Origin of the sequence: Hahella sp. KA22 (genome assembly GCF_004135205.1) — a bacterium.
GTDB lineage: Bacteria > Pseudomonadota > Gammaproteobacteria > Pseudomonadales > Oleiphilaceae > Hahella.
Genome location: NZ_CP035490.1, coordinates 687827 through 802881, shown reverse-complemented (window position 1 = coordinate 802881; position 115055 = coordinate 687827). Strand labels below are relative to the sequence as shown.

At 55.9% G+C, this 115055-nt stretch carries 109 protein-coding genes and 1 riboswitch (2 of these 110 running past the window's edge); of the genes, 53 read left to right on the top strand and 56 right to left on the bottom strand.

The genetic code is table 11. The annotated features are described in order from the left end of the window. Nucleotides 1–193 carry the 5' end (the start) of a LysR family transcriptional regulator gene (locus EUZ85_RS03570; protein ID WP_127967955.1) on the bottom strand. Its footprint begins 704 nt before the window's first position, so only the first 193 of its 897 coding nucleotides appear in the window; the start codon lies at nt 191–193; the stop codon falls past the left edge of the window. A gap of 131 nt (nt 194–324) precedes the next feature. Between EUZ85_RS03570 and EUZ85_RS03565 the strand changes: the two genes are divergently transcribed. Next, nucleotides 325–1164 carry a pirin family protein gene (locus EUZ85_RS03565; RefSeq protein WP_127967954.1) on the top strand — a complete coding sequence of 280 codons (840 nt, stop codon included), beginning with the start codon at nt 325–327 and terminating at the stop codon, nt 1162–1164. A gap of 43 nt (nt 1165–1207) precedes the next feature. Here EUZ85_RS03565 and EUZ85_RS31070 read toward each other — a convergent pair whose 3' ends face one another. Genes EUZ85_RS31070 through EUZ85_RS03555 form a run of 3 tightly spaced genes read right to left on the bottom strand, consistent with a single transcriptional unit; the run spans nt 1208 to nt 3619 of the window. After that, entirely contained in the window at nt 1208–1360 is a 153-nt protein-coding gene (locus EUZ85_RS31070) for a DUF5989 family protein (protein ID WP_164887172.1), read from the bottom strand. Next, nucleotides 1360–1782 (bottom strand): SxtJ family membrane protein, encoded by a 423-nt coding sequence (locus EUZ85_RS03560; protein ID WP_127967953.1) that lies wholly within the window; start codon nt 1780–1782, stop codon nt 1360–1362. Before EUZ85_RS03560 ends, EUZ85_RS31070 begins: the two co-directional genes overlap by 1 nt. Further along, a complete protein-coding gene (locus tag EUZ85_RS03555) occupies nt 1775–3619 on the bottom strand; it encodes a carbamoyltransferase (RefSeq protein WP_127967952.1) in 1845 nt (614 codons plus the stop codon). Before EUZ85_RS03555 ends, EUZ85_RS03560 begins: the two co-directional genes overlap by 8 nt. A 137-nt stretch (nt 3620–3756) precedes the next feature. Between EUZ85_RS03555 and yeiP the strand changes: the two genes are divergently transcribed. The 3 genes from yeiP to EUZ85_RS03540 all read left to right on the top strand — a co-directional run bounded on the left by yeiP (nt 3757) and on the right by EUZ85_RS03540 (nt 7159). Continuing rightward, on the top strand, nt 3757–4326 hold the full coding sequence (yeiP, locus tag EUZ85_RS03550) for an elongation factor P-like protein YeiP (protein ID WP_127967951.1): 570 nt from the start codon (nt 3757–3759) through the stop codon (nt 4324–4326). A 144-nt stretch (nt 4327–4470) separates the two neighbouring features. Next, entirely contained in the window at nt 4471–5604 is a 1134-nt protein-coding gene (locus EUZ85_RS03545; RefSeq protein WP_164887171.1) for an ABC transporter substrate-binding protein, read from the top strand. A gap of 28 nt (nt 5605–5632) precedes the next feature. Continuing rightward, on the top strand, nt 5633–7159 hold the full coding sequence (locus EUZ85_RS03540) for an ATP-binding protein (RefSeq protein WP_127967949.1): 1527 nt from the start codon (nt 5633–5635) through the stop codon (nt 7157–7159). On the opposite strand, the gene hspQ is transcribed toward EUZ85_RS03540, so the two are convergent. From hspQ to EUZ85_RS03500, 8 genes are all read right to left on the bottom strand, one after another. After that, a complete protein-coding gene (gene hspQ, locus EUZ85_RS03535) occupies nt 7156–7467 on the bottom strand; it encodes a heat shock protein HspQ (protein ID WP_127967948.1) in 312 nt (103 codons plus the stop codon). The genes EUZ85_RS03540 and hspQ overlap by 4 nt on opposite strands. Nucleotides 7468–7541: 74 nt before the next feature. Next, nucleotides 7542–8384: a helix-turn-helix domain-containing protein gene (locus tag EUZ85_RS03530; RefSeq protein ID WP_127967947.1), complete on the bottom strand. Its 843-nt coding sequence runs from the start codon at nt 8382–8384 to the stop codon at nt 7542–7544. 39 nt (nt 8385–8423) lie between these two features. After that, nucleotides 8424–9452 carry an ABC transporter ATP-binding protein gene (locus EUZ85_RS03525; RefSeq protein ID WP_127967946.1) on the bottom strand — a complete coding sequence of 343 codons (1029 nt, stop codon included), beginning with the start codon at nt 9450–9452 and terminating at the stop codon, nt 8424–8426. A gap of 73 nt (nt 9453–9525) precedes the next feature. After that, nucleotides 9526–11148 carry an alpha-glucosidase gene (locus EUZ85_RS03520; RefSeq protein ID WP_127967945.1) on the bottom strand — a complete coding sequence of 541 codons (1623 nt, stop codon included), beginning with the start codon at nt 11146–11148 and terminating at the stop codon, nt 9526–9528. A gap of 54 nt (nt 11149–11202) precedes the next feature. Further along, nucleotides 11203–12048, bottom strand: coding sequence for a carbohydrate ABC transporter permease (locus EUZ85_RS03515; RefSeq protein ID WP_127967944.1), 846 nt, complete (start codon nt 12046–12048; stop codon nt 11203–11205). Nucleotide 12049: 1 nt separating this feature from the next. Beyond that, complete coding sequence (locus EUZ85_RS03510; RefSeq protein WP_127974392.1) at nt 12050–12967, bottom strand: carbohydrate ABC transporter permease; 918 nt, start codon at nt 12965–12967, stop codon at nt 12050–12052. Between the two features lie 59 nt (nt 12968–13026). After that, complete coding sequence (locus EUZ85_RS03505) at nt 13027–14304, bottom strand: ABC transporter substrate-binding protein (protein WP_127967943.1); 1278 nt, start codon at nt 14302–14304, stop codon at nt 13027–13029. A 116-nt stretch (nt 14305–14420) separates the two neighbouring features. Beyond that, nucleotides 14421–14828: a glyoxalase superfamily protein gene (locus EUZ85_RS03500; protein WP_127967942.1), complete on the bottom strand. Its 408-nt coding sequence runs from the start codon at nt 14826–14828 to the stop codon at nt 14421–14423. A gap of 328 nt (nt 14829–15156) precedes the next feature. Here EUZ85_RS03500 and EUZ85_RS03495 point away from each other — a divergent pair, with 328 nt between their 5' ends. Beyond that, nucleotides 15157–16839, top strand: coding sequence for an alpha-glucosidase (locus EUZ85_RS03495; RefSeq protein WP_127967941.1), 1683 nt, complete (start codon nt 15157–15159; stop codon nt 16837–16839). A gap of 18 nt (nt 16840–16857) precedes the next feature. On the opposite strand, the gene EUZ85_RS03490 is transcribed toward EUZ85_RS03495, so the two are convergent. Continuing rightward, nucleotides 16858–17433 carry a DUF924 family protein gene (locus EUZ85_RS03490; protein ID WP_127967940.1) on the bottom strand — a complete coding sequence of 192 codons (576 nt, stop codon included), beginning with the start codon at nt 17431–17433 and terminating at the stop codon, nt 16858–16860. A 123-nt stretch (nt 17434–17556) separates the two neighbouring features. On the opposite strand from EUZ85_RS03490, the gene EUZ85_RS03485 reads away from it, so the two are divergent. The 3 genes from EUZ85_RS03485 to EUZ85_RS03475 all read left to right on the top strand — a co-directional run bounded on the left by EUZ85_RS03485 (nt 17557) and on the right by EUZ85_RS03475 (nt 21007). Beyond that, nucleotides 17557–18978 carry a DUF6880 family protein gene (locus EUZ85_RS03485; RefSeq protein WP_127967939.1) on the top strand — a complete coding sequence of 474 codons (1422 nt, stop codon included), beginning with the start codon at nt 17557–17559 and terminating at the stop codon, nt 18976–18978. Between the two features lie 146 nt (nt 18979–19124). Beyond that, on the top strand, nt 19125–19565 hold the full coding sequence (locus tag EUZ85_RS03480) for a hypothetical protein (RefSeq protein WP_127967938.1): 441 nt from the start codon (nt 19125–19127) through the stop codon (nt 19563–19565). Further along, on the top strand, nt 19562–21007 hold the full coding sequence (locus EUZ85_RS03475; protein WP_127967937.1) for an LruC domain-containing protein: 1446 nt from the start codon (nt 19562–19564) through the stop codon (nt 21005–21007). The genes EUZ85_RS03480 and EUZ85_RS03475 overlap by 4 nt, the downstream gene beginning before the upstream one ends. On the opposite strand, the gene EUZ85_RS03470 is transcribed toward EUZ85_RS03475, so the two are convergent. From EUZ85_RS03470 to EUZ85_RS03445, 6 genes are all read right to left on the bottom strand, one after another. Then, nucleotides 20987–21556, bottom strand: coding sequence for a class I SAM-dependent methyltransferase (locus tag EUZ85_RS03470; RefSeq protein ID WP_127967936.1), 570 nt, complete (start codon nt 21554–21556; stop codon nt 20987–20989). The genes EUZ85_RS03475 and EUZ85_RS03470 overlap by 21 nt on opposite strands. 3 nt (nt 21557–21559) lie before the next feature. Beyond that, on the bottom strand, nt 21560–21976 hold the full coding sequence (locus EUZ85_RS03465) for a hypothetical protein (RefSeq protein ID WP_127967935.1): 417 nt from the start codon (nt 21974–21976) through the stop codon (nt 21560–21562). Next, on the bottom strand, nt 21969–22706 hold the full coding sequence (locus EUZ85_RS03460) for a YafY family protein (protein WP_127967934.1): 738 nt from the start codon (nt 22704–22706) through the stop codon (nt 21969–21971). The genes EUZ85_RS03465 and EUZ85_RS03460 overlap by 8 nt, the downstream gene beginning before the upstream one ends. A gap of 39 nt (nt 22707–22745) precedes the next feature. Continuing rightward, nucleotides 22746–23066: a hypothetical protein gene (locus EUZ85_RS03455; RefSeq protein WP_127967933.1), complete on the bottom strand. Its 321-nt coding sequence runs from the start codon at nt 23064–23066 to the stop codon at nt 22746–22748. A gap of 130 nt (nt 23067–23196) precedes the next feature. Next, entirely contained in the window at nt 23197–23811 is a 615-nt protein-coding gene (locus tag EUZ85_RS03450; protein ID WP_127967932.1) for a LysE family translocator, read from the bottom strand. A 194-nt stretch (nt 23812–24005) separates the two neighbouring features. Further along, nucleotides 24006–24233: a DUF1127 domain-containing protein gene (locus tag EUZ85_RS03445; protein WP_127967931.1), complete on the bottom strand. Its 228-nt coding sequence runs from the start codon at nt 24231–24233 to the stop codon at nt 24006–24008. Between the two features lie 199 nt (nt 24234–24432). Between EUZ85_RS03445 and EUZ85_RS03440 the strand changes: the two genes are divergently transcribed. From EUZ85_RS03440 to EUZ85_RS03420, 5 genes are all read left to right on the top strand, one after another. Next, nucleotides 24433–25860, top strand: a complete 1428-nt coding sequence (locus EUZ85_RS03440) for a PLP-dependent aminotransferase family protein (RefSeq protein ID WP_127967930.1) — start codon at nt 24433–24435, stop codon at nt 25858–25860. Nucleotides 25861–25951: 91 nt separating this feature from the next. Continuing rightward, nucleotides 25952–26968: a YheT family hydrolase gene (locus EUZ85_RS03435; RefSeq protein WP_127967929.1), complete on the top strand. Its 1017-nt coding sequence runs from the start codon at nt 25952–25954 to the stop codon at nt 26966–26968. Nucleotides 26969–27012: 44 nt separating this feature from the next. After that, nucleotides 27013–27375, top strand: a complete 363-nt coding sequence (locus tag EUZ85_RS03430; protein ID WP_127967928.1) for a translation initiation factor Sui1 — start codon at nt 27013–27015, stop codon at nt 27373–27375. Nucleotides 27376–27478: 103 nt separating this feature from the next. Further along, the gene (locus EUZ85_RS03425) at nt 27479–27820 is read left to right on the top strand and encodes a ParD-like family protein (protein WP_127967927.1); all 342 of its coding nucleotides are present in this window, start codon (nt 27479–27481) and stop codon (nt 27818–27820) included. 50 nt (nt 27821–27870) lie between these two features. Continuing rightward, nucleotides 27871–28449, top strand: coding sequence for an AAA family ATPase (locus EUZ85_RS03420; protein ID WP_127967926.1), 579 nt, complete (start codon nt 27871–27873; stop codon nt 28447–28449). Between the two features lie 16 nt (nt 28450–28465). On the opposite strand, the gene EUZ85_RS03415 is transcribed toward EUZ85_RS03420, so the two are convergent. Continuing rightward, nucleotides 28466–29098 (bottom strand): flavin reductase family protein, encoded by a 633-nt coding sequence (locus tag EUZ85_RS03415; protein WP_127967925.1) that lies wholly within the window; start codon nt 29096–29098, stop codon nt 28466–28468. Between the two features lie 224 nt (nt 29099–29322). Here EUZ85_RS03415 and EUZ85_RS03410 point away from each other — a divergent pair, with 224 nt between their 5' ends. The 5 genes from EUZ85_RS03410 (at nt 29323) to EUZ85_RS03390 (ending at nt 35499) form a co-directional block, all read left to right on the top strand. Continuing rightward, nucleotides 29323–30702: an imelysin family protein gene (locus EUZ85_RS03410; RefSeq protein ID WP_127967924.1), complete on the top strand. Its 1380-nt coding sequence runs from the start codon at nt 29323–29325 to the stop codon at nt 30700–30702. Between the two features lie 189 nt (nt 30703–30891). After that, the gene (locus EUZ85_RS03405; protein ID WP_241566942.1) at nt 30892–32316 is read left to right on the top strand and encodes a di-heme oxidoredictase family protein; all 1425 of its coding nucleotides are present in this window, start codon (nt 30892–30894) and stop codon (nt 32314–32316) included. A gap of 12 nt (nt 32317–32328) precedes the next feature. After that, nucleotides 32329–33441, top strand: coding sequence for an imelysin family protein (locus EUZ85_RS03400; RefSeq protein ID WP_127967922.1), 1113 nt, complete (start codon nt 32329–32331; stop codon nt 33439–33441). Nucleotide 33442: 1 nt separating this feature from the next. After that, nucleotides 33443–34603 carry a DUF1513 domain-containing protein gene (locus EUZ85_RS03395; protein WP_164887170.1) on the top strand — a complete coding sequence of 387 codons (1161 nt, stop codon included), beginning with the start codon at nt 33443–33445 and terminating at the stop codon, nt 34601–34603. Nucleotides 34604–34746: 143 nt separating this feature from the next. Next, nucleotides 34747–35499 (top strand): helix-turn-helix transcriptional regulator, encoded by a 753-nt coding sequence (locus tag EUZ85_RS03390; protein WP_127967920.1) that lies wholly within the window; start codon nt 34747–34749, stop codon nt 35497–35499. 115 nt (nt 35500–35614) lie between these two features. Here EUZ85_RS03390 and EUZ85_RS03385 read toward each other — a convergent pair whose 3' ends face one another. After that, entirely contained in the window at nt 35615–35896 is a 282-nt protein-coding gene (locus tag EUZ85_RS03385) for a hypothetical protein (RefSeq protein WP_127967919.1), read from the bottom strand. 369 nt (nt 35897–36265) lie between these two features. Here EUZ85_RS03385 and EUZ85_RS03380 point away from each other — a divergent pair, with 369 nt between their 5' ends. Further along, complete coding sequence (locus tag EUZ85_RS03380) at nt 36266–37918, top strand: ricin-type beta-trefoil lectin domain protein (RefSeq protein ID WP_127967918.1); 1653 nt, start codon at nt 36266–36268, stop codon at nt 37916–37918. Here EUZ85_RS03380 and EUZ85_RS03375 read toward each other — a convergent pair. The 4 genes from EUZ85_RS03375 to EUZ85_RS03360 all read right to left on the bottom strand — a co-directional run bounded on the left by EUZ85_RS03375 (nt 37833) and on the right by EUZ85_RS03360 (nt 41421). After that, nucleotides 37833–38717: a carbon-nitrogen hydrolase family protein gene (locus EUZ85_RS03375; protein WP_129498710.1), complete on the bottom strand. Its 885-nt coding sequence runs from the start codon at nt 38715–38717 to the stop codon at nt 37833–37835. The two genes, EUZ85_RS03380 and EUZ85_RS03375, sit on opposite strands and share 86 nt — an antisense overlap. Before the next feature lie 107 nt (nt 38718–38824). After that, nucleotides 38825–39463 (bottom strand): hypothetical protein, encoded by a 639-nt coding sequence (locus EUZ85_RS03370; protein ID WP_127967916.1) that lies wholly within the window; start codon nt 39461–39463, stop codon nt 38825–38827. 132 nt (nt 39464–39595) lie between these two features. Next, complete coding sequence (locus EUZ85_RS03365; protein ID WP_127967915.1) at nt 39596–40519, bottom strand: GGDEF domain-containing protein; 924 nt, start codon at nt 40517–40519, stop codon at nt 39596–39598. Between the two features lie 146 nt (nt 40520–40665). Beyond that, complete coding sequence (locus tag EUZ85_RS03360) at nt 40666–41421, bottom strand: nucleotidyltransferase domain-containing protein (protein ID WP_164887169.1); 756 nt, start codon at nt 41419–41421, stop codon at nt 40666–40668. 584 nt (nt 41422–42005) lie between these two features. Between EUZ85_RS03360 and EUZ85_RS03355 the strand changes: the two genes are divergently transcribed. From EUZ85_RS03355 to rtcA, 5 genes are all read left to right on the top strand, one after another. Then, nucleotides 42006–43256 carry a D-amino acid dehydrogenase gene (locus EUZ85_RS03355; RefSeq protein WP_127967913.1) on the top strand — a complete coding sequence of 417 codons (1251 nt, stop codon included), beginning with the start codon at nt 42006–42008 and terminating at the stop codon, nt 43254–43256. A gap of 226 nt (nt 43257–43482) precedes the next feature. Continuing rightward, entirely contained in the window at nt 43483–44847 is a 1365-nt protein-coding gene (locus tag EUZ85_RS03350) for a sodium:alanine symporter family protein (RefSeq protein WP_127967912.1), read from the top strand. Between the two features lie 176 nt (nt 44848–45023). Continuing rightward, nucleotides 45024–46613: an RNA repair transcriptional activator RtcR gene (rtcR, locus tag EUZ85_RS03345; protein ID WP_127967911.1), complete on the top strand. Its 1590-nt coding sequence runs from the start codon at nt 45024–45026 to the stop codon at nt 46611–46613. A gap of 202 nt (nt 46614–46815) precedes the next feature. Further along, nucleotides 46816–48054, top strand: coding sequence for an RtcB family protein (locus EUZ85_RS03340; RefSeq protein WP_305000036.1), 1239 nt, complete (start codon nt 46816–46818; stop codon nt 48052–48054). A gap of 49 nt (nt 48055–48103) precedes the next feature. Beyond that, nucleotides 48104–49105, top strand: coding sequence for an RNA 3'-terminal phosphate cyclase (gene rtcA, locus EUZ85_RS03335; protein ID WP_127967910.1), 1002 nt, complete (start codon nt 48104–48106; stop codon nt 49103–49105). A gap of 66 nt (nt 49106–49171) precedes the next feature. Here the strand turns inward: rtcA and EUZ85_RS03330 are convergent, their stop codons facing one another. From EUZ85_RS03330 to EUZ85_RS03310, 5 genes are all read right to left on the bottom strand, one after another. After that, nucleotides 49172–49510 carry a hypothetical protein gene (locus tag EUZ85_RS03330; RefSeq protein WP_127967909.1) on the bottom strand — a complete coding sequence of 113 codons (339 nt, stop codon included), beginning with the start codon at nt 49508–49510 and terminating at the stop codon, nt 49172–49174. Then, on the bottom strand, nt 49507–49893 hold the full coding sequence (locus EUZ85_RS03325) for a 1-deoxy-D-xylulose-5-phosphate synthase (protein WP_206617990.1): 387 nt from the start codon (nt 49891–49893) through the stop codon (nt 49507–49509). The genes EUZ85_RS03330 and EUZ85_RS03325 overlap by 4 nt, the downstream gene beginning before the upstream one ends. Nucleotides 49894–49895: 2 nt before the next feature. Further along, nucleotides 49896–50633: a PLDc N-terminal domain-containing protein gene (locus EUZ85_RS03320; RefSeq protein WP_127967908.1), complete on the bottom strand. Its 738-nt coding sequence runs from the start codon at nt 50631–50633 to the stop codon at nt 49896–49898. A 70-nt stretch (nt 50634–50703) separates the two neighbouring features. Continuing rightward, a complete protein-coding gene (locus EUZ85_RS03315; RefSeq protein ID WP_127967907.1) occupies nt 50704–51048 on the bottom strand; it encodes a hypothetical protein in 345 nt (114 codons plus the stop codon). A gap of 325 nt (nt 51049–51373) precedes the next feature. Further along, complete coding sequence (locus EUZ85_RS03310; protein WP_145965862.1) at nt 51374–51613, bottom strand: hypothetical protein; 240 nt, start codon at nt 51611–51613, stop codon at nt 51374–51376. Nucleotides 51614–52096: 483 nt separating this feature from the next. Between EUZ85_RS03310 and EUZ85_RS03305 the strand changes: the two genes are divergently transcribed. The 4 genes from EUZ85_RS03305 to EUZ85_RS03290 are packed head-to-tail and all read left to right on the top strand — an operon-like array spanning nt 52097 to nt 56005. Further along, nucleotides 52097–53020, top strand: a complete 924-nt coding sequence (locus tag EUZ85_RS03305; RefSeq protein ID WP_127967905.1) for an ABC transporter substrate-binding protein — start codon at nt 52097–52099, stop codon at nt 53018–53020. A 50-nt stretch (nt 53021–53070) separates the two neighbouring features. Then, on the top strand, nt 53071–54204 hold the full coding sequence (locus EUZ85_RS03300; protein WP_241566941.1) for an ABC transporter permease: 1134 nt from the start codon (nt 53071–53073) through the stop codon (nt 54202–54204). Further along, nucleotides 54201–55271 (top strand): ABC transporter ATP-binding protein, encoded by a 1071-nt coding sequence (locus EUZ85_RS03295; protein WP_127967904.1) that lies wholly within the window; start codon nt 54201–54203, stop codon nt 55269–55271. The genes EUZ85_RS03300 and EUZ85_RS03295 overlap by 4 nt, the downstream gene beginning before the upstream one ends. Then, the gene (locus EUZ85_RS03290; RefSeq protein ID WP_127967903.1) at nt 55271–56005 is read left to right on the top strand and encodes an ABC transporter permease; all 735 of its coding nucleotides are present in this window, start codon (nt 55271–55273) and stop codon (nt 56003–56005) included. Before EUZ85_RS03295 ends, EUZ85_RS03290 begins: the two co-directional genes overlap by 1 nt. A 5-nt stretch (nt 56006–56010) precedes the next feature. Here EUZ85_RS03290 and recQ read toward each other — a convergent pair whose 3' ends face one another. Both recQ and EUZ85_RS03280 read right to left on the bottom strand, forming a co-directional pair. Next, complete coding sequence (gene recQ / locus EUZ85_RS03285; RefSeq protein ID WP_127967902.1) at nt 56011–57822, bottom strand: DNA helicase RecQ; 1812 nt, start codon at nt 57820–57822, stop codon at nt 56011–56013. A 166-nt stretch (nt 57823–57988) separates the two neighbouring features. Further along, the gene (locus EUZ85_RS03280; protein ID WP_164887167.1) at nt 57989–60130 is read right to left on the bottom strand and encodes a ricin-type beta-trefoil lectin domain protein; all 2142 of its coding nucleotides are present in this window, start codon (nt 60128–60130) and stop codon (nt 57989–57991) included. Nucleotides 60131–60794: 664 nt separating this feature from the next. Here EUZ85_RS03280 and EUZ85_RS03275 point away from each other — a divergent pair. The 4 genes from EUZ85_RS03275 to EUZ85_RS03260 all read left to right on the top strand — a co-directional run bounded on the left by EUZ85_RS03275 (nt 60795) and on the right by EUZ85_RS03260 (nt 64108). Then, nucleotides 60795–61067: an RNA-binding protein gene (locus EUZ85_RS03275; protein WP_011394151.1), complete on the top strand. Its 273-nt coding sequence runs from the start codon at nt 60795–60797 to the stop codon at nt 61065–61067. 334 nt (nt 61068–61401) lie between these two features. Next, nucleotides 61402–62136, top strand: coding sequence for a glutathione peroxidase (locus EUZ85_RS03270; RefSeq protein ID WP_127967900.1), 735 nt, complete (start codon nt 61402–61404; stop codon nt 62134–62136). Nucleotides 62137–62223: 87 nt separating this feature from the next. After that, entirely contained in the window at nt 62224–63666 is a 1443-nt protein-coding gene (locus EUZ85_RS03265; RefSeq protein ID WP_129498709.1) for a dihydrolipoyl dehydrogenase, read from the top strand. Nucleotides 63667–63691: 25 nt separating this feature from the next. Then, nucleotides 63692–64108: a CBS domain-containing protein gene (locus EUZ85_RS03260; protein WP_127967898.1), complete on the top strand. Its 417-nt coding sequence runs from the start codon at nt 63692–63694 to the stop codon at nt 64106–64108. A 19-nt stretch (nt 64109–64127) separates the two neighbouring features. On the opposite strand, the gene EUZ85_RS03255 is transcribed toward EUZ85_RS03260, so the two are convergent. Beyond that, nucleotides 64128–64601, bottom strand: a complete 474-nt coding sequence (locus tag EUZ85_RS03255) for a thioesterase family protein (RefSeq protein ID WP_127967897.1) — start codon at nt 64599–64601, stop codon at nt 64128–64130. A 323-nt stretch (nt 64602–64924) separates the two neighbouring features. On the opposite strand from EUZ85_RS03255, the gene EUZ85_RS03250 reads away from it, so the two are divergent. Beyond that, nucleotides 64925–65257 (top strand): hypothetical protein, encoded by a 333-nt coding sequence (locus EUZ85_RS03250; protein ID WP_127967896.1) that lies wholly within the window; start codon nt 64925–64927, stop codon nt 65255–65257. 126 nt (nt 65258–65383) lie between these two features. Here EUZ85_RS03250 and EUZ85_RS03245 read toward each other — a convergent pair whose 3' ends face one another. Further along, nucleotides 65384–66040 (bottom strand): DUF2959 domain-containing protein, encoded by a 657-nt coding sequence (locus tag EUZ85_RS03245; protein WP_127967895.1) that lies wholly within the window; start codon nt 66038–66040, stop codon nt 65384–65386. A 274-nt stretch (nt 66041–66314) separates the two neighbouring features. Between EUZ85_RS03245 and EUZ85_RS03240 the strand changes: the two genes are divergently transcribed. From EUZ85_RS03240 to EUZ85_RS03225, 4 genes are all read left to right on the top strand, one after another. Further along, entirely contained in the window at nt 66315–66737 is a 423-nt protein-coding gene (locus tag EUZ85_RS03240; protein WP_206617988.1) for a DUF4399 domain-containing protein, read from the top strand. A 270-nt stretch (nt 66738–67007) separates the two neighbouring features. Beyond that, nucleotides 67008–68264 carry an endonuclease/exonuclease/phosphatase family protein gene (locus tag EUZ85_RS03235; protein WP_127967894.1) on the top strand — a complete coding sequence of 419 codons (1257 nt, stop codon included), beginning with the start codon at nt 67008–67010 and terminating at the stop codon, nt 68262–68264. A gap of 163 nt (nt 68265–68427) precedes the next feature. Next, nucleotides 68428–69102: a PEP-CTERM sorting domain-containing protein gene (locus tag EUZ85_RS03230; protein WP_127967893.1), complete on the top strand. Its 675-nt coding sequence runs from the start codon at nt 68428–68430 to the stop codon at nt 69100–69102. A 198-nt stretch (nt 69103–69300) separates the two neighbouring features. Then, nucleotides 69301–71106, top strand: a complete 1806-nt coding sequence (locus EUZ85_RS03225) for an ABC transporter ATP-binding protein (protein WP_127967892.1) — start codon at nt 69301–69303, stop codon at nt 71104–71106. A gap of 35 nt (nt 71107–71141) precedes the next feature. Here the strand turns inward: EUZ85_RS03225 and EUZ85_RS03220 are convergent, their stop codons facing one another. The 6 genes from EUZ85_RS03220 to thiC all read right to left on the bottom strand — a co-directional run bounded on the left by EUZ85_RS03220 (nt 71142) and on the right by thiC (nt 77737). Beyond that, a complete protein-coding gene (locus EUZ85_RS03220) occupies nt 71142–71939 on the bottom strand; it encodes an ABC transporter substrate-binding protein (RefSeq protein ID WP_127967891.1) in 798 nt (265 codons plus the stop codon). Between the two features lie 274 nt (nt 71940–72213). Further along, a complete protein-coding gene (thiE, locus tag EUZ85_RS03215; RefSeq protein WP_127967890.1) occupies nt 72214–73677 on the bottom strand; it encodes a thiamine phosphate synthase in 1464 nt (487 codons plus the stop codon). A gap of 51 nt (nt 73678–73728) precedes the next feature. Beyond that, nucleotides 73729–74520 (bottom strand): thiazole synthase, encoded by a 792-nt coding sequence (locus tag EUZ85_RS03210; protein WP_127967889.1) that lies wholly within the window; start codon nt 74518–74520, stop codon nt 73729–73731. Nucleotides 74521–74567: 47 nt separating this feature from the next. Then, nucleotides 74568–74777 carry a sulfur carrier protein ThiS gene (thiS, locus tag EUZ85_RS03205; RefSeq protein WP_127967888.1) on the bottom strand — a complete coding sequence of 70 codons (210 nt, stop codon included), beginning with the start codon at nt 74775–74777 and terminating at the stop codon, nt 74568–74570. Beyond that, nucleotides 74767–75831, bottom strand: coding sequence for a glycine oxidase ThiO (gene thiO, locus EUZ85_RS03200; RefSeq protein ID WP_127967887.1), 1065 nt, complete (start codon nt 75829–75831; stop codon nt 74767–74769). Before thiO ends, thiS begins: the two co-directional genes overlap by 11 nt. Further along, nucleotides 75821–77737: a phosphomethylpyrimidine synthase ThiC gene (gene thiC / locus EUZ85_RS03195; protein WP_305000035.1), complete on the bottom strand. Its 1917-nt coding sequence runs from the start codon at nt 77735–77737 to the stop codon at nt 75821–75823. The genes thiO and thiC overlap by 11 nt, the downstream gene beginning before the upstream one ends. Before the next feature lie 110 nt (nt 77738–77847). Further along, nucleotides 77848–77952, bottom strand: a riboswitch (TPP riboswitch). A gap of 384 nt (nt 77953–78336) precedes the next feature. Here thiC and EUZ85_RS03190 point away from each other — a divergent pair. Continuing rightward, the gene (locus tag EUZ85_RS03190; RefSeq protein WP_127967886.1) at nt 78337–78765 is read left to right on the top strand and encodes a hypothetical protein; all 429 of its coding nucleotides are present in this window, start codon (nt 78337–78339) and stop codon (nt 78763–78765) included. A 2-nt stretch (nt 78766–78767) separates the two neighbouring features. After that, a complete protein-coding gene (locus tag EUZ85_RS03185; RefSeq protein WP_127967885.1) occupies nt 78768–79208 on the top strand; it encodes a hypothetical protein in 441 nt (146 codons plus the stop codon). Nucleotides 79209–79412: 204 nt separating this feature from the next. Here EUZ85_RS03185 and EUZ85_RS03180 read toward each other — a convergent pair whose 3' ends face one another. The 3 genes from EUZ85_RS03180 to EUZ85_RS03170 form a co-directional block, all read right to left on the bottom strand. Next, nucleotides 79413–81179, bottom strand: coding sequence for a DUF4153 domain-containing protein (locus EUZ85_RS03180; protein WP_164887166.1), 1767 nt, complete (start codon nt 81177–81179; stop codon nt 79413–79415). A 147-nt stretch (nt 81180–81326) separates the two neighbouring features. Next, on the bottom strand, nt 81327–83099 hold the full coding sequence (locus tag EUZ85_RS03175; RefSeq protein ID WP_127967883.1) for a hypothetical protein: 1773 nt from the start codon (nt 83097–83099) through the stop codon (nt 81327–81329). Between the two features lie 18 nt (nt 83100–83117). After that, nucleotides 83118–84881 carry a hypothetical protein gene (locus tag EUZ85_RS03170; protein WP_127967882.1) on the bottom strand — a complete coding sequence of 588 codons (1764 nt, stop codon included), beginning with the start codon at nt 84879–84881 and terminating at the stop codon, nt 83118–83120. Nucleotides 84882–85059: 178 nt separating this feature from the next. Between EUZ85_RS03170 and EUZ85_RS03165 the strand changes: the two genes are divergently transcribed. Both EUZ85_RS03165 and EUZ85_RS03160 read left to right on the top strand, forming a co-directional pair. Then, nucleotides 85060–85788, top strand: a complete 729-nt coding sequence (locus EUZ85_RS03165) for a pyridoxine 5'-phosphate synthase (protein WP_127967881.1) — start codon at nt 85060–85062, stop codon at nt 85786–85788. 19 nt (nt 85789–85807) lie between these two features. Further along, nucleotides 85808–86368 (top strand): RNA 2'-phosphotransferase, encoded by a 561-nt coding sequence (locus EUZ85_RS03160; protein ID WP_127967880.1) that lies wholly within the window; start codon nt 85808–85810, stop codon nt 86366–86368. Here the strand turns inward: EUZ85_RS03160 and EUZ85_RS03155 are convergent. Further along, nucleotides 86365–87105, bottom strand: coding sequence for a hypothetical protein (locus EUZ85_RS03155; RefSeq protein ID WP_127967879.1), 741 nt, complete (start codon nt 87103–87105; stop codon nt 86365–86367). The two genes, EUZ85_RS03160 and EUZ85_RS03155, sit on opposite strands and share 4 nt — an antisense overlap. A gap of 136 nt (nt 87106–87241) precedes the next feature. Between EUZ85_RS03155 and EUZ85_RS03150 the strand changes: the two genes are divergently transcribed. Together EUZ85_RS03150 and EUZ85_RS03145 are read left to right on the top strand one after the other, a co-directional pair. Further along, on the top strand, nt 87242–87865 hold the full coding sequence (locus tag EUZ85_RS03150; RefSeq protein ID WP_127967878.1) for a LysE family translocator: 624 nt from the start codon (nt 87242–87244) through the stop codon (nt 87863–87865). A gap of 39 nt (nt 87866–87904) precedes the next feature. Next, complete coding sequence (locus tag EUZ85_RS03145) at nt 87905–88696, top strand: SDR family oxidoreductase (RefSeq protein WP_127967877.1); 792 nt, start codon at nt 87905–87907, stop codon at nt 88694–88696. 20 nt (nt 88697–88716) lie between these two features. On the opposite strand, the gene EUZ85_RS03140 is transcribed toward EUZ85_RS03145, so the two are convergent. The 4 genes from EUZ85_RS03140 to EUZ85_RS03125 form a co-directional block, all read right to left on the bottom strand. Further along, the gene (locus EUZ85_RS03140; protein ID WP_127967876.1) at nt 88717–89409 is read right to left on the bottom strand and encodes a DUF2461 domain-containing protein; all 693 of its coding nucleotides are present in this window, start codon (nt 89407–89409) and stop codon (nt 88717–88719) included. Nucleotides 89410–89717: 308 nt separating this feature from the next. Continuing rightward, nucleotides 89718–91337 carry an endonuclease gene (locus EUZ85_RS03135; protein ID WP_127967875.1) on the bottom strand — a complete coding sequence of 540 codons (1620 nt, stop codon included), beginning with the start codon at nt 91335–91337 and terminating at the stop codon, nt 89718–89720. A gap of 275 nt (nt 91338–91612) precedes the next feature. After that, nucleotides 91613–92572 (bottom strand): fatty acid desaturase family protein, encoded by a 960-nt coding sequence (locus EUZ85_RS03130; protein WP_164887165.1) that lies wholly within the window; start codon nt 92570–92572, stop codon nt 91613–91615. A 178-nt stretch (nt 92573–92750) separates the two neighbouring features. After that, a complete protein-coding gene (locus EUZ85_RS03125) occupies nt 92751–94667 on the bottom strand; it encodes a PhoX family phosphatase (RefSeq protein ID WP_127967873.1) in 1917 nt (638 codons plus the stop codon). Nucleotides 94668–94848: 181 nt separating this feature from the next. Between EUZ85_RS03125 and EUZ85_RS03120 the strand changes: the two genes are divergently transcribed. Then, nucleotides 94849–95709, top strand: a complete 861-nt coding sequence (locus EUZ85_RS03120; RefSeq protein WP_127967872.1) for a dienelactone hydrolase family protein — start codon at nt 94849–94851, stop codon at nt 95707–95709. Nucleotides 95710–95712: 3 nt separating this feature from the next. Here EUZ85_RS03120 and EUZ85_RS03115 read toward each other — a convergent pair whose 3' ends face one another. From EUZ85_RS03115 to EUZ85_RS03105, 3 genes are all read right to left on the bottom strand, one after another. After that, complete coding sequence (locus tag EUZ85_RS03115) at nt 95713–98952, bottom strand: DUF2339 domain-containing protein (RefSeq protein WP_129498708.1); 3240 nt, start codon at nt 98950–98952, stop codon at nt 95713–95715. A gap of 271 nt (nt 98953–99223) precedes the next feature. Then, nucleotides 99224–100228: a serine/threonine protein kinase gene (locus EUZ85_RS03110; RefSeq protein WP_127967870.1), complete on the bottom strand. Its 1005-nt coding sequence runs from the start codon at nt 100226–100228 to the stop codon at nt 99224–99226. Nucleotides 100229–100321: 93 nt separating this feature from the next. Beyond that, entirely contained in the window at nt 100322–101077 is a 756-nt protein-coding gene (locus EUZ85_RS03105; protein ID WP_127967869.1) for a DUF1566 domain-containing protein, read from the bottom strand. Between the two features lie 286 nt (nt 101078–101363). Here EUZ85_RS03105 and EUZ85_RS03100 point away from each other — a divergent pair, with 286 nt between their 5' ends. After that, complete coding sequence (locus EUZ85_RS03100) at nt 101364–102728, top strand: substrate-binding domain-containing protein (protein WP_241566940.1); 1365 nt, start codon at nt 101364–101366, stop codon at nt 102726–102728. A gap of 55 nt (nt 102729–102783) precedes the next feature. On the opposite strand, the gene EUZ85_RS03095 is transcribed toward EUZ85_RS03100, so the two are convergent. From EUZ85_RS03095 to EUZ85_RS03080, 4 genes are all read right to left on the bottom strand, one after another. Then, complete coding sequence (locus tag EUZ85_RS03095; protein WP_127967868.1) at nt 102784–104217, bottom strand: serine/threonine-protein kinase; 1434 nt, start codon at nt 104215–104217, stop codon at nt 102784–102786. A gap of 350 nt (nt 104218–104567) precedes the next feature. Further along, nucleotides 104568–105452, bottom strand: coding sequence for a DUF3365 domain-containing protein (locus tag EUZ85_RS03090; RefSeq protein ID WP_127967867.1), 885 nt, complete (start codon nt 105450–105452; stop codon nt 104568–104570). Between the two features lie 102 nt (nt 105453–105554). Beyond that, complete coding sequence (locus EUZ85_RS03085) at nt 105555–106478, bottom strand: hypothetical protein (protein ID WP_127967866.1); 924 nt, start codon at nt 106476–106478, stop codon at nt 105555–105557. A 407-nt stretch (nt 106479–106885) separates the two neighbouring features. After that, nucleotides 106886–107656 carry a glutathione S-transferase N-terminal domain-containing protein gene (locus tag EUZ85_RS03080; protein ID WP_127967865.1) on the bottom strand — a complete coding sequence of 257 codons (771 nt, stop codon included), beginning with the start codon at nt 107654–107656 and terminating at the stop codon, nt 106886–106888. Nucleotides 107657–107863: 207 nt separating this feature from the next. On the opposite strand from EUZ85_RS03080, the gene EUZ85_RS03075 reads away from it, so the two are divergent. The 8 genes from EUZ85_RS03075 (at nt 107864) to hypA (ending at nt 114834) form a co-directional block, all read left to right on the top strand. After that, a complete protein-coding gene (locus EUZ85_RS03075) occupies nt 107864–108406 on the top strand; it encodes a glutathione peroxidase (protein ID WP_127967864.1) in 543 nt (180 codons plus the stop codon). A 136-nt stretch (nt 108407–108542) separates the two neighbouring features. Beyond that, complete coding sequence (locus EUZ85_RS03070) at nt 108543–109220, top strand: Sir2 family NAD-dependent protein deacetylase (RefSeq protein ID WP_127967863.1); 678 nt, start codon at nt 108543–108545, stop codon at nt 109218–109220. 147 nt (nt 109221–109367) lie between these two features. Beyond that, nucleotides 109368–111203, top strand: a complete 1836-nt coding sequence (locus EUZ85_RS03065; protein WP_127967862.1) for an NAD(P)H-dependent oxidoreductase subunit E — start codon at nt 109368–109370, stop codon at nt 111201–111203. Further along, nucleotides 111200–111958 (top strand): 2Fe-2S iron-sulfur cluster-binding protein, encoded by a 759-nt coding sequence (locus tag EUZ85_RS03060; protein WP_127967861.1) that lies wholly within the window; start codon nt 111200–111202, stop codon nt 111956–111958. Before EUZ85_RS03065 ends, EUZ85_RS03060 begins: the two co-directional genes overlap by 4 nt. Continuing rightward, nucleotides 111955–112518, top strand: a complete 564-nt coding sequence (locus tag EUZ85_RS03055; RefSeq protein WP_127967860.1) for an NADP oxidoreductase — start codon at nt 111955–111957, stop codon at nt 112516–112518. The genes EUZ85_RS03060 and EUZ85_RS03055 overlap by 4 nt, the downstream gene beginning before the upstream one ends. An 11-nt stretch (nt 112519–112529) precedes the next feature. Continuing rightward, nucleotides 112530–114002, top strand: coding sequence for a Ni/Fe hydrogenase subunit alpha (locus EUZ85_RS03050; protein ID WP_127967859.1), 1473 nt, complete (start codon nt 112530–112532; stop codon nt 114000–114002). Between the two features lie 18 nt (nt 114003–114020). Then, complete coding sequence (locus EUZ85_RS03045; RefSeq protein ID WP_127967858.1) at nt 114021–114500, top strand: hydrogenase maturation protease; 480 nt, start codon at nt 114021–114023, stop codon at nt 114498–114500. Then, nucleotides 114493–114834 carry a hydrogenase maturation nickel metallochaperone HypA gene (gene hypA / locus EUZ85_RS03040; RefSeq protein WP_127967857.1) on the top strand — a complete coding sequence of 114 codons (342 nt, stop codon included), beginning with the start codon at nt 114493–114495 and terminating at the stop codon, nt 114832–114834. Before EUZ85_RS03045 ends, hypA begins: the two co-directional genes overlap by 8 nt. A 28-nt stretch (nt 114835–114862) precedes the next feature. On the opposite strand, the gene EUZ85_RS03035 is transcribed toward hypA, so the two are convergent. Beyond that, nucleotides 114863–115055, bottom strand: partial view of a hypothetical protein gene (locus tag EUZ85_RS03035; RefSeq protein ID WP_127967856.1) — the 3' portion only. Its footprint extends 137 nt past the window's final position; only the last 193 of its 330 coding nucleotides appear in the window; its start codon lies off the right edge, out of view; the stop codon is at nt 114863–114865.

The following is a 115055-nucleotide window of genomic DNA, read 5'->3' as shown; positions in this document are numbered from 1 at the left end:
TTCCCGCTTCGGTCAGCGTCGCCTTGCGCCCCTGCACCTGCAGAATCTGTACGCCCAGCATTTCCTCAAGCTTATGTACGGCATGATGCACCGTGGACTGGCTTTTGTGCACCATCTCCGCCGCCTGGGCGAAACCGCCATGGGCGACTACGGCGTGCAGCATACGCCATTGTTCCAGCGTTGATTTAGGCATGAATTCTAATTTATCGAAATTTAGACACGAATAATTGCAATTTATTTTCGAATTTTACGATGCATAATGCAACAATGAGAAGACTGCTTGCAGGATATGCAAATCATGCAATGGAGTGGGAGGACACCACCATGGCTGTACGAGAACTCAAGCGCATCATTAACGCCAGCCCGGCGACAGACGGCGCAGGAGTCAGGATTTCCCGGATCGCAGGATTTTCCGCTACCGATCTGGAACCTTTCTTAATGATTGATGAAATCCGTTCCGACGAACGGGACGATTTTATCGCCGGCTTTCCCGAACACCCCCATCGCGGCCTGGAAACTCTGACCTATATGAAAGAGGGCGGCTTCGAGCACCGCGACCATATGGGAAACCAGGGGGCCATCAAAAGCGGCGGCGCGCAGTGGATGTCCGCCGGCAAAGGCGTCATCCATTCGGAAATGCCGATACCGGAAGCCGCACGCATGCACGGCTTTCAAATCTGGATCAACCTTCCCCGTACGCAAAAAATGAAACAGCCGGAGTGGCGCGACGCGCAGCCGGAAGAACTGCCTTCTATTATTCTGAGTTGCGGCGAGATTCGGGTGATCGCCGGTTCCTGGCGCATTCAGGATAATTTCAGCACTTCACCCTTGAATCGCCTGGCGCAATCCGCCGGCCTGCTTGATATATCCCTGCTGCCCAACGGCAAACTGGACCTGCCGCTGGAGCAAGACCGGCAGGCGGCGATCTACGTTTATAACGGCCGCGTGCATATGGGCTCCACGTTGCAGGCGGGCCAGCTCGGCATTCTGGGCGCGGGCGAACGCCTGCAACTGAGCGCGGATAAAGGCGGCGCGGACTTCCTGCTGCTGGCGGGAGAAGCCTTGCATGAGCCAGTGGCGCATTACGGTCCTTTCGTCATGAATACCCACGACGAAATTCTCACTGCGGTGAAGGATTATCAGGAAGGGAAGCTGACGGCATAGCAAAACGGCCTCCAAAGAGGCCGTTTTCATGTGGGCTGCGCCATTAAAACAATGTATAGATGAATGGCGCCACCGCCGAACCTTGGGTGATCACAATCAGGCCGCCCAGCATCACCAGGGTCAATATCAGAGGAAACAGCCATACTTTTTTCCTTTGTCGCATAAACGCCCAAAGGTCTTTTAAAAATTCCCACATCAGAAAGGTCGCTCCATGGACTCAGGGGTAATGGGTTTGTCGCGTACAGATCGATAAGAGGTCGCCTGCGGGTCTATGCGCTTTTGCAATTGCAGCTTGTGCGCAAGCCGCAGAGCCCATCCCAGCGGCGCCACCAGCACAACGAATACGGCGCCGAGAATGATAGCGCTGTTTATCTTGCCCAGCCTTAAAGCGAAATGCATCCATAGTACATATACCTGACGCAGCAGCCCCGGTTTCACAATCGCCAGGGCGGCGAACACCGCCGCAACCGGATAGGGCCATAAGGGCAGGCTTGTTGCAAACACCCATGGCAAAAACAATCCAAACACCAGAATCAGAAAGGCGGCCATAACCAGGCCGAACTTTCTCAGTTCCCCTTCTGGGGCGGAGGCAAAGTCCTGTTGCACTGAGTTAGTCAAGTTCAAACTCCCGAGACCAATCTTTATTCACTAACGCCTCCGGCTGCATGGCCTTGCGCAGTACGCAGCGCCCCAAGACCAATACATCCATCTCCGTCGCCATAAAACATCGAAACGCATCGTCCGGCGAACAAACCGGCGGCTCGCCACGAACGTTAAAGGACGTGTTGATCAGCACCGGATGGCCGCTATGCTTGGCGAACTCTTTTATTAGACGATGAAACTCAGGATTAGTTTCCTGGTGCACCGTCTGCACCCGCGCCGAATAGTCGACATGGGTGATGGCGGGCAAATCCGAGCGAATCTGCCGTAAACGCTCCAACCCCTCAAAGCCTGACTCGGCGGATTTGCGCCACTGCTCCTGAACATCCGCCACCAACAGCATGTAAGGACTGGGTTTGTCCAAATCGAAATAGTCACGGCAATGCTCCGCCGCCACTGCGGGAGCGAAAGGACGGAAGGATTCGCGGAATTTGATTTTGAGATTCATTTTGGTTTGCATGGCCGGGTCCATCGGGTTGCCAAGAATAGACCTCGCCCCCAGTGCCCGGGGTCCAAACTCCATGCGCCCCTGAAACCAGCCCACCACCTGGCCGGCAGCCAGATCACTGGCGATGTCTGCGTACAACGCATCATCTTCCAGCACCGCAAAAGTCGCGCCCACTTCAGTCAAATAGCGCTGAACTTCTTCGTCACTGTATTGCGGTCCCAGATAAGCGCCCTGCATGGCGTCCAGTTCTCCCAAGGCCAGGGGACGCACCCTGGGTTCGCCTTGATAGTGATGCCAGGCCAGCAGGGCGGCGCCGAGAGAACCGCCGGCGTCGCCGGAGGCCGGTTGAATCCAAATATCGTCAAACGGACCTTCCCGCAGCAGACGGCCATTGGCGACGCAATTCAGCGCCACGCCCCCGGCCAGACATAAATGACGCTGCCCCGTCTCCTCGGCGATCGTCCGCCCGAGACGCAACACGATCTCTTCCGTCACCGCCTGGACCGAGCGCGCCAGATCCATATACGCCTGCGTCAACGGCGCTTCCGGCTCGCGCCGGGGCAGACCGAACAGTTCTGCGAAGCGCTGGTTGGTCATACGCAGACCGGTCATGAAATCGAAGTAACGCAAGTGCAAACGGAAAGTGCCGTCGGCTTTGACATCAATAAGATGTTGCATGATCAAGTCGACGTATTTCGGCTTCCCGTAAGGCGCCAGTCCCATCAACTTGTATTCGCCGGCATTGACCTTGAAGCCGCAAAAGTAGGTAAAAGCGGAGTACAGCAGACCTAGAGAATGGGGAAACTCGATTTCCCACAACGGGCGCAAAGCAGCGCCCTCGCCCACCCACACGGAACTGGTCGCCCATTCCCCCACCCCATCCAGACACAGAACCGCCGCGTTGGCGAACGGACTGGGGTAGAAGGCGGAGGCCGCATGAGACTGGTGATGCTCCGCGAACAACAGCTGCGGCAGCACCGCCTTGGGGTCCCGCAACAGGCCTCGCAACGCCTTCTTCAACTCACTTTTGAGGAATAGCTTATCCTTGAGCCACACCGGCATCGCCGTGGCGAAAGAGCGGAAGCCCCGCGGCGCAAACGCCAGATAGGTCTCCAGCAGTCGTTCGAATTTCAGCAACGGTTTATCGTAGAAAACCACGGTGTCCACTTCGTCCAGGGCGACGCCGCCGGCGTCGAGAACGTATTCAATGGCGTGGCGGGGGAAATCCGCATCGTGTTTCCTGCGGGTAAATCGCTCTTCCTGGGCGGCGGCCAGAATCACGCCGTCCTTTACCAGCGTCGCCGCAGCGTCGTGGTAATAAGCGGAAATGCCTAAAATCGTGGTCATTGAAAGGGAAGCCAATCCGTTATGCGTAGTAGGAGGTATGACCTGCCGGGAAGGGGCCGTCTTCGCTATCGCTATAGTTTTCTTAAGACTACTGATGCCATAAAATGCGCGCAACCATTTTTTCCGGAGACACCCATATGCCGCGGGCCAGTGAGATTAAGAAAGGCGAAGTCGTTGATTTAAACGGGCAATTGCTGATTGTTAAAGACATCGAAGTGCACAGCCCCAGCGCCAGAGGCGCCGCCACCCTGTACAAAATGCGCTTCAGCAATGTGCGCACCGGTCTCAAATATGAAGAAAGTTTCAAAGGCGACGACATGCTGAGCACCACTCAGCTGGAGCGTCGTCAGGTCGCTTTCTCTTATATCGACGCCGACGATTACGTCTTCATGGACAATGAAGACTTCTCTCAATACATGCTGAAAAAGAACGACATCGAAGACCAGTTGCTGTTCCTGACCGAAGAAACCCAGGGACTGCAGGTGCTGATGGTGGATGGTCAGGTTATCTCACTGGAACTGCCGCAAACGGTGGAAATGGAAGTCATCGAAACCACTCCCGCCATGAAAGCGGCTTCCGCCAGCGCCCGCACCAAACCCGCCAAATTCGTCACCGGTCTGACGATTCAGGTTCCCGAATATCTGGAACAGGGCGAACGCGTCAAAATTCATACCGCAGAAAAGCGTTTCATGGGCCGCGCGGACTAAATTGCGCCGCCTTTGATCGCCGTTGCAGCGACGCGCCGTCGTCGCTGCGCTCTCCCCTTTATGCCCCTCTCCGCGCTAAAAGCGCATCCCTGGATTTGCGGCTACACTGAGTGAATGAATTCTAACTTGGTCCGGCCGGAAACGATGCTCTATAAGTTGTCCTGCAAAGGCGCGCTTTGGCTGCTTTTTTGGCTGTTGGCGTCCCCGCTGGCGAATGCCGCCCCCGCCCCGTCCATGACGCCGGCGATGCATGTGGTGTTTTTCAATCCACAAAGCAGTGACGACACCTTCTGGTCCGAGGTGATTCGCTTCGCCCGCGCCGCCGCGGAAGATCTCAATATCCGTCTGGATGTATTCAGCGCCAATCACGACCGGTTGCTCATGCGTCAGCAGATCAAACACATTTTGGCCAGCGATCCGCCAGACTTCATCATGTACAAGAATTTCAAAGGCAACGCTCCGGAGTTGCTGGCGCTGGCGGAAGAGGCCAAAGTGCGCTCCTTCATTTTTAACTCCGGCCTCAATGTGGAGCAGGAGCGGCGTTACGGACACCCCCGGGAGCGCTTCAAACAATGGGTCGGGCAAATGCTGCCCAACGATGAAAACGCCGGCTACGCTCTCGCCAATATGCTGTTCACCTCCGCCGCCTCTCGTGAGCTGCTGCGCGGCGGTCAGGTGCTGCCCATTCTCGCCATAGGCGGCACGCCCACGGACAACGCCGCCATCGAACGGGAAATGGGTTTGCATCGCTCATTGTCAGAACGCCCGGAAGTGGAGTTGCAACAGTTGGTGTCCGCCCGCTGGGATGAGGAACTGGCGTATAAGCAGGCGGTCGGCCTGTTGAAGCGCTACCCCCGCACCCGCGTGATCTGGGCCGCCAACGACTCCATCGCCGTCGGCTCCCTGCGGGGCGCGCAGAGCCTCGGCTATAAGCCCGGGGAAAACCTGCTTATCGCCGGCATCGACTGGAGCCCTTCCGCGTTGGAATATATCCGGGAGGGCAAACTTACCGGTTCCTTCGGCGGCCATTTCATGCAAGGCGCCTGGAGCCTCGTGCTGATGTACGACTACCACCATGGCCAGGATTTCGCGGATGACGTCGGTGTGTCCATTCACTCCAACATGGGGCTGCTCACGCCGGAAAACGTCGACAGATATTTAAAGTTCATTGTCGGCGTCAATTGGAGTGAAATTGACTTCACTCGCTTTTCTAAAACGTTGAATCCTCAACTCAAGCAGTATGACTTTTCATTAGAGCGGCTGCTTCAGCAACAGTGAACTCATTTTGGCGAGACGCGACGACATAATGCTTCCAGATCAGTCCATCAACGAAGAGCCCTCCGAGGATCGGAAACAAAAACGTCATCCACACAGCGCTTACCTGCGTCGCCGGTTGATGACGCTGACCTCCATCATCATTGTCTCCATGTTCGCGCTGGAGGCGGCGGTGACCGCCTGGTACGACTACCGGGCGCAACTCGCCAATCTGGAGAAAGAAGCCTACCTGCTGGCGGACGCGCAGCGGTCGGTGCTGGCCGCCGCCGTATGGAATTTTGACTTCGACATTATCAACAACGCCGTCAACAACCTGTTCTCCATGCCGGAAATCATGCAGGTCGCTATTCGCTATCCGGATGGCGAGGTCATCGCCTCCGCCGGCAAACTGTCGGACGGCGCCGCGCAGATGCGCATCACCCGACCGTTGCTTTGGGATCAAGCCGGGGAAAAGGAGATTGGCACGCTCAACATTGTGATCGACATCAGTCAGGTGGAAAGCTCCATGCTGGTCAAGCTGACGGAGCGCTCCGTCACCCTCAGCGCCACGCTGATTATCTGCCTGGCCGCCATTTACCTCGCCTGCCGCTGGATGACGCAGCCGCTGGAGGAGCTGACCGCCGCCATCACACGGCTGGCGGACGGCGATCTGGAGCAGCGTATTCCCCACACCCAACGCAACGATGAAATCGGCAACGTGGCAAGGGCGTTGGTGAAGTTCTCGGATAACAGTCGACTTCTATACGACCTGCAAAATTCCCTCACCTTTAATGTGGCGGAGAAGACCCGTCAGTTAAAGCAGGTGCGGGAAGACAGCGCTCATGACAATACAGTGCGCGCCCGCCTGCTCGCCATGGTGTCGCAGGAAATTCGCTCGCCCATGACGGCGATTCAAGGGGCGGTCATGCTGTGCAAAAACGGTCTGACGGGAGAGATACAGGAAAAGACCTTGCACATGCTGCATGTCGCTGAGCGTAACTGCGAGCGCATGCAAAAACTGATTGAGGTGCTGTTCGATATCTACCAGATTCAGAACCACTCTCTGACGCTGAATTTAAGCCCGGTCAATCTACTCAAGCTGACGCGGACGCAAACGGAAATCTGGCGTAACAAGGCTTATCAAACCAGTAAAAATCTGCACTTCGAAAGCGGGGTGGCGGAAGCCTGGGTGCGCGGCGACGAAAAGCGCCTGCAGCAAATCATCGATATTCTGCTCAGCAACGCCGTCAGGCATTCCGGCAAAGGCGGCGAGATCAGCGTGCACCTGCGCCGGGAAGGCGCTTTGATCAGCTTGTCGGTCAGCGACAACGGCCCCGGTATTCCCAAGAAAATCCGCCCCTATCTGTTCGAAGGACTGGCGCGCAGTGACGAGGCCAGTAGCGACTCCCTGGGCTCCGGCTTCAGTCTGACGTTGGCGAAAGGGTTGGTGGAATTACAGGGCGGGCAGATTTACTTCGAATCCATCGCCAAGGAAATTTCCAGCAATTCCACTTTGCCTACCGGCGCCACCTTCTATCTGGAGCTGCCCTACATGCCTGCGCCAGACACCGCGGATTAATGCATGGAGTGGCGCGGGAAATAGCGCGCGCCGTCGTAACGGTCAAAATAAGCGCCCAAAAGAGGATGGTCGATCTGGGTCGTATCCAGACTGACTCGTAGATTGCGTTCCGCCACATAAGTCATATGGTCGCTCTCATGCACCAGCACATGATACCAGGGCTGATCTTTCGGCGGACGCGACTTGGCGACGCTCTCATACCAGGCGTCGGTATGATTAAACGTCGGATCGACGCCGATCACCACGCCGCGATAACCAAATAAATTATGTTCAACCAACTGGCCGACAAAAAAGTGTGCTTGCGCCATATCCCCTCCTGTCCCTAATTATAGCCGGGCTTGGCGGGACGCGCTGACGCAGTGTCGAGTCGCGGGAGAGTCGCTTAAACCCGCCGTGACTTGCGGTAGTCGCAGGGAGACTGGCTAAAGCTGCGGGCAAAGACCTCGTAAAAGCGGGTGATGGAGGAAAACCCGCTTTCAAATGCGATCTGGCTGGCGCGCAGGGAGGTCGTGGTCAACAAGCGAGCGGCGTGATTCACTCGCAGCTGGGTCAGATATTCCAGAATGGTCATGTCCAGCACCTGTTTGAACAATCCCATGGCGAAGTTTTTGTGCAGCCGAACATGCTCGGCGACATCCGCGACGGAGATGGACTCGCAATAACGCTCGTTCATGTACTCCACCATCTTGTGCACATGACGACAGGAGCCCGTGGGTTCAACCGCAGATCTGGCGACACAGGCGTCCGGCCCCACGGCGTCTTTGAACAGACGCCGCAGCAACAAGGCTATTTCATCCCAGACCAGATCCTTCAGATAGTCATCCTGACAGGCCAGTTCTTCCGCCCACCGCGCCACAGTTTCCGATTCCAGCGCCTTGGCGGCGTCCGCCACGCAAATCTCGCCGTGCAGCAGCTTCTGTTTCACCCGGTGCGGAATGCAAAGCTCCGCCAGAAAGGACAAGGGCAACCACAAACGTAACCCCCAGGCTTCCGCATCGCTGTGCAGTTGCTTGGCGCCGTGCAGCGAAGAAAAACACACCAGACTGAATGGTTGCAGCACCAGACGCCGACGCGCGTCCCATAGCACTGCGCCGCCGGCGCAACAAATGGCGACTTCAAAATGAGCGGCGTCCGCCGGACTGGGAGAGGCCGCCAGCGCGCCGAAGTAATGGTGCGGAGAACCGCCCCTGGGAGCGGTCGCCGCCGATACATTTGCTGTTTTCATGAGATGACGTTTGTTGTTGTTTTAATCTCTGACTTAACGTCAGGCTGAGCGGCGCAACGACGCGTCCACCGGCTTACCTTGAGCATCGAACAGATGAAGATGTTGCGAGGGCGCATGCAAGTACAGCTCACACCCCGGCTCCAGCTCCATTTCCCCTACAATGCGCGCCGTCATCTCGCCAACGCCTGCGACGTCGACATATACGTAGGTGTCGCTGCCCAGATGCTCCGCCATGCGCAACACGCCTTTCCAGTCGCCGGGTTCGCCCTGAATGCGCACCTGCAAATGTTCTGGACGAATGCCCAGGGTGGCGGCGCCGAGATCTTCCGCCGCCTTGCCCTTGAGCATATTCATGCGCGGCGAGCCGATAAAAGTAGCCACAAACTCAGAGGCAGGGTGGTTGTACAGCTCCAGCGGCGTGCCTACCTGCTCTATACGCCCCTGATTCATCACGACGATTTTGTCCGCCAGGGTCATGGCCTCAACCTGATCATGGGTGACGTAAATCATGGTGGAGCCGAGACGTTCATGCAGCTTGGCGATTTCCAAGCGGGTCTGCACACGCAGGGACGCGTCCAGATTGGACAGCGGCTCGTCGAACAGAAACACCTTGGGCTCGCGCACGATTGCGCGCCCGATGGCCACCCGTTGACGCTGACCGCCGGACAACGCCGCCGGCTTGCGCTTGAGCAACGCGCCCAATTGCAGGGTTTGCGCCACCGCTTCTACTTTGCTGCGAATTTCATCCGGACCCGCGCCGTCGAGCTTCAATCCGAACGCCATGTTTTCATACACCGTCATGTGCGGGTACAGCGCGTAGGACTGGAACACCATGCCTACGCCACGCTTGGCCGGCGCCACCTCGTTGACCAGCGCGCCGCCGATATAGAGTTCGCCGGAAGTGATGTCCTCCAGACCGGCGATGGTGCGCAGCAACGTGGACTTACCGCAGCCGGAGGGGCCGACAAACACGACAAATTCGCCGTCTGCGATTTGCAGGTTGACGTCGTGCAGCACATGGGTCTGCTGAAAAACTTTATTGACGTTGCGTAATCTAAGCTCAGCCATAACATCTCGTCTCTTGTATTTGTTGTGCCGAAAGGCGCGTCCACGCGCCTTGTATTTCAGCTATTTGTCTCAGCTATTTCAGCTCGCCGAAAAACGCCTGATACGGCGGCAGTACGATATCTTCGCCTTCCAGCACGCCGCTGTATCCGTGTCCGCTCATCGCCGTCACATTGGCCATGCGGCAGGGAATGCGGATGGTCTCCGCGGTCATGTTCAGGGCGACGACGATACGCTGCTCTTCATCGCTGCGTTCAAACAGCAAGCCGCCTTCCGGCGCGTCCAGCGTGCGAATCGCGCCGGCCTTCAATGCGGACTGCTGCTTGCGCCAGTGAATAAAGCCGCGATAGAAGTTGAGCACGGAATTCGGATCTTTCTCCTGTACATCCGGCGCCAGGCCCAGATGCTCCTCGGACACCGGCAGCCAGGGATCGATGGAGGAGAAGCCGCCGTAGGGCTTATCGCTTTCCCAGACCATCGGCGTACGGCAGCCGTCGCGACCTTTGTATTCCGGCCAGAACGGCAGGGCGTAGGGGTCCTGCAGGCGCTCATAGGGAACATCCGCCTCCGGCAGTCCCAACTCTTCGCCCTGATAGATGCAGGCGCTACCACGCAGAGACAGCAGCAGCCCCAGCAACAGCTTGGCGAAAGGCGCGCGATCACGGCCGTTTGCCCAGCGCGTGGCGCAACGCACTACGTCGTGGTTGGACAGCGCCCAACAGGCCCAGCCGTCGCCAATCTGATTCTCCAGACGCTCCACCACTTCACGAATATAGGTGGGCTCATGGAACACATTCAGCAGATCGAAGGTGTACGCCATGTGCAACTTGTCGCTGCCGGCGGTGTAGTCCGCCATGATTTTCAGCGGCTCATCGGCGCCGATCTCGCCTACCGTGGTGATGCCTTCGTACTCATCCAGCAACTCACGCAGACGCTTGAGGAAGCCAATGTTGTCCGGCCGGCTGATGTCATAGACATGCAGCTGCAACGAATAGGGATTCTGTTCCGGCGCGCCGAGGGTCTTCTTGGCGTCTTTCGGCAGTGGCGGGTTGTCCCGTAGCTGCTTGTCGTGGAAATAGTAGTTGACGGTGTCCAGGCGGAAGCCGTCTACGCCCAGATCCAGCCAGAAGCGCACTTCCTCCAGCATCTGATCCTGTACTTCCGCATTGTGGTAGTTAAGGTCCGGCTGGCTGCTCAGAAAGTTATGCATATAGTACTGACGGCGCTTGGCGCACCATGCCCAGGCGGAGCCGCCGAACATGGCCAGCCAGTTATTCGGTGGCGTGCCGTCCGGTTTGGGGTCAGCCCAGACGTACCAGTCCGCTTTGGGATTGGTGCGGTCCTGCGAGCTTTCCTGGAACCAGAGATGCTGATCCGAGGTGTGGCTCATCACCAGATCGATCATGACCTTCATGCCCAGGGCATGAGACTTTTCCACCAAACGCTTGAAGTCGTCCAGATCCCCGAAAATGGGGTCAACGCTGCGGTAGTCGGATACGTCATAGCCAAAATCTTTCATCGGTGACGTAAAAAATGGGGACAACCAGATTGCGTCCACCCCCAGACCGGCAATGTAATCCAGCTTGCTGACGATGCCCGGCAAATCGCCGATGCCGTCCTGGTTGGAATCCAGATAGCTACGCGGATAAATCTGATAAATGGTGCAACCGCGCCACCAATCCCGCTCAACCTTCGACATGAGAGAAACTCCTAAAACAATCTATAACTGCAGGCGCCGCCACGCGGCGCCCGTTTAACCTTTGACTGCGCCAGCGGTGAGGCCGGACACAATGCGACGTTGAAACACCAATACCAGCGCCACCAGCGGTACGGTCACAATAACCGACGCCGCCATGATCACGCCCCAGGGCAGCTCATGCTGGCTGCTGCCGCTGATCAGCGCGACGGCCACCGGCACAGTGCGCTGCGCGTCAGTGAGCGTGAACGTCAGGGCGAACAGAAATTCATTCCAGGCGGCGATGAACGCCAGCAGTCCGGTCGTGACCAGCGCAGGCCACATCATCGGCAGGAACACCCGGAAAATAATGGTCAGGTTGGAAGCGCCATCCAGAATCGCCGCTTCTTCCACTTCCTTCGGCATTTGCTTCATGAAAGTGGTGAGCACCCACACCGTGAACGGCAGTGTGAAAATCAGGTACGCCAGCACCAGGCCCAGCAGGTTGTTGTAAAGACCCAGGCCGCGAATGACTTCGAACAGACCGGACAGCACCGCCACCTGCGGGAACATGGATACCGACAGAATCGCAATCAGCATCAGCCCGCGACCGCGGAAATCGATCCGCGCCAGGGCGAAAGCGGCGGTCAGACCCAGCATCAGCGACACCAGCACCACCGCGCTGGACACCATGACCGAGTTGAGGATGTTTTCCCCAAAAGCGGTGCCTTTGAACACGGAGAGATAGTTCCCCCACTGCACCGAGGTCGGCCAATAGTCCACCACGAACAATTCGCTGCCGGATTTGAATGACGTCAGGATCGCGTAATAAAAGGGGAACACGGAAAACACCACGATCACCGCCACCAACAGGTAAAAAGCGGTTTTACGCAGCAACTGTTTTGCATCGACAGTCTGGCTCATGTCAGTCCCCCACGCGCATGTACTTGCGCCCCAGATACAGATAGGCCAACGTCAGCAATGCGATCACCAGGAACAACGCCGTCGACGCGGCGGAGCCGTATCCCACATCCTGAAAGTCCACCAGTTGCTGGCGGGCGAAAACGGACATGGACATGGTGTCTTCACTGTTGGAAGTCAGCACATAAATCAAATCGAAGATCCGCAGCGCGTCCAAAGCCCTGAACACTACCGCCACCAGGACGGCCGGCATGATCAGCGGCAGCGTCACTCTGAAGAAAACCCTTACCGGGTGAATGCCATCCACTTTCGCCGCTTCATAACAATCCTTGGGCAGCATCTGCAGCGCGGCGAGCATCAATAGCGCCATGAAAGGCGTGGTTTTCCAGACATCGACCATGATCACCGCCACCATCGACAGGTCCGCATCCGCCGTCCAGGCCAGCGGCGCCGAGATCAGGCCGATGCCCATGAGCATGTCGTTGAGAATCCCGAACTGGTCGTGCAGCATCCAGCTCCACATCTTGGCGGAGACAATGGTGGGAATCGCCCAGGGAATCAGCACCGCTGCGCGCACCAGACCACGACCGGCAAAGTTCACGTTCAGAGCCAGCGCCACGATCATGCCCAGCACCAGTTCCACCGACACGGAAATCAGTGTGAACGTCAAGGTGTTCCATACTGACTTCCACCATACGGCGTCGGCCAGGAGGCCGTACCACTCGCCATCTTCCTTGTATAAATAGTTCCCCCAGCCGATGAACTCGGCTGCGTTGAGATCCGTCAGACTGGCGTCAGTGAAACTGAACCAGATCGTGCGTAGTAGCGGCCAACCGGCGACCAACAGCAGCGTACAGATCATCGGGGCCAGGAACAGCCAGGCGCTGCGGGCGCGCTGGCGTTGACGGGACGACTGGGACATCTTGTCGCTTACCTCAGGCCGGGGAGGCGCTGCGGATGCAGCGCCGGATTGGGAGAGTTTCATTTCCATTTTCCGTTACGGGCGAATCGACGCAGTTGGCCTTCCAACTGAGCCAGACTGGCTTCGGCTTTTTCCTTGCCGGATACAACGCTATGCACGGCGTTGAAGAAGGCGGTGCTGACCTGGTTATACTTGCTCTTGGTCACACTGGAGGGACGCGGCACGCCGCTGACGAAGGTTTCATAAAGGCTGCCGAAGAAAGGCGTCGCCGCCAGCACGTCCTTGTCTTTGTACAGGGCGTTGATGGTGGGGTTATAGGACGCTTTGATAGCGCGACGCTTCTGCTCTTCATAGCTGGTCAGATACATGACCAGATCCGCGGATAGTTTCGGGTTCTTGGCGTACTTGGACACCGCCAGCTGCCAGCCGCCCAAAGTAGCGCTGCGGCGACCGTCTTCACCGCCTTTTGGCAGGGCGACTACGCCCACTTTGCCTTTGATGGCGCTGTCTTCCGCCTGCGCCAGCGACCAGGCGTAAGGCCAGTTACGCATAAACACAGCGTTGCCAGACTGGAACACGCCGCGGGATTCTTCTTCCGCGTAGTTGGTTACGCCCTGGGGACTGATGGTTCCAATCCAGCCGGCGGCGGTGCTCAGGGCCTTGGCGGCCTGCGGGTTATTGATGGTGATCTTGCCTTTCTCGTCCACCACTGTGCCGCCGTTGAAGCTGGCCACCCACTCCGTCGCGTTACAGGTCAACCCTTCATAAGCCCGACCCTGCCAGACGAAGCCCCACATTTTGTCATTGCCGGCCTTGCGTTCGCCGTCCTGCACCAGTTTCGCAGCGGCTTCCAGTTGCGCCCAGGTTTCAGGAGGCTGCTGGTTGTATTTTTCCAACAGGTCTTTGCGGTAATACAGCACGCCGGCGTCAGTAAACCAGGGCATGGCCACCAGTTTGCCGTCGACAGTGTTGTTGTTGACGATGGATTCGAAGTGATCTTTCTCAGCGCCATTGCTGAAAGGTTTGAGGTCGACGAAGTATTGGCCCAGCATACCCGGCCACACCACGTCGATCTGGAAAATGTCGATATCCTGGCTGCCCGCGGCCAGCAATTGCTGGTACAGCGCCAGACGTTCGGATGAGGAGTTGGGAGTGGACACCACTTTCACCTCATTGCCGGTTTTCTCCGCCCAGGCCTTGACGCCCTCTTTACACAGTTCCAGTTCCGCGCCGACAGCGCCGCAGGAAATGGTCAGCGTCTCCGCATGCGCTTGCAGGCTGAAAGCGGCGGACAAAACTACACCCATACCAATAGCGTTAATTATGGTTTTTTTCATCATGGATTCCTCCGAGTTATTGTTATATGGAGCACATTACGTGAATTGCGAAAATGAAAATAAAGATACACCGTATGCGGAGCGACCGTAAGGACGCCGCCGGCATCAAACCCTCGTCAGATCAAAGACCAGGCGCTGGGAGATACGACTACGGAGTGGACTGAACCCTCGCGACGCCCCTCATGGCCGGCGACGCCGGAGCCAATGCTGCGTCGTGCGATGCGCCAACTGTATGGCACCGCATGAGCGAAAGATTCTGCGAACAGGGAAATGTGCTTGCCGAAAGGATTTACGACTACGCTGGCGCGATTCGTTGCTTGAGGTTTTTGCGGCTGCGGACGCGCGGAGGAGAGACCTTTGGCGCGGTTTAGAACATCAAACCAGGAACGGAATCCATGTTCCACAGCGACAAGATCCAGCGCCTGAGCGTGGGAGATACCTTGGCTGCGTTTGATTTTTTTGGCGTCACGCTTGAAATTTTTCAGCGTGGTTTCCGATACGTGTCTGCAGGTCGCATGATTCATAGCAATGTCTCGCTACAACGGCAATGACGCGGCCCACTCACATCTTGTCTCATGAGTCACTAAACCTATAACACTGATAGATTTGCAGATAATGTCGTACTCGACTTTGCCTGTGTGGGCGGCAGGCGTATATCAACACCTGTGAGGGTCGAAGTTAACAAAAACTTGTCATCAAGACAAGAGCCGGCTTTTACATAGCCCAAATTTCCATGCCGCGGGGTTACGTGGACAAGCCTCTGTCGCGCACGTACACTGGGCGCTACGGGCGTCAGACATATAATCCGAACAGTAAAATTCGGCGCCAGGAATCCGGCAACGCGAGCGCTTTATGAAATCATCCGATCCGCAACTCCCGGGACAGCGGAACAATCAGCGGCCACAGACGCAACGACCTGAAAGCACACAGGATGACTGGTGGAAATACGGCGTTATTTATCAGGTCAATGTGCGCAGCTTTTTCGACGCCAATAATGATGGCGTCGGCGATATCAAAGGCCTGACCGCAAAACTGGACTATTTCGTCGAACTGGGCGTCGCCGCCATTGCGCTGACGCCGGTGTTTACTTCGCCCATGAGCGACTTCGGTTTTGATGTCAGCGACTACTACAGCCTCGACCCTGCGTTCGGCGATCTGGACGATTTCGATGCGTTGATCCGCGAAGCGAATATACGCGGCCTGCGAGTGCTGCTCGACATCGTCATCAGCCACACTTCCGTGCAGCATCCCTGGTTCCTGGAAAGCAAACAGGATCGCAACAACCCGAAAGCGGACTGGTATGTCTGGGCGGACGCTCAGGCGGACGGCACAGCGCCTAACAACTGGCAGACCACCTTTGGCCACCCGGCCTGGTCCTGGAGCTCCACCCGCGGCCAATACTATCTGCATAACGCCACCAGCCGGCAGGCGGACCTCAATTTCCATAACAGCGAAGTCATCGCTGAAGTGCTCAATATTCTGCAGTTCTGGCTGGAGCGCGGCGTCGCCGGCTTCCGTCTGGACTGCCCGAATCTGTATACCCATGACAAAAAGCTGCGCAATAACCCGGCGCGGCGCAATATGGCGGCGATTCCCGAAGAAGCGCTGATCAACCCGTTTGAATACCAGTTGCAGATCTATAACCAGAACCGACCCGAAACCCTGCCGACGCTGGCCCGCATTCGCCGCCTGTGTGATCGTTATGAAGCCGCTTTGCTGGGCAGCGTCACCAGCAGCGCCACCTTTGAAATGCTGAACATTTACAGCGGCTCGCAGGAAGGCCTGCAGATGGCCAATATTTACGAAGCCCTGCCCAGCGTCTGCAATCTGCCCGGTCTGGTGGACGTGGTGCGAACCTTCGAGGAGAACTGCGATCAGGTCTGGCCTTATTGGATGCTGAACAACCATGACGTCGCCCGCTTGGTGTCACGCTGGGAAGGCGATCATGACGCGCCCCGTCTGGCCGCCATAGTGCTGGCTCTGCATCTGTCGCTAAGGGGAACGCCAGTCCTGTTTCAAGGTGACGAGCTGGGTCTGGAGGAAGCCTATATTCCTTTCGATAACCTGTGCGACCCTTACGGCAAACTGTCCTGGCCGCAGTACATGGGACGCGACGGCTGTCGTACGCCGCTCCCCTGGGATGACAACCTGCCCCACGCGGGTTTCTCCACCCATAAGCCCTGGTTGCCCATAGATCCGCGTCACTTGTCCCACGCCATTAATGTGCAGCAAAGAGACCCTGAGTCCGTCTTGCGTCGCGTACAGCGATTCATTCAGTGGCGTGAAGAGCAGCCGGAAATACTATTGGGCTCTATGTCGATCATTCACGCAGACGCGTCGGTATTGCTGTTGCTGCGCAAACATAAAGGAGCGCGGTTGTTGGCCGCCTTCAACGTATCTTACGAGCCAGCGGAAATTGAGCTTAACCTGCCGCAACCACCAGAAGCGTTGAGCGGTCATGGCTTCGCCGGTGAGCTGCGGGACAATCGGATATATCTACCGCCCTACGAAGCGTTCTTTGGCCGTTTGCCCTGAGCAAACGGCGCATGCGGCTCAGAAGCCTGATCCAGGCTCCTTTAAAAACGTCAGCTCTTCCTGCGTGGATTCACGCCCCAAAATCCCGTTGCGATGGGGATAACGACCAAAACGTTTGATAATCGCCAAGTGCTTGTGCTCAAAATCCAGGTTGTTCTCCAGTCCAGGCTGGCTGAACAAGCGCACAGCCTGTTCATGGACCACAGCGGATTCGCTATGCATGTAAGGCATGTACAGAAAACTTTTCTCTTCTTGCCGCAGTTCCCTGTCCGCCCCTGCTCGCACAGCTTCCTGGGCCAGCGCCAGCGCCATATTGTCCGCCGCGAAGGATTCAGCCTGATCGCGATAGATATTGCGGGAAAACTGGTCCAGTACGATCACTTCCGCCAGGCGTCCACGAGGCTCGTCGCGCCAATGCGCCAGTTCCCCTGATCTTGCCGCAGTCAGTAACGCGCCGAAGCGTTCCGCGATGCGTCGATCCAGCTCGTCGCTTTTGCGAAACCAGTCCGCGGGGCTCAATTCTTCAAACCAGAATCGCAGCACCTCATCGGCGGTCAGCGACAGCGCATTTTGCAAACCTGACTCTTTCGTCATGTCCATCCCTCTGCAGTTTGTCTAAAATTAATCACATAAGGCAGTTTACACGCTGACCGTCATCGCCACTAATCGGACGCCTGTGACGCAACTCGTCAGGGGTCCTGCAAGCAAAGGTGTCTCATGTCCTCCGACTCTCAGGATCTTAATAATTCCCGCGATCTTCAGCGCCGCCTCAAAAAGCTGAGCAAAAGCGAGCTGACTCAGTTATTGCTGGAGTTGCACGGCAGACATGAAGAGGTGGACGCCTTTATTGACTTGTTCCTGCTCCGGCGCTCTCCCGCCGCGTTGTCCGCCAACCTGAGCGAGCGTATCCAGACGATTGGACAAAGTCGGCAGTTTATCCGCTATGGCGAAACCTTTGGTTATGCGGCGCAGTTACAGCAATTGCTGCAGGATATCGATGCGAGCCTGATGGAGGAATATCCGTTACAGGCCTGCGACATACTGGCGGAGTTCATCACCACTCACGAAAAAGTATTTGTGCGCAGCGACGACTCCGCCGGCGCCATCAGCGACGTTTATCGCGAAGCGGTCGCCATGATGGCCAGAGCCATTGCGTCAGCGCGGCGGCGTCAGCGCTTTCCTGAAGGCTATTGGTTAAGCCGTTTCGCCGAATGGCGCAATAAGGACGCCTGTAATCTCTTGCTTGGTTTATTGGCCTCAGACAAAGCCTGCTTTACTGACAGCGAGTTGAGTCAACTGGCCTGGCGTTATGAGCGCCAGCTGCGTCAGGCGGTGAAAAAAGGACTGGCGCCCCAGGACGATTACTTTCGCGAAGCCTTGGCCGGATTACAGGGAACAGCTCAGGCGATGAACGACCCGGACCTGTACGCCCAGGCGGTAAAGCTGGCCTATCCCGAACTGAGCGATTTCTTGAAGATCGAGCTGGCGGAAAATTATTTGAAAGCGTCCGAGCCGGACAAAGCGCTGGCCTGTCTGGACACACCAGAGGCAGAGAATCCGGACCTGCTGAAAATACGTCTACAGGCTTATGAACAACTCGGGGATCGCGTCAACAAGCGCGAGGCTCTGCAACGCCTGTTCAACCTGGAGCCGACGCCAGAACATTTGCAGGCGCTGCTGCAACTGGCTCCGCGCGAGGAGCGTGAAGACATTATCGACGACGCCATTCAAAGCGCGGAGCAGGCCGGCGACGGCGCATTGGCGGCCAGCTTGTTGTTGGAACTGCAACAGCCGCAAAGAGCGCTGGCGCTGTTGCAACAACAAGGCGCAGCGCTACAGCAGTATTACCATGGCGACCTGCTGGCGTTAGCGGAGCGATTCAAAGAGCACCGTATTGGTCTGGGCGCCATTCTTTGCTATCGCGCCCTGCTGGAGGATATTCTCAATCGCAGTTACGCCAAGGCTTACGCTTACGCCGCCGATTACATGAAAGAGCTGGCGGAGCTGGACGCCGCGGCGCCGGACTATAAAACTGCGCCTGACCACGGCGCGTTTCTGGCGGAGCTGCGTCGCGCGCACCCGGATAAAGCAGGATTCTGGAGCCGGGTGGATGGCTCTGTATTGCTGCGCAGCGTCTGATTGCAGCTTGCACATACGCGTTTCAAAGTGCTTTGCGCAATGCGCGACGAGTCTGACGCAATATTATAAGTATCTGTTTTAGAAGGAGCTTATTAATGGCCTGAGTCTTGCCCATTATCGATAAAACTTTAATGGAGCAAACCTTTATGACTCATGCCCGACTTACAGCGCTTACTTTGACGCTGACGATCTCATCCTTGTTTATGCAGGGATGCGGCGGTGGAGGCGGCGCCAGCGGTTCGACTACGACTGACAGCGCCCCTGCTCCGCAGACGACGGACTCCAGCGCATCCTCCACTCTTTCAGCGACCCTCAACGACAACCGGATCTCACTGGACGCTTACGTTAACAAACTGGCGGTCGTCACCATTCCCGACTCGTTGCTCGTCGAATCCCGCTTGTTTCTGAAGCTCTACGATGACCCCGGCGCGCCGCTTTTTCTGGGAGAAATTATCCCGGTGCAGAATGGGCTGCTCTACGAATACCGCTTGGAAGTCAGTCTGCTACAAGGCCAACGTCAGCTGCATTACGACCTCTTTGGCGACAGCGGAGCCGTTCCCTCTGTGACAGGAGAAATTGCGCTATGAGAGGTTACAACCGCCTTGCTTTATGCCTGTCGCTGTTGGCGATTCACGCGTCGGTCTCAGCAACCACCGTCTCCAAACGCCTGAATGATGTGATTGAATCACGGGGAGTAGGCAATATTAACGTCATGGACGTCGCTGGCAGCCAGCCAGACCTGACCAGCGCCGAGCTGGAGGCGTTCCGCCAGGATAATGACGGCCGCCTGGTCTTCGCCATCGACGTCAACGAAGCCGCTAACGGCGCCGAAAAAGCGTCATCCCAGGGCGTCGCCATCAACAGTCTGGAACTGATCGTCGAAACTGCCGGCGTCACTCATGTCTTCACTGACTTCTGGAGCCAGAGCCAAACTATGCTCGCCCCTAAAGGCGAGCAGCAGCGACAGTTGCGCTACACCCTGATTGGCGACACCGGGTCCAGCCGCATTACCCCCAATACCGACAGCGATATCTATGGTTCGGACTTCGACGCCACCGTTTATGTCCCCGTCGATCTTGATCTGACCGGGGCGACCTCGGTCACACTCAATATCCAATTCATGGATACGCAAGTGCAACTGGGCGACCCCGAAGCCTTCTACGATTACTCCAATGGATATGAAGACATCGCCATCCTCTCCGCCGAAGACGCTGCATTTCTGGATCAATTGCAGGCGGGCTGGCTGGAAGCGCCGTTAGTGATCAGGCCTGGAGATTCCGACCTGACGATGGCGAGCGCGCAATACTTTCCCAGCGCCAGCCAGTACTACATCGTCGCCTTTGAGGATTGTTATCCAGACCGGGGCGACTATGACTTCAATGATTTGGTGGTCGCTTTTCGCGTCAATGCGGGTTTCAACAAATACGGCAAAGCGGTGCAAATATTTGGCGAAGGTTTTCTGATCGCCAAAGGCGCGGAGTATGACCTGGATTGGGGACTGTCTTTCAATTTGGGAGCTATCAGCGGCGCCGCCACGACACAAGTGCTATCCCCCGATACAGGCGTAGCGATAGAGGCGGAAAGTCTTACAACGACGGTGTCCGGCCAGACTGACCTGGCTTTGTTCACCGCGATAAAGAGCTTATGGAGCCCCATCGCTGGCGCGCAGTTTATCAATACCGAACCGGCGCAACCCATCATTCAAGGGCCAGGCTTCACCTTCACGATTGCATTGGATACACCCATGGAGACATTATCTCCCGGCGCCTTCCGGCCCTATCTTTATGTGCGTCCTAACTTCCAGACCGTCTACGCCGGCATGGATTTCGTGAACGATCAGGGCTACCCCTTCGGCCTGATCCTACCGGACACTTGGTCGCCCCCCACGGAGCGCACCGACATGGGATTGGCCTATACGGATCTGGTTGACTATATCGAGTCCGATGGCGCCGCCGCGCTGGATTGGCACGCCAACAAAAATCCCGCTCAGGTAATGACTATCCCGCGCTCAAGCTGGCAATGGCGGTAATTCCGCTATGGCGAGGCGGGGCTTTTGTCCGACCCATTGAGAAATCGCCTGCGGTTTCTCAGGGTCTACGCCCTCGAAATAATGCACTTCATCCCAGGCGCCGAACTCACGTCGCAATTCGCCGGGCTGCAATAGAAAGTCAGGATTGGAGGGGCGGCCGTACTGCGGCTGCTCCCATGTAAACGTTTCGTAGAAGAGATAGCCGCCAGGGGCCAGTGCGCGTCTCAACAAGGGAAACAGCGGACGATGCAGGTAGCGGAACACCAGAATCGCGGAAAAACTATCGTCGTCCAGGTCCGGCAGGCGCGTCTCCAGGTCGATGCACCAGATACGTCCCGGCAGCCCTTCCTGCGACAACACCTCGGCGATGCCGTCCAGCGCTTCAGCGTCCCGGTCGGCGAAGACCACGTCCCGCCCCCGGCGCGCCAGCCACAACCCATTACGGCCATGTCCGCAGGCAAGATCAAGCACCGGCGCTACCGGCGCGTCACGAAACGCATCTTGCCAACTGACCAGTAAAGGCGACGGTTCTTCATCATGACAATACATCTGTCATCCTTTCATATCCGAGAGTGAACGCATCACGCGCCGATGTAATAAAGAATAGTATCTAATTGAACCCGGGGCATGGGAAATTACCACGGAAGCCACGATGATCGCAGTCAGCAGCCAGCGATCCGCAGAGGGATACACGCCCAGCATAGAGAACAGCACGAATTTGGAGAGAATCACTGCGCCGCGAACCTGCACCAGCCATAGCCAGTTGGAAAGCAAATCGAGGAGCAGCATCGCCAGGCCGCTGGCCAGGGCGAACATCCAGAAGCCCCGCCATTCTTCCTGTCCATGGCCGAACCAGATGCCGCCGCACACGCCGGCGACGCTGAGAATATGCAGCGTACGCAGCGCTATCTTCAACCAGCGTTTGCCGGGAAAATCGCCGATTACGCCTGAGGAAGGGGCGTCACTCATTGGGATTGGGCTGATCTGTTCTGGAATGTTCCTGAAAGTATTCGTTATACAGCGAGGTTACACGATCCAGGTAATGATCTAAACATTTGTCTTTTTGGGTCTCGAACGTCTCTTGCGCGGCCCTGAGCTCCAGCAGACGGTCCAGTCGAAACTCGCGATATTCCTTCCTGAGACGACACCAGGCGACCAGGGTCCAGGTGCGCCCCCAGAAAAACATGCCTAACGGCTCCAGCCAGCGTTCGCTTTCAACCCCATCGACCCGTTTGTAACGCACCCAGATCAAGGTTTTTTGCCTGATGGCAGCGCGCAGCTCCTCGCCAAACTGGGCGGTTTTGGCGTCGACAAAGAATTGTGGAGAATAAATCTGGGTCTGTTCGCCCATGCGTTTCAGGTGCGAGGGCAGTTCCGCCAGAATCTTCTGCAAGGCGTGAGTGGCGGCGCGGCCCATGGCGCGATCGCTCCAGGCCTGCACCATGCGCATTCCCAGCAGCAGCGCTTCCAGTTCGTCTTCTTGAAAGTTGAGCGGCGGCAAGGTGAAGCCCCTCATCAACCGATATCCCACGCCGGCTTCGCTTTCGATAGGCACGCCGGACACCATCAGCGCCTGAATATCGCGATAGATAGTGCGCTCCGACACCTCTAACTGCTCTGCGATAATCCTGGCGGTGGTGGCCCCACGCCGGCTGCGCAGAATGGTCACGATTTGAAAAAGACGATCAGCTCTGCGCATCCGGGAAAGAATTCCTCACGACATAGGAAATTTCGGCTTTCAGGCGGTCGTTGAACAACCAGAATCGTTCGCCACCTGCAGATGCCGCATTGTAACGGAAGTCGGATCAATATAGCTCATAAAGCCGCGCGTCAGCTCTGACGTCATGAACATTTCCCCCGCTTGTTTAGCGGCGTCCATGTCTTGCCAGTACACGATGTCAGTCCAGCTGTTTTCCTGAGGGTTCTCGCACAGGCTGCGATACAGGAAGCCGTCGCGGTCTCTAACGAACGCGTTGACGCCCTCGCTGGCTGCGGCGAATGCGCCTTTGTCCGCGTCAGGCAATAGTTTAAAAGTTACAAGCTCTACGATCTGGCTCATGCTCAGTCTCCTTGATGGAAGTGATATTAAAAACACGGAGACAGCATAAAAAAGAGCTCCTGACAGCATACTGTCAGGAGAAATGGGGGTTGAGGATAAAAACGTTGCGCGACGCGATGGCCGCGCTGAGTCAGACCGGAACGTCGCTGAGGTTGGCGGCGATCATCGGCATAATGGAGGCTACCAGGAGAAACGACATAGTCAGGTTGAACACACGCTGTTGTCTGGGTTGAGTCAGCACTTTTTGCAGGATCGCGCCGCACAGCATCCACACCCCGACACAGGGAAAGCTGACGGAGAGAAACGCCAGGGCGATCACCGCCACCTGCGCGCTCATATCGCCACTGACCGTAGTGAAAGCCGCCACCGCGCCAATCGCCATGATCCAGGCTTTGGGGTTCACCCATTGAAACACCGCCGCCTGCCAGAAAGTCATAGGCTTGACGTCTTTGTCGGCGCGGATGGACGTATCCGTCGTGGCGATTTTCCAGGCCAGATACAACATATAAGTCACGCCCACCGCTTTAACGATGATATGCAGCGCCGGCGCCTGGGCGAATACAGTTCCCAGACCCAGACCTACTGCGGCGACCATGGAGGGAAAGCCCAGACAAATACCGAGGAAGTGCGGCAGGGTGCGGCGCACGCCGAAATTGACGCCGGAGGCCATCACCATGATGTTATTCGGCCCGGGGGTAACAGTGGTGGAAACAGCAAACAACAGTACGGCGAAAAATAATTCCATGATGACGACTCCCCGCCGAAGCGGAATAACTGCAACTACCGGAATGCGCGAGTTAAAAGAAACCTTAGCGCGTAGGGATTTGCAAAGCTGTAAGGGTAAAAAAGCCTCCGGACGTGGCGTCCGGAGGCAAAAAATACGAGGGTAAACTCGTATGGGAAGACAAAAATGCTTAACGATCTCGCCTCAGTGCGACCTTAGTCGCGCCAGAAGGGCTTTCTGGCTTCTGCTTCCGCCGCTTCGCGGGTCAGACCAATGTCATCCAGCATGCTGTCCGACATCACTGACAGCTGATGCCGGGTATCGATATTACGGCGCCATTTGCCAATTAAATCTCTCAAACCATGTCTTGCGGCGTCATGTGCGCTATGACTGTCGGAAGGCGCCGCATTCCGACCGAATTTTCCAAAATGTGCTACGGCCATGCTTCATCTCCTCTGCTCGGACGCGATCCGGACAAATCTGTACTCCTGGTCGCGCCTTAATTTTCGCCACCAATCTAGGATGCATACTTTATCGCCCTTTTTTGAGCCGTTACAGATTCAAAAACCAAACATGTTGACCATAACAGATTTCCTAATTACCCTTCTGTTATGGTGTTAACCGGCTAAATCTGTACTGCTTATGGAAATGAATCTTTATGCGCGTCTGGCCGATCAGTTGGCGGATCAGATTCGCGAAGGCGTGTTCCGCGTCGGCGACAAACTCCCTTCCGTACGTCAAATGGCGAAAAAACAACAAGTCAGCATCTCCACCGTCAACACGGCGTACGGCGTTCTTGAGGATCGCGGCTGGATAGAGGCGCGTCCCAAGTCCGGCTACTACGTGCGCAAGCGCAAGGAGGACCGGCTCGCCACCCCGACGCAGACGCGCCACACGCCCAAACCCCGTCCGGCGAATACCTCACAGTTAGTCATGGAAGTGCAGCGCGACGCCGCCGCCCGCAAAGGGGTGAGCATGAGCGCGGCGATTCCCGCTCTGGACTTCCCTATTCTCAAGCAGGTACAGCGCACCTTCGCGCAAATGGCCCGCAGCAAGACGTTTCTGGGCATTGGCTACGACTCACCGGAAGGCGTACGTGAGTTTCGTCATCAGATCGCCCGCCGCGCCGTGGACGCAGGCGTGTTTATTTCCCCGGAATGCATCATCACCAGCGCTGGCTGCCAGAACGCCATGGCGTTATGTCTGCGGGTGCTGACCCAGCCTGGCGATATCGTGGCGGTGGAATCTCCCTGCTATTACGGTCTGCTGCAAATGATCGAGACCTTCGGCCTCAAGGCGCTGGAGATCCCCGCTCATCCGCAAACCGGCCTGAGCCTGGAGGCGTTGCAGCTGGCGCTGGAGAAATGGCCGATCAAAGTTGTGCTGACCGTCGCCACCTTCTCCAACCCCATTGGCTCGCTAATGCCCGATGAGCGCAAAGCGGAGCTGGTGAAAATTCTCGGCCGTTACGATATTCCGCTGATTGAGGATGACGTGTACGGCGACCTGTATTTCGGCGACCACCGGCCCAAAGCGGTCAAAGCGTTTGACCCGGACGGACGGGTGCTGCTGTGCTCCTCGCTATCGAAGACCATCGACCCGCAGTTGCGTCTAGGCTGGGTGATGCCGGGCCGCTATTTCGAAGCAGTCAGTCATCGCAAGTTCATCAACAGTATCGCCCTGCCTACCTTGCCGCAGATGGTGATGGCGGAAGTGCTCTCCCAAGGCATGTACGACCGCCACCTGAGACAGGCGCGCGAGTGCTATCGGCAACGCTTCGCTCGGCTGTTGGACCTGGTCAACGAACATTTTCCCGAAGGCACCCGCATCTCCCGTCCCCAGGGCGGACTGGTGGCCTGGTTCGAGCTGCCGCGAAAGATCGACACCACGCAACTGTATCACCGCGCCCATGCGGAAGGCGTCATGCTGGCGCCCGGCGAACTCTTCTCTATTTCAGGCCAGTATCGCCACTGTTTCCGCCTGAATTACGCCCAAGGCTGGTCGCCGGAACGGGAGCTGGCGGTGCGTAAGATCGGCCAGTGGGTGAAAGAAGAGCTACAGTCGTCCTGATTCTCCCCCTGCGCAAGTCTCAGAGACGGGAGCGTTCGCAGGATTTATACTGGATGCTCTCAAGACCACTCTGCAGCAGGGTATCGCCGCCATGAACGACGCCACAGACGACCGCCATAGTGAAGAAACCGCCGAATGGAAACCCCAGTTCGGCCTGCGCAACCGGCACGTTCAGTCGCTGTTCGCCTCGGTTAAACTGCGTCGCCCCATGATGGCGAAACGCGCTCAGGAGGTATTGGATCGCGCCCAGCCTTATATCTTCGACTGCGCTGAAGGAGGCAAAATTCACGGCCTGCTCAGTTGTCGGGAAGACAAGCCGCGCAAGCTGGCCGTATTGATTCATGGCTGGGAAGGCTGCGCCGATTCGCTGTATATACTTTCCCTTGCGGCGCATCTGTATAACGCCGGTTACGATATCTTCCGTCTGCACCTGCGCGATCACGGTCCCACCCATCATTTGACGGAAGAGCTGTTCCACGCCAACCGCCTGGACGAAGTCTGCGAGGCCCTTAATAAAATGCAGACGCAACTGGAGCCGGAGCAGTGGTATCTGGCCGGTTTTTCTCTGGGCGGCAATTTCGCCCTGAGAGTGGCGACGAAAGTTCAGGAATTTGAACTTAAATTAAGCAAAGTGGCGGCGATCTCCCCCGTTCTGGAGCCGATGCACACTTTATGGGCTCTGGAGCATGGTCTGCCGATCTATCGCAGTTATTTCCGCAAAAAGTGGTTACGTTCGTTGCGTAAAAAAGCGGACAACCATCCCGGCTTAATCGACTACGACGCCTTCTATGACCGTAAAAGTCTGACGGAAATGAGCGACTACTTTGTCGGCGCCCATACGCCCTACGCCAACTCCGAAGTATACTTCAAAGGCTACGCCGTCACCGGCGAACGACTGCGCCAGATTCAGGTGGAAACCCGTCTGGTGCTGGCCGAGGATGATCCGGTGATCCCCGCGCGGGACCTGGACCACCTCAACGGCAACCCGCTACTGAAAATAGTGCGCTCTCCCTACGGCGGCCACTGCGGATTTATCGAAAATTTCAAAATGGAAAGTTGGGCGGACCGTTATATCGCCGACTTTCTGGGGGAAGATGCGCAACGCTGATCCCGCTCGCTGAAAACATGATTTTGAACAGGCACGAATTACCTATGTCGAAGAAAAGCGCAAAAAACTCCGGACTGGTTTACTCCACAGAGTTTGGTCGGATGTGTCCGGATTGCGGCAAACCAGTGGACGCCTGCGTTTGCGGTCAAACCGCCGCCCCCCAGGGCGATGGCGTGGTGCGGGTCAGCCGTGAAACCGCCGGTAGAAAAGGCAAAGGCGTCACGGTAGTGAAAGGCGTTCTGCTGGCGGGCGAAGAATTAAAGAACCTGGCCAAGCATCTGAAACAGAAATGCGGCGTTGGCGGCACAGTCAAAGACGGAGTGATTGAAATTCAGGGCGATCATCGTGATCTGATCGTGGAAGAGCTTAAAAAGAAGGGTTTCACCGCCAAGAAAGCCGGTGGCTGACAAAGCGGCAAAGCATGGCGGCGCCCTAAACAAACCTTGATCGCATTTTGCGATTACGTCTATAATTTGTTCATTATCGACACTCAAGTTGTTGGAGCCCGCCATGCCCCAGTCCGTCCGAATCGACGACCTTCTCATTGACAGCGCCAGGCGTGAAGCCAAAGGCGCGCACCGCTCCGTCCAGGGCCAGATCGAGCACTGGGCCAAGATTGGCCAGATGGTGGAGCGTTCCGGCGTTTTATCTTATGAGCGCATCAGAAACTTCCTGTCCGGCGAGATGCAGATAGACAACCTGAACAACGACGAGCGACTGATGGCGTCCCGCACGCTGTTCGATCAGTTCATTGACGACGACTTCAGCTCGGTGACGGACGAACTGAAAGAGCGCGATGACAGTTATTACGGCAGCGAGGACGGCGAATCAATCAAACGTTACGAGCCCTGACTGACCCGATCGTCATTCATCATACGGAAACACAACAATAAGGACGGAGAGTGAGACGTAAACCGGTTTTATGGGTCCTCGTCGGCGGCAACGGCGCAGGCAAAAGCACTTTTTACAAGCACAAACTCGCACACCTGGACATCCCTTTCGTCAACGCGGATGAGATCGCCAAAGGTTACGCCCAGACCATTGATGACGAAGTCACCTTACGGGCGGCTCAAGAGGCGCAAGCGCTGCGCGAACAGCTCTTGCGCGAGCGGCGCTCCTTCTGCATGGAAACCGTATTTTCCCACCCATCCAAAGTCGACCTTTTGCTGTCAGCCAAGCGCCATGGCTATGAAATCACGCTGGTTTACATTCATTTGCAGCTGGAAGACCTGCACGTCAACAGAGTCTCCCAGCGCGTACGCGCTGGCGGCCACGACGTGCCGGAAGAGCGTCTGCGCCGCCGTCTGCCAAGACTACGGGAAAACGTCAGCGCTGCTATCAATTTCGTCGACTTCGCGTATTTCTTCGATAACACCAGCGCAGAAGCGCCTTATCAGTTTATCGTCAAACTGGAGCATGGCCGTCCAGTACAGTGGGGAGAGACTACGCCAGACTGGGCGCTGCGCATGATTGCGGACTAGCGTCAGCGTTATCCCGCTATTCTATCTCACTCAAGGGCGCATCCGGTTTGGCGTAACTCAGTCGGGCCAGGCGCTGGCTGCGGTGATAGCTGTCGAGCCCGGACAGCGCCACTGTTTCGGCTTTTTCGATATCCACAAAACCATCCTGCATCAGACACTCTGACGGCAACTGCACCTGCAGAATTTCGCCGATCACCAGTTCGGTTCCATTGATGCTGAGGTGGTGATGTTCCCTCAACGCCATGCCCAGCGAAATTTTGCTTTCTTTCACATAGGGCGCGGCGAAGTCCTCCCGCCAGGCTTCCGTCAGTCCCACTGCGGCGAACTCGGAAACCTCTTTGGGATAGCGGGCGGAAGTCTGGTGAGAGGGACGGTAAATGCCCGCATGCACCTGGTTCAACGTGTAATGCCCTGTTGCAAGGATATTTTCCAACGTATGCCGTTCAACCGAATGGGGTCGAATGATCATGGCCACCAATGGCGGATGCGCGCCTATGTGCGTGCAGGAGCTGACGATAGACAGATTGGTGCGTCCCTCTTTGTCCACCGTGCCCACCAGGTTCGCGCTCTTGAACCCGGAAAGAGAGTTGATAAAGGCCACCCGATACAAGTGCGGCATCGTTTCGATATCTTCACGGTTGATCAGCATACGACTCCCATTCTGCGAATAATGACGACGAACCCGTCACTATACGCGCATTTTCCGCTTCAGGTTCACTTCAACCCACTGCTGCAGAGGCCCATCTGGCTTAACGGCTCCCATAGACATCAGGACATCTAACGCCGCTATCTTTCGGTGTTATTGAATAATGAAATAATAGTAACTATTATCATTTACATTATTAGTATTATTCACCAATAGGAACCGATCCCATGATGCGCCCTTGCAAACTCGCCGCAGCTCTCGCTGTTCCGCTGTTTATGTCCGCCTGCGCCGGGCAGCAGACTTCCAGCACTAGCCAAGTGGTTGAACCGAAACAAGTTGTCGATCACTTCGCTAACATGGCGCACGCCATGTATGAAGATTCTCTGCTGGCGGCGACGCAGTTGAACAAGTCCATCGACGCATTCCTGGCCAACCCCACCCAGGCCAATCTGGATGCAGCCAAAGCCGCCTATGCACAGGCGCGGGTTCCTTATCAGCAAAGCGAAGTTCTGCGCTTTGACGTAGAAAACGGCCATGTGACGGAAGGTCTGGGCGCAGACGGCGGCCTCGCCAGCATCGACGCCTGGGAAGGTCAGGTTAACGCATGGCCGCTGGACGAAGCCCTGATCGACTACGTTTCCGGCTCCTATGAAGGCGAATACAACTCACCCAAGAACATTATCAACAGCACTGGCGTTTTCACCGTAGGCGGCCAAAGCGTTGACATCTCGACCATCACTCCGGAACTGATCGCCGGCATGAATGAAATCGGCGGCGCGGAAGCCAACGTCACCAGCGGCGTGCATGCGATTGAGTTTCTGCTGTGGGGCCAGGATCTTAACGGTACTGGACCTGGCGCCGGCGCACGTCCCGTCAGCGACTACTACACCAAGTCCAGCCAGGGCGCCTGCACCAGCGGCGACAAGAAATCCGACCACAAGATCTGCCAGCGTCGCGCGCAGTACCTGAAAGCCGCAGCGGACCTGCTGGTCAGCGATTTACAGGCCATGGAGGCGGAGTGGACGCCCGCCGCCGGCGCACAAAAAGGCACTCTGCGTAACGACTTCCTGACCCGTGGCGACGGCCTGCAGCGCATTCTGGACTCCATGGGCGATCTGGCTATCGGAGAACTGGCCAGCGAGCGTATGAAAGTCGCCATCCTGTTCGGCAGCACTGAAGACGAACACGACTGCTTCAGCGACCTGACCCACATCGCTATCTACAACAACGCGATGGGCGTCGTAGACGCATACCGCGGCAGCTATACCCGCCTTGACGGCAGCGTGGTGAGGGGGCCCAGTCTGGCGGATCTGGTGGCGCATCAAAACCCCGTGCTCAAACAGCAGATGGATGAGCACATGAGCCTGATCGAGAGCCGCATGCGCGCTATCGTCGACAAAGCGGAAGCGAAGTCCGGCGGTAAAAAGTTCGACCAATTGGTCGGCGGCAGCGCGGAAGACAAAAAACTGGTGCTGGACGCCGCGGCGGCGCTGGTCAGCCTGGAAGAACCTTTGAGCGAAGGCGTTTCCAAAGTGCTGGCTCTGAGCCTGCAGGAATTCGACGCCGGCACCTGTCCGACTGAGGACGTGGGCGACTGCGAATCCTGATCCTGATATAAATCACGGCGGTCGGGTGAAAATCAGGTAAAATCCCCAGCCGACCGCCGTAATCTCTGAATAATTAGCTGTGATGAAATAATGAAAAAATCGGGACCAACACCCTTTTACCCACATCCATTATCTAAACTCCCCGGGAAGCGCCAAGGCGCTTTTTTTGCGTTTATACAGGGCGCTTTTTTGATTACAGCGTCCTCCTGCGCCACAGCGATGGATTACGATCTCGCCACCCAGAAGCAGTCCGGCGGAGACACCACCGTACCGGCGACGCACGCCGGCGCATTCAGTCTAAATTCCGCCAATATGAGCTCCCGTCGCAAAGGCGACTTCCTGATTGGCAACGACTTTTTTGAAGACCCCTGGGTCATCGCGCCGGCTACGACAGATCTGCGCGACGGTTTAGGGCCTCTTTTCAATGTCAGCGCCTGTCAAAGCTGTCACTTTAATGATGGTCGCGGCCATGCTCCCGCCAACGCTTCGGACGACGCCGACAGCCTGCTGATCCGTTTAAGCCGACCGGCGCGTAACGCTGAAGAGCAAGCGCTATTGAACAAACCCGAAGTGGCTAATCTGGGCGACCCTGTCTACGGCGGCCAGTTGCAGGACCGCGCTATTCCCGGAGTATCGCCGGAAGCCCGCATAGAAGTCAGCTACAGCGAAGAGACCGTGAGCTTCGCTGACGGCTTCAAGGTCAGTCTGCGGCGGCCGCAGTGGCGTCTGCGCAACTGGGCCTATGGCGATCCTGCGGACGACCTGACCCTGTCTTTACGGGTGGCGCCGCCGGTAATTGGTCTGGGCCTGCTGGAAGCTATTCCCCAGGCGGATATCGAAGCTCTGGCGGACCCACAGGACAGCAACCATGACGGCGTATCCGGGCGTCCCAACCGGGTTTGGGATGTGGAGCAAAAAGCGCAAACGCTTGGGCGCTTCGGCTGGAAAGCCGGACAACCCACTGTCAAACAGCAGACGGCCGGCGCTTTCAATGGCGACATGGGCCTCACGTCCTCTCTGTTCACTGCGGACCATTGCACAGACGCCCAGAGCGCGTGCAAAAAAGCGCCCAATGGCGCGGATGAAAACGGCATTGAAATTCGCGACGACATCCTCGATTTCGTCGCCTTTTACGGCCGCAATCTGGCGGTTCCCGCACGTCGTAACATCGAGGACAGCGTCGTACAAACAGGCCACCGTCTGTTTCGAGAGGCCGGCTGCAACGCCTGTCACAACGAGTCTTTCGTCACCGCGAAGCTGGGCAAAGATCATATCGAACAATCCGAGCAGACTATTTTCCCTTATACAGACATGTTGCTCCACGATATGGGCCCGGACCTGGCGGACCTGAAACTGAACGGTTCTCCCGCGCCTGCAGACGAAGTCGTGGAGCATGACGCCACCGCAACGGAATGGCGCACGCCGCCGCTTTGGGGCGTGGGGTTGAGCCAAGTCGTCAATGCCCAGGCGACTTATCTGCATGACGGGCGCGCGCGCACCTTGCTGGAAGCAGTGCTTTGGCACGGAGGCGAAGCGCAACAGTCACGGGATAAAGTGCTGGCGTTTAAAGCGGATGATCGTGACGCGCTGGTGAAGTTTTTGGAATCTCTGTAGAGGAGTCCGCTTTTGAATTCTAAATCGACAAGTCTATTCGGACTGTTCCGCGCTGGCGTCCTGGCGGCGTCCGCGCTGACGCTGTCCTCAGGCGCAGCGGGAGAAAGCTTTGAGAAGGAGTACCTGCAGATTCTAAAGCAGGCCAGAAGCAATATGATCGTTCCCGCCCACCAAGAGCTCAGCGCCAAAGTGCAGACGCTCAAAACCAAAGCGTCCGCTCTGTGCGAGGCGACGAACGCGCAGTCTCTTGAGCAAGCGCAACAGGCATGGCGCGATGTTATGCAAACCTGGATGAGCGTATCGCTCATTCAGTTCGGTCCACTGCAGGAGCAGGACCGCCGCCTGCGTATGCAAAGCTGGCCTATCCGGGAAAAGCTGCTGGAGCGCGCTGTAGAAGGGCTGGCGTCCGGATCAGACCCGCTGCAGGACGCAATCAACAACGGCAGTATCGCTATCCAGGGATTGCCCGCTGTCGAGTACCTGCTGTTCGGCAAAGACGCACTCGGCAAACTGCAGTCGGCTGATCACGGCGCCCGCCGCTGCCAGGCTCTGACTGCAATCGCCGACCACAGCGTTGCGCTGGCGACGGAGCTGGAAAAGGAATGGACAGGCGGCTTCGGCGACAATTTCGAAAATCCCTTTGAAGCCGATGGCGGTCTCAGCGTGCCTCAGGAAGGCGTCGATGAGTACCTGAACGGGCTTATGACCGGAATCCAGCAAATCACCGCCAACAAAGTGGCGACGCCACTGGGGCTGGAAGGCCGCGCCGCCAAGCTGAAAGCCCTGGAGTCCTTCCACAGTCGCAACTCCATCGCCAACATCCGCCACAACCTCAGCGCGCTGAGAGGCTTCTATATGGGCGGCGACGGTTATGGCTTTGACGACTTCCTGCTCTCACGCGATAACGCCGCCATGCATAAAAAAATCACCGGACTGCTGGATGAGGTTGATACGCAACTGGCGCAGATCGACTTCGCTCTGGAAGACGCCGTGCATGATGCGGAAAAAACCGCCAAGGTTAAAAAACTGCATGAAGCGCTCCGCCAGCTGCAGGCGACCGTGGAAAAAGAACTGTTTCCCGCTATCGGCGTTACCCGGGATTTCAACAGCGAGGATGGGGACTGATATGCGCACCAAACCCAATCACCACTCCCAACTGACCTTAACCCGCCGCCAACTTGCCCGCGGACTGGCGCTTGGCGGACTGGCGATGGCCGTCCCTGGCTGGGCGTTCGCCGCCAAACAGGCAACCAGCGGCAGCGCCGCCGCAGGCGCGCTGTTTTCATCCGTGAACGGCGCTGGCGGCGACTCCCTCCTGATATTGTGGAGCCTACAGGGCGACATACTGATGGAACACGCCCTACCTGGACGCGGACACGGCGTGGCGCGGCATCCGTCTGGCGAAGAGTTCGTCCTGGTCGGCCGTCGTCCCGCCCGCTTTGCGGCGGTAGTCCGCCGTCAGGCGGATGGCGAGCCCAGCTATGAAGAGTTCTCCAGCGCGGAAGGCAGACACTTCTTCGGTCATGCCTGCTATTCCCGCGATGGCCGCTATCTCTACACCACGGAGAACGATTACGCCAGCGGCCGTGGCGTCATTGGCGTTCGCGACGCCCAGGACGGCTACCGTCAGGTGGGCGAGTGGTCCAGCGGCGGCATCGGACCGCATGAGCTGCGTTTATCCGCAGACGGCAAAGCCCTGGTGGTGGCCAATGGCGGCATCCTGACGCATCCGGATAATCCACGGGAAAAACTGAATCCTGACGCCATGGAGCCCTCGCTGGCTTATATCGACATCGCCAGCGGCGAACTATTGGAGCGCTGGGAGCTGGAGGATAAAAAGCTCAGCATTCGTCATTTGGATGTGGCCGACGACGGCACAGTCTGCTTCGGCTGTCAGTACGAAGGCCCTATCACAGATACGCCGCCTCTGGTCTACATGCACAAATCCGGTTCGCCAATTCAGGCCGCATCGGCTGAATACAGCCTGTGGCGCAGCCTGAAGAATTACACCGGCAGCGTGGTGATCAATTCACAGCTGCGCGTGGCGGGCATCACCTCTCCCAGAGGGGACTCCATCACCTTATGGAATCTGGACGCACATAAATGCGTTGGGAAGATTAGCCTGCCGGATGTCTGCGGACTCTCGTTGACGCCTGACGGTAAAGAATTCCTGGCCAGCAGCGGCGAAGGGGAAGTGATCCGCGTCGACCCGCTGACAATGAAAGTTGAACAACACTGGTCTGTCGCCGGCACACGCTGGGATAACCACATGACGTTGGCGGGCTAGCCCCGCAAGTCGTCAGCGCCATTCTTCCGCCAGGGTCAATACGGCCCTGGCGCGCTCTGGCAAAGCCCAATCTCCCTCTTCTCTCGACGTCACCCCGTGACAGGGCTATTATTTGGGTCCGCTGTCCCCCCGGAAGGATTGTTATGCCGCAGACCATCGCTTTGATCGACACTCTCAAACGCACCCTCAAAGCCCAAGGGAAAACCTACGCTGACGTCGCCGCCGCTTTGGAGTTATCCGAAGCCAGCGTCAAGCGCTTGTTCTCCGAACGCAGCTTTTCACTACAGCGGCTGGACCGGGTTTGCGAGTTCCTCGGTATCGAAATCTCCGATCTGGTGCGCAGTATGGAAAACAGTTCTGGAGAAATTACGGAACTGACGGAGGAGCAGGAAAAGGACCTGGCCGGCGATATCAACCTGTTACTCACCGCCCAACTGCTACTGAATAAATGGACCTTCAAGGAAATCATCAGCACCTATCAGATCGAAGAACTGGAAGGCGTGCGGCTACTGGCCAAGCTGGACCGTATGAAGCTAATTGAATTATTGCCGGGCAACCGGGTGAAATTGAAAATCTCCCGACATTTCTCTTGGCGTCCTCATGGTCCCATCCAGCAATTCTTTGAGCAACAGGTGCAAAACGAATTTCTGCAATCGCGCTTCAACAAAAATGGAGAAAGCCGACTTTTCCTGAGTGGCATGCTGTCACGACGTTCTAACGCGGAAATTCAGCGTCGCATGCAACGCCTGGCGGCGGAGTTTCACGCCTTGGTGGCGGAGGATGAAGCCATCCCACTAAATGATAAATTTGGCACCGCCTTCGTCATGGCGATACGCCCCTGGGAACCGCAGTCTTTCACTCGACTACGACGCGAGCCCTCCACTAAAAAGTTCTAATTCAATAACGAAGAAGGGACCAACGACTCCTTGCCGCCAGTCCCTGTCTCTCACGAGCACATACTCGATTCCTTTGTCCACCTGAGAAGGAGATCATAGGGAACAAAGGCTATTTTCAGTCATTTCCGACCTGTTCCCATTTGCGTTGATGAGCATTCGGATATTCGCTGCTCCGTTTGTGTTCGTAGCGCATGCTACGCATGTCTTGAGATTGTGGACCCGCGGCGGTTGCTTCACCTTTCTCGATATAATACTCCGCGATCATCTCGTCCATATTTTGAACTTCAAGATTTTCCGCTCTGGTATTGGCGATACTTCCATCACTGGCCAGAACAAAAGAGCTGGACACCGCTAGCGCTAAACCAGCGATAAATCCTACTGATTGTTTAGTACACATACGTCACCTCCTCAGTTTTTGGGAGTTTTGTTGTTCCTGCTGCGCCAAAAATTACGCTCTCTTTTTCAGTTTGGACCATAAATTCCGCCAGTTGGCGCCCATAAACCGGTTAATTTTTGTTCACAAAAAAGCGGCGGCCTGCGTACGTATTTGTAACAGTGTGTGGCATAGCGGATGCATATTTATACAAGCCAAATACCGCTCAATTTGTGACCCGCCAAGCATTTCAAGCCCGCCGCATTGGAAGAAAATAGAACACTTTGTAACCTTATCTTTGTATCCGCACGGTTAAAGCCTGTACCTGGGTTGTAACCTGAGCAGGATATAAAAAGCCCCTGGCAAAATAACGATAAGATAGGGATACCTCTCATGAAAAAACTCGCATACGCCGCAGTGATAGCGGCGGTCGCGTCTTCGGTCTGCGCCAACGAGATTGAAGACTTCCGCAACAGCTGGACTTACCGCGCTCTAACGCATCAACGCACCCTGGACCTGGGAGAACCACTGGGCCGCGCCAACTTTCCTTATACGCATAACAGTTATAACTCCTCCGCCTACGCCAACCTGGGCAGCTACTGGGACCCCAACCACATTTACAGTCTAGTGGATCAGTTGGATATGGGAATACGCGCTTTAGAGCTGGACATTCACTACACCTACGGCGACCTGAAACTATGTCATGGAACCAATGAACACACTGGCTGCTCCGCTTTTGACCGCCGTTTCGAGGATGGCCTGAAAGAGGTCGCCACCTGGTTGCGACAGGACGGCAATCGCGGTGAAGTATTGATCATCTATCTCGAAGAACATGTGGACGGCCGCTACGATGACGCCGTCGCGGCGCTGAACCGGCAGATGGGAGATTTGATATACAAGCCGGGAAGCTGCGCCACGCTGCCCATGAACATCAGCAAAGCGGACATTCTCAACAGCGGCGGGCAGGTGCTGCTGATCGGCGGTAATTGCGGCTCGGACGCCTGGGCGCAGACGGTCTACAACTATGGCTTTCCCACCGATAATGACCATTTCCATCCCTACCCGGAATGCCGCACGGACAAATACGATGTGAATTTCGTGCAGAATAATCTGGTTCGCATCTTTGAAGACAGCACCCGCCTATCCGATGTATTCGGCGACCCGCCACAGCCGATCACTCCGGAATTAATGGCGCAGGCCGCGCGCTGCAGCCTGGGCATCGTCGGTCTGGATCAGCTGAAAGCCTTTGACGAACGCATGACCGCCGCGGTGTGGAGTTGGGACCAGAATGAGCCCAACAACGCCAATAACAACGAGCATTGCGCCGAGCAATGGGGCAATGGTCGCTTCAATGACGCCGCCTGCAGCAACGTGCGTCCTTTCGCCTGTTACAGCAAAACCAGCGACGCCTGGGCGGTTACGCAGAGCAATGCAATCTGGGAGCAGGGCGAGTTTTTCTGCCAACAAGAGTTCGGCGGCGATTATCGCTTCGCCACGCCGAAAAACGGCTACCAGAACCAAATGCTGCAGAACGCCAAGGCTGCAATGGGCTACGCCAATGTGTGGCTGAATTATTCTGACTTGACGCAAGAAGGCGTTTGGACGCCGGGCGATCAGCCTGCGGTCACCCTGCCGGGAGATGACGGCGCTGTAGTCTGGCGCAAACTGCGCAATGACAAAGGTAAATGTCTGGACCTCGAAGGCCGCGAAACCCATAACGGCGTGGAGATCCATCAGTGGTCCTGTCACGGCGCCGACAGTCAGTTATGGTGGCGGGATCAATACGGCATGATCCACGCCAAATCGGCGCCGGACAAGTGCATCGACGTGTCCGGCGCCGGTACTGAGAAAGGAACCCGCATCGTGCTGTGGAGTTGCCACGGCGGGTCCAATCAGGTTTGGCTGCGAGGGCCCAGCAACAGCTTCCGCATCTCCAACGCCACAAACATGGCGCTGGACATCAAAGACCCGTTCTGGGGCGATGGCCAGCGCGCGCATTTGTGGGAGTATCACGGCGGCAAGTCACAGCGCTGGAGCTGGGACTGACCTCAGGCCTCCTCCAGATCGCGTTCAGGGCGTATCGCCGGGCGTTGATCCCGGTGGCGTCCCTGACGTCGATATTAATCACCAACGCACCCACCTCCGCATAAGGTTGATAAGCCACACAGGCGCCGTCAGGCGCAATTAAGGTGGTGGCGGACCCCTGATAATCCATTGCGTAATTGACGCTGGCGAAAAAGACCGTGTTTTCGATAGCGCGACATTGCATGGCCCGCTCGTAGAACGGATTTTCCAGCTTTCCCCATTGCGTCAGCTTCACTCCCTTGAAATGACTGCCTGTAAAATGGGGATGAAAGACGATCTTGGCGCCGCGACTGGCCGCCCATCGCACCGTTTCCGGACAACGCCACCCTTCATGGCTGATCACAATGCCGAACTTCACGCCATCCGCATCAAACAACTGCCGTCGGGACCCCGGGATGAAATAGGCCTCTTCGCCCTGCTCAAGGTGATTCTTCGTCTGCCGTCCCAACAACACGCCGCGACGATCCACGACAAAGGCGACATTGCGACGCCCTTCCGGGGTTGGCCATTCCATGGGAAGTATGATGTTAGTGGAGGTTTTTCGCGCCAGATCGCAAATTCGGTCCAGCGCTGACTGCATTTTCCTTGGCGAGCAGTTTTCAACCTTGAAGTCCATGCCTCGAATTCCCGGCACATAGGCTTCTGGAAAACATATCAGGTCCACCTTCGACAGGGTCGCCTCCGTGACCAGACGGTCCACCCACTGCAGCGCATTATCGACAGACTTCGGGATCGGCGGAGATGCCAATGCAATTTTCATATATCAATCCTTTTGTATGCGTACGTCCTTTTTTATAAACCCGTCGACGCGCATCCACGCGCGTCACGAGCTGTGTACAGCTTGGCGGTGTAAATCAACTGCGAAGGCTACTGCAACGGTTTTAAAACCACATTAAAGACGCCGACCTGAATGCCTTTCCGGTCAAGCGAGAAGTCCAACCAGCGACAGCGGTCCGGATGACGATCAACCGCATCCGTTAACGCCTGCGCGCCGCCCTGATCCTCACGCCAATAGCTTTGCGTCGTCAGGGTGCGATATCCCGGCGCACTGAACTTCCAGTGGATATGCCTGCGACGTCCTCCATAGGTTCCCGGAACGATACTGTGGAACGCATAGCGGCCGATGGCGTCGGTATAACCCACGCCACGCAGGTTCACTGCATCCAGAGAATACTCACTGACGTCGCCATCGCCTGCAGGGTGATAGCGACCATCGCCGTCAGCGTGCCAGATCTCGACGCGCGCTTCCGGCAAAGGAAGCGCGCCCAGAGGACCTCCAAGCACTGTTCCCTCGACTCTCATCAAGCGACCAGGAAGATTGCGGTAGTTGATATAGGCGGTTTCTCTGGCGTTACGCACATAAAATGGGCCTTCCGGCGCCGCCTGCGTGACGCCGCAAGAATCGCTATCAATGTCCTCCGCGCGCGCTCCACGCCAAGGCCACAACGACGCTCCCAGCAAAAGCTTGAGAAAGACGCGTCTGTACAGCGCAGTCCCGGCGTTCATAAGACGTCCTCCATGGCTGCAAAGTGAAAGGCAAGCGGGATAAAGGTCGTCTTATCCGTTGAACCAGCAGTTAGTCCAAGTATAGTTCGCGTCGATGCGCAAATGCGAAAGGAGAGATAAAACAAATCTCTGTCAGGCGGCGGCTTCGTGGTTTTTGGAGGCGGCGACGCGATTGCGCCCGCCTTTTATGGCCCGATACAGGGCGTGGGTGGCGCGTTTGATAGTGTCATGCAGATCTTCATTGCGGATGAGTTGGGCGCAGCCGATGCTGACGCTGTAGCGCACATCGTAGCTGGTGGGTTTGCACTGCTCAAACAGTTGCCGGATGCGCTCCGCAACCACCACCGCGCCGTTGAGGTCTGTGGAAGGCAATCCAATCACGAACTTTTCGCCGCCATATCGTCCCAGAATATCCACCTCACGGATCACGTTCTTGATGGTTTCCGCCAGGAATATCAATGCTTCATCCCCCGCTTCCGGCCCGAAGTTGTCGTTAATCCAGATAAAATGGTCGCCATCAAGCACCAGAAAACTGAACTCCTCCTTGTAGCGCCGACAATGCTTCACCATCTGAGTGCAGCGCTCTTCCGCGAATCGCCAGTTCAACACTTTGGTGACGGGGTCATACATGATCAGCTCTTTCACCCGTTCCGCGAAAATACGGGTTTTCCAGATGTAGTATCCAAGCACGACGAGACTGGCCAGTAGCAGCAATACCGGGATAGTGCGCAGAATCGCCGTCAAGATGAACGTGGACGTTGGATTACGACGAGCCAGCCAGAGTTGACCGCCCGGCAAAGGGGTGACGTAGACTACATCGCCATCAAGATTGCGGTGTTGCGGCTCGGCAGTGAAAATATCCGGCGGCAGTCCCTGAGGCTGTGTAGGAGACACCAGCGTCTGCGCGTCTGGATCTGGATTGAGTGCCAGCCATTCAACTTCCGCTGAGCGCCGATGATACCAATACGCCAGTATGGTCAGAATCGTCAACGCCAGAACGACGCCTCCCACCACGAGCTTGTTGAGTTGCCTCTTGTTATTGCTATCTGTTTGCACCCACCGTTTCTCAACTGCTAAATGGCTCAGATTTAAAGAGAATTCTGATGAAAGTATAGCCGAAATGCGCGCTGCGCCAATGCTTCGCAGTCACAGAACAGTGAGTGGAGGGAAAGGCCGGAAAACTCCGGCCCTGATTGTAGAGGCTAAGCGGCGTTTAGCATCTGCATGAAAAATCGATCCATGGTTTCAAGATCGAGCTTGTCCACAGGTTCAAAACGCACTGTCTCCAGCGCCTCAAACTGAGCATCCGCAAAGCAGTCTATCGCTAAGACAGGTCTGATAACTTCCTTTTCATTCCCCATCGCCTTGCGCTCCAGCAATGCATCAACTTCCGTCACTATCGGACCGCCGCCCAGCATGCGCGCCTTCAATTCATAGAAGCGCACCGGTGGAGGCGTCCGATGTTCCGCCACCCACATCGCCGCCAGCAACGTGCGCAGCATATAGGCATAGCGCTTGGCGTTGACCTCGCCCGCCGCCAGCCTCTCACGCTCATTACGCGCCATGGAGAAGTAGTGATGAAACAAGGCTGCGGGACGCGCGGAAAGCGACGCCAGATACTTCATTTGCGCGAGAAACACTACGTCCCGGCTATAAACTATTGGCGAGTTCAGCCATTCCTGCAGCGTCGCCGAACCGTTGCGTAACAGCGTCAAGGCCTTGCTGATATCCCAGCCGCTGACATCTAGTTCATCATCTATCGGGAGTTCAATCACATCCCGCCGTTTGCCTAACGATAAATAGTGGGACAGTGAGCGCTGATAGATAAATCTAACGTCATAATCACTATCCCGGGAAGCGAATCCCCAGGCCCGGCTGCCTGATTCGCAAGCGTAAAGCACCTTTACATCGTGCTCCCACTCGATCCGCTCCAGGGTTTCCTGTATCCGCTTTTCCATTGTCGCCACTCCTATTGTTACTTCTAATATGGTGGACGCGGTGGGACTCGAACCCACAATAACCAATACTCCAGGCATTACTCCGAAGCGGTATTGACCTATAACGCGCGCCAGTCGCGAACCCCACAACGAGCCCGGACCTGCATCCTCAAATTTCGTCAATACGCCAAATGGTCTCGGTATTACCCTTCACCGGCCGCCTTAATCGTTTGCCGGCGGCTCGCCTTTTCGCCTTCGCGCCCTTTCTTCTCGTCCCTGACATAACAAAGATCGCGCCAATATTTTTCAGGCTGACAAAAAATAATTTATGCCATTGTTTTAAAAGCACTTATGTAAATATTTTCTAAGGCGAAGGGCACAAGAGCGCAGCGCAAAATGCAGGACAAGTTATCAAAGATAATAGCTAGTTATCTTTTTTGATCAGGATATTTTTTGCGTAATCCGGCGACCTGAAAGCCAAATTCTCCATGCACAACTATGGGAATTACTTATGCAGATTTATATACGGTTGTTATTTAATGGCGCAGCCTGCGCGTCCAGCGAGCCGCGCAGCGAAGTCAAAGCAGAGACAACAAGGACAATAAATGCGTGTAATTATCCTGGGCAGCGGCGTCATCGGCGTTTCCACCGCATATCATCTGGCTCAGCTGGGTCATGAAGTAACTGTTGTCGACCGTCAGACCGGTCCTGCGCTGGAAACCAGTTACGGCAACGCTGGCGAGATATCCCCCGGCTGCTCTGCGCCCTGGGCGGCGCCTGGGATTGCATTAAAAGCGATCAAGTGGCTGTGTATGAAGCACCGTCCACTGGTAGTTCGCCCCAGCCTGAACCCCGACCTTTGGCGCTGGACCACGCAATTCCTGGCTAACGCAAACGCTCACCGCTACCACCAGAATAAATCACGCATGTTGCGACTGGCCGAGTACAGTCGCGACGTACTCAAACAGCTGCGCGCCGACACCGGTATCAGTTACGACGAACGCAGCCGCGGCACCATTCAATTATTCCGCAAACAACAGCAGGTCGACGCCGCATTGGCGGACACCCAGATTCTGGAATCCTTTGGCGTTCCTTATGAGTTATTGGATCGCGACGGCTGCATCAAATACGAACCAGGACTCGCCACTGTCAGAGACAAAATCAGCGGCGGACTGCGTCTGCCCGGCGACGAGACCGGGGACTGCTTTAAATTCACGCAAGCTTTAGCCGCATTGGCGGAAGAAAAAGGCGTCGTATTTAAACAAGGCGTCGTCATCCGTGGGCTGGAGAAAAACGGCGACGCAATCGTATCAGTGCAAACGGATCAAGGCCCGATGCAGGCGGACGCCTATATCGTCGCGCTCGGCAGCTACACCCCACTGCTATTGAAACCATTGGGGCTCAGGGCGCCCATCATTCCGGTGAAAGGCTATTCGATTACCTTGCCGGTAAAGAACCCAGACCGGGCTCCCGAATCGACGCTGTTGGACGAAACCTACAAAGTAGCTGTCACCCGCCTGGGCGACCGTATCCGGGTCGGTGGAACGGCGGAGTTGGCGGGCTACGACCTGCGCCTGCATCAAGCCAGAAAGAACACACTGGAGTTTGTGGCGGACGACCTGTTCGGAACCGGTTACGCCAATGGCGAAGCTGAATTCTGGACCGGTCTTCGCCCCATGACTCCGGACGGAACCCCCATCGTTGGGGCGACGTCCATCGACAAACTTTATGTCGCCAGCGGCCACGGCACCTTGGGCTGGACCATGGCGGCGGGCACGGGGCGCGTCATCGCGGATATCATATCCGGACGCCAACCCGAGATTGACACTGAGGGACTGGGAATAGACCGCTACTGACAACCACTGCTATTTGAGGGACCGTCGCTGGCGGATGGAGCTCCGCTTCGCCGCCGTTCTCAACGAGGACGGCGAACCATTGGACGCACGCTTGATCCACATCCTGTGTCTGGCGCACGTCGGGAGCTGTGACCCGACGCGACGCCGCGTCTTTCAAAAAACGTATGGGAAGCAGCGCAGCGCCCTCCACAGCGCCGCCTGATAAATAAAGAGAGGAGAAAATCCCTTGGAAACTATTCATAAACTGGTATCCGACCTGAATGATTTCGTATGGGGCCCCCCCATGCTCATTCTTATTCTGGGCGTAGGGCTGTTTTTGCAATTCCGCTTGAAATTCATGCCCTTATTTACGCTCAAACTGGGCTTGCAACTGGTATGGAGAGGTCGTAAGCCGGATACTCGGGACCCTGGGGAAATCAGCCCTTTCGCCGCGCTGATGACCGCCCTGGCTGCGACAGTGGGCACCGGAAACATTGCCGGCGTCGCCACCGCGCTGGCGCTCGGCGGGCCGGGCGCGCTGTTCTGGATGTGGGCCACCGCTCTGGTGGGCATGGCGACCAAATATGCGGAAGTCGTACTGGCGGTGCGCTTTCGTGAAAAAGACGAGAACGGCGAATATGTTGGCGGCCCCATGTACGCCATCAAAAACGGCCTGGGCCCCAAATGGGCCTGGCTGGGCGGCGCCTTCGCCTTGTTCGGCGGCCTGGCGGGATTCGGCGCCGGCAACATGGTGCAATCCAACAGCATCGCAGAGGTAATGAACACCTCCTTCCGCATCCCCGCCGCCGCCTCTGGCGTCGTCATGACCGTGCTGATCGGCTTTGTATTGCTCGGCGGCATCAAACGCATCGGCGCTGTGGCGCAGGCGCTGGTGCCTACCATGTGCATCTCCTATATCCTCTGCGCCTTTTATATCCTGTTCACGTTCTCTGATCGTATCCCTCACGCTTTCGACCTGATCTTCACCCACGCTTTCTCTCCCACCGCCGCTACAGGTGGATTCGCCGGCGCCGCAGTGATGATGGCGATTCGGTACGGCGTCGCCCGAGGCATTTTCTCCAACGAAGCCGGCCTTGGCACCGCAGGTATCGCGCAAGCGGCGGGGAAAACTTCTGACCCGGTGACCTCTGGTCTTATCGGTATGATGGGTACTTTCATCGATACCATTATTGTCTGCACCCTGACCGGTCTGGCGCTAATCACCAGCGGCGTCTGGGAAAGCGGCGTGTCCGGCGCAGCGCTCACCGCCAGCGCATTTGCCGCGGCGATGCCGGGGTTCGGAGAGTACCTGCTGGCGATCCAGTTGATCGTTTTCGCGTTCACCACCATCCTGGGCTGGGCCTATTACGGCGAGAAATGCTGGGAATACTTGATGGGCTCCGCCGCGATTATTCCTTACCGTCTGCTGAGCACCCTGTGCGTCATGATTGGCGCCTTGGCGCAGTTGGAGTTTGTTTGGCTGATTGGCGATGTCTTCAACGCGTTTATGGCCATCCCCAACCTGCTGTCACTATTGCTGTTGTCGCCAATTCTGGTCAAGTTGACCAATGAGCACTTCGCCACCATAAAAATGGCGGCGGTTAGAACTTAACGATCTCATAAACCCCTGTGGCCGCCTTTGCGCGGCCTTTTTTATACTCATCCATAGACTTCCCGCCCCTCTCCACCTTAATCCCTGCAAACATACACTCCAGCTATCAAGTTGCCTTCCTCTCGGCCTTCGGAGAATATGATCGCTGTCTGTAACCATTTATCGAAAAAGATCATATGAAAAACGTAGTCATCGGTCTGCTGGGCACCACCATGGATAAACGCGGCAAAGGGCCTGCGCGCTGGGAAACGTGGCGGCCGACCGTCGGCATCTTCATGCAGCAGGACCTGTTGATCGATCGCATTGAGCTGCTGCACGACGCCAGAGACTCACGCCTGGCCAATAACGTGGGCGCGGATATCGAAACTGTTTCGCCGGACACGGAAGTGAGCCTGCGCCAGATCAGCTTCAGCGATCCCTGGGACTTCGAGCAGGTTTACAGCACCCTGCTGGATTTCGCCGAAAACTATCCTTTCAAGCCTGATGAGGAACGCTATCTCCTGCATATCACCACCGGCACCCATGTTGCGCAGATATGCTGGTTCCTGCTGTGTGAGGCGAATTACATTCCCGCGCAGATTTTGCAGACCTCTCCAGACCGGGGCGAACGCGTCGCCGCAGGGAAATATCATCTGATTGATCTCGACCTCTCCAAATACGACGCCATCAGTTCACGCTTCAAGCGCCAGCAGTTGGAAGGGACAGAGTTTCTCAAATCAGGCATCGCCACCCGCAACGCCCGCTTCAACGCCATGATCCAGCAGATCGAGCGGGTGGCGATTCGCTCCCAGGCGCCGATTCTGATCACCGGCCCCACTGGGGCAGGCAAATCCCAGCTCGCCGGCAAGATTTTTGAGCTGAAGAAAATCCGCGGCTCCGTCAGAGGTGAATTTGTGTCAGTCAACTGCGCCACGCTACGCGGCGACAGCGCCATGTCGGCGTTATTCGGCCATAACAAGGGCGCATTCACCGGCGCGCAAACCGCTCGTAAGGGCCTGCTCGCCAAGGCCGATCAAGGACTATTGTTTCTGGATGAAATCGGCGAACTGGGCCTGGATGAACAGGCGATGCTGCTGCACGCCATTGAAGAGAAGCGCTTCTACCCCGTCGGTTCAGACAATCCTGCGCACAGCGACTTCCAGCTTATTGCCGGCACCAATCGCGACCTGCAAAGGCAGGTCGATAACGGCAGCTTTCGGGAGGATCTGCTGGCCCGCATCAATTTGTGGAGTTATGAACTGCCCGGGCTGAAAGACCGACGCGAAGACATAGAGCCCAACCTGGACTATGAGCTACAAAAAGCCGAACAGCAGTTAGGGCATAAGGTCAGCTTCAATAAAGCCGCCCGGACCAGATTTCTGCATTTCGCCCAACAGCCGGATTCCTTATGGCAAGGTAATTTCCGCGACCTGAACGCCTGCGTACAACGCATGGCCACACTCTCTGAAGGCGGCCGCATCAACGAAACGCTGGTGGATGAAGAGTGCGATCGTCTACGACGATTCTGGCGACGCAGTAACGCTCAGGAGTCTCTGCCATCACTGGAGGACTATCTGTCTCCTGAACAGGTGGCGGAAATTGACGCCTTCGACCAATATCAGTTACGCAGCGTGATTGCGCTCTGCCGTGACAGCCGCTCCTTGTCGGAGGCGGGACGTCAGCTCTTCAACCGCTCCCGATTGCGTAAAAGCTCCAGTAACGACTCCCACCGGCTACGGCAGTATCTGAGCAAATTCGACCTGGAGTTCGATAATCTAAAAACATAAACACCTATCTAAATAGATAGAATTATTAAACGCCAAATTTCGAGAATATTTATTATTTCCTTATTTTTCATATAGTTAATCATATTAGAAAAGTTGGCCCAGGTTTTGTAATAGTAATGGCATCGAGATGAGCCTGTTGAAAGGCGTCTCCTCCAAATACTGTTGCTCCGGGACACGCGAGTCCCACCAAAAAGGTTTGAGAATGATGCAAAGCACAAAACCCCAAATGCCCTATGAAGTGACTAACGTAGAAAAAGGCGTTCCGATCAAAAGCTGGACCAACGGCGTTCCATTCGAGCCGGAGGCGCGCAAGCAATTGAAAAACATTGCGTCCTTGCCGTTCATTCATAAGTGGGTGGCGGCGATGCCGGACGTGCACTTAGGTAAGGGCGCAACCATCGGCTCTGTTATTCCCACTTCCGGCGCGATTATTCCCGCCGCAGTGGGAGTGGATATCGGTTGCGGCATGATGGCGGTGAAAACCGACGTGCACGCAACGCAATTGCCGGACTCTCTGGGAGCGCTGCGTAGCGCGATAGAAGCAGCGATACCCCACGGTCGCCAGCCAGGACGCCGTGACCGGGGTTCCTGGCATGATATCCCGGAGGATGTAGGCGCTCGTTGGACTCATGAGTTGGCGGATCGCTTTAAAATCCTGTGCGAAAAGCACCCGGTTTTGAAAAACACCAACAACGTGAACCACCTGGGAACCCTGGGAACCGGTAACCACTTCATCGAAGTGTGTCTGGATGAGAACAACGACGTATGGATTATGCTGCACTCCGGTTCCCGCGGCGTTGGGAATCGTATCGGCGAGCATTTCATCAAGCTGGCGAAAAAGGAAATGGAGCGTTTCTTCGTAAACCTGCCGGATAAAGATCTGGCCTATCTGGCGGAGGGAACCGATTACTTCAACGACTACGTGCATGCCGTTGGCTGGGCGCAGGATTTTGCGCGCATCAACCGTCAGGCGATGATGCAGCGGGCGCTGAACGTCTTGGCGGTTACGTTGAACAAGCCGGTAATCGCCGAGCTGGAAGCGGTGAACTGTCACCATAACTATGTGCAGAAGGAAAACCACTACGGGAAAAACGTGTGGTTAACCCGTAAAGGCGCAGTAAGCGCACAGGAAGGCCAGCTGGGAATTATCCCAGGCAGCATGGGAGCCCGCTCCTACATCGTGCGCGGTAAAGGCAACGCGGAAAGCTTCTGTAGCTGTAGCCACGGCGCAGGAAGAGTGATGTCTCGAACCGAGGCGAAAAAGCGCGTATCCGTAGAAGAGCACGCTCGCGCCACAGCGCATGTGGAATGCCGAAAAGACGCGGCGGTAGTGGACGAAACGCCTTCCGCTTACAAAGACATCGACGCCGTGATGGCGGCGCAGTCCGACCTGGTTGAAGTCGTGCATACGCTGAGACAGGTGGTTTGCGTAAAAGGTTGAAGAGAGGCGGCGTAACGCCGCCGATGCTATTAGTTGTACGGTATTTATAATGGATAAAGTAGTAATAGACGGACGCATGGGCGAAGGCGGAGGACAAATTCTGAGATCCTCCCTGACCCTGGCCATGCTGTACGGCAAAGAAATAGAAATTAACCATATTCGCGGCAAGCGCCCCAAACCCGGCCTGATGCGTCAGCATCTGACCTGCGTGAAGGCCGCCCAGGCGATATGCGGCGCCAAAGTGGACGGGGCGGAACTGGGTTCCTCCCGGCTGACGTTCAAACCCGGCCGGATAAAGGGCGGCGATTACAAATTCGATGTGGGTAGCGCAGGCAGCACGGCGCTGGTGTTCCAAACTGTATTACTGCCTCTGTTGCAGGCGGAAGAAGTCTCTACCGTGGAGTTCGGCGGCGGCACCCATAACCCGTTCGCACCGCCTCTTACGGAAATTGAACGCTCCTTCCTGCCACTGCTGCGGGATATGGGAGCTAAAATTGAAGTGGAAACAGAGCGCTGGGGCTTTATGCCTGCCGGCGGCGGTAAATGGCGCATTCGCATACAGCCGGAGGCTTTGCAGCCGATTGAGCGGCTAGAGCGCGGCGCGCTGAGTCACAGCCGCCTGACTGCCTACTGCTATAACATTCCCGGCAAGGTCGGCGAGCGGGAAGTACAGGCGTACTTATCGTTGCGCGAACACCCAGTGCATGAGTCACGGCAACGCAAGCCGGAAGCAGGCTGCGCCGGCAACCTGCTGGCGGTGGACCTGCAATTCGACGGCCACCGTATCTGTATTTCCGAACTGGGTCAGGTGCGAAAACGGGCGGAGCTGGTGTCCAAGTTGCTCAGTCAGAAGGTGAAGTCCTACCTGGACAGCAACGCGGTACTGGATGAGCATCTGACGGATCAAATGATGCTTCCCATGCTGGTGGCGGGAGGCGGCAGGTTTTCCATTTCAGAATGGTCTCTGCACGCCCAGACCAACGCGGAAGTCATTGAACTGTTCACATCGCGCAAAATAGAGCGAGACGGAGCCATCATGTGGATGGTGTAATGAAGCGATTAAGTGATGAGATTGCTAATGGAGAGGAACCCCGTCTCTCCTTATTTTGATTGCTGCTTACTCTTGATAAGACCCTTCTTGATATTGCTCACGGGAAGCCTGCTTCCATTCATTAAGAAAGCCCGCTTTGGATACATAGCCATAAACGTGATTAAACAGCCTATACATCCAGAATTGCAGATCGTCGATGCCGACAACGGCGCGCCCCGCATTATCGTCTTCAACCGCCAGATCGGTCATCTCCCAAAAGCAGGCCGCCACCTGTAAGGCCTCCTCAGGCGTAGCGATCTCAGCCTGGGAAGACATGACCGCCACCACATAATCATCCCCCAGCCTGCGCGCATAATGCAGCGCCAGAACTTGCGCGTTCCGATTATGTTCTGAAAACTCAATCATTTAGGAACGCCACTCACGTACGCAAAGTATTCCTGCGCAATGTCCTCATCCACCACTACTCCGTCATTGCCGCCATACAAACGGTCATTACGGTCCTTTCTTGGACCAGAAATCCAATATTCGTCACCGCTTTCAATATCATAAAAATTTGATTTGCAGCCCCGTCCTTTAAGGCTTTGAAACGTTTTTCCACGATAATAGAGCGTCTTCCCACTCTTGGAAAAATAAACACGTCCAATGCGGGCTGGGCCTGCAAGACCAAGAGACTTGTCTTCGATATACATGATTCTGGATCGCGCCTCTCTCATCTCTTGCGGCGGCGTGTTGTTCTGATCCAATCTCAGCTTTTGGTATTCGATCCGTCTATCCAACTCAGATCTCATGATCAACCCGTATATTCCTGCTTGGCCAGCTTGAGCCACTTTTTGTGGTATGAGTGGTAATGTCTGCCGGAGATCTTCGCTTTTTCCAGAATTTTCTTGAACTGTTCCTGCGACTCTCTTTCCCTGCCCTGGGCTTTCAGGAACATTCCAAACCAATAACTGGCTTCGGGACCAGGGAAGTAGGCTTCCAGCGCCTCAAATTCATGTTTCGCCGCCGAGGATTCATTCAGTTCCGCCAAGGCTCGGGCGTAAAGTAGATGCGCTTCAGCGTTCCTGAAATCAGGATTGTGGCGGATCAAATCGTCCATCACGGAGCGGACAGCGCCAAAGTTATTCAGTCCAAACTCAGACCGGGCCAAACCATACATAATGTGTGGATCAGTCTGATGAATTCCCTTCAGGGACTTTTCATACATCGCCTTGGCTTCCCCGAACATTCCTTTCGCCAGCCACTCTTCCGCCAACCGCATGGAGGTCTCCACGCTGTCCGTGACGGAGTAATTGAAGGCCGCCTGTTTGACCGCCTTGTCGGGGTTAACAATAGACTGCATTTTGCGCTGCGCGTTTCTGCCGGTCCGGCTTCCCGCCAGCTCCGGCAGCATTTCCACCAGGAAATAAGCGACAGAACCTGCAAAGGGCAACATGACCACAATCCAGATCCAGGTGGTGCTACGCCCCGTCTTCACTATGTGCATGACCAGAGCAACTTGAAAAATAATGGAAATTGCGAAAATAGGCATTTCTAACTTCTTACTCTATAACATCAGGTAAATAGAATTGCTTAGGCGGCGGCTTCGAATAAACGACAGCCTAGACCGGCGATTGCAACATCAGATGCAGTGGATACATGGCGTAAACCAAGCCGCCAGCAACTAACAGGGACACTCCCGCCGCCATGCCCAACAACTTCTGCGTGGGCCTTTTCACGATGGCGAAAATCAACAGCGCGGCGCACAACAAAGGAGGCCACCAGGAGCTTTGCTTAAGTGCAAACGCCCATTCGGACCAGGCTGGCGCAGCGCCGTATAGGGAATTGAAAAAATCTAAGAATTGTCTTGGCGCATCCGTATTCATCCAATACCAGGACACAAACGCCTGCACGAGAACGCCGGCGCACGCCAAAAACGCAAACAGAAATGAAGTGAGTTTTTGCATAAACAAACGCTTTGATATCTAAATCCTATAAACGCCGTTAGCAAGAAATGCGATTGACCGGCGTTCTCCCTGAAATGGGGGGCGAAAAATTTTCCGCGCATTCTAACCGATATTTAATAAAAGAGTTCGTATTTACTTCAAAATTACAGAGTGCGGTCTGTGACGCCGTTCATTAATAGTGAACAAGAAGAGCAGAAAGCGCAGGTAAAAGACGTTTGGGAGAGTGGAAGAAAGAAAAGTGAGGCGGGAAACTCAAACTACGCCTGGAGATGAAGGCGAGACTGTATAGATAGCGCCGCAACCTGATTGGCTGCGGCGCGGTGATCTATATCTTCGTCAATTCAGGTATCGGAAGAGGCGCCTCCACCCTTTCACGGGCGGCGCGCTTACGTTCGATAGTGGATTCAGGGTTCACCATTGGCTGCAGGCCTTTTCCGCTGATTCGCTCCATCCCGATATCTCTAAGCAAGTGGTCGCTCATACCATACAAGCCTTCGATACGTGGAGTTCCAACAAAAATACGACGGGCAGCGGCGTTAATGCGAACGAAAAATTTTTTCATCATGTATTCCTCGGTTATCGCCGGGAACACATCGGGAAGGAAGGGTATCTATGGGTACTTCAGGCGCATATCCAACCAGCCGCGATGAGTTCCGCGGCTGATAGATAGTATTTAGTGGTTCGTCAGCACACGGAAAGCTAAGGAGACAGAGCAACCTTTTGCAGATCGCAAATCCTTGGCTCTTTTTTGATGAGTTGATTGAGTCATCATGTGGCTCCTCCCTTGCATTTCTTGCGTGTACTGAGCGGCTATCAGACTTCATTTTGTTGCGCTATGTCAACCACTTATATGTGTAGTATCGGTTTTCGCATACTGCATCTCACAAACTATCAATCCCATTCCTCATCGCCGGGCCAAGGTTGAATCAAGACGCGCCATGGGGGACACTGCTGCCTCCCGGCAGGAAAAAGCGGGCGCATCAAACGAATAAGATCCTCATGCCGCTTCCCTGATTGAATGACCGACCTGACCGACAGGAGACATATCGTGAACCGCAAGAGCAGACTTGGACGACTTGCCGCCGCCCTCGTACTGGGCCTGTCCATCGCCACTCACGTAGCGGCCAAAGACAAGATTGTCGTCGCATCTAAAATCGACACGGAAGGCTCCGTGCTCGGCAACATGATTCTGCTTCGGCTGGAAAAAGCCGGCTATGAAGTAGAAGATCGCATCCAACTTGGCGCCACCAAAATCGTCCGCACCGCGCTGATCAACGGCCAGATAGACGTTTACCCTGAATACACGGGTAATGCGGCGTTTTTCTTCGACATGGCGGACAGCCCTGTCTGGAAGGACCCGACCAAAGCATACGCCACAGCAAAAGAAAAAGATCTCGCCGCCAATAATTTAGTCTGGCTGCATCCCGCTGACGCCAACAACACCTGGGCGATTAGCGTGCGCGGCGATTTGGCGCGGGAGCAAAAACTGGCGACCCTGGATGATCTTTCCCGTTTTCTAAAAGACGGCGGAGAAATAAAGCTCGCCGCCAGCGCCGAGTTTGTGGAGTCGGATTTCGCCCTGCCCGCCTTTCAGAAAGCCTATGGATTTGAACTGACCGCCGACCAGCTCCTGGTATTGTCGGGCGGTAACACCGCTGCGACCATTCGCGCCGCCGCCTTACGCACAAACGGCGTCAATGCGGCGATGGCGTATGGCACTGACGGCGGCCTGAGCGCACTGGATATGGTGGTGCTGCAGGACCCGCGCAACGTGCAGCCAGTGTATGAGCCAGCGGCGGTGATACGCGGTGAGATACTGAAAGCGAATCCAGATATAGGTCCGATGATCGATGCTATTTTCGAAAAGCTCGACTTGACCACGCTGCAACGTCTCAACGCAGATGTCGCCGTTAACGGTCTCGACCCCAAAGAAGTGGCCCGGGAGTTTCTAACATCCGCCGGACTGCTCTAACCCATATATTGCCGGCGGGAGACCGCAGCGCGCTGCAAGGCGCAAATCGCGTGACGCTTTCCATGTCCGTCCTGGCCATTGCGGCGCTGCTGTTTCTGGATTTTGCATCCTTTCAACCAAACCGCATACTGCCTGGGGAAGGCGTCGCCTTGCTGGATGCTCTTTCCCTTCGATGGGGCCTGCCGGTTTTCGGCGGCGCGCTCGCTATCGCCTTGTTATCCTGGCGCCCTAACCGCCATGCCTATCTTGCCATATTGCTAACGGCGACTACCCTGATCGCGTTCTTGCCAGTAATGGCGGGCGTATTTGGTCTTGAGCGCGCAAATGAAGGCCTGCCACATGGCCGTGCGGCGTTGGGGAGCGGCTTTTGGCTGACGGGTTTCCTCATGGCGCTGATCATGATCGAAGCCTGCCACAAGTTACAGGCCGGAATCTGGCTGAAACTCGCCGGCGTCACCGCCGTCGTCGCGGGCATCGCAATCGCCTACTCCTATGGCGCGCTTGAGAAGTTATCCCTGGCGCAAGAGTTTCATGTCAGGCAACGCCAGTTTGTGACAGAGATGGGCGCGCATTTCAATCTGGTATTCTGGTCAATGCTGCCCAGCGCGCTGATGGGCATGGCGCTCGCAATCTGGGCGACGCGCTCGGAAAAGGCCCGACGCGGGCTGTTTGGGGTGCTTAGCGTGATGCAGACGATCCCCAGCCTGGCGCTTTTCGGTCTATTGATCGCGCCTCTGAGTTACCTCGCCAACGAGTTTGGGTGGCTGCGCGCTATCGGCGTGCAGGGAATCGGCTTCACCCCCGCTTTGATCGCCCTGATCGGCTACAGTTTACTCCCCATGACCCGTAACGCTTACGTCGCTCTCACCGGAACCCCTGAACCGGTTCTGGAGGCCGCTCGCGGCATGGGAATGAGTGAAAGCCAGGTATTCCTGCAGGTACGTCTGCCATTGGCGGCTCCCGTGATTCTGGAAGGACTGCGCATCATGACCGTGCAAACTATCGGCCTGACCGCCGTCGCCGCGTTAATTGGCGCCGGAGGTATGGGGACCTTCATTTTTCAGGGGCTGGGTCAGGCAGCGATGGATTTGGTGCTTCTAGGCGCCATTCCTACAATCCTGTTCGCGCTCGCCGCAGACGCCCTGTTCGCATTCTTGACCGCCACAACCCGAGGCGCACCATGATCCGACTGGATAACGTATCCATGAAATACGGCGAGCAATACGCCGTACGCAACCTCTCTTTGGACATCGCCAGCGGCGACTTTTGCGTCCTGGTAGGCACCTCCGGGTGCGGCAAATCCACCACGTTGAAAATGATCAACCGACTGGTGGAGCACAGTGAAGGGCGCATTCTGATCAATAACCAGGAAATCGCCAGCTTTGAGATCAACGCGCTGCGTCGGCGGATTGGCTACGCCATTCAAAACATCGGTTTGTTTCCTCACTGGAGCGTGGCGAAAAATATCGCCGTAGTTCCGCGCCTGCTCAAATGGGATGCGCAACGCATACAAAATCGGGTCAATGAGTTACTGGAGTTGTTCGCGCTCGACCCTACTATTTTCGCTGACAAAATGCCCAATGAGTTATCCGGTGGACAGGCCCAACGCGTTGGTGTGGCGCGTGCGCTGGCGGCGGACCCGGATATATTGCTTATGGACGAACCTTTTGGGGCTCTCGACCCTATCACCCGGGAAAGCCTGCAGGAAGAGATGCTGCGGATTCAGTCGCAGATCAAGAAAACCATCGTATTCGTTACTCACGACATTGAAGAAGCATTGAAGCTCGCCACTCGCATGGTGGTAATGGACGCAGGCCAGATCATCCAATACGACACACCGGAAAACATTCTGCACCGCCCCGCGAACTACTTCGTCGAGAATATTATCGGCAGCCAGGACCGGGGTCTGAAAGCAGCGTCCTGCAAACAGGTGCGCGACATCATGCGGCCCAATCCACCACGGGTACAGGGCTTAGCGCCGCCGCCATGCCAGGGCGCAGGAAGACTGTGGGCCGTGGATAGCGCGAATGCGCCAGTGCGATTATTGCAGGCAACTGTGGACGGCGACGCCAGCTATCATTGGCGGGAAATCGACGTCACGCCGGACATGAGTCTGCAGGCGGAAGACAGCGTCAAGCTGGCGATCTCCAAAATGTTATGGCGCAAAGTCGCTGCATTGCCAGTTTTGTCTTCTGATGGAGCCTTACTGGCGGAAGTGCGCATGGCGGACCTGGTGGGAGGCTGCGCCTGATGCGGCGAGCCTCAATTCGTCACGCGCCCTGGAGGGCATTGACGCCCGCGCTGTTGTTAATTCTGTGCGCCAGCTTGTTTCCTCACATGGAAACGCTCTTTCGCTGGCTGCAGCCTGACGCATCACAGGTTGTTTATGACCGTGACAGCTTTTGGCGCCTGTTACTGAGCCACGCGGGTCTGGTGCTGCTATCCGGATTTATCGCCACGGTAGTTGGCGTGGTTTCCGGCATATTGGTGACCCGGGAATCCGGACGGGATTTCCTTCCTCTGGTGAATAACGTCGCTTCCATTGGTCAGACGTTTCCTCCCGTCGCCGTGCTCGCGCTGGCGGTTCCCATGACTGGCTTTGGCGGCGCGCCCACCGTGGTCGCACTAACGCTTTACGGTTTGCTGCCCGTGGTGCGTAACACAATTGCTGGTTTGGAAGGCGTCTCCGGTGCAGTGCTGGAGGCGGCGCGCGGTATGGGAATGTCGCCGTCGCAGGTATTATGGAAGGTGGAGCTGCCTCTCGCCTTCAAAGTAATTATGGCGGGCGTGCGCACCTCTGTGACCATTAACATCGCCACCGCCGCCATCGGCTCCACCATTGGCGCCAAAACCCTCGGCGACCCTATCGTGGCGGGCTTGATCAACGGCAATACCGCCTATGTGCTACAGGGCGCTATTCTGGTGGCTTTGCTCGCTGTGGCGGCGGACGCTATTTTCGAACGCATAGAAAGCGCATCCGCCTGACAGACTCAGGCGTTGCGGACAATTTCCATGAAGTCTTCGCCGTAGCGCTCCAGCTTGCTCTTGCCGACGCCGTTGAGAGCCAGAAACTCTATGTCGTTCTGAGGACGATGACGCAAGATTTCCATCAGCGTGGCGTCATGGAAAATCATATAAGGCGCCACGCCCTGCTCCTCCGCCAACTCCTTACGGCGGATACGCAACGCATCCCATAATGGCTGATCTTCTTCACGCAACGATTCGCCACTGCGTTTTGGCGCTTTTGACATCACTTCTTTGACGTCGCGCCGTAATCGCACTTCCTGTTCGCCGCGCAAAATAGGTCGGCAGGATTCCGTCAGCTTCAAGGCCCCAAAGCCATCCAGATCCACATTCAACAGTCCCCGTGCGGTCAGCTGGCGCAACACCGAACGCCATTGCGCCGCATCCATATCCTCGCCGACGCCAAAAGTGGGAAGACGCTCATGGCCAAACTGCTTCACCTTATCGGTCAGTTCGCCTCGCACTACATCAATAAGATGATTGACGCCGAAGCGCTGCCCCGTGCGATATATACAGGACAAAGCCTTCTGCGCCGCTACCGTCGCATCCCAGGTTTCCACCGGGTTCAGACAGGCGTCACAGTTCCCGCATTGCTCCGGCGCGGTCTCACCAAAATAGCGCAACAACGCGCGCCGGCGACAGCTGACGATTTCACACAGTCCCAGCATAGCGTCGAGTTTCTGTCTCTCCACCCGTTTGAATTGCTCCGCGCCGGGAGAGCCTTCCATCATCTGCCGCAGCTTGATCACGTCCTGCAGCCCGTAGGTCATCCAGGCGGTGGACGGCAGTCCGTCACGGCCCGCACGACCGGTTTCCTGATAATAGGATTCAATGCTCTTGGGGAGGTCCAGATGAGCGACAAAACGCACATCCGGCTTATCAATCCCCATACCGAAAGCGATAGTGGCAACTACGATAACGCCGTCTTCCCTTAAAAATCGCTGCTGGTGCTCCTGTCGCACGTCCGCCGGCAATCCTGCGTGATACGGCAACGCATTGAAGCCTTCCTTGCACAGCCATTCCGCCACTTGCTCAACTTTATTGCGGGATAAACAGTAAACAATGCCTGCGTCGTTGGCGTGTTCAGCGCGTAAAAAACGCAATAACTGCTGTCGCGCGTTTTGTTTCTGAGTAATGCGATATTGGATATTGGGACGATCGAAACCGCTGATGAAATGCTGCGCCTCCGTCAGCCCCAGGCGCTCGGCGATTTCCTTTCTGGTGCGTTCGTCGGCGGTGGCGGTCAGCGCCACCCTGGGCACATGAGGGAATCGCTCCTGCAACAGGTTAAGCTGTAGATAGTCAGCGCGAAAATCGTGGCCCCATTGCGACACACAGTGGGCCTCATCGATGGCGAACAGGGAGATAGGCGTGCGTTGCAGCAGTTCCAGCGTGCGCTCCTGAGTCAAACGCTCTGGCGCGATATAGAGCATATCCAGCTCCTGGTCCAGCAGCGCGCGCTCCATATCCCGCAACTCCGCCAGACTAAGGCTGGAATTCAGAAAGCCTGCGTTAACGCCGACCTGTCTCAGCGCGTCCACCTGGTCCTGCATCAATGCGATCAAAGGGGAAATCACCACCCCTACGCCATCACGCAAGATAGCGGGAATTTGATAGCAAAGTGATTTACCGCCGCCGGTAGGCATCAAAACCAGGGCGTCCCGGCCAGCCATCAGTTCCCCGATGACGGCTTCCTGCGGGCCGCGAAATGCGTCGTACCCGAATAAGGTCTGCAAAGCCTGCAGTGGCGATTGAAGAGAAGATGATATGCGTTTCATAGCCGCGCATTATACAGGTTGCAGCCAGGGCTCACAGTAGAGATAACCCTGGCGGATGGCCGTCAGGGTTTACGCGACGAGTTGTCTCCGCCACTCATCCATTAAGCGTGGTCATAAAGACTGAACGATGAAGGACTAAAGTCTGTAAAGCTGAATCTACAAGGCCTTACTCGGCCCACAGCCAGAGCTGATTGGCGCCGCCGTGGAACATCCACTGACCAACCATAGCGCCATCTTCCGAGCCATATGCATCGACGACAATCGCCGCATCCGACGTCGTTTTGATAGCGCCATCAGCGAACTCAAATGTCTGATTCGCGGACGCAGAACATGTCTCCACGAACAAGGTTGCGCCGTTGTAGTTCTCGCCATGGTGGCTCAGACAGTCTCCAGCCGCGTTGTAGAGGGTTCGCGCCACACTATCGTAGAACCAGAGTTGTTGCGATGCGTTTCCACACGCCTGCAACTCAGGAGATGCGCTCCCTGTTTGCACACCCAGACACAGCCCGCTACGCGCACTTTTTAACGGACGGAAATGAGAAGCAGCGACGCCGTTGACGCGTTCTTCCTGCCCCCACTGAGCGAACTGTTTATCCGTATTTTCTTTCAGGCTTTTCAGCTGGGCGTAATCGAGCCAGTTGAAGATATCTTTTTCATAGGTGACGAATAGCGACTCACTGCGCTTGTTGCGCATGCGGCCATCCTCAAAAATCCAGGCCTGATTATCGCCGCCATGACATCCCCAAAGCGCCAGATTGACGCCTGGAGTGACGCCAAGGCCATCCATACACAACTTGGCGTTGGCTTTGGGATGCACTGCGCCATTTGTGTCCCACCACCATTTCTGCTTATCGCCGCCATTGCAGGCAACCGGACGAATCATCGCGAGATGGCCAACATAGTCAGGTTGCAAACAACGGCCGGCGATTTTCAATTCGCGCCAGCGGGGGCGGGCGTTGGCTTCCGCCACCGTGTAGCCGCCATCGGAATCATCTTCATTAGCGGCGAGACCTTTCAGCAAGTCCACCAGTTCTCCAGACAGGTTATCGCGCAGGATATCGTCTCCACTGACCAGCTTGCCCTGCATTGCGTCGCCAATGACGCCAATCACTCGACCTGTGCCCGGGGGCGCCAGACCATCATACTCAGAGGAGGCGATCAAACCTTCGTAGCCAATCAGGTTGGATTCATGAATCTTGAACAGCGTCTTATCGAACACTTCCACCCGGAAGGAAGCCCCGGCCTGAGCGCCCGCCCACAACTCATAGTTGGATTTGGCGGGATTAACCGCATCTACATCGGCGTTCATGCGGGAGAAGACGTAAATATTGGCTCCTGGGCCGGCGACGCCATAGAACATGAACTCCATTTCCGGGCCGGCGTACACGCGGGCATTGGCGGAGCCATCGCCTTGGGGCAAAGGCATATCGAATTTCTGTTGGCTTTCGTTGACGGTGGACCAGCGATTATCCGCGTACAGCAGGCCCACCTGAGCGCTTAGCTCATGGCTGGCGCTGATGTCCACATTAACGTCGACTTTACCGTCCACCCCCATGACCAACACGATTTCCGGCACGATCACCACAGGTATCGGCCCAATCTGGAAATTGATCGGGTCCACATCAAAACGCGCCAATTCAGTCTTCTGATTAATGCTGGCCAGCTCGACATCAGACTTCAACGCCAGGGCGCTGCCGATTTTACTGTCCACGACGAACTCCGCACGCGTCGCCTGGAAGTGCTCAATCTCCAGATCGAAAATGAAATTACTACTGAAGCCCACACACCCGGTGACGGTGACATAGGGCGCCGCCTCAGTGGCCTCGAAAGCGACGCGGAAATCTTTGTCAGCACAGGCGTCAGGCAGGTCCGCCGATTCGCCGGGAGCATATACGGTGATGCCTCGCGCGGATAAATCCAATCCCTTGGCGGCCAAACGCGGCCTTGGAGACGCGCTGGGATTTAATGCGCCGCTCAATGACACGTCAGCCTCTTCCACCACATCAGTCAGCTGCGCGTCTTCCACCGACAGAACCGTGGCGCCATCCACTTCAGACTTACTCTTGACCCGCTTTAAGAAACCGTAGGGCGCATTGTCTGAAGCGCCGGACACAATCACTGAACCAGGTTTCACATCAGCAACAGCCTGCTCCGATTCAAACACCATCTCAGAGGAACCCACCGTTTCCGGTCGCAACGCGCCAGCGTCTTCGATCACCTTGGCGTCCTGAGACACCTTGGGGCCATCGCTACAGGCGGCGAGTAGTGTTAGCAGAGTTAGCGTAAGCGTCCTTCTGAGCGTGGTCATTGCGATCATCCAGAATTTAAGTATTTGGCAAGCATGAAAAAACCTTAATTTTAGGTGAAGAAACAACCCTGCGAAACGACAATAGGGCCTAGTCTCTTAAGGCTCGGGCTAACAAATACGGCCTGTTTATGGGACTTGGGGGCAGCGGCTTCGTCATCATTTCTTAACATAATTCCGTCTTAATGCACCCCCGCCGGACTGATATAACAAGTTGCTCGTCATGGGTCTTTTTCAGATTGAATAGATGAAAAATTGATCTGGATAAAAAAGATGCTATTTATATGCTGCAACAATGTTCGCCCCTGAATTTTCTGCAAGCGACGCTATTCCATCCGCCGCTTGTTCTCTGCGGAAGCAACGAATGCTAAAACTCCAGTTGGAGTTATTTTCCGGGTCGCTCCAAGCGGCCCTTTTTTTGTCTAAAAGGCGGTTTTTAGGGCTGAAAATCGGGCTCTAATTTTTAGTTTTTTTGTTTAAAATCATATAATTAATAGACACATCAAACTTTTTTAATAAAAACCTGAATAAAATGCATACAACCTTAAAAATTACTGCTAGACTGCTTTCTGTTGGCTTAATCAGCTGATGGCGACTCCGCGAATTTGTGCGTTTGCTTGCGGTGTCACTTTATTTGTGGAAAACGCATAAATCACACGAGATCGATATGAATATTTACGTTGGAAATCTGGCCTACGGCGTCACTGAAGAAGAATTGAGAGAAGCTTTTTCCTCTTTTGGAGAAGTTACCAGCGCTAACCTGATCATTGACCGTAATACCGGCCAGTCCAAAGGTTTCGCGTTTGTCGAGATGTCGAACAACTCTGAAGCGGACGCCGCTATCAAGGGTCTGAACGACACAGCGTTGAAAGGCCGCAATATCAAAGTAAACCAAGCTAAGCCACGTGAAGAGCGTCCAGCTCGCAGACCACGTTACTAAGCAGTTTACTGCGGTCTGCGCAGTTTCGGCAGACTGACAAGGCGGGCGCTTCGGCGCCCGTTTTGTTTTTAGGCTTTTGAATTCCTCTCTCCCACTTATCTCTCTTTCTAATCTCTTCATCGTTTAACTTAACGCTTTCAACTTTGCTCTTCCTTAAAGCCCGTTAGCACCTACCTATCAATACATCTCGATCAATAGCAATTAACAATCAAATTGATATTTTTTTATAAATTTATTCAATCGTCCATCTCTGCGACACTACTCCTCGTCATAAAGATTAAGCACTTAGCGACCAGCTCAAGTGGATGAAAAACGAAATATAGAGGATCAATGAATGTTACAGAGTAGAGAAGGACAAACCGTACCCAGCGTTACTTTCAATCTGCGTGAAGGAGAAAAATGGGTTCAGGTGACCACCGACGATCTGTTCAAAGGTAAAAACGTCATCGTATTCGCACTGCCGGGCGCCTTCACCCCCACTTGTTCAAGCACGCATTTGCCGCGTTACAACGAACTGGCGCCCGTGTTCAAACAAAACGGCATCGACGCGATTATCTGTCTGTCCGTTAACGACACGTTCGTCATGAACTCCTGGAAAGCAGACCAGAAAGCAGAAAATATCTACTTCCTCGCGGATGGCAACGGTGAGTTTTCCGCAGGCATGGGCATGCTGGTTGAGAAAAGCGAGCTGGGCTTCGGCAAGCGCTCCTGGCGTTACAGTATGCTGGTGCGGGACGGCGTGATTGAGAAAATGTTCATCGAGCCTGAACTGCCGGGCGACCCTTTCAAGGTGAGCGATGGCGACACCATGCTCAACTACATTAATAAAGAAGCGGTACTGCCCAGCCGGGTCACCGTATTCAGCAAGCCAGGATGTCCCCACTGCGCTCGCGCGCACAAACTGCTGAATGATCGCGGCATCAGCTTTGAGAACATCGTTCTAGGCGCCAACGGTCTTAGCTACAGCACACTGCAGGCTGTGACGGGGCAAGGCACTACGCCGCAAATTTACATTGACGGGCAGCGCATCGGCGGCGCTGATGATCTGGAAGCTCACTTCGGCGTCTAACCCGCACAAGCCAGCGTCGGTCCGGCAACCATACCGGACCGACTAGACAGGATCATTAGGAATACAGCAAGCAGGGGAGATGACCCAGTGCAAACACGCAAAGTGGACGTAGCTATTATTGGAGCCGGCACTGCAGGCTTAGGCGCATATCGCGCCGCGCGCGAGCACACGCAAAATGTGCTATTGATTGAAAGCGGCCCCTACGGCACCACTTGCGCCCGCGTGGGATGCATGCCCAGCAAGCTGTTAATCGCCGCAGCGGAAGCCGCCCATCACCATCGCCATTCCGATTTGTTCGGCGTCGCTTCCAACCCCCCCCATATCGACGGGCGCAAGGTCATGGAGCGAGTGCGCAATGAGCGTGATCGTTTCGCCGGATTTGTCGTCGATTCTGTAGAAGGATTTCCCGCCGAACATAAGGTTCGCGGCAAAGCGAAGTTTATTTCGCCACATCGGCTACAAGTAGATGACGATCTTATCGTTGAAGCACAGCGCATTGTCATCGCCACCGGGTCACGTCCCAATGTGCCGCCCTTTCTGAAAAACGCAGGCGACCGACTGATTATCAATGACGATCTGTTTGAATGGCGCGATCTGCCCTCCAGCGTCGCAGTGTTCGGCCCCGGCGTCATTGGTCTCGAGTTGGGTCAGGCCTTGAGTCGCCTCGGCGTACGAGTTCGCATGTTCGGCGTCGGCGGCGCCATTGGACCGATTCAGGACCCGGACATTCGCGCCTATGCGGAGAAAGTCTTTAATCGTGAATTTTCTCTGGACCCCAACGCCAAAGTCAGCAGCGTGAAGCGCACTGAACAGGGCGTCGCGATCACCTTCCTGGATAAGGAACAGGGAGAGACCACGGAAACGTTCGAATATGTTCTCGCCGCCACCGGGCGCCGCCCCAACGTCGACAATCTGGACATTGAGAAAGCGGAGCTGCAAATGGACGCCAGAGGCATGCCGGTGTTTGATCGTTACACCATGCAGTGCGGCGACAGCGCCATATTTATCGCCGGCGACGCCAACAACGATCTGCCTCTGTTACATGAGGCCGCAGATGAAGGCCGCATCGCCGGAGACAACGCCGGTCGCTACCCTGATATTCGCGCGGGCAAACGACGGACGCCCATTGGCGTGGTGTTCAGCGATCCACAGATCGCGTCTTTGGGGCTGAATATCAATCAGGTGAAAGAACGCTGCCGCAGTTGCTATGCTGAAGGTGTAGTGTCTTTCGAAGATCAAGGACGCAGTCGGGTAATGGGCAAAAATCTCGGCCTGCTGAAAGTATATGGCGAACAAGGTACAGGCTTGTTCCTGGGCGCGGAAATGTTTGGCCCCGCAGCGGAGCATATCGCCCACCTGCTGAGCTGGTGCGTGCAGCAGCGCCTGACGGTCAGTCAGATTCTGGAGATGCCCTTTTACCACCCGGTAATAGAGGAAGGCGTGCGCACGGCGCTACGCGATCTGAACAGCAAACTCCATTTAGGACCTGACGTCATCGAGCGCTGTCTCGATTGCGGACCCGGCGCCTAAGCAAATCACTAACCGGAGGAAAGCTATGAACGCAGATATCAAAATCAGCGACTTTATGGACACGCAGCCCGCGTTCGTCGCCGCCGACGCCTCGATTATCGAGGCGGTGGACATCCTTCTGAAAAAAGGGATATCCGGCGCGCCGGTGGTGAATGAACACAAGCACGTGATCGGCTTTATATCCGAGAAGGACTGCATCAAGAAACTACTGCTAAGCAGCTACCATTGCGACGCCCCCGCCACTGTGGGCGAGGTCATGCACAAGGCCACCGTGACGGTGGACCCCGAGGCGAGCATCGTCGATCTGGCGAACTACATGGACGACCATCGCCCCAAAGTCTATCCGGTGGTGGACGATGGCAAGCTGGTCGGGGTCATCAGCCGCACTCACGTACTGATGGCGCTCAAGCAAAAGCAGTTACAGTGCAGTCAACACTCCTGACGCATCCCTGCGTCATCGCTCAGCCCGACGCCGGCGCAAGGCCATGGGCTTCCATGGCTTTGCGGTGCGCTTCGACGAATTCTTTCGGCATTCGCGTCGGCTTGCCGCTCTTCATATCTATGCAGGCGTAATAGCTGTTGGCGCGGACAATGGTTTTGCCGTCCGCAGGGCGAAATATCTGAAAGTGACGACTGGATTGTATGCGTCCGTCACACGCTGTAATCCAGGTGCCGATATACAACTCATCGTCGGCATGGGAAGCAGCAAGGTAATCCACTTCCGTACGGGTGATCGCCATGGCTTTGCCCAGCTTCTCATGGGCGGCCCAACTCATTCCGAGCGGGTCGATATGGCGCCAGCTGACTTCCTCCATCCAATTGAGGTAAGTCGTGTTATTGGTGTGTCCCAGCCGGTCTGTGTGCGGCTCAAGGACTTTGATGGGCATGATGAAGGGGTTAAGCATGTCCCAACTGATTGCATCGACATAGGTCATTTCACGTTTTTTCCGTTTCTTGTTAGTTTACAGGCTGTCGCCGCCGGCTATGGGGAACCGGTAGCAGCCCTTTTAGATTAACGCAAACCGGATTTATGTGAACTCATCCAACAAGATTACGTTTTTCAGATTTTTGAAGCAAAAACACAACGGAAATAGGGACTTGCCGCTGTCTACACTGCATAGTGACTCAGGATCTTTTGCAATCCTGGGATGACATCAACCCGAGTTTATTTGCAGGAACGCTCCCGGCGGCTAAGGGAGTCCGGGACAGTAAAGAACTCAACTGCGGGCGCTGAGCCGCCCGATACAAGGAGCGGGCAATGTTGTACACCAACGAAATGTTTAATATTCTGAAGACCCTGCGTCGCCGTTTCAAAGAAGAGAACCTGGGAACCTTGCGTCTCACTGATCCCGATGTTCTGCAGAACGTCGTCGAATTCGCCAAACTCTCCGATGTCAGCATGACCAAGGATATGGCGCACAGCTTGTTGAAAATGACGGGAACCCCTGTCAGCCGGGTGGAGCTGGAAGGGCGCGACAATCACCCCGCGGCGCACCTGCCTGCAAATTTTCACGGAGAATCCATTCGCGGCCGCATAGAGGCCAGCCGGGAAACCCAATTGAAAGTCTTGCCGGGGCGCGCCACTGCGTGAGCCTTATCTCCGTCCGCCGGGTGACAATAGGAATTGTCCCTTCAGCGCAAGCTTGCAGCTGGCCCGGCAGAGCGTAATCTCATCCATTCATCCCACTTCGTCGCTCACAACCGCCTGATCCTGCTATCAGCTCTTGTCGCCCAAGGTCGCGATAAAAGACTCCGCTTCGGCGATGGATTTCTCCATATCCGCCACCAGCCTGGACACATTGCTCTCCACTGAACGCAGCTCCCCTTTCAAGCCATCGATCGCAGATGCATTAAGATTGTGCTTGAGATACAGCACTTGGTCGCGCAGTGCGTTAAGCACCGGCTGCATGCGGTTTTCCGCCGCCCGCATGGCGGTAATGAGACGCTGATATTTCTTTTTGGTAGCGGCCAGTTTGGCGGCGCTGTCCTGTTTCAGCTTGGGACTGGTGTAAAGCTCCAGTTCCTCTTCCCATTCCTCGAACAAGGCTTCGGACACGTCCTCCACTGCATCGATGCGTTTGCTCACCTCTTCCGCCGCGTCTTCGCTGTCTTCAAACGCCGCGCTGAGCTGATCGTATTGCTTCTGCAACGTGGAATCCTTTTTACCGAACATGCTCTGGAAACGGTCCAGCGCGGATTTGAACTCCTCTTTAGCTTCCTCTTGGGCGTCACGGGCTGCGCCAACGCGATCCACCATGATGTCGCGCTTATGCACGCCCACTTTTTCCATAGCGCTGTAATAAGCGCTCTGACAGGCGGACAGTCCCAGCAACAGACAGATCAGCAGTGGTAAACGGAGTAACAGAGAAGACATGGCAAGTTCCTTATCCTGATTTCATAACAGTGCGCCCGGGGATTGTAGGCGCTGACCTCTGGTGCTGCAAATCAGCCGCCGACCGCAGAACCCCGTGCTCCGAGACCTAAACTATTTATACCCACCCTGACGGGGAAAACGATATTATGTCGCTTCGGAGTATAGCCCGCGCGTTAACGTGCGACACAAAGAAGATCGGCCACGCATTTATAATCATAACCAGGCCGGCGACAGTTTCTGCAACAACCTCAACCATACATAATGGAGATAATCCGTGAAAATTCGTCATCTAGTTTCCGTATCCTTGCTTGGCCTCAGCAGCGTTGCAATGGCCGCAGGCCTTCCCAAAACCGCCAACCCCGAAAACGCCAAAGCCTATATCATCTCGCCAACCGACGGCGAAACCGTATCCAGCAAATTCGTGGTGCGCTTCGGTCTGGAAGGCATGGGCGTAGCGCCGGCTGGCGTTGAGCGCGAAAACACCGGACATCATCACCTGCTCATCGATGGCGAAAAGATGCCAGACATGAACATGCCCCTGGGCGCGGACGTCAAACATTTTGGCGGCGGCCAGACTGAAACCACACTAGAGCTACCGCCAGGACAACACACCCTGCAATTGATCCTGGGCGATCATTTGCACCAGCCCCACGCGCATCCTGTGGTGTCTGATAAAGTCACCATCACCGTAAAGTAAAGGCGTAACCGTTATTTAGAAAACGAAGCGATAGCCCTGCGGCTATCATCTTTTCTTAATAATGCGTCTCTATAACTGGAGACGACGCCCCTTAGAAACGAACGCCGGCCTGCCATTCGAGCTGTAAGCAGGCCCGGCGGTTCTTCTTTGACATTGGTTGTCTTCCCGCAACGGCTCGACTCCAACCCCGCTTTCATCTGGCAAGACCAGAGTGCAACGCGCCGTTCGCATTTCGTACATGTCAAATATTGCTGCATAAAGAGGATTATCATGAATGCGTCCAAACTGCTTGGGACAGCAGCCCGCTTTTTATTGGGCGGCGCACTGGCGGCTCATCCCTTTCTGGCTTCCGCAGAATCTCATTGGCGCGACCGTCACGCTACGGAAACTGTGAGATTCGCGACGTTCAATGCGTCGTTGAACCGTTCCGCGCCGGGAGAACTCATCGCAGATCTGAACAGCGGCGACAACGCCCAGATACAGGCGGTGGCGGAAATTATTCAGCGCACCCAGCCGGACGTGCTGCTGATCAATGAATTTGACTACGACGCCGCGGGAGAGGCCGCTCGTCTGTTCCAGCAAAATTACCTGTCGATCAGCCAGAATGGCGCCGCGCCGGCGATCTACCCTTACGTTTACTCTGCGCCATCCAACACCGGCGTCGCATCCGGTTTTGACCTCAATAACGACGGCGTCGTCGGCGAGACCGGATTCGAGCTGGCTAACGACGCTTTCGGTTTTGGCGTCTTCGAAGGGCAGTACGGCATGCTGCTGTTATCCAAATACCCCATCCAGGAACAACGGACGCGCACGTTTCAGCATTTTCTCTGGCGGGATATGCCCAACGCCTTGCTGCCGGATAATCCCGACACAGACGCGCCTGCGGATTGGTTCAGTCCCGAGGAGCTGGATGTAGTGCGATTGTCATCCAAGAGTCATTGGGACGCGCCGATCAACATTCGCGGACGTCGTATTCACGCGTTGGTCAGCCACCCCACGCCTCCTGTCTTCGATGGTCCGGAAGACCGCAACGGAACCCGCAATCATGATGAAATTCGTTTTTGGGCGGACTACATTTCCGGTCGCCGCGTCAGCCGTTACATTGTGGATGATGAAGGACGCCGTGGCGGGCTCGGCGATAGAGAAAGCTTTGTGATCATGGGCGACGAAAACGCAGACCCGTTTGACGGCGACGCCACACAGAACCCCATGGCGCAATTGCTGGAGCACCCTCGGGTGAATGTTAAACATACGCCTCTAAGCGCGGGCTCAGCGGACGCCGCGTTCCGACAGGGAGAGGCCAACGCCCTGCAGATCGGCAATCGGGCGCAGGACACCGGAGACTTTAATGACGCTAACCCGGGTAACCTGCGCACAGACTATGTACTGCCTTCTTCCGACCTGATGATCGTCAACTCCGGCGTGTTCTGGCCCAGCGCTGATGATGATCTGTATCGACTGGTTGGCGAAGGCGGCGCCGTCAGCTCCGACCACCGACTGGTCTGGGTGGATATCCGTCTGCGCTGAACAAGCGCTTTTCTCCTGATTTATCTCTGATTTTCTTCTGAAAAACGCAGTTACACTCAGTAACTGCGTTTGACATTGTTTTACCTACATTTAAATAACTAACGCGTACAATTGCCGACAGTTTTATAACGTGACTTTCTAACCGCTTTTGTAAAGGTAACGCATGTCAAAGTTGTACGCCGCAATCTGTTCGCTTCTGCTGACCGCCTTCCTGAGCAGCGCCGCTCAGGCGACGCCTGTTGTTTTAAACGCTTATGACTCCGGCTGGTATAAGTCCAACGGCTATCATTCGCCGAGCAACACCAACTATTACACTGGCAAGAAGCACAACAACTTCTTCGCCTTTGACATGAGCGACGTGGAAGGCTCCATCGTGTCCGCCACTTTGAGCATTTTCAACCCATGCAACGGTTACGAATCCAACGACTATTCCGAGTGGTTCGCTCTGTTTGACGTGAACACCGACATCAGCACTCTGCTGTCCGGTTTTGGCGGCGTTAACGCATACAATGACCTGGGCTCCGGTGAATTGTTCGGCGCTACCCGCGTATCCTGGAGCAGCAACTACAGCTACATCGACATCGTACTGAACGGCGCAGCGCTGACCGCATTGAACGCAGCCAACGACCTGTTCGCCCTGGGCGGCAGTCTGATCACCGCCAACGACGGCATCGACTTCCTGTTCGGCTACTCTGACAAAGGCTATAACGGCGGCAACATCAAACTGAAGCTGGAAACCGAGTCCGTACCGGTCAGCGAACCTGGCGTACCAGCGCTGCTGGCCATCGCTTTCTGCGCCTTCGTCCTGAACCGCAGAGCCTCCGCCGAAAAAGCCTGATTCCCTTAGCGGCGTACGAAAACCGGAGCATCGTCTCCGGTTTTTTTTCGTCTTGCAAACGCTCCCCCGCCTCAAGCTCCATCTACTTGACTTGATTAGAATAATTACCACTTGCATTTACGCCGTTAAAGGATAGGCTGATGGGTCTGTCGCGCCGCGCGCGGCGCGTCTCTTCCCAGTCTGTACACAAGGAATCCTATGGCCTCGCAATCCCAGTCCAGCTTTCAGGCGCTGCTGAGCCTGCTGCGCTACGCTCGTGGCTACCGGCGACGCATCATCGCCGCCGGTTCGTGTTCAATCATCAACAAGCTCTTCGACATTGCTCCAGAAATCCTCATTGGCATCGCCATCGACGTCGTGGTGAACAAAGAGCAGAGTTTCGTCGCCGCGATGGGATTCAACACCCCACAGCAGCAAATCCTCGCGTTAGGGGTTTTGACGTTTTTCATTTGGGCCGGCGAGTCCATTTTCGAATACCTCCACTTGATCATGTGGCGCAACCTGGGTCAGGTATTGCAGGCGGATCTCAGACAGGAGGCCTATGACCATGTCCAGCGTCTGGATATGGCGTTCTTCGAATCGCGCAGTTCCGGGCAGCTCGTCTCCATCATCAATGATGACGTCAACCAGTTGGAACGCTTTCTCGACGGCGGCGCCAATAACCTGATTCAGGTTTTCGTCACGGTGGTGGCCGTCGGCGGCGTCTTCCTGGCGATATCTCCCTTTATCGCCATGTTGGCCTTTACCCCGATTCCTATCATCATCTGGGGCGCGTTCTTCTTCCTGAAGCGGGCCAATCCTCTGTACGCGGACGTGCGTGAGAAAGTGGGCGGGCTGGCGTCCCGTTTGGCCAATAACATTGGCGGCATCGCCACGATCAAGAGCTTTACCGCAGAAGCGCAGGAATCCGAGCGCCTGCGCGAAGCCAGCGACGCCTATGTTCAGGCTAACCGCAAGGCGATTGCAGTCAGCTCCGCTTTCATTCCAGTTATTCGGATGGCGATCCTGGCGGGCTTTCTCGCCACCTTCACCGTGGGCGGTATGCAGGCTCTATCCGGCGAACTCAACGCCGGCGCTTACGGCGTACTGGTGTTCCTGACCCAGCGCCTGCTGTGGCCGTTGACCAATCTGGCGCAAACCGTGGATCTGTTTGAGCGCGCCATGGCCAGCACTCGGCGTATCCTGGGCGTGATAGAAACCCCCATCGATGTACGCGATGAAGGTTCGCGCACACTGCCGCAGCCTGTGCGCGGCGAGGTGGACTTCCAGAACGTCAGCTTCGAATACGCCGCCGGCGCGGGCGGCGTGGAAAACGTCAACTTGCAGGTCAAAGCCGGCGCCACCCTGGCGCTGGTTGGCGCCACCGGGTCCGGCAAGTCGACATTGATCAAGTTGTTGCTGCGCTTTTACAGGCCCAAGCAGGGCTCAATCCAGGTGGATGGCGTGCCTATCGAACAGCTGCCTCTCAAGGAGCTTCGCGGCGCCATCGGTCTGGTCAGTCAGGATGTGTTTCTGTTTGAAGGCAGTATCCGCGACAACATCGCCTATGGCCGTCCTACCGCCAGTGAAGAAGAAATCATCTCCGCAGCCAAAACAGCGGAAGCCTGGGAGTTCATCGCGCGTCTGCCGGAAGGTCTGGATACGGCTGTCGGCGAACGTGGCGTCAAGCTGTCCGGCGGCCAGCGCCAGCGCTTGTCTTTGGCGCGCGCGCTATTGAAAGATCCGCCGATTCTGGTGCTCGATGAGGCCACCAGCGCCGTCGATAACGAGACCGAAGCGGCGATTCAGCGCTCGCTGAAACACATTGCCCATGGCCGCACGGTGGTGATGATCGCGCATCGTCTCTCGACGATCGTCCATGCGGACAACATCGTAGTAGTCGATCACGGCAAAGTGGTGGAGCAAGGCGACCATCGTCAGCTGCTGGAGCGCAAAGGCATGTACTGGTCGCAATGGCAGGTGCAGACCGGCGGCGAAGCAGAAGTGGAAACTGTGTTTTCCTGATCGGTAACGGGCTGGGGCGTCCTTGTTGCGGCGCCTCAGCCGCCATCCAGATAGTGGTTAACGATGGCGGCGAACTCACCGCTCTGTTGCAAGCTCTGCAATGCCTGATTCAGGTTTTCCATGGTTTTCGGCGATACCGAAGCCTTACTCCCCATGATGTAAAACGTGTCGGAAACAAGGCCTAAGGGATGCATCGTAATCTCATCTTTCCTGCCAAGATCTCCCGCCATACTGTAGATCACAATAGGATCTGCGAAGATGCCGTCCACCCGCTTGGCCAGCAGTTTCATCAAGTTCAGCTCGTCAGACACCACGTCTTCGACATGTAGCTTTCCATCGCCTTTCTCAATGTACTTGTTGACGTCATCGCCGTAGAAATAACCTCGCGTCACACCCAGGCTGAAACGGCTCTGAGTCATTTCCTTGAAGGATTTGAAGTGGTAACGGTCAGCGTCTTCGCGGCGGATAATCAGATTGGAGGCGGAGGTGCGATAGGTCTGTGAGAACCAGGCATATTCTTCACGCGCCGCCGTCTTCTGCACCGAGGTGGCGAGATCAATTTTACCCTGACGTAATTGCAGCAGATGTCGTTTGAAAGGGATTTCGGAAAACTCCAGCTGACACCCCATTCGATCCGCCACCGCCTGAATCAGCTCAATGTCCAAGCCGCTCAGGCGCCCTTCCTCGTTCTTGTACATGTAAGGACGCCATGACTCCCAGCCGACCGAAAGCGGGCGCTCGCAATCGGCGAAAACCGGACCGGCCAACGCCAAACATAACAAGACACCCAGAACGCCTGTTCTCCGACTGTATTCGCCGCTAGAAAGGGTCATTGCGTTGATCCCGAATACTGTGATTTTCCATTTCAGGAGCTTTCAGTATTGACCCTGAACACAAATTGTTCAATTCATCTCCGGACAACCACTGCAATTTCATCGCGACGCATACTCTGTAACGTCAATGTCGCGTAATTTCAGCGGGTTCGGCGTTCTGGCGATAAGAGTGGCGAGCTTTTCCCAGTCATAATTAATCGAGGCCATCTACTTTTCTCCTTTAAATCAGAAGGTTCCATCGACCTGTATCATACTGGGGCAGCATAATGCCGGGTTATACCCATCCTTTCAAAAGTTTACGGCTCAGGTTCGTCACAGCTTCGCGGAAGTCCTGCGCCTGAGTAATGGCGGACACCACGGCGACTGACTCAACGCCGGTTCTCAGAACGGCGTCTATATTATTAAGATTAATGCCGCCAATCGCGGTGAGAGGATAGTGATCTTGCAACAGCGCAGCCCAGCGGGCCAGCTTCTCCAGACCGACAATCCGCACTTCCTTGGTTTGTGTCGGAAAGATCGCGCCAATGGCGATATAGCTTGGCTTTACCGCCGCCGCGCGGGCCCACTCGAAGTCGCCATGGGTGCTGACACCCAGGCGCAGTCCTGCGTCGCGAATGGCGTCCAGATCTGCGTCCGCAATATCTTCCTGACCCAAATGCACGCCATAGGCGCCGTGCTTGATCGCAAACGCCCAGTGGTCGTTGATAAACAGGCGGCAGCCGTATTGCCGGCCTAATTCCGCCGCTTCTTTAATGGCCGCCTCCAACAACGTCAGGTCATCGCTTTTGATGCGCAACTGACAGGTGTCAATCCCTAGCGGTAATAACTTACGCAGCCACTCCACCGAATCCACCACCGGATACAATCCCAAAGGCGATGCGCCGCAATCGGGAAAAGCGGAATAGTCCAGCCAATCCAGGCGATCGACAATTCTGGGAAAATCCGTCATCTGTGTCGGCCAGCCCAGGCGCGCAATGGGGCCAGGCCCAGGGCCGATAGCGTATCCCTGACGCAGCCCCTGTCTCACATAAGCGCTGGCCAACGCCGCCGCATCCGTCAGCGCTTCTCCACGAGCGACAAAAGCCGCCAATGCGCTGGCGAGCGTACAGCCGGTGCCGCGGCTATGACGTACGGATAAACGCGGTTGCGCAAACCAGCTGGGTTGCTCCGACAGCCATACCAAATCCAGACAGGGACCGTCTTGCGCCGAATGGCCGCCTTTGAGCCAGATGCCTTTGGCGCCAAGCTCACGCAGCCGACCGGCGGCGGACAGCATATCCGGCGGCCCGCTGATGCGCATGTCCACTAACTGCTCCGCTTCTGTAATATTCGGCGTCACCACATCGACATGAGGGAGCAGCGTTTTCAAGGCCGCCACCGCAAGGCCGAAATCAGCGCCAGTGGTGCTGCCCAACACCGGGTCAAGCACCACTAACCCAGAGAAGTCGCACAAAAACTCCCGTAGCACCTCTACCTGCTCCGCATCGGCCAGCAGACCCATCTTAATCGCCGCGGCCTCCCCATCCGCACGCAGGGCCTGCAACTGGTCCCGCAAGGCTGACGCGGTAACGGGGTTGATGCTGACAACCTCCTGCGAATTTTGTGCGGTAACGGCGGTGATCGCAGCACCGCCATGGACATCCAGCCCGTGCAATGTGGCGAGATCCGCCTGCACTCCGGAGGCGCCTGCGCTATCTGAGGCGGCGATAATCCATACTTTCGGCTTCGGGTCAGTCATGTTGGCGGTTATCTCTCAAAGCGAATGAGCAAAAGTGACGTAAGGTATGACTCATTGCGACTGCCGCCGCCAAAAAGGCATGCCTATGGTGGGCGTGCTGGGACTGGCGGTTTGCCGCGCCAGCATCAGGCCTGCGTTGTAGCCGGCGCGACCGGCTTCCACCGCCAGTTTGAATGCGCCGCCCATAGCAACCGGATCATGGGCCTTGGCGACCGCTGTGTTCAACAGCACGGCGTCAAAGCCCATCTCCATCGCTTCCGCCGCATGGGAAGGCGCGCCCAAGCCCGCGTCGATGATCATCGGGGTATCCGGCAGACGTTCCCGCAACATGCGCAGGTTGTATTTGTTCAGCAATCCCTGGCCAGTGCCTATCGGCGCGCCCCAGGGCATCAGCGCCTCACAGCCTGCGTCCAGCAAGCGGCGACACAACACCAGGTCTTCCGTGCAGTAGGGCAGCACTTTGAAGCCCCGTTTGCTTAACTCTTTCGCAGCGTCCACCAGTCCATAGGGGTCCGGCTGCAGGGTGTAATCATCGCCAATGACTTCCAGTTTCAGCCAGTCCGTCTGAAAAATTTCCCGGGACATTTCCGCCAGCGTCACCGCTTCTTTCGCCGACTTACAACCTGCGGTATTGGGCAGCAGCTTGCAGCCGCTGGAGCGGATGTAGTCCCAAATGACTTTGCCGTCCTGGTGCGCCGGATTCTGTCGCCGCAGGGACAAAGTAATGATCTCGGCGCCACTGGCGCGCACCGCCTCCAACATGATGGCCGGCGAGGGATACAGCGCCGAACCGATCAGCAAACGACTCGCAAAAGTTTCTCCATACAGAGACAGCTTATCCACGATTTACCTCCGGTGGCGATGGCCACCTGTACTTGTTTCAAGGCGCGTCAGCCACCCGCCACCGGCGCCACCACATCCACCAGATCGCCTGCGCTCACTTTGGTTTGCGCATAAGCGGAACGCGGTACAAACTCGCCATTGATAGCGACGGCGAAACCAACGCCCGCGTAGCCGCATGCCTGTAGCACCTCGGTCAGAGCTTCGTCGCGCACCCGGGCAGGCTCGCCATTCAACGTAATTTCGATTTCAGGCGGCATATTGTTTCTCGCTGTGAAATTGATCCAGCACCTGCCCGACCACCACCGGCCCCAGCAGGTAGCCATGGCGATACAACCCATTGGCGCAGATCAGTCCCGGCTCTCGCGTCACCCTGGGCAGGTTATCCGGCAACGCCGGACGACAGTTGACGCTGGTCTCCACCACTCGCGCTTCCGCAAACGCCGGATTCAACGCGTACAGAGCGCTGCTCAGCTCCAGAGTAGATTGCAAACTGATCGGCGACATATCCGCGCTTTCAATTTCCGTGGCGCCGATAATGATCTGACCGTTCAAACGCGGGACCGCATATAACTTGTAGCGGGGATGCATCAGACGGACGGGACGATTCAGACTGACTTCGGAGGTTTCAATGATCATGACCTCTCCGCGCACGCCACGCAGTCCCGTCATATTACGACTGGCGCCCAGGCCACGTACGTCGATAACCCAGTCAAAACGCTCACTGCCGCTGCTCCAATGCATACGGTGCGCGGAGCACTCCACCAGCGTATCGGAGACCAGGCGAACGCCGCTTTGCCGCAGCGCAGCGAGCAGTGCGTTAAGCAACAGGCGACTGTTGACGTCCGCCTCCGAAGGCAGGTAAAGGCCCTGCTCAAAGTGATCCGCCAGCCCCGGCTCCAACTTGGCGACGCCCTCGCGATCAAGCCATTGCAGGGCGTCGTCGGCGGGAAGCTTGGCGTTGAGATCGCACTGAAACTGCGCCAGCTCGGCCTTATCCAGCGGGTGCGCCACCACCACGGAACCCGCCTGACGATAGCTGGCTGACATACCGGTTTGACGCTCCAGTTCGGCGATCCACTGGGGCCAGATGTCCAGGCTGCGCATGCCCATGTGGTAGACCTCCGGCTCTGCGGACACCAGCTCGCTCAAAGGAGAAATCATGCCCGCTGCGGTCCAGCAGGCGCCACCAGGCCGTTCAAAATCTCCGGCGTCAAACAGAGTGACCTCATGGTTGCGCAGCGCCAGCCGCCAGGCGCACAAGCGCCCGAGCAGGCCGCCGCCGGCGAGGCCGATACGCAGCTTAGACTTCATGATACAGACGCCGCCCCGCGTCTTTGTACTTCTGCGACATTTCCTGCATGCCCTGCTCCGCTTCCTGCTGCGACGCGCCCTCAGCCTGCGCCTTCTCGGCCTCCAGTTTGGCGGAATAATCGCGCACATCCTGAGTGATTTTCATGGAGCAGAATTTGGGGCCGCACATGGAGCAGAAGTGCGCCAGTTTGTGGCCTTCTTTCGGCAGGGTTTCGTCGTGATAGGCGCGGGCGGTATCCGGGTCCAGGGCGATATTGAACTGGTCTTCCCAACGGAATTCGAAACGCGCTTTGGACATAGCGTTATCCCGCAATTGCGCGCCCGGGTGACCTTTCGCCAAGTCCGCGGCATGGGCGGCGATCTTGTAGGCGATCAGTCCTTGTTTGACGTCGTCCTTGTTGGGCAGGCCCAAGTGTTCTTTGGGCGTGACGTAACACAGCATGGCGCACCCGTACCAGCCAATCATGGCTGCGCCGATGCCGGAGCTGAAATGGTCGTAGCCGGGAGAAATGTCCGTGATCAGCGGCCCTAAGGTGTAGAAGGGCGCTTCTTTGCAGTGCTTGAGCTGCTCTTCCATGTTTTCTTTGATCATGTGCATGGGCACATGGCCGGGGCCTTCGATGATGGTCTGCACATCGTGTTTCCAGGCGATCTCAGTCAGCTCGCCCAGCGTGCGCAGCTCACTGAATTGGGCCTCGTCATTGGCGTCGGCGATACATCCGGGACGCAGTCCGTCTCCCAGCGAGAAGCTGACGTCATAGGCTTTCATAATCTCGCAGATTTCCTCGAAGTGGGTGTAGAGGAAATTTTCTTTGTGATGCGCCAGACACCACTTCGCCATGATGGAGCCGCCGCGTGAGACGATGCCGGTCAGACGTTTGGCGGTCATGGGCACATATCGCAACAGCACGCCGGCGTGAATAGTAAAGTAATCCACGCCCTGCTCCGCCTGCTCGATTAACGTATCGCGGAACACCTCCCAGTTGAGGTCTTCCGCGACGCCGTCGACTTTCTCCAGCGCCTGATAAATCGGCACTGTACCGATAGGAACCGGGCTGTTGCGGATGATCCACTCACGGGTTTCGTGAATATTTTTACCCGTGGATAAATCCATCACCGTATCCGCGCCCCAACGGGTCGCCCACACCAGTTTTTCTACTTCCTCTTCGATGGAGGACGTCACCGCGGAATTGCCGATATTGGCGTTCACTTTCACATGAAAGTTGCGCCCGATGATCATCGGCTCCGCTTCCGGGTGATTGATGTTACAGGGGATCACCGCCCGTCCCGCCGCCACTTCCTGACGCACGAACTCCGGGGTGATGTAACGGGGCGTGTTGGCGCCGAAGTTCATGCCGGGATGCTGGCTGCGCATGGCGTTCTCGATTTCCGCCTGTTCCAGAGCCAGATTTTCACGGATGGCGATGTATTCCATCTCCGGCGTAATAATGCCTTTACGGGCGTAATGCAGCTGGCTGACGTTGCCCCCGGCGCGCGCCTTACGGGGAGCGTGACGATGCTCAAAGCGCAGGTTATCCAGGGATAGATTCTGCTCGCGACTTTGCGCGTAAAACGAAGAAGAGCCGTGCAGATGTTCGGTGTCGCCGCGCTCATTGATCCAGGCCTCGCGCATGCGCGGCAAACCGCGTCGCACGTCGATCTCAACGGCGGGGTCCGTGTAGGGACCGGAAGTATCATATACCCGCAGCGGCGGGTTCTGTTCCGTAGCGCCATCCTGCAAAGGCGTTGGCGTCAGCGTGATCTCGCGCATCGCCACCCGGATGTCGGGGCGACTGCCTTCAGCATAGATTTTTTGGGAAGCGGGAAACGGTTGTGTGGACAACGCATCCACCTGCGCCGACTCACTGAGTTTGCTGATTTTATTGATATCGATTGTGCCGCCCACAGTACTCTCCTAGTTGGTTGTATGGGGTAGCACCAGGGAGGAGAGAGGGCATCAACGTCTTGGTCTGCAATCGGACCCGCATCACAAAGATGGAGCGCCGCTAAGAACCGTTTGATGAACTACTTGTTTCCTACGCTGGTACTAACCAGATCAGGTTCTACGGGCCCCACTGTTGTGGTCTCAGCCTGTTACTCCAGGCACCCCGACAAGATGTGCCGATTAGTTTAGGCTGGGTGGCGGGTGGATGGCAAGCGGGCGAAAAATACAATATTAAATGTGTTTTAATGTAAGTTAATTAAGACAATTATTAGTTTTTTCACACCTCAGCATTCCCTGTCAGGCGGAGGATAGAAATAGAGAGAAGTCGATTTTTTTCGAATATATAAGCCATTTGTATCCATTTATTCAATTTTAATCACCATCCCAGTTATTGATTTTCCTTTCCCAATTACCAAGCCAGCTTTTCGGCATTTCCGGTTAGCCGCTTTTCCTTAAACCAAAACACCGATTCTCTTGTGCTTTCTCTTACTCTACTTTCTTAAAAGCAATATTTATTGCCAATAAAAATTGAATTTAACGCGCTTTTAAGGAAATATGAGATGAATCCGACACGGGCTGAGTTGAAGATTTCTGTCGCCAAGTTGATCGAAACGGCTTATTCGACGGACAAGGGGCTGACGGCGAAGATTGTGCGGAGTAAGGGGCCGTTTAAGCTGGCGGTGGATCAGGATGGTAAGGCGACGCTGTCTGGTTCAGCAGGAGTGTTGACCTTCAGCGGAGACCCGGCGTTAAAGGCGATTGGCGCCAAGGTGAAATGGGTGAGCATTTCGTTCGCCAATGGTGAAGGCAATCTGATCAAGTACAACGCCACCTTTTCGATTGGGTTGATCAGCCTGACCGTAGGCGGCAGCTTTGATCTGGAGGAGCTGATTACCTCCTGCTCCGGCCTGCTGTGCCGCGCCGCCAAAGCCATGCAGCAACGCAATCACGCCTACGACGAACAATTACGGAACATCATGGGGAACTGAGCATGAAAATCTGGGGACTGATTCTATGTCTGCTGGCAACAGGATGCACATCCGTTGGCAAGCTCGATCCCTTGTATCCGAATTATCGCCTGTACGCGGAAGCCGTTGACGCCAACGCTCTGAGCGCAGACTATCCGCTGTACTTTTCCCGGCGGGTCGTCGACCAAGTGGCGGGCGATCAGGCCGCGTTCGCACAGCTGGGATTCAAAGCCTACATGCTGCGGGAGCACTCCCATTCCACCACGGTTGGAGAAGATAGCGGCTGCCTGACGGTCAATGGCTATGGCGTCGGCGGGGAACCGTTAACCTTTTATCTGGCCTATGTCCAAGAAGGCGCCGAATGGCTGATTGATGACGTGAATGTGGTGTTTCTGGAGCCGGAACAGGCATTTAGCACTGTCGCCAAATGCCCGGAGGAAACGCGAGTCGGCGCAAACAGCTAAGTCGAAAAGAGCTCTTTGCAGCGCGAGCCTCTCCTTTTACATGGCGACGCCCATCCCATAGCCACGCCTGCGGCGCCACTCGCCATAGATGATAGGACCTGACATAGGCAGGCCCTATCGTTTCAGACAAGTAGAAAGGAACAAATTCTCCGATGGATTAACAAAGCCTCTTGAAAGCAGACGAAGGTACTGTTATTTCTCGGTCTACTCAGGCGAGAAGGAAAATAGAGCGTTGCCGAGACGCAGAGACTGGTAGCGCGGTTGCTGCAACTGAAAGTCTCTGTTTTTCAATAGCTCGGCGATATCCCTATTGCAACACAACGACGCTCTGGATAAATCCAGTTGGCCTACCTTACGCCACGCACCAGCCTTGTCAGCATCGTAAACTTTGAGGTCATACACGTACTCGATATCTTCCGCCACCAATACTTCTTTATCTCCATCCTCATCGAGATCTAACGTGAAAGCGAAACACAATCTCTCCCGACACATCTCCAACTCCACGGCGCCTTCAAATGCTGCAACATCGGCGACGCCCTCATCCAGCCATTCCAATCCTATTGGCTTTGAGTACAACTCCGCCAGACGCTCTTTCTCTTTCCAGTCATAGTAATAATTAGCGGTTTTTAGTACTTCAAGACGTTGAGAGAGTACTTGCGCCTGAGCTTGAGACAGAGAACTCTCGCCTCCCGCCATCGCTTTGATCTGCGCTAAACGCTCTTGGCCGGAGCGCCCTAACTGAAAACGGAGCAAGCCCAGATCGACACTTTCCGCGGTGCTTTTTCCCGCAGCCAGTCTCGCAAACTGGTTGCTTGCGCTGACTTCCTGGGAGTTCAGCCAAGGAGTAAGCGTTAACATCGCCATCAGCGCCGCCACCAGAATAACCGGAGTATTTACCGTATTTAACGTCGTCAGCCAGGGCGAGCGTTTCATAATAAACATGACGCCATAGCTCAGAGTAAGCGCCAACGCCAACACCACCAGCAAAGCCGGGTAATAACGATCCGGAGTCAGGCCATACTGATCGATACGTTGATATAACGAGTACCCCGCCAGCAAAGCGAAAACAGGTAATAACGCCAACAAAACATATATAACGCTACGTAGCCATTGCGGATAGGGAAGGCCGCCCTCGCCGCCACACTGGGCGGCGCCGTTCAACGATACGACCGCCACCAGAATCATCGCCAGCAGCATGGGTGTGGAACGACCCGTGCTCCAGATCATATCCAAACCTACGATGGGCAAGGTGACTGCAAAAGCGATCATGAACACCGCTACTGGCGGCAGGATCGCACGACACACAGTGGCGATAAGTCCGGTCAGCATGTTCAACAGGCTGGGGTAGCGACATCCCAGGCTGATTCCAAACGCGAAGATGATCGCTGACGCAGTCCAACCTACAGGCTCGTATTCAATGAACCGCCCCAGCTCAAATATCTTCAGGATATCGAACAAAGCCGCACATAACGTCGCCACCAGCCAGTACAACCCAACTAACAGGCCAGCAAACGCCAGAATAAACAGATTTTCCCAATACTTGCGATACAGCTCTACACTGAGAATATCGCTCATAAAACGCTGACTCTTTTGAAAATCCCGCTGCACAAAAGGCAGTAGCACGAATAACAGCGGCACTATTGTCGCCCACCATGAGGTCACCAGATCTGAGGAGCCCTCGTAGCTGCCGCCCTCTGGTTTGAAGGTGTTGGAGATTAACCAGACTGCAGATAGGCCAATTACAATGGCGATGCCGGCAGCCAGCATCCAATTCGGAGCGCCCCTGCGTGTTCTGGCGGTAAACAAAAACGCGCCGGCGAAGACAAAAACGAAAGCTATCGCGACAGCCGCAGCCTTCTGAGCCATAAGACCGTCCGGCCAATGCTCGGCGCCCAGCCATGCGGCCACGCCCGTCGCTATACCAGCGAACAAAGTGGAGTAAAAGGGAAAACGGGTTTCTTGAGGGGTCATAGTGTCCATTGCTAAATAAAATCAGAATCAGGATAAAGCGCCAGCATACACAGCAATACTGACTTTCGAGAGGTGGGATTATGGCGAATTATGGCGCCGCTACTTCATCCTCAGGGAGACTAACCGGAATATGACGCATGTTAAAGTTTAAGGCATAAAGGCGCGCAGCATAGCTGGCTGCATTTCTTCCTTAAAGCGCTTATTAAGCTTTAAATCTGATGAGATAATCCGCATGAAACGCCCATACTTTTCTTTCACTTTCGCGCCGTAATAAAACACGACCAAAGGCGCGCCATCCACATCATTGTAGGCATTATAGTAGGAATATACCGTGTCTCTATCATTGCCCCACCCTCCTTCCATAATAGGCTTGCCCAGATAGGCGAAGTTCTGGCTGACCGCTTCTTTGAACCAATCTTCTATCGCAGCGCCTTCTAGCTCCACCATGGACGAGAAGATCACTCTGAAGATTTCCCCCTCTTTTAACTCCTTCGGAACGTAGTAACGCTCTTCGTTGAGACTGATCCTCGTACTCCATTCATAGGGTAACTTCTCCGCCGGGCCTGATTTACGCATCGGAAACAGCGTTCCCCCCAGGAAAGGCTGCGTGCGATCGTCATAACAAAAGCCGAAAAGGCTTCTGACCGTTTCGCCATTATCGTAGGTCAGCTCCATGGCGTACCCGTTCAAGCTGTAGCGACCACGGTTATTGGAACCATCATTGCGTTTTTTCTGAGAAGTGACGCCAACGCCAGGAGAGCTCCCGCTGACAATAGAGCTATCCCCAGTATCGTCACTGTATGATGCGGCGTAAACACTGGTTCCTGCCGTCATGGAAGACATCATCCCGCTTGAGAACATACTGGAGTATCCTTTCGTAAAGCGGCCGGAGCCGAGAAAAGTCCAACTGTTGGTGTAGGAGCTACCTCCCCCAATCATGCCCATATTCACCATCGTGGTCTTCGAAATATAGCGATTCAGACGCTCGCCCATTCGCGCCGGCGCCAAATGTCGACCTTTATATAGCGAATCCCATTTCTTCTCACTGGCGGGGATTTTCACTTTATAGCTCTCTTCGTCATCATCCTGCCAAATCCCCCAGCTATTAGGATGTTCCTGACGAGACTTGGCGATATCCAGATCTTCCGGCGGCACGGTCAGCCCTTTATAGGCGGTCCCATCTTTGAATAACAGAATCACATAGTCGTTGTAGGTATCATTGATTCTGTTTTCAGTGAAATCGCATACCAGCGCCTCGTACTTGTCAGGCAACGAATACTCTGGCGCGGAGGCGTTATCGATGCGTTTTAATTCCGCCCGGGCGGCTTGGGTAGCGGGCTTGACTGGAGGAGCCTTAGGCGTTGCATGAGACGTTGTTGTTTCAACCGGCGCGTCAGACGCAGCCTGGGAGATCGCAACGCCCTTCAGACGTTGCGGCAGCGTCTCTTTGATTACCTGCTGCATACCACTGGCGTAACGGGACATCAGCGTCGCCACGTCTGAAGATAAGATGCGCAGGTACACTGCTTTGCCTTGTCCAAAGAATCCCATGTAATGCGCATAACGGAGGACCCCGTCCTGTCTTTGCAACGCATAGGTCGCCGTGATTACGCCGCCATTATTCTGCTTGGGCTCCGGCGCCGCCACGACTTCGCCCCACTTGCCAGCGTCCAGATCGATGCGCTTTTTGAACCACTGCGGATATTCACTTTGTGGCAGCGTTTCCGCCAGCGCGACATATAGTCGATATTCCTCCTCGGCAGCTAAGTCACCGGGTATAAATATCTCTTCCCCGTTTTCAACCAGGACTGACCAACCGTCTGGAGCGGCATGGACGATAGATGTGAGAAGCATGAACGACAGCGCGGAGACAAACACCAATAATCTGCGTACAGTTTTGACGAAACATGATGATTGCAATTTTCTAACCTCTGGCGACTATTGGCGAAAAGCTTCCTTGAGAGCTGGCTGCAGTTCCTTGGCATAACGTTGCGCCATAGCGGAATCCGACATTACCAGGCGAGCGAAGCGCCCGAACCGCCCCCTTGTCTTCATGCCGTAATACACCACATATAGGTCTCGACCATTTTCCTTGAACGCATTGTAGTACTGGTGCAGCCCCTGTTGGCTTGTCCAATTGGGCGAGAGTAGCGGGTCTCCGAGATACGACAGATTTTGCGTCACGGTCTCCTTAAACCAGTCCTCCATCGAGCGCCCGTTTAACTCCACTTTCGGAGAGATCACCAAACGGAAAACTTCTCCTTCCTTGAGGTCGCCGGGAACATAAAACTGGTCCTCATTCTCTGTGATCACCATTTTCCAGTCAGTTGGCAAATCACGCTCGGCCTCGGACTCCTTCATCCAATACTGGGTTCCGCCAAGAAAAGGATCGGTACGGTCGCCGTGGCAAAATCCAAACAGCATGCGTTGTTTTTCGCCGTTATCGAAACTCAGATTCATGGCGTAGCCGTTCAGTTGATAAGCGCCCCGGTTTTTAGCGCCGTCTTTGTTCTCTCTGGTTGTGGAGGTCACCATTCCCGGCGCGATCCCCCCAGCCACAGAGCTGTCTCCGTGCTCATCGCTTTTGCTGGAGGCGTATACACTCGTGCCGGTCAAGGCTGACGCCGCTCCCCCCGAGCCATGCAGGCTGGATGAACCTTTGGTGAAGCGCCCTGAGCCGTGAAAGGTCCAACTGTTGGTGTACACGCTGGTGGTAGGAGAGATGCCCGCCATACCATGCGCGTTCATGATGTAGATGTAACGGTTCAGTCGTTCCCCGATCCGCGCCGGCTCCAGAAGGTCGCTACGCTTAAGCTCACGCCAGTCGCCGCCGACCTTAACCTTGTAACCATCGCCGTTCTTCTTCCATACGCCCCAGTTTTTCGGGTCGTCTTTGCGCGCTTTGGCGACGCCGAAATCTTCAGGGGGAACCGTCAAACGCTTGTAAGCGCTGCCGTCCTTAAATAACAGATAAACAAAGTTATCCACTTTGTAGTTGGAGTTGGAGATGCCTGCTGTGTAATCGCACACCAGCGCCTCGTAGTTATTGGGCAAAGAGTAGCGGGGCAACGCGCCATTATCGACTTTTTGGATATCCGTTTTTTTGGTTGCATCCGCACTTTTCGTTGATGCAGGAAGGCTTGGCGCAGACTTCTGCGTGGTCACAGGCTGAGCCGGAGTCGCTGCGCCTGACTGAGTGGCGACGCCTTTGAGCCGCAGCGGCAGGTTTTCCTTCATTACCTGCTGCATGCCGGCGCTGTAACGGGAAACTAACTTGGCGCCGTCTGAGGCGAAAATGCGCATATAAACCGCCTTCCCCTTACCATAAAACGCCATATAGTGGACGAATCGCGCCTTCCCTTCGGTCTGCATCATCACGGTAGAGCTAAGTACGCCGCCTTTGCTTTCTTTAACCGCCAACGTGTCGATAACCTCACCCAGCTTGCCGCCGTCTTCTTTCAGCACACGTTCGAACCAACCCCGATATTCACTTTGCGGCACGTCTTCCGCCACGGAAAGAAACAGGCAGTATTCTTCATCCGCTTTCAGATCGCCAGGAATGAACAGCTCTTCGCCGTTTTCCACTAGTACTTCCCATCCATCCGGCGCCGCCAGGGCGGAACAGGAAAGCAGGAGTGCGAGCAATACGGCGCTGCCTCTGGCGATGCGCAAGATCCATAACGGATGGCGTCGAGGTTTCATCGGATGGGTGTCCTCAGTAGCGGTTATTGGGTGCTTTATTGAAGCATAATAAGTACTTACAAACTTCTGGGGGAAACCCTTGGTAACAGGGCGTAAAAGGCGTCGCAGTGGGTTTGTCCGCTGCGGGGTGCTATGATCCTGCAACATTGCGTGACAGTTTTATAAGGACCCAGCAGATATGAAGACCGTTCTCAGCGTAAACCTCAACAAGATCGCCCTGATCCGCAATTCCAGAGGGCGTGATTATCCCAGCGTGAAGGCGTTCGGACGCCGCGCGTTGCAGGCAGGCGCCGGTGGGGTCACCATTCATCCACGACCGGATCAACGTCACGCCCGTTACAGCGATATCGCTGACCTGAGCGAGCTGGTGAAGGAATTCGGAGAAGCCGAACTGAACATCGAAGGTTACCCGGAAGAAGAACTGATTGAGTATGTGCTGCGCTACAAACCGCATCAATTTACCCTGGTCCCGGACAAGCCTGATCAAATCACTTCCGATCACGGCTGGGATCTGCGCCAGGACAATGCGTTTGTCACGGATATCGTCAACAGAGTGCAGGCGGCCGGCGTGCGCGTCAGCCTGTTCATGGACCCTGACGAAGACCAGATCAAACTGGCCCACGCCACCGGCGCCAAGCGCATTGAGCTATACACAGAAGAATACGCCCACGCTTATGGCTCGCCGCAATTCGAAGCCGTCGCCGCAAAGTATCTGGCCTGCGCTCAGTACGCCGTTTCACTGGGCCTGACGGTCAACGCCGGACATGACCTTAATCTGGAAAATCTGGCGCCGCTGGTGGCGCAAGGGACGATCGCGGAGGTATCCATCGGTCACGCGTTAACGGTGGAAGCCCTGGAAATGGGCTTTGATCAGGTTATTCAGAAATACGTCGACATTCTTTCCTAACTCAACAGGTCTGGCGTCCATGGATAAAGCGCTGAAGTCGAAAAGCAAATTCCTTAGCCTGGTGTTGCGGCATCAGCCTGAGCTGATCCGGCTCCCTCTGGACGCCAACGGCTGGGCCGATATCGAGGTGTTACTGGCGGGCGCAGCCCGTCAGGGCGTGAATATCAGTTTTCAGGATGTGCTGGAGATTGTCGCCACCAATGACAAACAGCGCTTCGCCCTGTCCGAAGACAAACGACGCATTCGCGCCAGTCAGGGGCATTCCATTGACGTGGATTTGCAGTTGACGCCCGTGGCGCCGCCGGAGGTGTTATTTCACGGCTCCGCCACGCGATTCGCGGACGCTATCCTGGCGGCGGGATTGCAGCCCGGCCAGCGTCGTCATGTGCATTTGAGCGCGGACGTGGAGACCGCACACAAGGTGGGAAGCCGACACGGCAAACCTGTGATTTTTCGCATCGACGCCAAAGCATTGGCTCAAGCGGGACATGCGTTCTACCTCTCCGCCAACCAAGTCTGGCTTACCGACGCCGTGCCGCCGCAGTATCTGAGCCCGCTCACCCCCTCACAGCAAGGCTAATCCGGCTCTTTACCCGCCTGCTCCAGCACTCTGTCGAACAGCTCCGACATATAGGGGTCGAACCACTCGCGGATGTCCTCCAGATTGTCTTCGATGATGATGGGAATCACCGTGCTGAACAGATCCAGCAAAATCACGGCGTTCACGGAAGAGTCTGCTTCCGAGGCGGCGCGCAGGCGCTTGGATATGCATAGATTCAATTGGTGCAGATTGCGGTAAATCGTTTTCAGTCCGCGCAGAGTCAAATCCACGTCCCGACCTTCCGCAGACCGGAAGTATTGCGCCAGTAGATACATGCCCGCGGCGCGAAACACCGTGTCCTGCTCCGTCGCCATCGGCAGATGCAGGCGCGCCATGGGTCGGAAAAAGTCCAGATGCGGACAGCCGCTGGTGGACATCAGCAGACCGATCAGAGCGCTCAGGGCTTTCTGCGCCGAGGTGTGCTGGCTGATTTTCTTGTCCCCTATGGCCACCTCAAGATCCACCTGCTCGTAGGACATAATATCCTGGCAACGCTGCACCACCTCCACTAGGCTTAAAGCCGCCGGGCAGTGAGGATGGTACATGGAGTCGAGTGGGCAATGGGGACATTTATGACAATCCAGTTGAGTCCACTCCGGAAAGTCTTTTATATTTCGGTCAAGAACTTCTACATTGTTCTCATCGAGCGTAATTTCAAAATTTTCGCTGCGCGACTTATCGAGCTTGAACCGATATCCGATTTTGATGGGTTCCATTTCCGGCCGCCTTTAATTGCCGTCAGACTTTCTCAGTATAGTTGCCCTGCCTGGGGTGAGCGTGACAACGGCGCGGAAAAAACGAAGCAGTCACAGTTAAACGCTGGCGCGCTATAGATAACAAGGAGAATAAAGCATGACGGAGTACCTGATATTCCTGGCCATTGTCGCCACTGCCATCGCCAGTCCTGGTCCAGCGGTATTTCTGGCGGTGAAAAACGGCGCCAAATACGGCCTTAAAGGCGCCAGCGTCAGCATCGCCGGCAACGTCACCGCCGTATTGCTGCTGGCGGCGGTCTCCGCCTTGGGGTTGGGCTCCGCGATACTGGCATCCGCTACTTTGTTCACCATCATCAAAGTACTGGGCGGGCTTTATCTGGTTTATCTCGGCGTCAAAGCCTGGCGCAGCGAAGGCGCGCTTCCCATTGACGCGGATGGCGAAGTCTCAACGCTGACATATAGCCGTTGGGAGCTGTATCGGGAAGGCTTTTTGACAGGCGTCAGCAACCCCAAGGCCATCGCTTTTTTCACCGCTCTGTTTCCTCAATTCATTGATGTATCCAAACCCTTTATTCAACAGTTCCCGCCCCTGGCGCTGACTTTCGCCGTGTGTTCATTCGGTTTCCTGTCTTTTTACGCCGCCTTGTCCACCCGGCTGCGCGCCTATTTGCGCAAAGAAAAAATCATGAACCGCTTCAACAAAATTACCGGCGGCGTGTTCATCAGTTTCGGCCTGGTGATGGCTGGCTCCAGCCGCTGAAGCCAGCCAATCCTTATCAATTTAAAGAGGTAACCGACGATGGAATTGGGTTTGCAGGATAAGACCGTCATGGTGGCCGCCGCCAGCTCCGGCCTGGGCTTCGCTATCGCCATGGAGTGCGCGCGTCAGGGCGCCCGCTTATCTATTATGAGCCGATCACAGGAAGGCATTGACGCAGCGGCGGAAAAAATCCGCGCCGTCACCAGCGCAAAAGTGCTGGCGATGTCCGTAGACGCCAGAGATGCCTCCGCTATCAGCGCCTGGGCGCAACGCACCACCGATGAACTGGGAGACCCACAGGGGTTGGTGGTAAACGCCGGCGGCCCACCGGCGGGGCAATTCGACGATTTTGACGACGCCGCCTGGAGCGACGCCTTTGAACTGACTCTAATGAGCAGCGTGCGCATGGTGCGCGCGGTTCTGCCCGCCATGCGCGGACAGGGCCAAGGCAGCATTCTCAGCATCACCTCATCTTCGGTGAAAGAGCCCATCGACATGCTGTTGTTGTCCAACGTCATGCGCTCCGGGGTGACCAGCCTGATGAAAAGTTTATCCCGTAGCCTCGCGAGCGAAGGCATTCGCGTCAATAATCTGATTCCCGGCCGCATCGATACGCCTCGGGTGCAATCCCTGGACGCCACCGCCGCGGCGAAAAAAGGGGTTTCCGTAGAACAGCAACGTGACGCCTCCGCATCCAGCATTCCCATGGGTCGCTACGGCAGCCCGGAGGAATTCGCCAATGCAGCGGTATTTCTGCTATCCGACGCCGCCAGCTACATTACCGGGGCGTCATTGGTGGTGGACGGTGGAACTATGAAGACGCTGTTCTAGCGTCTCTCTCGAAGCGGCGGTTAGAACTGTACGTTCATCGCGCCGCACAAAAACTCCACCAAAGGTCCCGCCGCCGCAAAACCGGCGGCGACCTGTTTATGGAAGTCTTTCTCCATGGCCGCATCCACAGGGCATTGCGTCATGGCGAAAAAGCTCTTGCGCTTGATGTCTTCAATATGGGGTGCGTCGGCGTCAAAACCTTTCGGCGGCCGCGTGAGTCCATCTCCGGTTACGCCGCCATGCACTTTTTTCAGTTTTTTATCCGCCAACACCTTCTCCCAGGCGCTCGGCTTATCGCGAATACGCTCACGAATCTTCAATAGCTCTTGCGACTCCGGCATCCAGATACCGCCGCCAAAGAAAATTTCGTCCGTCGCCAGATGCACATAAAAACCGGGCGTATGCACATTCTTGTATTGTTGATGCCGGAACTGCGCGGCGGCGTGGGTTTTGTAGGGCGTCTTGTCTTTGGAGAAACGGGTGTCCCGGTAGATGCGAAAGATCGAGCCGCCGTTTAATCGCGGGTCCGCTACGAAATAGGGAGAGACTTTCATCAACTCCGGCGCCATGGCTTCAATAAAGCACACTAGAGGTTGCTGCACCTCTTGTTTGAACCGCGCTTTGTTCTCTTCAAACCATTCCTTGTTGTTATTTGCCTGCAACTGCTGAAAAAACTTAAAAAAGTCCGGTGAAAATCCAGAAAATTCCGCCATGGTAACGCCGCCTCCCTCTTCGCGAGTGCTCGCCTGAATTCGAAGTACAAAAGCATAAACCCACGTTTATAACAGGAAATATCCCGCTTCGACTATGACGAATATAGCGAATAGATAAACCGCCGCGATCCCCACGACCGCGGCGTGTCTTTGCACTTTTAGTTATTAACGTGGCAATGATATTGGCATGTTAATCACCAGGCGCATGGACGCGCCTGCGCGGCGACAAGCCTCGGGAGACAGGGCCTGACATGTGTAGGCCCTGTCGTTGCAGACAAGCTATTTGTCTGCCTGATTAATAGTACGCGTTACTGGCAAGAAGCCGCGTAGATTTCCTGCGCCCATCCCGGGTTATCAATGAACGGATTGCGGTTGCCCTGGCGTTCATAAATACGCTGGTTGCGGCGTTTCTCCCAAGCGTCCACCGGGTCCTGGATATGCCATTGCAACAGCTGGCATAGCTTGCCCAGTTTAGGGTCCTTGGTCCCCGTACCGGAATAGTTGACGAGTTCCAGGTTGGGCGTACCGCTGTCATCGCCGCCTTCATAACGTACGTCCATATAGAAAATCATGCGCGCCACATCGCCTTTTACAGCATCTCTGGGCTCAAAGCTGTCGGCGTCGGTCTTGTTCTCCGGGGCTTCGCTGATCGCGCTGCCTCCCAAGTCGAAATCTTTATTGCCGCGTTCGCTGTTGATGGAAACATCCGCCGGCCGCAGGTGATGGATGTCCGTGTGCGCGTATTGGCTACTGTTGCTGAAACCATGACTCTTGGGCCATACGTGCTCCCGGTTCCAGGCGTCGCCGGAATTGGATTGACCGGCATTGTCATCCTTGTCGATGGAGCGGCCGGAATACAACAGCATGACATGGCTGCTGTCGTCAGGATCTTCATCGGTGTACTTGAGGGCGTCCCAAACCTGGGAATAACTCATCGCCGTATGGTTACGCAAAATCCCATTGAGCGCGGATTTCAGCGCCGCCCCGGTTTTCCCGATGGCGGAAGAGTAATAACCGTCCACGTCATCGTTTCCGTCATCGCCACCGCTGTCGGCGCTGTAGCTCATACGCAGGCTGAGCCCGCTGTAATCGCTGTAGCCGCTCACCATGACGTGATAATCCCCTGCGGCGGGCCCCTTAAATTCGCAGGTTTCGTTGTTGCCCCCCTCGTAGGGGCGACAGTCATAAACGGAGGTTGTCGGCGCCGCGCCGAAACGCACGAACAAATCCGCATCGCCTTTACCGCCGGACTGTTCGAACCTGAGATTGACCGCGCCGGAGGGGACGCTGCCGACATAGAAAGTTTGCGAGCCCGCCGCGCCTGCCAATTCAGTCTTGGCGACGCCGTTGACGAGAGTGTCATTGGTCGGCGAGTCGTCGCCGGGTCCTTGATCAGACCCACCGCATCCGGCGTCAAGATCGCCCACGCCCGGCGCGCCTGCTGTAGCGGCGACGGCCCAGTCCTGTTGGGTGTCCGTATCATCGCTGGCGAAACGCATCAGAGACACATTCTGCGCATTCAAATACCACTGAGACACCGCCCCTTCCCACGCCACCATGTCCACTTCCTGGGCGCCTTTCATCAGTTTGACGAAATCTCCGGAATTACCGAGGCTCAGAGACATCCCGGAAAGCGTCGGATTCATCCCGAACAGGCCCTGGAACCCAGCGGCGTTTTTCGCCACGCTGACGTAGGCGCCGGCGGCGATCACGCCACTCAACGGATAAGCGCCGCCGTTGTCCTGCAAACTGTAGTCCGCCAGATTGACGTTCTGGCAGGACGGATTGAATATCTCCACCCACTCTTGCGACGCATCATTATCAGGCGCGTCGTACAACACTTCACTGATCAACAATTCCCCATGAGAAGACGGGCAGATCATTTGCCCCATCGCCCCCAGCAGGATCATCCATACGTTCTTATTCATTTAACTGGCTCCAGGTTATTAATGCCGGGCGTACAACTGGAATACCCTACGTGGCCGCTATGACAGCTTATGGTTATTTTTGTGACGATATTGATAGCCGGTTTCTGGTCAGCAAAGAATAGGCCGTACAGGTGAAATGGTAGACGTTATATGGACTAAGACTGCTACAACAGAGAGTTACGGACGGCTTACGCGCACGCAAAGAGCGCGCAGGAAGGCGCAAAGTCAGAAAAAAACAAAAAGTCAGAAAAGACGGATATGAAGGTAAGAAAGATTTAGGCGGATGCGGCTTTACGGATGATCTCTGGATAGCCGACAACCAAGGCTTCGGGCTTATCCTGATAAAAGCCGCGCTCGCGCAGCATCTGATGCATGCGAGGCAGGTTATAACCAGGGACAGTGGGCAACGCATGATGCTCGCAGTGATAATTCACATAATGCGGCGCAAACAATAGACGTTCCCACCAACGCGCCAGAGTGGTGCGCGTGGTGTCGCGCACGTCATCGGAGGACAACGCCGGCATGGCCCCATGCTCAGCGACCTGACGCACGCGGATGATAAAAGGATACGTAAAGATATAGGCGACCCACCACAGCAGATAAACTTCCCAATGGCCCAGCCCCACACACAGCCCTAAAAAGCCGCCGTGCACCAACAGCAGATGACTGAAGTTACGCAGCGTGGTGCGACGCACCTCCGCCTTCTCCGCGTGTCGCGTTTGCACACCCATGGATACGGCGTTGCCAGGTCTGCCGGTATTCACATACAGCAAGAGCGCGAGGGCATTCTTCAGCCCGGACTGTCCGGTGAAGTCACGGAATATCTTGCGTCGCATACTGGTTTTAGTGACTGGGTAGCTGCGGATATTGCCCACGTCCGGATCTTCGTCCGTTCCGGTTTTAACGTGATGGATAAAGTGATATTTGCGATAAAAAGGCAACGGAACCAGCACCGGGGCGCCAGCCAGCCAATGCCCCAACTGATCATTCAGCCACTGGCTGCGGAACCAGGAGCGGTGGGAACAATCATGCAGCAGAATGCCCAGCGCCAATTGCCGGTTGGCGAGCACGACAAGCGCCAGAATCAGAGTGAAAACATTAGGATAGAGAGCAAAAAGCGCGCTCACACCGACGATCAGCCCCCAAGTAGTCACGAAGCCCATCATGCCCCGAAAATTGGAGCCCTGCCTTAATTCTTGTTGTTCTTGTCTGGTGAGATAGCTGTCGAGTTTCATAGCCGTCATCTAAAGTGTGAACGCAGATTCATACTATTAAGATTACCGGCGCCGGAGAATGGCGTAATCTTCCAAACCATTGGCGAAAACGCTCAATAAATACTCATCCATAAAAAAACCGGCGCTGTTTCCAGCACCGGTTTTCTCGTTACTTTCAGATTATGCGATCGATAATGCGTCAGCTACCGATGCGGCCGCCGCCGGACTTATTGATCGCCACTACGGAAGGACGCGGCGGCAAGTCGTTGCGGAAGTCAGGCCAGCGTGTAGTGGGCTGATCGTAAGTACCTTCTTCGCCGGGGTGTTGCACCGAGCAGAAGAAAGACTGGTTGTCCGGGGTGAAGAAGGGTCCGCACAACTCCGCCTGTAAGGGCGTGCGCAGGAAGTGCTTGGTCAACGCACGCGCTTCGCCGGATACCGCACAGGCCCACACGCCATCGGCGACGCCGTCTTTGTATGCGCCGTCAGTGGCGATCCAGAGATTGCCGTGATTATCGAAAGCGCAGTTGTCCGGGTCGGCGAACCAGCCGTTGGCGGAAATATCCGGGTGATATTTAGCGCCTTCCGTCTGCGGATTGCCGGCGATAATGAACATGTCCCACATAAAGCGATCCGCCGTGTGGTCGCCATCTGGCGGCGTCATTTCGATAATATGGCCGGACTGGTTTTTGGCGCGGGGGTTGGCGGCGTTGGTGTCGCCATCCTTACGCTTGCTGTTATTGGTCAGCATGACGAACACTGAGCCCGTGCGCGGATTCACTTCCACATCTTCGGGACGATCCATGCGGGTGGCGCCAAGCAGATCCGCCGCCTTACGCATATCAATCATGACATCGCCCTGATTGCGGAAGCCGTTGGCCGCGGTCAGCGGGCCCTGGCCGAACACCAGCGGACGCCAGGTCACCAGACCGCCGTCAGTGAACTCCGCCACGTATAGCGTTCCTTCCTCCAGCAGGCGCATATTGGCGGCGCGGTTGCTGGGGTCGTATTTGTTCTTGCTGACAAATTTGTAGACATACTCGAAGCGCTGATCGTCGCCAGTGTAGGCCACCACGTGGTTATCCTTGTTGACGAAGACGTTACACCCCTCGTGCTTGCAACGACCCAGGGCAGTGCGCTTTTGCGGCTTGGAATCGGGATCAAACGGATCAATCTCCACCACCCAGCCTACATGCAAGGGCTCGTTGGGGCTTTTCGCCAGATTCCAGCGATCATAATAGTTGGCCCAGGCGTATTCGTGTTCGCCAGATAAACCGAAGCGCTTGTAGTTTTCCGCTTCTTTGGTTTTGGCGGGATCGCCTTTGAAGTAGTTCTGCACATTTTCTTCAGCTGTTAATACGGTACCCCAGGGCGTGACGCCGCCCGCACAGTTGCCGTAGGTGCCCAGGGTTCTTACTCCGTCCTGAGAAATCGCGGTGCGCAAACGGTCACTGCCGGCGGCGGGACCCGTCATGCGCATTTCCGTTACCGGAGTAATGCGACGGTTGTATTTTGAGCCTTGAACCACCGCCCATTTGCCATCGGTCTTCTTGATTTCGATGATGCTGAGGCCGTGCGCCATCATATCGATATCCGCCTGCGCCTTGCTCATCTGATCCGTCTTCGGCGAACCTGGGAACATCAGCTCGGAAATTGTGTATTCGTGGTTCACAGCCAGCAGGCCGTGATCCGAATTGTCGGAACCCAACGGCAATGACAGGAATCCAACGAAATCGTTGTTGTAGCCAAACTGTTTGGCTTGCGCTTGCGCGCTCTGGTTACGAGGATCAAACGCCGGTGCATCCGCTAACACTTTATCGCCCCAGCTAATCAGGACATCGTGTTCATAACCGGGCGCCACGTGGAATGTTTCGTCCTGTCCATGAGGCAGCTCAGTGAAAGTCAGTTCACCCTTGTCCGAGCCGGCCATGATTGCACTGCAACCAGTCAGAGAAACGCCTGAAGCCGCCGCCCCAGCAGCGAAACCACGCAAAACGCCACGACGGGAAGTCCGCGCCTGCAGGATGTCAAAGAAACTCCGACCCTGCTCAGGACTGGAGGGAATGTCATCAGAGTCTTTTATTTCCCAACCATATTGAGGATGTTGTACAGTCATTTTTTTTACCTTAACAGCGTTGATCCGACAGCACTTTTACTGCAAGTAAATGACAGTTTCGTGAACCACGCCTGTTCCGGCTAAAGATTTTCGTTAGGAAAGCAGTACCCAAAAACAAGCATGCGCCTGGGCTGCGACACATCGCGGACCAACCGCTGAACAACAAGAGAAGGAGCTTTCCATGGAACAAAAGTTCATCCAGCTTTACGACGAATACACACACTCCACCATGAGTCGCAGAACCTTCATTGACCGCCTGACCAGACTGGCCGGCGGGACCACTGCGGCGATGGCGCTTCTGCCCCTGCTGGAAAACAACTACGCACGAGCGGATACCATCGCCAAAGACGACGCGCGCATTATCAGCGAATATGTCGAATACCCAGGCGGCGAAAGCGTCATCCGCGCTTATCTCGCCAAACCCAAAGACACATCCGCACCGCTGCCAGGCGTAGTGATCATCCATGAGAATAAAGGACTGCACCCACACATTGAAGATGTGGCGAGACGGGCGGCGCTGGCGGGCTTCATAGCCCTTGCTCCGGATGGGTTGTCTCCTCTGGGAGGCACGCCGGACGATCAGGACAAAGCCCGCGGTATGATCGCGCAACTGGATGGAGAAAAAACCCGCGTGGATTTTGAGGCGGCGGTAACTTATGTCACAAAACGCGAGGACTGCAACGGCAAAGTGGGTTGCGTCGGGTTCTGCTGGGGCGGCGCCATGGCCAACCAGCTGGCGGCTCATTCTCAAGATCTCGCCGCCGCCGTGGCCTTTTATGGCAGGCAGGTAAACGCCGCTGACGCCGCCAGGATCAAAATCCCGCTGCAACTGCATTATGCAGGTTTGGATGACCGCATTAACCAGGGCATCCCCGACTATCGTGAAGCCCTGGACGCCTCAGGCGCGCGCTATGAGCTGCACATGTACGAAGGCGTCAATCACGCTTTTCATAATGACGCCAACGCCGCGCGCTATGATGCGAAAGCCGCTCAGTTAGCCTGGGAGCGCACCGTCGCCTTCCTTAAACAAGCATTGGTCTGAGGCTTACTCCGCCCCACTTTCCGCTTCCGACGCGGGTGCTTTCTCCGCGTCTTCCCGGGGCGGAACCGGAGCGAAGTAGCCCACCAACAGCAACACTACGCCAACACTGATAAAGGCGACGATACGGGCCACCGTGCCCGTGCCGGAAAGATCGAACAGGAACAGTTTGGCGACTACCGCCACCATCAAGCCGCCGCCGACCATCCACACCGAGCGATGCGCCCTGCGCGCGCCGACCAGCATGCACAGCATGCCCGCAATGCTCCACAGCAGACTCATGCCGCTCTGCACCACGATGGACGACACCATGTCATCGAAGCGGTAAGGGATAGCCAGACTGAAATGGAAAGCGCGGAACAGGGACGCGTTGAGCCACAGGAAGCAAAACGCCGCCACCACGCCGTATGAGGCGACTCTTTGTTTAAGTGCATCCAGCGCGCCATGGCGACGCACTTCCGTCCACAACACCCACAAGGCCAGCAGGTTCACCAGATCAAGTGGGTTCAACAGCGCCAGCCCCTTATTCGCTGGAGCAACTATGTTACTCCACAACATCCACAACCCAACGCTCGCCAGCAAGGCGCGAGGGAGCCATTGCAACAGTTCCTGCGGGTAGCGCGCAAACGGCCAGACCGAGGACATGCCGCGCCGCAGAGCCAGCAACGCCAGAGCGGGAACCAATCCCCATATCGCCTGCCCAGCCATGGTTTCAGGGTCATATTCGCCGGTGATTTCAAAATGAATCTGCCAGGTGACCGCGAATACCAGAGCGAATAACATCACGCAATGAAACAGGCCTATTGGCGCACGTACGCGATCCTGCATCAGGCGCAGGTATCCGAAATGCGCCGCCCACGCCACTGGGTACGCTAACCAGCCGGCGTTGGCGTATAACGCCCGGTATTCCAGCACATAAATGAACAAAACAAATAATATCGCCGGAGCCAGCAATAGCGCTGGGTAAGCCGCCGTCGTCCATTGGAAACGCAGGTATGAGAGCGCAAAGGCGCCGGTGAAGAACGTGTAGAACAGCAGAAACGCCGACGCCTCCATCGCTGACGGATACTGCTCAATAGCCTCGGTTCCGCCCGCCAGCGACCCTAAGGCCACCGCCACGCCCAGCACCAGAGCATTGACCATTTCCGCCGGCGCAAAATATCGATGCTGCTCGCCGCGCCTGCCGAAAATCCCCGCCCACAACGCATACGCCACCAACGTCATGGACGCCAGGAAGTCCGCGTTCAGCCACGCAATAGTGCGTGCGTCTACTTGATAGTGGGTAAAGAGGTAAACCACTCCAATGACAAAACTCGCCATCGCCAACCAGGGCAAATGCGGCGAACGCCATCTTCCCGCAAAGAACTGACAGGCCATCGCCGTCAACACCGTGAACAGACTGCCAGCTATCGGCAGGTGCGTATCGGCGATGTGGCGATGAATCTCAAATAGACCGCCCGCCATCCACCATGCATAAGCCCACAGAGACAGAATAATCGGAGCCCACTGCACTTCCTGACGCAACAGGCGATCCTGATAACGCGTCGCAATGCGAGCAGTGAGGCCGCCTGCGATGGTCACCAGCAAAGCGCCAATAAAGTCAGCGTTCAACACAAACCATTGCGGTTCCTGGGATGGCGGCTCCGTGAGATACATAGCGCCGCCGAACAGCATCAATCCCAATCCGGAAAAGCGCGGCAGCAGTCGCTGTTGGCGCGCGCCTACCCAAAACAGGGCGACGCCTTCCACCGCCCACAGCGCAGAGGTAACGCGCCCGTCGAAGGCGAGAGGAATCGCCAGAGTGAGAAACGCAACCGTCAGCGCCAGATAGCATTCATACAACAAACGCATTTGAGGACGCGCGCGCACCAGCAAACTCAAGGTCAGATAGAAAATACCAACGCCTGCGCTGCTCCAGGCCATAGCGTATTGCGTGTCCTTAACCATCAACGACTGTAGGGCGATAAACACCGTAGGCGTCCCGAACACCAGGGTTCCATCCACCAGGCCCTTCAAATTGGGGGGCTGACGCGAGGCGAACAGCAGGGCGATCAAGCTATACATCACCGCGAAAGCGATCAGGAAAGGCTCGGTGGAATGGAAGAACATAGGGGTGTAATACTGCGCGCCCCAAACCATGCCAATGCCAAAGGTGAAAACAAACCCCAGCCAGTTCAACGTGCGCCAGGACTTAAACCAGGCGATGGCGGTAACGCCCAGATTGAGAAGCAAATAGTAAGTAAACAGCTCCACATGGGAGCCCTGCCCGGTAGAGGCCAGAATGGGCGCAGCGAAACCGCCTATGACGCTGACCGCCGCCAGCGCCTGTGCGTTTTGCAAGACAGCAATCAATACGCCGCAACACACCACCGCCACCATCAATGAGAAGCTGGTCAGTGAAGAAAGTAAGCCATGCAGGCGGAAAGCGGCGAAGATAGTGATGTACAAAAGGCCAATGGCGCCGCCTTGCATAATGAGGCCATAGCCCTGGTTTTTGCGACGCAAGCGCCAGCCGATGGCGAACATGGCGGCGGCGCCCGCCGCCACGCCCAGATAACGCAGCTCCAGAGGAATAACCACTTTTTGCGACGCGTATTTCAGTAGAAACGCCACGCCGAAAAACAGAATAATGACGCCCACCCGCACGACAATATTGCCGCCGGTGAAATAGTTGGTCACCCAGGCCACCAGCTTATCGGCCAAATTGGGAGGCGCCGGCTCAGCAGGCGTGGGACGTAGAGGTTCAGGTTGAGCAACCTCAGCAGGCGCCGCCGGCGCAACGACAGGTTCTTCCTGCGCTGGCTCAGTTTCGGTCATGGCCAATGGTGTAACAGGCGCCTGCTCCATCGCGACTGCCGGTGCAGGAGACGGCTCTATATCCAGTTGCAGGTCTCTGATATCAAGGGAAATATTTTCCTCTTCTTTGACCTCATCCAACGTATTCACGTTTTCCGTCACAGTGTTCGGGGCAGAGGTCGAGGCCGTCGCCATCGGTTGCGACGAGGTCGCTGTATTCAGGTTTGAGGCGAGAGGGATTTCCACCCTTGGCGGCGGCGCAGCGACAGGCTCAGAACGGGCCCTTTCAAATGCGCTGACTTTTTTCTCCAGCTTTTGCACTTTCATCTGTAAGCGATGGAAGCTGGCCGCCAAAGCGCCCAACGCAGCGCCCATCAATGCGCCTCCGAAGGACTGCAACGCGGCTCCGCCGACCACCGCGCCGACTATCAGAAGAATAAGAATGTCCATGCTGACCACGCACCTTGAATAGTTTTAAGAGCAAAACTGAATCGCCGATTTGAACTCACCGTCCGCGCGCCGCATCTACGCAGGCAAATAGCGCAAAGCAACGTTTTTTTCTTTTACATCAATTATTAACGGTAGAGCTGATTTCAGCCATCTCTCAACATGTAGGAGCGTTGAAAAAAGCGGAAGCTGAAACCGGAAAGTGTCGGATTCCGCCATGCGAGGTATCGGGTTTCAATACCTACATGGCGATACAATCTGACTGGATCGCGCTTTAGCGAACCTGATAGGAAGGGAGTCGTAAAGGCTCTTCGTTTAACGCCGCAAGTTGCTCACGCAGCTCCAGTATATGATCTCCCCAATAACGCGCAGAGTTGAACCAGGGAAAGTTGCGCGGAAACGCGGGATCGCTCCAACGACTGGCCAGCCAGGCGCAATAGTTCAACATGCGTAACGTGCGCAACGCTTCAACCAGTCTCAGTTCAGAAGGACGGAAATCATAGAATTCGTTATAACCCTCGACGATCTCCACCAACTGCGCAGTGCGGTTGGGACGGTCGCCGGAGAGCAACATCCAAAGGTCCTGTATGGCCGGCGCCATGCGGGTATCGTCAAAGTCCACGAAATGCGCCGCATCGTCACGCCACAGCATGTTGCCTACATGGCAATCGCCATGAGTGCGGATATAAACAAAGTCGCCGCCATCACCGATGATTTCTTCCAGCGCCTGCAATAAATCACGCGTCAATGAATCATAGGAAGAGCGTAGTTCACTGGGAACGAATTGTTCCTGCACCAACGCCACCGCGTCGCGGCCAAAACTTTGCGTATCGATGCGCGGACGATGCTGGAAGGGCTTGACCGCTCCCACCGCGTGAATACGGGCCAACAGACGACCCAAGGTCAGCAGGCTGTCGAAATTATCCAGTTCCGGCGCATGGCCGCCTTTGCGGGGAAACAGAGAGAAGTGAAACTCTCCCGCCTGCGGCAGCGTTCCTCCATCGTTCAGGCGGAGCGGCGCCACCACGGGCAGCTCCGCCTCCACCAGTTCGTAACAGAACTCATGTTCTTCGAGAATTTGCTCCCGGCTCCAGCGATTTGGCCGGTAGAATTTGGCGATCAGAGGATCGGCGCCTTCAACGCCTACCTGATAAACGCGGTTTTCGTAGCTATTAAGGGCGAAAATACGTCCGTCGCATAAATAGCCCTGGCTCTCGACGGCGTCCATGATAAATTCGGGGGTTAAAGCATCGAAAGGATGTGTGTTCGGCGCAGTCATGTTGAGATCCTGTATCCAAGTGCGCCCAACATATCAGATCTGAACCGGTTCAGCGATAGTGAACCTTACCCACATGGAGTCGCGTTAGCGCCTTTAGCGAACGGGTCCGGATGTGAGCCGGAGGTGATGCGCCAAACGCTTTTCAGCGATGTAGGGAAAGCCATTATTAAAGTCCACGGACCAGGCCAGCGTCCTCGCCTTTTCCACTTCCGTCGAGGTCCAGTAATTGCCGGAGATGGTGTTGGGAAAGAAGTCCGTATCAATATCCGGATAATAACGGGTGGGGTGCTCCAAGGTCCGCAGCTCCGCCGCCTCAGGCAGACGCCAGTCGGACGCGCCGCACAGACTGATCTCCCGCACTTCCCTCACGTAGGCTGCGGTATCGCATTCAGAATACAGGCACAGTCCACGGTTATAGACGCTACCTCCCGGCGGCGGCGCGTCTGGCTCCGCATCTGCGTCCGGCAAGTCGCCTTCCCGCGCCCACGAGTAGGTGTGCTCGGCATCCTGCAAACCACCGTCAGTGCGCTTCACTTCCCACAAAAGCCCGGTACTGCGGTCAAGTACGCAGGACCACTCCCCCGCCTCTGGCGACAGCTCTGCACCGCCGGCGTCTATTTTAACGAATCGTGGACCTTCCTCCACACCAGCAGGAGCATGCTCCTGTTCGCCCGAGCCATTTACAGTATTGGGTAGTTCTGGACTCTCCTGACCAGGCGCTAATGTCTCGCCCTGAAGTGAGTCTTCCGGGGTATTGAAGATATACAACAACGCGGCGATCAGCGCCGCCAGTAGCAGAATCGCGCACAACACTTCCAGAAACGTGGCCCAAGCAACCGATCGACGCATATCAGGCTCAACTCATATTCAGCAAGCAGGAGATTCGTCCCCGAGCATAACCTATACCCAAACTAGTATGGAATCTCAGAGAAAGTACGCTTGTTACCTATCATATTTTATTCATTTATCTGAACTATACTTCCTCGTACGTTCATGGCGAAGCTGAAACAATGCGGCTTCCAACTTGGAACCTTTTGTTACAGTTCTGTCATATTTCTGTCATAAATACTTAATAGTATCAACGCTCCTTTCCAACCTGACACACTGTTCTTTTCAAATGAGAGATATAAAAATTGTGCGCGCACGTCGGTTCACCGCTTTCATAAGCTTGGCGCTAATCTTCGCCAGTCTGCGTGTCTATGCGTTAACCCCATTCAGTCAGGAAGACGTCCCCACAAAAGGATATTTATTCGAAGTTCATGGCTCCAATACTATTGGCGCCGCCCTGGCCCCGGCTCTGGTAAAGCGCTACCTAGAGGAGCGTGGTGCGCAGAACGTCACGGTGAAAAGCGCCGGCAAAGAAAATGAAGCCATCGTCAGCGGTACCGTGCAAGGCAAAACCATCGCCGTCAAAGTCGCCGCTCATGGCTCCAGCACCGGTTATAAAGCATTGAAATCCGGAGAGGCGGATGTTTGGGCGTCATCCCGTCCCGTCAAAGACTCCGAAGCGCAGGAGCATAAGAAGCGCGCGGATCTGAAAGCGCTGGATTCAGAGCACGTCATCGCCGTTGACGGTCTGGCCATACTGGTGCATCCACGCAATCCGGTGAAGTCCCTCACCACCACTCAGGTAGCGGAGCTGTTTTCCGGCAAAATCAACAACTGGAAGCAGGTCGGCGGCCCGGATATGGCGGTGACCGTTTACGCTCGTGACGAAAGTTCAGGCACCTGGGATACTTTCTCCAGCTTAGTGCTCGGCGATGCTTACAAGCTGGTGAAAACCGCCAAACGTTATGAATCCAACGATCAGTTGTCCGACGACGTCAGTAAAGACCGCGGCGCTATTGGTTTCAGCGGTTTCGCTTCCGTGCGCAGCAGCAAAGCGTTGGCCATCGCCGAGGCGAACAGTCCCGCCATTGCGCCGGATCAACTCAGTCTGGCGACGGAAGACTATCCCCTGGCCCGTCGCTTGTTCTTCTACACCAGCGGGCGTCCGAATAAAGCCGCCATTGATGGGTTTATCCACTTCACACACTCCGCCATGGGCCAGGACATTGTCGCGGACAGCGGCTTTGTTTCTCAGAATATTTTGGAAGTCGACCCCAAGCTGGATAACAGCGTCCCTGAGTCTTTCCGCCAGTTAACCCGCAACTACAATCGGTTGACGGTGAACTTCCGTTTCGCCGCAGGACGTAGCAAGCTTGATAACAAAGCCCAGCGCGATCTGGAGCGATTATTGGAGTATTTGCGCCAAAGCGGTCGCTCACCAGCAGATCTGATGCTGATTGGTTTCGCGGACAAAAGCGGAGATGAGTTGCGCTCGCAAATGGTGTCTGAGCTACGCGCTAACGCAGTCAACCGGGCGCTGAAAGAACGCGGCGCAGAGGTCAAAGCGGTAACCGGTTATGGCCAGTACATGGCTGTCGGCGCCAGCGGCGGCGTGCATGGCGCAAGCCGTAACGGACGAGTGGAAGTCTGGGTGCGCAAAGACGCGAAATAACAGCCCATCGCCGCTGCTCAACAGCGGCGATTCTGCTTCTTTTGATCTGTTCGCGTTAGATGGATTTACGCGCCTTGGAGATAAACTGGGTGCGTTCCGACTCGTCTGGAATGCTGTTGGCCAAGTCCTTGAACAGCGTTTCCATATCCGATGAGCTTTTCACCGATTTACGCACCAGCCGCGAAGCCAGTGGGCCGACATGATGCGCCAATAACTGGGTCAGCTTCTGCAAGGTTTCGCCACTCAACGTCAACGGACCAGCCTGTCCTGGCCTGATGGACGAACGCGAGCCAATGGTGGTGATGCGCGATGCGCCACTGCCGGTGGTTTCGCTGGGCATGGAACGAATCCCGGTGCGATTCAACGTACTGAGGAAATTACGTCGCTCGGCTTCATTGGGAATATGACGGGAAAGTTTCTCAATCATCTCCTGTAGGCTCGTCGAGGACGCGGCGGCATTGCGAATCATATGGTGCGCCACCGGCCCCAGAAACGGCGCCAGCGTCTGGCTCAAAATCAGAGACACTTCCGGCGACAGCGCGATCTGGGAACTTGACGCAGAGCTGTAGGTGGAAGGCTGGTCCGCCTGACGACCGGCGAAAGTAACCTTGCTTTGTATCACCGTCGCGGCAAGATCATTGAGATCCGGCACATACACCTGGTTAGGCGCCAGCAGCGTCTTCAAGGCGATAGCGAATTCCTGCCCGGTTTCATATCGGTCTTTCGGTTCTGCGGTCAATGCTTTCGCTAACAGACTGGAGAAAGCGCGATCCAATTGCACCGGCAGCGTGGGACTGTCGGCGATGAATTGCAGAATTTCTTTTTCCGTCCAGGGCAAGCCGCCCTTTTGCGGACGTTTACCGGCGATCAACTCCAGCAATACAATACCGGCGGAAAACAGGTCGCTGCGCCCATCAACCCGATCGCCGCGCAGCGCTTCCGGGGACATGTAACTGGGCGTGCCGATCACGTCGCCGACATTGGTCAGCTCGGAGGTATCCAGTTTTGCAACGCCGAAATCCGTCACTTTCACATGACCGGACTCCAGCAAAAGAATGTTGGCGGGTTTAACGTCGCGGTGCACCACCCCTTTCAGGTGAGCGTAATCCAGTGCTTCCAGCACTTGGATGACCAAATCGCCAATCTGACGCACGGAAAGCTGCATGTTTTCCCGCAGGAAAGAACGCAGATCAATGCCGTCGACAAACTCCATCACCATATAGGGCGAGTTCTTGAAGACGCCGAAATCAAAGACGGTAACGATATTGGTGTGCAGACAGCGGGCCGCCGCCTGGGCTTCCTGACGGAAACGGGCCAACAGGCCTCCATCAGTTTGATCCACCATCAGGTGGGCGTGCAGCATTTTGATAGCGACCGGACGGTCTATATCCGGGTCATGGCCTTTGTACACCACGCCCATTGCGCCCTGGCCGATGGTGGACTCAACGCTATATTTTCCGATTACGTCAAATGGTGGTTTCGTCGACATAGTTCTTACGTACTGAGCAAAGCAAACCGCCACGCCGCTATTGAGCGGGCGCCGACAGCCGTCTTCCGTGTAACATCCGATTTAACCCGCCTGCGCACAGAGCAGTGCGGCGTATCCCCAAAAGTCCTTAACTATAGGTAAGCTTACTCTACGCTTACTCGAACCATACAAACCAATTCGTTGATTTTTGTAAGTTTGAGAAGAGGTCCCGGACTTGACTTACAATGCGGTCAATATAGCGCGATCCTTCACTTCATCGCCATAGCGGCCACTTAAAAGGTTGTAATCAACACGCGCCCGACACGATCGTCAGGCGCTTTGGCATATTGCCTGAGCTGTTTACTTTATGCTCAAGGCTCGCCAGTCTCGTCCAACAATCTGACAGCGTTAGCCAAACTGCGGTGCATACGGTTAAAGGACTGAGTCAGCGAGGAAATCTCATCGTTGCCTTTCACCGGCATTTCCTCCGCTTCCAACGCGCCCAAGCTGACTTCGTTAGCTTTATCGGACAGTTTCTTGACTGGACGGATAACCACGAAGTCCAGCATGACGTTAAGCAGCACAGCAATCACCAGGAAGACGCCCACCAGCAAACCGATAAACAGCTTGAAGGTTTCATCCGCCCGTTGCAGCGGCAGCGACATAGGCACCGATACGATCTGGGCGCCGACCACTTCATCCTGCTTCCAGCCGAAACCGTTGGAGCTGCCGTACATGTCGATCATGGTCTGCGGCGCCGCGCTGGGAGTGCTGTGACAGGCCAGACATTTCGGATCGGTGATCTTGATCGGGCGGCTCATGTAGAGCGAAGGGCCTGTCGGCGTTTCCCGGGTGCCGACCAGTTCCGGCGCGCCGTCGTTGTTGCGGAAATGGTTGATAATATCCGCTTCCCAATCCGAAGCGCGATCCGCCGGGTTGGTTGGGTTCAGCGTCGCCTCCCGGTAGCTGTATTCAGGATACTCCTTCTGCAGCTTGCCAATATAGCGGTGCGCCGCATAAGCCGGCACGGTCTGCGGTAGAAACTGACGCTTCTGCTGCAGCGCCAACAATGGACGCACTTCATCAACGGTGTAACCGCGTACGGCGAACGCGCTCTGCATCATGATCCGGGCGCTGTCGAGCACCTCTTCCCGCGCATTTTTCTGCAATAGTTGATACACCAGAAAGGCCGCCAGGGCGATGCCGGCGCAAGAAGCCAAACCCAATACAAGGTTAAATTTAAGTCTTAAGGTCATCCCCGAAACATCCTTCAGCTATGATTTACTTTTTCTTTCGGCCGGGCGGTCGTTGCAATTACCTTTGACGCCGCCGCCATTAGTCCCGCGCCTAATTCGTGATTACAGGTTTTTGCAGTTAAGAAAAACCGGTATCGCCTGCTTCAACACCGTCGCCGGTATCACCGCCTGCTGGGTTTGGGTCTGCGGCCAGCTGGGCCAGAAACCTAATTTAACCGTCAGTTTGCTGGCGTTTTGCAGCGCGCGGGTATGGTCACCTTTTATCCGCGCGTTTGTCTCCTGAAACACTTCATTAAAGTCGAGAACCGTTTGTTCCGCTAACTGCAGGCCAACGCCGGGATAGGTCAGATCGACGTTCGATCTGGTGTACACGTTGACCTCTTTGGCCAACACCTCAATCCATACGTTGGAATTTTCATAGCCGTCGAATATTGGATGACGCTCCGAACGCAGTCGACAGACGCCGATGTGCGCGCTATCCCAATCCTTCTCCAGCATCCAGCCGCCAAAATCATAGGGCAGCATGCTGCCGGTAATCTGTAGTCCTGATGTTTCTTTTGGTTGCGACAGCATAGCGGTCTCAACGACAGGTTTTGTCTCTGCGCTGGTATCCGCCGTTTCTTTTTTCGCGGGTTCTTTCTTTACGCTTTCTTTAGTCGCCGCTGGCTTGGATTGCGGCTTCTCCGCATCTTTCTTTTTCGCGGATGCGCCGTTTGAGGAACTGGCGGTTTTCTTAGTCGCCGTTTTTTCCTTTACGGTCTTTTTAGCGGCAGGCGTAGTGGTTTTCTGTTTTGCAGTGGATGTGGTCTTCTGCGCCGTCTTGCCAGCGCCTGTCTGATCAGCGCCATCGGCGCTTTGCATCGTAGCAGATCCCGCTTCCGAGGTTGCGTCCGTCATGCCTGGCGTGGTTGACGTCGCCGCTTCTTGCGAAGTCGTCGCATTTGTCGTTTCAGGTGTAGAGGGAGTGGCGTACTGCTTGTCTTCCGTCTTGGCGCCGGAGTCCGTAGAGGGTTTGATTGAAGACATGTTACAACCGCTGAGAGCAACCGCCCCCACCAGAAGCAAATTACGCGGTATAAAGAAGCACAAGTCCTTCGCAGACAACTTATTTTTCATTTCTAGCCCTAGCACATTCATCCAGATAGTTGTTCGAGATTCCATAATTGGCGCATCCGACCGCGATAAGCGGCGCAGGCCGAGCTGCTAATCATGGCAATTGCCCGCGTTGGCTTCAATGCCTATTTTGTATAGTCATGAGAGTTTGTTGCGAAACGCCCTCCTCATTTCACCCACTCCCAAAGAAAGGACGCTCCCTGTAGAACACGCGGCGCGCGTCCATTAGGTTGCAGGGACGCGCGATAGGTTAAGGAGCGACAGTATAGCGCGGCGGGAATATGAATGCTTTCAAGTAATTATCAGCACAATCCGCAGGTTCAGACAGCATAAGCGGCGTTCAGATACTTGATAATTTCCGCAGATTCAAACAACCCTGCGCCTTCCCCGCGATTCGGGTCCACCAGAAACGGCGCCTGTACGCGTCCATGCTCCTTGAGAAAAGCCTCTCTTTTACTTCCCGGCAAAGGTTTGTAATCGCCCAAATGCAGCCGTTGCGCCGCCGGCCCCAAATCCGCCAACTGCTGCTTGCTCAGATTGACCAGAAGGTAGGGCAACTCCAGTTCGCATAGGCGTTCGCGCACTAATCGCGAGAAGGGACTGGATTCAAAACTGTACAGCGCCAGGGGTTTCTTCGGCGCATTTGATGGCGCCGCTGTCAGGCCTTTCCCGCCTCGCACCAAAGTCGCCAGCCTGGAGCCCGTCATATTAATGAAGGATTCCCTCAGCGCCGCAGGCGGCTGTTTGGCGCGATACTGACGAAACAGGTAAGTTACGATAGCCTGCGCGCCCGCAATTTTTTCATCCGTATTTGGATCGTACAGAAATGGGACCGTGTCGCCACCGGAAAGTTCCTGTAAACGCTGACGGTGCCTGACGCCGCCTTGCGGAACCGGATAAATCATGGCGTCGAGGTTCAACTCCGTCAGAGCTTCCCGCACCAGACGGCAATGCGGACAGCCTTCGCGATCAAAAAGTTCTGGCGCTTTCTCAGGCTGCGCCGTTTTGCTGCTGCCCATCGTGCCCCGCCAACGTCGCAGAGTGGACGCCAGCGTGGAGCCGAGCACATCAAAATTGTGGGAGTTGAACATGGCTAACGCCTCATAATGACCAAAGGTCAATTATTCTAGGCCTGCTTTTTTCACCGGTTCAAGTGGCGCGCGCAATCAAACTGCAATCTATAGTAAGACTGACTCCGTAATTATTGGCGACGGCTACGCCGCGCTCCCGGTCACCATAGACTTTCGCCAGCGCCCTGCCGCACAATCAGTTAATACTGACTAACAAGGAAAACGGTCATGCCCAGATTCATCAAAACAGCCTTATTGAGCCTTTTACTGTGCCAAAGCGCGTCAGCGCTGGCGGCCTGCCCCGCCTTGCTGGACGGCGACGTCAAAAAACTGCACTCCAGCCAATCCATCAATCTATGCGAACGCTTCGCCGGCAAGCCGCTGGTGATCGTTAATACGGCGAGCTACTGCGGTTTTACCCCTCAGTTCAAAGGGCTGGAGGCGATGTATAAGCGCTATCGGGAACAAGGTCTGGAAGTCATCGGCATGCCCTCGGACGACTTTAATCAGGAAGACAACGATGCAGAAAAAACGGCGGAAGTGTGTTTCGTTAATTACGGCGTCACCTTCACCATGACGGACGCACATCCTGTCAAAGGACCGAACGCGCATCCCTTGTTCCGAAATCTGGCGGAACAGACCGGGCAGCCTCCGCAATGGAACTTTCATAAATATGTGGTAGACAAGGAAGGTCGCGTCGTCGCCGCATTTCCCAGTCGCACTACGCCGGAAGACCCGGACTTCATCGCCGCCGTGGAAAGCGTTCTCTAACCCCGATCTGTCCGAGCTTTACCCCGGCGCCGCGCCGGGCTATGTTTAGCCCTGTTGGGCCGCTTAACTTCGGCGGCTCTTTCCAGGCCGGCGTATGCCGGTGAACGCACAGCTAATCATACTTTGAGGAAAGTTCGTGGCTCATATCGTCGTGCTCAGCGGCGCTGGCATAAGCGCCGAAAGCGGCCTGCCTACGTTCCGGGACGTAGGCGGACTATGGAAACAATACAGCGTACATGATCTGGCGTCCCCTGGCGGCTGGGAGCGCAACCCGCAATTAGTGCTGGAGTTCTACAACACCCGGCGCCAGCAGGCGCGGGAAGCCCAGCCCAATGCCGCGCACATGGCCCTCGCCGCGCTGGAATCGCAACATCGCGTCACCATCATCACGCAAAACATCGATGACCTGCACGAGCGCGCAGGGTCCAGCAACGTCGTACACCTGCACGGTGAAATCATGAAAGCGCGCAGCAGTGTCGATGAACGTTATCTGGTTGATCTGGATGACCGGGATATTGCGCTGGGTGATCTATGTCCTCAAGGCAAACAAATGCGACCGCATGTGGTCTGGTTCGGAGAAATGGTCCCGATGCTGGAGGCCGCTGCGGATATCGTGGCCACAGCGGATGCGCTGCTAGTAGTCGGTACGTCCTTGCAAGTGTATCCCGCTGCGGGTCTGGTGGACTGCACGCCAGAACATTGCTCGATAACGGTAATCGATCCCGGCGAAGATGTGAAAGTCAAAGGCGCCACGATTATCCGTAAAACCGCCTGCGCCGGCGTACCTGAATGGATCGCATCTCTTAAGCTATAGATTTTTCAGGGAAAAACAGACTCACGTCAAAATACCTTCCCTGAATGACGATACTATGGAATACGCTGGGCGGCGTTGCGACCTGCATCCGCCGCTCAGCGTCATCAACCCAACCAGGCAACTTCACACGCGCTGACGGGACGAAGCATGGATAACGATAACGCAACTCTCATCAAGCAAGTCTGCGCCGACTACGACAACGACCCGCGCCGGATGATGGACATCCTGTGGCGAGTGCAGGACAAGCTGCGCTGCATCGATGGCGAGGCGATGTCGCTGATCGCCTCTCTCACCGGAACCTACCGGGTGGAAGTGGAAGGCGTCGTCAGTTTCTATGCTTTTTTCTCCGACAAACGCAAAGGCGATATCACCATTCGCTTGTGTGATGACATTGTCGACCGTCATGCCGGCGCGCAAGCCATCGCCGAGGCGTTTTCCGACGCACTCGGAATCCAGCCGGGCGAAACCAGCGCCGACGGCGCTTTTTCCCTGGAGTTTACCCCCTGCATCGGCATGTGCGATCAGGCTCCTGCCGCATTGATCAACGATGTAGTCGTCACCCGTCTGACGCCAGCCAAAGTCAAAAGCATCCTGCGAACTCTGCGCAAGTCCAAAGACCCGCAAACACTGATCGGCAAAACCGGCGATGGCGCCAACGGCCATCCCCTCGTCCAGGCCATGGTGCGCAATAATATTCGTCAGCCCGGACCGGTTCTTTTGACCGACGCTGATCCAGAACAGGGCCTGCGCGCCGCTTTGCAGTTATCGCCGCTGGAGGTGATCGCCCAGGTAGAAGAGTCGCTTCTGCGCGGACGCGGCGGCGCCGGGTTTCCTACTGGCCGAAAATGGCGACTGGCGGCGAACACTCCCGCTGAAGAACGTTACGTCATCTGTAACGCGGATGAAGGCGAACCGGGCACGTTCAAGGACCGTGTACTGTTGACCGAGAAACCCGACCTGCTGTTCGCCGGCATGACGATCGCCGCCTACGCAGTAGGCGCCCGCCACGGCATTCTCTATCTGCGCGGCGAATACCGCTATCTGCGCGCCTATCTGGAAGAAAAACTGCAACAGCGCCGGGAACAGAATTTACTGGGCGCCAGCATTCTCGGACGAGACGATTTTGCTTTCGATATTCGCATACAGATGGGCGCCGGCGCCTATATCTGCGGGGAAGAAAGCTCTCTGATCAGCTCCTGCGAAGGCAAGCGCGGCGAGCCCAAAAACCGGCCGCCGTTTCCTGTGCAATCCGGCTACCTGGGCCACCCTACTGTTGTTAATAACGTCGAAACCCTGAGCTGCGTTCCGCGCATCATGGAGCAAGGCGCGCAATGGTTCCGCGGCATGGGAACCACGGGCAGCTCTGGAACCAAGTTGCTCAGCATCAGCGGAGACTGCGTTCGACCTGGAATTTATGAAGTCGCCTTTGGCGTCACCCTGGAGGAAATTCTCGCGCAGGCTGGCGCACAGGACGCCGCAGCTATCGTAGTCGGCGGCGCCAGCGGCCAGATAGTGGGGCGCACCGAATTTCACCGCCGCCTGTGTTTTGAAGATCTCGCCTCCGCCGGCGCCATTGTCTGCTTCAACAGCTCCCGTAATATTCTTGAAGCCGCCGCCTACTACATGGACTTCTTCATTGAGGAAAGCTGCGGCTACTGTACGCCCTGTCGCGTAGGCAATGTATTCCTGAAAAAAGGGCTGGAAAAAATCATGCACGGAGAGGGTGAACCGGAGGATCTGGATTATCTGCGCAACCTGAGCGACACCATCATCGCCACCAGCCGCTGCGGGCTCGGACACACTTCCCCCAACCCCATACTCTCCACCATGGAATACTTCCCACTGGTCTATTCCGCCATGGTGAAGGAACGACCCGGAGGCATGCAGGCGGGCTTCAATATTCAAAAGGCGCTGGACGAGGCCAGAATCATCGCCAAGCGGCGCTCGCTCATCTATGACCCGGCTTATGGAGACAAGGAATGAGCACAGAGTTCGAATTTAGCGTGGATGGCGAAACCATCGTCGCCAAACCCGGCCAGACCATCATGGACGCCTGCGACGACGCTGGCGTTTATATTCCTCGTCTCTGCGACGTAGAGGGCTTAGTCCCGCAGGGCAGTTGTCGCGTCTGTACGGTGAAAGTTAACGGCCGCACTGCGGCGGCCTGCACACAGCCCGCGGAACCGGGCGTCACCGTCGAAAACGATACGCCTCAGGTCCAGGGTTATCGTCGCGATTTGGTGCGCATGCTGTTTCACGAGGGCAATCATCTTTGTCCTATTTGCGAGGCCAGCGGACGCTGCGAGCTGCAAGCCATGGCGTATCGACTGGGCATTTCCCAGGACAGCCTGTATCCCTATCTGCAACCGGTGCGCCCGGTGGACGCCTCGCACCCGGATATCGCTCTGGACACCAACCGCTGTATCTTATGCGGGCGCTGTATCCGCGCCTCCCGGGATGTGGACGGCAAAAATATTTTTGAATATGTGGGACGCGGCATCCACAAACGGATTGGCGTCAATGCGGAGAATCTGGCCGCCTCCGACGCATCCATCGACGACTACGCCATGTCTCTGGAGGTCTGCCCGGTCGGCTGTATCATCCGTAAAAGAGAGGGATTTTTCGCCCCCATTGGACAACGCCAGTTCGACAATAAACCCATCGGCTGGGAAATCGAAGCTCGCCATAAAAACCGTATCGCCGTGCATCAGATCGATCCGTCCGAGGAGCAGTCATGAAACGTAAAAAGCGCATCGCCACAGTTTCCCTGGCTGGCTGTTTCGGCTGTCACATGTCCTTATTGGACATGGATGAACACATCCTGGAATTAATGGAGCTGGCGGAGTTTGACCGTTCCCCTCTGACCGATTTCAAAACGTTCTCCCGCCGTTGCGACATCGGCGTCATCGAGGGCGGCTGTTGCAATGAGGAAAACGTCCATACCCTGCAGGAGTTCCGCAAGCACTGCGACGTGCTGGTGGCGGTGGGTCAATGCGCCATCATGGGTGGCCTGCCGGTGATGCGCAACGCCATCATGCACTCGGAAGACCCATTGCGGGAATGTCTGGAGGAAGCCTATTCCAGCAGCGCCAAGGTGTATAACCCCAGCAATCAGATTCCTAATGACGCCGCGCTGCCGTTGTTGCTGGACAAGGTATACACCTGCGCGGAAGTGGTCAAAATCGACTACCAGATCCCCGGCTGTCCACCAACCGGGGAAGTGCTGTGGGCCACGTTGGCGGCGCTGATCAAAGGCGAGCCGGCGCCGCAGGAATACCACATGATCAAATACGATTAGGACTGGCGCCGATGAATCTTGATAAGCCCAAAACCCGCATTGTGGAAATCGAACCGGTCACCCGCGTGGAAGGCCACGGCAAGGTCACCATTCATCTGGACGATGACAACAACGTCGCGGAAGCCCGCCTGCATATCGTGGAGTTTCGCGGCTTTGAACGTTTCATACGCGGACGTCTGTTGTGGGAAGCCCCGGTGATCGTGCAGCGTCTGTGCGGCATCTGCCCGGTCAGCCACCACATCGCCGCCGCCAAGGCGATGGATGTGATCGTCGGCGCCGACGCTTTGCCGCCAACGGCGGAGAAAATGCGTCGCCTCATGCACTATGGTCAGGTGATGCAGAGCAACGTGCTGCACTTCTTCCATCTGAGTTCGCCGGACCTGCTATTCGGCTTCGACGCGCCTCGCGGCAAGCGTAATATCTTCAACGTCATCAAAGAGTTTCCCGAGCTGGCCAAGCAGGGCGTGCTGATGCGCAAATACGGCCAGGAAGTAATTCTACATACCGCCGGCAAGAAAATTCACGGCACTGGCGCGATTCCCGGCGGCATCAACAAGAACCTGTCTCTGCAGGAAAGAGATCTGTTGTTGCAAGACATTGAGCAGATGAAAGTCTGGGCCAAAGGCGCGGTGGACGTCGCCAAGCGTTATACGCTTGAACACCTGTCTCAGGTGGAGCAGTTCGCCAACTTCAACTCCAGTCATTTGTCCCTGGTGCGCGAAGACGGCGCGCTGGATTTATACCACGGCGGCCTGCGCGCCACTGACGCCGCCGGCAATATTATTTTCGATCATGTCGATTATCAGGACTTCAATGACTACATCATGGAGGAAGTGCGGCCCTGGTCGTACATGAAATTTCCCTTCATAAAAAGTCGCGGCTCGCTGGATGGCTGGTATCGCGTCGGCCCCTTGTCCCGTCTGAATAATGTCGCCTTTATCGATACCCCCCTGGCTAACGCCGAGCATAAGGAATTCCGGGCGTTGACCCACAACAAACCCAATCATATGAGTCTCGCCTATCACTGGGCGCGCATGATTGAAGTGCTGCACTGCGTGGAGAAGATTCACGAGCTGCTGCTGGACCCGGACCTGCAAGGCGCCGATCTGCGAGTCACCGGAGAACGTCGGGAAGAAGGCGTCGGCGTTATCGAAGCACCGCGGGGCTCTTTATTCCACCACTACAAAGTCGACAAAAACGATCAGATCACTTACTGCAACCTGATCGTTTCCACCACTCACAACAATAACGGCATGAACCGGGCGGTTACGGATGTGGCGAAAAAATATCTGGGCGGGAAAAAACGCATCACGGAAGGCATGCTGAACCATGTGGAAGTCGCCGTACGCGCCTATGACCCCTGCCTGTCCTGCGCCACCCACGCCCTGGGACAGATGCCGCTGACCGTGGAGCTGTTCGACGCCGACGGCGCGCTCATTCACAGCAATAGCCAACATATGGGACAGGACATTCCCCCGGACTGAGTTCAAAGGAGCCCAGCAATGATGACCAAGGACATCAATCTATCCACTCTGGTGATTGGCTACGGCAATCCTGGCCGCCAGGACGACGGACTCGGTCCCGCCTGCGCGGATCGCATTGCAGAACTTAATCTGTCAGGTGTGACGGTGGAAACCAACTACCAGCTAACGGTGGAAGACGCTCTGGAATTAAGCCGCTATCAACAAGTCGTGTTTATCGACGCCAGCCTGCGCGGCGGCAAACCTTTTTTCCTGCAGCAAATTGAAGCCGACGACGAATGCCAAATGGGCAGCCACGTACTGTCGCCGCAAGCGGTTGTGACCTTATCCCGCACCTTGTTTAGCGCCGACACGGAAGCCTTCCTGATGGGCATTCGCGGATATGCGTTCGATCGCTTTGAGGAAGCCTTATCGCCAGAAGCTCAACTCAATCTCAACCAGGCCCTCGACTATCTGGCGAGCTGGTTGCAGAGCAGAGGGAAGTACCGCGATCATGCATGAGTTGTCGGTCATGGAGAACGTCGTGCAACTGATTGAGGACAGCGCGGCAAAGGAAGGCTTTCAGCAGGTGGTCAAAATCGTGTTGGAAATCGGCGAACTGTCCCATGTCGAAACCAGCGCCATGGACTTCTGCTTCAGCGCCGTCGCCAAAGGCACGGTTGTTGAAAACGCCACACTGGAATATCTCTCCATACCCGGCGCAGGCCAATGCCCGCACTGCCGCCAGACCACTCCACTCCATCAACTCTACGACCCCTGCGCTCACTGCGGGAAGTTTGGCGTACAAGTCACCGCCGGCATGGAAGTGCGCGTGCGTGGCGTAGAGGTAGAATAAACCTAACTCCAGCGAAGTATCAGCAAGCTCATGGAGCGTTGTTGCGACGCTGGGCGTGCGTTTCTGGATTAAAGTTCGTCGACAGGTACTCCAGAATCAGGCTGCGTAATTCCGCATTGAGCTCCGGCATGCCTTGTTCTTCCTGCATCCAGGTGAGCACTTCATCCCAGCTTTCTTTGCTGAGCCCTTGTTGTTTGACCAACGCAAGGGAATGGCAGGCT

Excerpts from the sequence above, each read along its gene's own strand:
- EUZ85_RS03565 (WP_127967954.1), top strand. The coding sequence starts at position 325 with ATGGCTGTACGAGAACTCAAGCGCATCATTAACGCCAGCCCGGCGACA.
- EUZ85_RS31070 (WP_164887172.1), bottom strand. The coding sequence starts at position 1,360 with ATGTGGGAATTTTTAAAAGACCTTTGGGCGTTTATGCGACAAAGGAAA.
- EUZ85_RS03555 (WP_127967952.1), bottom strand. The coding sequence starts at position 3,619 with ATGACCACGATTTTAGGCATTTCCGCTTATTACCACGACGCTGCGGCG.
- yeiP (WP_127967951.1), top strand. The coding sequence starts at position 3,757 with ATGCCGCGGGCCAGTGAGATTAAGAAAGGCGAAGTCGTTGATTTAAAC.
- EUZ85_RS03545 (WP_164887171.1), top strand. The coding sequence starts at position 4,471 with ATGCTCTATAAGTTGTCCTGCAAAGGCGCGCTTTGGCTGCTTTTTTGG.
- EUZ85_RS03540 (WP_127967949.1), top strand. The coding sequence starts at position 5,633 with ATGCTTCCAGATCAGTCCATCAACGAAGAGCCCTCCGAGGATCGGAAA.
- hspQ (WP_127967948.1), bottom strand. The coding sequence starts at position 7,467 with ATGGCGCAAGCACACTTTTTTGTCGGCCAGTTGGTTGAACATAATTTA.
- EUZ85_RS03530 (WP_127967947.1), bottom strand. The coding sequence starts at position 8,384 with ATGAAAACAGCAAATGTATCGGCGGCGACCGCTCCCAGGGGCGGTTCT.
- EUZ85_RS03525 (WP_127967946.1), bottom strand. The coding sequence starts at position 9,452 with ATGGCTGAGCTTAGATTACGCAACGTCAATAAAGTTTTTCAGCAGACC.
- EUZ85_RS03520 (WP_127967945.1), bottom strand. The coding sequence starts at position 11,148 with ATGTCGAAGGTTGAGCGGGATTGGTGGCGCGGTTGCACCATTTATCAG.
- EUZ85_RS03515 (WP_127967944.1), bottom strand. The coding sequence starts at position 12,048 with ATGAGCCAGACTGTCGATGCAAAACAGTTGCTGCGTAAAACCGCTTTT.
- EUZ85_RS03510 (WP_127974392.1), bottom strand. The coding sequence starts at position 12,967 with ATGTCCCAGTCGTCCCGTCAACGCCAGCGCGCCCGCAGCGCCTGGCTG.
- EUZ85_RS03505 (WP_127967943.1), bottom strand. The coding sequence starts at position 14,304 with ATGAAAAAAACCATAATTAACGCTATTGGTATGGGTGTAGTTTTGTCC.
- EUZ85_RS03500 (WP_127967942.1), bottom strand. The coding sequence starts at position 14,828 with ATGAATCATGCGACCTGCAGACACGTATCGGAAACCACGCTGAAAAAT.
- EUZ85_RS03495 (WP_127967941.1), top strand. The coding sequence starts at position 15,157 with ATGAAATCATCCGATCCGCAACTCCCGGGACAGCGGAACAATCAGCGG.
- EUZ85_RS03490 (WP_127967940.1), bottom strand. The coding sequence starts at position 17,433 with ATGACGAAAGAGTCAGGTTTGCAAAATGCGCTGTCGCTGACCGCCGAT.
- EUZ85_RS03485 (WP_127967939.1), top strand. The coding sequence starts at position 17,557 with ATGTCCTCCGACTCTCAGGATCTTAATAATTCCCGCGATCTTCAGCGC.
- EUZ85_RS03480 (WP_127967938.1), top strand. The coding sequence starts at position 19,125 with ATGACTCATGCCCGACTTACAGCGCTTACTTTGACGCTGACGATCTCA.
- EUZ85_RS03475 (WP_127967937.1), top strand. The coding sequence starts at position 19,562 with ATGAGAGGTTACAACCGCCTTGCTTTATGCCTGTCGCTGTTGGCGATT.
- EUZ85_RS03470 (WP_127967936.1), bottom strand. The coding sequence starts at position 21,556 with ATGTATTGTCATGATGAAGAACCGTCGCCTTTACTGGTCAGTTGGCAA.
- EUZ85_RS03465 (WP_127967935.1), bottom strand. The coding sequence starts at position 21,976 with ATGAGTGACGCCCCTTCCTCAGGCGTAATCGGCGATTTTCCCGGCAAA.
- EUZ85_RS03460 (WP_127967934.1), bottom strand. The coding sequence starts at position 22,706 with ATGCGCAGAGCTGATCGTCTTTTTCAAATCGTGACCATTCTGCGCAGC.
- EUZ85_RS03455 (WP_127967933.1), bottom strand. The coding sequence starts at position 23,066 with ATGAGCCAGATCGTAGAGCTTGTAACTTTTAAACTATTGCCTGACGCG.
- EUZ85_RS03450 (WP_127967932.1), bottom strand. The coding sequence starts at position 23,811 with ATGGAATTATTTTTCGCCGTACTGTTGTTTGCTGTTTCCACCACTGTT.
- EUZ85_RS03445 (WP_127967931.1), bottom strand. The coding sequence starts at position 24,233 with ATGGCCGTAGCACATTTTGGAAAATTCGGTCGGAATGCGGCGCCTTCC.
- EUZ85_RS03440 (WP_127967930.1), top strand. The coding sequence starts at position 24,433 with ATGGAAATGAATCTTTATGCGCGTCTGGCCGATCAGTTGGCGGATCAG.
- EUZ85_RS03435 (WP_127967929.1), top strand. The coding sequence starts at position 25,952 with ATGAACGACGCCACAGACGACCGCCATAGTGAAGAAACCGCCGAATGG.
- EUZ85_RS03430 (WP_127967928.1), top strand. The coding sequence starts at position 27,013 with ATGTCGAAGAAAAGCGCAAAAAACTCCGGACTGGTTTACTCCACAGAG.
- EUZ85_RS03425 (WP_127967927.1), top strand. The coding sequence starts at position 27,479 with ATGCCCCAGTCCGTCCGAATCGACGACCTTCTCATTGACAGCGCCAGG.
- EUZ85_RS03415 (WP_127967925.1), bottom strand. The coding sequence starts at position 29,098 with ATGCTGATCAACCGTGAAGATATCGAAACGATGCCGCACTTGTATCGG.
- EUZ85_RS03410 (WP_127967924.1), top strand. The coding sequence starts at position 29,323 with ATGATGCGCCCTTGCAAACTCGCCGCAGCTCTCGCTGTTCCGCTGTTT.
- EUZ85_RS03395 (WP_164887170.1), top strand. The coding sequence starts at position 33,443 with ATGCGCACCAAACCCAATCACCACTCCCAACTGACCTTAACCCGCCGC.
- EUZ85_RS03390 (WP_127967920.1), top strand. The coding sequence starts at position 34,747 with ATGCCGCAGACCATCGCTTTGATCGACACTCTCAAACGCACCCTCAAA.
- EUZ85_RS03385 (WP_127967919.1), bottom strand. The coding sequence starts at position 35,896 with ATGTGTACTAAACAATCAGTAGGATTTATCGCTGGTTTAGCGCTAGCG.
- EUZ85_RS03380 (WP_127967918.1), top strand. The coding sequence starts at position 36,266 with ATGAAAAAACTCGCATACGCCGCAGTGATAGCGGCGGTCGCGTCTTCG.
- EUZ85_RS03375 (WP_129498710.1), bottom strand. The coding sequence starts at position 38,717 with ATGAAAATTGCATTGGCATCTCCGCCGATCCCGAAGTCTGTCGATAAT.
- EUZ85_RS03370 (WP_127967916.1), bottom strand. The coding sequence starts at position 39,463 with ATGAACGCCGGGACTGCGCTGTACAGACGCGTCTTTCTCAAGCTTTTG.
- EUZ85_RS03360 (WP_164887169.1), bottom strand. The coding sequence starts at position 41,421 with ATGGAAAAGCGGATACAGGAAACCCTGGAGCGGATCGAGTGGGAGCAC.
- EUZ85_RS03355 (WP_127967913.1), top strand. The coding sequence starts at position 42,006 with ATGCGTGTAATTATCCTGGGCAGCGGCGTCATCGGCGTTTCCACCGCA.
- rtcR (WP_127967911.1), top strand. The coding sequence starts at position 45,024 with ATGAAAAACGTAGTCATCGGTCTGCTGGGCACCACCATGGATAAACGC.
- EUZ85_RS03340 (WP_305000036.1), top strand. The coding sequence starts at position 46,816 with ATGATGCAAAGCACAAAACCCCAAATGCCCTATGAAGTGACTAACGTA.
- rtcA (WP_127967910.1), top strand. The coding sequence starts at position 48,104 with ATGGATAAAGTAGTAATAGACGGACGCATGGGCGAAGGCGGAGGACAA.
- EUZ85_RS03330 (WP_127967909.1), bottom strand. The coding sequence starts at position 49,510 with ATGATTGAGTTTTCAGAACATAATCGGAACGCGCAAGTTCTGGCGCTG.
- EUZ85_RS03325 (WP_206617990.1), bottom strand. The coding sequence starts at position 49,893 with ATGAGATCTGAGTTGGATAGACGGATCGAATACCAAAAGCTGAGATTG.
- EUZ85_RS03320 (WP_127967908.1), bottom strand. The coding sequence starts at position 50,633 with ATGCCTATTTTCGCAATTTCCATTATTTTTCAAGTTGCTCTGGTCATG.
- EUZ85_RS03315 (WP_127967907.1), bottom strand. The coding sequence starts at position 51,048 with ATGCAAAAACTCACTTCATTTCTGTTTGCGTTTTTGGCGTGCGCCGGC.
- EUZ85_RS03310 (WP_145965862.1), bottom strand. The coding sequence starts at position 51,613 with ATGATGAAAAAATTTTTCGTTCGCATTAACGCCGCTGCCCGTCGTATT.
- EUZ85_RS03295 (WP_127967904.1), top strand. The coding sequence starts at position 54,201 with ATGATCCGACTGGATAACGTATCCATGAAATACGGCGAGCAATACGCC.
- EUZ85_RS03290 (WP_127967903.1), top strand. The coding sequence starts at position 55,271 with ATGCGGCGAGCCTCAATTCGTCACGCGCCCTGGAGGGCATTGACGCCC.
- recQ (WP_127967902.1), bottom strand. The coding sequence starts at position 57,822 with ATGAAACGCATATCATCTTCTCTTCAATCGCCACTGCAGGCTTTGCAG.
- EUZ85_RS03280 (WP_164887167.1), bottom strand. The coding sequence starts at position 60,130 with ATGACCACGCTCAGAAGGACGCTTACGCTAACTCTGCTAACACTACTC.
- EUZ85_RS03275 (WP_011394151.1), top strand. The coding sequence starts at position 60,795 with ATGAATATTTACGTTGGAAATCTGGCCTACGGCGTCACTGAAGAAGAA.
- EUZ85_RS03270 (WP_127967900.1), top strand. The coding sequence starts at position 61,402 with ATGTTACAGAGTAGAGAAGGACAAACCGTACCCAGCGTTACTTTCAAT.
- EUZ85_RS03260 (WP_127967898.1), top strand. The coding sequence starts at position 63,692 with ATGAACGCAGATATCAAAATCAGCGACTTTATGGACACGCAGCCCGCG.
- EUZ85_RS03255 (WP_127967897.1), bottom strand. The coding sequence starts at position 64,601 with ATGACCTATGTCGATGCAATCAGTTGGGACATGCTTAACCCCTTCATC.
- EUZ85_RS03250 (WP_127967896.1), top strand. The coding sequence starts at position 64,925 with ATGTTGTACACCAACGAAATGTTTAATATTCTGAAGACCCTGCGTCGC.
- EUZ85_RS03245 (WP_127967895.1), bottom strand. The coding sequence starts at position 66,040 with ATGTCTTCTCTGTTACTCCGTTTACCACTGCTGATCTGTCTGTTGCTG.
- EUZ85_RS03235 (WP_127967894.1), top strand. The coding sequence starts at position 67,008 with ATGAATGCGTCCAAACTGCTTGGGACAGCAGCCCGCTTTTTATTGGGC.
- EUZ85_RS03230 (WP_127967893.1), top strand. The coding sequence starts at position 68,428 with ATGTCAAAGTTGTACGCCGCAATCTGTTCGCTTCTGCTGACCGCCTTC.
- EUZ85_RS03225 (WP_127967892.1), top strand. The coding sequence starts at position 69,301 with ATGGCCTCGCAATCCCAGTCCAGCTTTCAGGCGCTGCTGAGCCTGCTG.
- EUZ85_RS03220 (WP_127967891.1), bottom strand. The coding sequence starts at position 71,939 with ATGACCCTTTCTAGCGGCGAATACAGTCGGAGAACAGGCGTTCTGGGT.
- thiE (WP_127967890.1), bottom strand. The coding sequence starts at position 73,677 with ATGACTGACCCGAAGCCGAAAGTATGGATTATCGCCGCCTCAGATAGC.
- thiS (WP_127967888.1), bottom strand. The coding sequence starts at position 74,777 with ATGCCGCCTGAAATCGAAATTACGTTGAATGGCGAGCCTGCCCGGGTG.
- thiO (WP_127967887.1), bottom strand. The coding sequence starts at position 75,831 with ATGAAGTCTAAGCTGCGTATCGGCCTCGCCGGCGGCGGCCTGCTCGGG.
- EUZ85_RS03190 (WP_127967886.1), top strand. The coding sequence starts at position 78,337 with ATGAATCCGACACGGGCTGAGTTGAAGATTTCTGTCGCCAAGTTGATC.
- EUZ85_RS03185 (WP_127967885.1), top strand. The coding sequence starts at position 78,768 with ATGAAAATCTGGGGACTGATTCTATGTCTGCTGGCAACAGGATGCACA.
- EUZ85_RS03180 (WP_164887166.1), bottom strand. The coding sequence starts at position 81,179 with ATGACCCCTCAAGAAACCCGTTTTCCCTTTTACTCCACTTTGTTCGCT.
- EUZ85_RS03170 (WP_127967882.1), bottom strand. The coding sequence starts at position 84,881 with ATGAAACCTCGACGCCATCCGTTATGGATCTTGCGCATCGCCAGAGGC.
- EUZ85_RS03165 (WP_127967881.1), top strand. The coding sequence starts at position 85,060 with ATGAAGACCGTTCTCAGCGTAAACCTCAACAAGATCGCCCTGATCCGC.
- EUZ85_RS03160 (WP_127967880.1), top strand. The coding sequence starts at position 85,808 with ATGGATAAAGCGCTGAAGTCGAAAAGCAAATTCCTTAGCCTGGTGTTG.
- EUZ85_RS03155 (WP_127967879.1), bottom strand. The coding sequence starts at position 87,105 with ATGGAACCCATCAAAATCGGATATCGGTTCAAGCTCGATAAGTCGCGC.
- EUZ85_RS03150 (WP_127967878.1), top strand. The coding sequence starts at position 87,242 with ATGACGGAGTACCTGATATTCCTGGCCATTGTCGCCACTGCCATCGCC.
- EUZ85_RS03145 (WP_127967877.1), top strand. The coding sequence starts at position 87,905 with ATGGAATTGGGTTTGCAGGATAAGACCGTCATGGTGGCCGCCGCCAGC.
- EUZ85_RS03140 (WP_127967876.1), bottom strand. The coding sequence starts at position 89,409 with ATGGCGGAATTTTCTGGATTTTCACCGGACTTTTTTAAGTTTTTTCAG.
- EUZ85_RS03135 (WP_127967875.1), bottom strand. The coding sequence starts at position 91,337 with ATGAATAAGAACGTATGGATGATCCTGCTGGGGGCGATGGGGCAAATG.
- EUZ85_RS03130 (WP_164887165.1), bottom strand. The coding sequence starts at position 92,572 with ATGAAACTCGACAGCTATCTCACCAGACAAGAACAACAAGAATTAAGG.
- EUZ85_RS03125 (WP_127967873.1), bottom strand. The coding sequence starts at position 94,667 with ATGACTGTACAACATCCTCAATATGGTTGGGAAATAAAAGACTCTGAT.
- EUZ85_RS03120 (WP_127967872.1), top strand. The coding sequence starts at position 94,849 with ATGGAACAAAAGTTCATCCAGCTTTACGACGAATACACACACTCCACC.
- EUZ85_RS03115 (WP_129498708.1), bottom strand. The coding sequence starts at position 98,952 with ATGGACATTCTTATTCTTCTGATAGTCGGCGCGGTGGTCGGCGGAGCC.
- EUZ85_RS03110 (WP_127967870.1), bottom strand. The coding sequence starts at position 100,228 with ATGACTGCGCCGAACACACATCCTTTCGATGCTTTAACCCCCGAATTT.
- EUZ85_RS03105 (WP_127967869.1), bottom strand. The coding sequence starts at position 101,077 with ATGCGTCGATCGGTTGCTTGGGCCACGTTTCTGGAAGTGTTGTGCGCG.
- EUZ85_RS03095 (WP_127967868.1), bottom strand. The coding sequence starts at position 104,217 with ATGTCGACGAAACCACCATTTGACGTAATCGGAAAATATAGCGTTGAG.
- EUZ85_RS03090 (WP_127967867.1), bottom strand. The coding sequence starts at position 105,452 with ATGACCTTAAGACTTAAATTTAACCTTGTATTGGGTTTGGCTTCTTGC.
- EUZ85_RS03085 (WP_127967866.1), bottom strand. The coding sequence starts at position 106,478 with ATGTCTTCAATCAAACCCTCTACGGACTCCGGCGCCAAGACGGAAGAC.
- EUZ85_RS03080 (WP_127967865.1), bottom strand. The coding sequence starts at position 107,656 with ATGTTCAACTCCCACAATTTTGATGTGCTCGGCTCCACGCTGGCGTCC.
- EUZ85_RS03075 (WP_127967864.1), top strand. The coding sequence starts at position 107,864 with ATGCCCAGATTCATCAAAACAGCCTTATTGAGCCTTTTACTGTGCCAA.
- EUZ85_RS03065 (WP_127967862.1), top strand. The coding sequence starts at position 109,368 with ATGGATAACGATAACGCAACTCTCATCAAGCAAGTCTGCGCCGACTAC.
- EUZ85_RS03060 (WP_127967861.1), top strand. The coding sequence starts at position 111,200 with ATGAGCACAGAGTTCGAATTTAGCGTGGATGGCGAAACCATCGTCGCC.
- EUZ85_RS03055 (WP_127967860.1), top strand. The coding sequence starts at position 111,955 with ATGAAACGTAAAAAGCGCATCGCCACAGTTTCCCTGGCTGGCTGTTTC.
- EUZ85_RS03050 (WP_127967859.1), top strand. The coding sequence starts at position 112,530 with ATGAATCTTGATAAGCCCAAAACCCGCATTGTGGAAATCGAACCGGTC.
- EUZ85_RS03045 (WP_127967858.1), top strand. The coding sequence starts at position 114,021 with ATGATGACCAAGGACATCAATCTATCCACTCTGGTGATTGGCTACGGC.
- hypA (WP_127967857.1), top strand. The coding sequence starts at position 114,493 with ATGCATGAGTTGTCGGTCATGGAGAACGTCGTGCAACTGATTGAGGAC.